The sequence below is a fragment of the Massilia sp. CT11-137 genome (assembly GCF_047302885.1).
Classification (GTDB): domain Bacteria; phylum Pseudomonadota; class Gammaproteobacteria; order Burkholderiales; family Burkholderiaceae_D; genus Telluria; species Telluria orientalis.
Map to the genome: position 1 here is coordinate 680,430 of NZ_JBKYMP010000001.1, position 115,343 is coordinate 795,772.

86 protein-coding genes, 6 tRNA genes, 9 rRNA genes and 1 pseudogene (2 of these 102 cut by a window edge) are annotated in these 115,343 nt (G+C 63.6%); 62 read left to right on the forward strand and 40 right to left on the reverse strand.

Annotated elements, in window-relative coordinates:
- The 4 genes from ACEN98_RS03080 to ACEN98_RS03095 all read right to left on the reverse strand — a co-directional run.
- On the reverse strand, positions 1-204 hold the beginning of the coding sequence (locus tag ACEN98_RS03080) for an MlaD family protein (protein WP_413343607.1). 744 nt of this gene lie to the left of the window's left edge; 204 of the gene's 948 nt are visible here — the first part of the coding sequence; its start codon is at positions 202-204; its stop codon lies beyond the left edge, outside the window.
- Position 205: 1 nt separating this feature from the next.
- Entirely contained in the window at positions 206-1,069 is an 864-nt protein-coding gene (locus ACEN98_RS03085; protein ID WP_413343609.1) for an ABC transporter ATP-binding protein, read from the reverse strand.
- Positions 1,069-2,196, reverse strand: a complete 1,128-nt coding sequence (locus tag ACEN98_RS03090) for an MlaE family ABC transporter permease (RefSeq protein ID WP_413343611.1) — start codon at positions 2,194-2,196, stop codon at positions 1,069-1,071. The genes ACEN98_RS03085 and ACEN98_RS03090 overlap by 1 nt, the downstream gene beginning before the upstream one ends.
- Positions 2,197-2,284: 88 nt before the next feature.
- Positions 2,285-3,766, reverse strand: coding sequence for a DUF4080 domain-containing protein (locus ACEN98_RS03095; protein ID WP_413381342.1), 1,482 nt, complete (start codon positions 3,764-3,766; stop codon positions 2,285-2,287).
- 411 nt (positions 3,767-4,177) lie between these two features.
- On the opposite strand from ACEN98_RS03095, the gene ACEN98_RS03100 reads away from it, so the two are divergent.
- From ACEN98_RS03100 to rrf (ACEN98_RS03120), 5 genes are all read left to right on the forward strand, one after another.
- Positions 4,178-5,706 (forward strand): 16S ribosomal RNA (locus ACEN98_RS03100).
- 81 nt (positions 5,707-5,787) lie between these two features.
- Positions 5,788-5,864, forward strand: a tRNA-Ile gene (locus tag ACEN98_RS03105).
- Between the two features lie 11 nt (positions 5,865-5,875).
- Positions 5,876-5,951: transfer RNA gene (locus ACEN98_RS03110), tRNA-Ala, on the forward strand.
- 220 nt (positions 5,952-6,171) lie between these two features.
- Positions 6,172-9,048: ribosomal RNA gene (locus tag ACEN98_RS03115) — 23S ribosomal RNA — on the forward strand.
- A 126-nt stretch (positions 9,049-9,174) separates the two neighbouring features.
- Positions 9,175-9,287: ribosomal RNA gene (gene rrf / locus ACEN98_RS03120) — 5S ribosomal RNA — on the forward strand.
- Together the 16S, 23S and 5S rRNA genes with 2 tRNA genes alongside form the textbook arrangement of a ribosomal RNA operon.
- 51 nt (positions 9,288-9,338) lie before the next feature.
- Here the strand turns inward: rrf (ACEN98_RS03120) and ACEN98_RS03125 are convergent.
- Entirely contained in the window at positions 9,339-10,184 is an 846-nt protein-coding gene (locus ACEN98_RS03125; RefSeq protein ID WP_413381344.1) for an aldo/keto reductase family oxidoreductase, read from the reverse strand.
- A 115-nt stretch (positions 10,185-10,299) separates the two neighbouring features.
- On the opposite strand from ACEN98_RS03125, the gene ACEN98_RS03130 reads away from it, so the two are divergent.
- Entirely contained in the window at positions 10,300-11,199 is a 900-nt protein-coding gene (locus tag ACEN98_RS03130; RefSeq protein ID WP_413381346.1) for a LysR family transcriptional regulator, read from the forward strand.
- Here ACEN98_RS03130 and ACEN98_RS03135 read toward each other — a convergent pair.
- The 7 genes from ACEN98_RS03135 to ACEN98_RS03165 all read right to left on the reverse strand — a co-directional run bounded on the left by ACEN98_RS03135 (position 11,193) and on the right by ACEN98_RS03165 (position 19,792).
- Positions 11,193-11,669: a YbhB/YbcL family Raf kinase inhibitor-like protein gene (locus ACEN98_RS03135; protein ID WP_413341304.1), complete on the reverse strand. Its 477-nt coding sequence runs from the start codon at positions 11,667-11,669 to the stop codon at positions 11,193-11,195. The two genes, ACEN98_RS03130 and ACEN98_RS03135, sit on opposite strands and share 7 nt — an antisense overlap.
- Positions 11,670-11,964: 295 nt before the next feature.
- Entirely contained in the window at positions 11,965-12,435 is a 471-nt protein-coding gene (locus ACEN98_RS03140; RefSeq protein ID WP_413341306.1) for a DUF6328 family protein, read from the reverse strand.
- Between the two features lie 60 nt (positions 12,436-12,495).
- A complete protein-coding gene (locus tag ACEN98_RS03145) occupies positions 12,496-13,638 on the reverse strand; it encodes a VWA domain-containing protein (protein ID WP_413381348.1) in 1,143 nt (380 codons plus the stop codon).
- Positions 13,628-15,868 carry a DUF5682 family protein gene (locus ACEN98_RS03150; RefSeq protein ID WP_413381350.1) on the reverse strand — a complete coding sequence of 747 codons (2,241 nt, stop codon included), beginning with the start codon at positions 15,866-15,868 and terminating at the stop codon, positions 13,628-13,630. Before ACEN98_RS03150 ends, ACEN98_RS03145 begins: the two co-directional genes overlap by 11 nt.
- The gene (locus ACEN98_RS03155) at positions 15,847-16,938 is read right to left on the reverse strand and encodes an ATP-binding protein (RefSeq protein ID WP_413381353.1); all 1,092 of its coding nucleotides are present in this window, start codon (positions 16,936-16,938) and stop codon (positions 15,847-15,849) included. Before ACEN98_RS03155 ends, ACEN98_RS03150 begins: the two co-directional genes overlap by 22 nt.
- Entirely contained in the window at positions 16,935-18,473 is a 1,539-nt protein-coding gene (locus ACEN98_RS03160) for a DUF5691 domain-containing protein (RefSeq protein ID WP_413381355.1), read from the reverse strand. Before ACEN98_RS03160 ends, ACEN98_RS03155 begins: the two co-directional genes overlap by 4 nt.
- A complete protein-coding gene (locus ACEN98_RS03165; protein WP_413381357.1) occupies positions 18,470-19,792 on the reverse strand; it encodes an SWIM zinc finger family protein in 1,323 nt (440 codons plus the stop codon). The genes ACEN98_RS03160 and ACEN98_RS03165 overlap by 4 nt, the downstream gene beginning before the upstream one ends.
- A 472-nt stretch (positions 19,793-20,264) precedes the next feature.
- Between ACEN98_RS03165 and ACEN98_RS03170 the strand changes: the two genes are divergently transcribed.
- The 5 genes from ACEN98_RS03170 (at position 20,265) to rrf (ACEN98_RS03190) (ending at position 25,362) form a co-directional block, all read left to right on the forward strand.
- Positions 20,265-21,793, forward strand: a 16S ribosomal RNA gene (locus ACEN98_RS03170).
- A gap of 81 nt (positions 21,794-21,874) precedes the next feature.
- Positions 21,875-21,951: transfer RNA gene (locus tag ACEN98_RS03175), tRNA-Ile, on the forward strand.
- A gap of 11 nt (positions 21,952-21,962) precedes the next feature.
- Positions 21,963-22,038, forward strand: a tRNA-Ala gene (locus tag ACEN98_RS03180).
- Between the two features lie 208 nt (positions 22,039-22,246).
- Positions 22,247-25,123, forward strand: a 23S ribosomal RNA gene (locus ACEN98_RS03185).
- A 126-nt stretch (positions 25,124-25,249) separates the two neighbouring features.
- Positions 25,250-25,362 (forward strand): 5S ribosomal RNA (gene rrf / locus ACEN98_RS03190).
- Between the two features lie 51 nt (positions 25,363-25,413).
- On the opposite strand, the gene ACEN98_RS03195 is transcribed toward rrf (ACEN98_RS03190), so the two are convergent.
- Both ACEN98_RS03195 and bla read right to left on the reverse strand, forming a co-directional pair.
- Positions 25,414-26,337: an alpha/beta hydrolase gene (locus tag ACEN98_RS03195; protein WP_413381359.1), complete on the reverse strand. Its 924-nt coding sequence runs from the start codon at positions 26,335-26,337 to the stop codon at positions 25,414-25,416.
- Positions 26,298-27,146: a subclass B3 metallo-beta-lactamase gene (bla, locus tag ACEN98_RS03200; RefSeq protein ID WP_413343486.1), complete on the reverse strand. Its 849-nt coding sequence runs from the start codon at positions 27,144-27,146 to the stop codon at positions 26,298-26,300. Before bla ends, ACEN98_RS03195 begins: the two co-directional genes overlap by 40 nt.
- Positions 27,147-27,287: 141 nt before the next feature.
- Here bla and ACEN98_RS03205 point away from each other — a divergent pair, with 141 nt between their 5' ends.
- From ACEN98_RS03205 to ACEN98_RS03245, 9 genes and pseudogenes are all read left to right on the forward strand, one after another.
- Positions 27,288-28,394, forward strand: coding sequence for a sensor histidine kinase (locus tag ACEN98_RS03205; RefSeq protein ID WP_413381361.1), 1,107 nt, complete (start codon positions 27,288-27,290; stop codon positions 28,392-28,394).
- 2 nt (positions 28,395-28,396) lie between these two features.
- Positions 28,397-29,152 carry a LytR/AlgR family response regulator transcription factor gene (locus ACEN98_RS03210; RefSeq protein WP_413381363.1) on the forward strand — a complete coding sequence of 252 codons (756 nt, stop codon included), beginning with the start codon at positions 28,397-28,399 and terminating at the stop codon, positions 29,150-29,152.
- Between the two features lie 87 nt (positions 29,153-29,239).
- Positions 29,240-30,387 (forward strand): annotated as a pseudogene (gene ampC, locus ACEN98_RS03215) (class C beta-lactamase).
- A 375-nt stretch (positions 30,388-30,762) separates the two neighbouring features.
- Positions 30,763-32,291, forward strand: a 16S ribosomal RNA gene (locus ACEN98_RS03220).
- Positions 32,292-32,372: 81 nt separating this feature from the next.
- Positions 32,373-32,449 (forward strand) — tRNA-Ile (locus ACEN98_RS03225).
- Between the two features lie 9 nt (positions 32,450-32,458).
- Positions 32,459-32,534, forward strand: a tRNA-Ala gene (locus tag ACEN98_RS03230).
- A 208-nt stretch (positions 32,535-32,742) separates the two neighbouring features.
- A 23S ribosomal RNA gene (locus ACEN98_RS03235) occupies positions 32,743-35,619 on the forward strand.
- A gap of 126 nt (positions 35,620-35,745) precedes the next feature.
- Positions 35,746-35,858: ribosomal RNA gene (rrf, locus tag ACEN98_RS03240) — 5S ribosomal RNA — on the forward strand.
- A gap of 183 nt (positions 35,859-36,041) precedes the next feature.
- Positions 36,042-38,429, forward strand: coding sequence for a penicillin acylase family protein (locus tag ACEN98_RS03245; protein WP_413381365.1), 2,388 nt, complete (start codon positions 36,042-36,044; stop codon positions 38,427-38,429).
- 6 nt (positions 38,430-38,435) lie between these two features.
- Here the strand turns inward: ACEN98_RS03245 and ACEN98_RS03250 are convergent, their stop codons facing one another.
- Both ACEN98_RS03250 and ACEN98_RS03255 read right to left on the reverse strand, forming a co-directional pair.
- Positions 38,436-39,881 (reverse strand): DHA2 family efflux MFS transporter permease subunit, encoded by a 1,446-nt coding sequence (locus ACEN98_RS03250; RefSeq protein WP_413343631.1) that lies wholly within the window; start codon positions 39,879-39,881, stop codon positions 38,436-38,438.
- A 100-nt stretch (positions 39,882-39,981) separates the two neighbouring features.
- Positions 39,982-40,521, reverse strand: coding sequence for an acyloxyacyl hydrolase (locus tag ACEN98_RS03255; RefSeq protein ID WP_229412198.1), 540 nt, complete (start codon positions 40,519-40,521; stop codon positions 39,982-39,984).
- Positions 40,522-40,672: 151 nt separating this feature from the next.
- Between ACEN98_RS03255 and ACEN98_RS03260 the strand changes: the two genes are divergently transcribed.
- From ACEN98_RS03260 to ACEN98_RS03285, 6 genes are all read left to right on the forward strand, one after another.
- Positions 40,673-41,572 carry an NAD(P)-dependent oxidoreductase gene (locus ACEN98_RS03260; RefSeq protein ID WP_413381367.1) on the forward strand — a complete coding sequence of 300 codons (900 nt, stop codon included), beginning with the start codon at positions 40,673-40,675 and terminating at the stop codon, positions 41,570-41,572.
- 179 nt (positions 41,573-41,751) lie between these two features.
- Positions 41,752-42,801, forward strand: a complete 1,050-nt coding sequence (locus ACEN98_RS03265; protein WP_413381369.1) for an ABC transporter substrate-binding protein — start codon at positions 41,752-41,754, stop codon at positions 42,799-42,801.
- Positions 42,798-43,361, forward strand: a complete 564-nt coding sequence (locus ACEN98_RS03270; protein WP_413381371.1) for an SCO family protein — start codon at positions 42,798-42,800, stop codon at positions 43,359-43,361. Before ACEN98_RS03265 ends, ACEN98_RS03270 begins: the two co-directional genes overlap by 4 nt.
- On the forward strand, positions 43,358-43,783 hold the full coding sequence (locus ACEN98_RS03275) for a hypothetical protein (protein ID WP_413381373.1): 426 nt from the start codon (positions 43,358-43,360) through the stop codon (positions 43,781-43,783). Before ACEN98_RS03270 ends, ACEN98_RS03275 begins: the two co-directional genes overlap by 4 nt.
- A 17-nt stretch (positions 43,784-43,800) precedes the next feature.
- Positions 43,801-44,580, forward strand: a complete 780-nt coding sequence (locus tag ACEN98_RS03280) for an ABC transporter permease (RefSeq protein WP_371771382.1) — start codon at positions 43,801-43,803, stop codon at positions 44,578-44,580.
- Positions 44,570-45,334 carry an ABC transporter ATP-binding protein gene (locus ACEN98_RS03285; RefSeq protein WP_413381376.1) on the forward strand — a complete coding sequence of 255 codons (765 nt, stop codon included), beginning with the start codon at positions 44,570-44,572 and terminating at the stop codon, positions 45,332-45,334. The genes ACEN98_RS03280 and ACEN98_RS03285 overlap by 11 nt, the downstream gene beginning before the upstream one ends.
- On the opposite strand, the gene ACEN98_RS03290 is transcribed toward ACEN98_RS03285, so the two are convergent.
- Positions 45,300-46,514, reverse strand: a complete 1,215-nt coding sequence (locus ACEN98_RS03290; protein ID WP_413381378.1) for a M20 aminoacylase family protein — start codon at positions 46,512-46,514, stop codon at positions 45,300-45,302. The genes ACEN98_RS03285 and ACEN98_RS03290 overlap by 35 nt on opposite strands.
- Before the next feature lie 138 nt (positions 46,515-46,652).
- Here ACEN98_RS03290 and ACEN98_RS03295 point away from each other — a divergent pair, with 138 nt between their 5' ends.
- From ACEN98_RS03295 to ACEN98_RS03310, 4 genes are all read left to right on the forward strand, one after another.
- Positions 46,653-48,734: a molybdopterin-dependent oxidoreductase gene (locus tag ACEN98_RS03295; RefSeq protein ID WP_413381380.1), complete on the forward strand. Its 2,082-nt coding sequence runs from the start codon at positions 46,653-46,655 to the stop codon at positions 48,732-48,734.
- A 9-nt stretch (positions 48,735-48,743) separates the two neighbouring features.
- Positions 48,744-49,859 carry an aminopeptidase gene (locus ACEN98_RS03300; RefSeq protein WP_413338846.1) on the forward strand — a complete coding sequence of 372 codons (1,116 nt, stop codon included), beginning with the start codon at positions 48,744-48,746 and terminating at the stop codon, positions 49,857-49,859.
- Positions 49,860-50,022: 163 nt separating this feature from the next.
- A complete protein-coding gene (locus ACEN98_RS03305) occupies positions 50,023-51,705 on the forward strand; it encodes a long-chain-fatty-acid--CoA ligase (protein WP_413381382.1) in 1,683 nt (560 codons plus the stop codon).
- A gap of 179 nt (positions 51,706-51,884) precedes the next feature.
- Positions 51,885-53,564 carry a long-chain-fatty-acid--CoA ligase gene (locus ACEN98_RS03310; RefSeq protein ID WP_413381384.1) on the forward strand — a complete coding sequence of 560 codons (1,680 nt, stop codon included), beginning with the start codon at positions 51,885-51,887 and terminating at the stop codon, positions 53,562-53,564.
- 156 nt (positions 53,565-53,720) lie between these two features.
- Here ACEN98_RS03310 and ACEN98_RS03315 read toward each other — a convergent pair whose 3' ends face one another.
- On the reverse strand, positions 53,721-55,298 hold the full coding sequence (locus ACEN98_RS03315) for an alkaline phosphatase D family protein (RefSeq protein WP_413381386.1): 1,578 nt from the start codon (positions 55,296-55,298) through the stop codon (positions 53,721-53,723).
- Positions 55,299-55,308: 10 nt separating this feature from the next.
- Positions 55,309-55,743 carry an acyl-CoA thioesterase gene (locus tag ACEN98_RS03320; RefSeq protein ID WP_056123699.1) on the reverse strand — a complete coding sequence of 145 codons (435 nt, stop codon included), beginning with the start codon at positions 55,741-55,743 and terminating at the stop codon, positions 55,309-55,311.
- 62 nt (positions 55,744-55,805) lie between these two features.
- Here ACEN98_RS03320 and ACEN98_RS03325 point away from each other — a divergent pair, with 62 nt between their 5' ends.
- Positions 55,806-57,653, forward strand: a complete 1,848-nt coding sequence (locus ACEN98_RS03325; protein WP_413381389.1) for an ABCB family ABC transporter ATP-binding protein/permease — start codon at positions 55,806-55,808, stop codon at positions 57,651-57,653.
- 12 nt (positions 57,654-57,665) lie between these two features.
- Complete coding sequence (locus tag ACEN98_RS03330) at positions 57,666-58,538, forward strand: Kdo hydroxylase family protein (protein ID WP_413381391.1); 873 nt, start codon at positions 57,666-57,668, stop codon at positions 58,536-58,538.
- 55 nt (positions 58,539-58,593) lie between these two features.
- On the opposite strand, the gene ACEN98_RS03335 is transcribed toward ACEN98_RS03330, so the two are convergent.
- The 3 genes from ACEN98_RS03335 to ACEN98_RS03345 form a co-directional block, all read right to left on the reverse strand.
- A protein-coding gene (locus ACEN98_RS03335; protein WP_413380687.1) for an IS3 family transposase occupies positions 58,594-59,963 on the reverse strand; the annotation gives its coding sequence in 2 pieces (ribosomal slippage) (positions 58,594-59,472 and positions 59,475-59,963; 1,368 coding nt in all).
- A 156-nt stretch (positions 59,964-60,119) separates the two neighbouring features.
- A complete protein-coding gene (locus ACEN98_RS03340; protein ID WP_413385943.1) occupies positions 60,120-61,154 on the reverse strand; it encodes a type II asparaginase in 1,035 nt (344 codons plus the stop codon).
- Between the two features lie 116 nt (positions 61,155-61,270).
- The gene (locus ACEN98_RS03345) at positions 61,271-62,542 is read right to left on the reverse strand and encodes a dicarboxylate/amino acid:cation symporter (RefSeq protein WP_056329705.1); all 1,272 of its coding nucleotides are present in this window, start codon (positions 62,540-62,542) and stop codon (positions 61,271-61,273) included.
- Positions 62,543-62,726: 184 nt separating this feature from the next.
- On the opposite strand from ACEN98_RS03345, the gene ACEN98_RS03350 reads away from it, so the two are divergent.
- Positions 62,727-63,452 (forward strand): amino acid ABC transporter ATP-binding protein, encoded by a 726-nt coding sequence (locus ACEN98_RS03350; RefSeq protein ID WP_413381393.1) that lies wholly within the window; start codon positions 62,727-62,729, stop codon positions 63,450-63,452.
- Positions 63,453-63,560: 108 nt separating this feature from the next.
- Here the strand turns inward: ACEN98_RS03350 and ACEN98_RS03355 are convergent, their stop codons facing one another.
- Positions 63,561-64,298 carry a sulfite exporter TauE/SafE family protein gene (locus ACEN98_RS03355; RefSeq protein ID WP_413381395.1) on the reverse strand — a complete coding sequence of 246 codons (738 nt, stop codon included), beginning with the start codon at positions 64,296-64,298 and terminating at the stop codon, positions 63,561-63,563.
- A 124-nt stretch (positions 64,299-64,422) separates the two neighbouring features.
- Between ACEN98_RS03355 and pyrC the strand changes: the two genes are divergently transcribed.
- From pyrC to ACEN98_RS03385, 6 genes are all read left to right on the forward strand, one after another.
- The gene (gene pyrC, locus ACEN98_RS03360; RefSeq protein WP_413381397.1) at positions 64,423-65,472 is read left to right on the forward strand and encodes a dihydroorotase; all 1,050 of its coding nucleotides are present in this window, start codon (positions 64,423-64,425) and stop codon (positions 65,470-65,472) included.
- Between the two features lie 4 nt (positions 65,473-65,476).
- On the forward strand, positions 65,477-66,292 hold the full coding sequence (locus ACEN98_RS03365; RefSeq protein ID WP_413381399.1) for a DUF3025 domain-containing protein: 816 nt from the start codon (positions 65,477-65,479) through the stop codon (positions 66,290-66,292).
- Positions 66,282-67,301: a Gfo/Idh/MocA family protein gene (locus tag ACEN98_RS03370; RefSeq protein WP_413381401.1), complete on the forward strand. Its 1,020-nt coding sequence runs from the start codon at positions 66,282-66,284 to the stop codon at positions 67,299-67,301. Before ACEN98_RS03365 ends, ACEN98_RS03370 begins: the two co-directional genes overlap by 11 nt.
- Positions 67,298-67,672, forward strand: coding sequence for a 50S ribosome-binding protein YggL (locus ACEN98_RS03375; protein ID WP_056123727.1), 375 nt, complete (start codon positions 67,298-67,300; stop codon positions 67,670-67,672). Before ACEN98_RS03370 ends, ACEN98_RS03375 begins: the two co-directional genes overlap by 4 nt.
- Positions 67,673-67,813: 141 nt before the next feature.
- The gene (locus ACEN98_RS03380; RefSeq protein WP_413381403.1) at positions 67,814-68,212 is read left to right on the forward strand and encodes a hypothetical protein; all 399 of its coding nucleotides are present in this window, start codon (positions 67,814-67,816) and stop codon (positions 68,210-68,212) included.
- 412 nt (positions 68,213-68,624) lie between these two features.
- The gene (locus tag ACEN98_RS03385) at positions 68,625-69,101 is read left to right on the forward strand and encodes a hypothetical protein (protein ID WP_413381405.1); all 477 of its coding nucleotides are present in this window, start codon (positions 68,625-68,627) and stop codon (positions 69,099-69,101) included.
- A gap of 43 nt (positions 69,102-69,144) precedes the next feature.
- Here the strand turns inward: ACEN98_RS03385 and ACEN98_RS03390 are convergent, their stop codons facing one another.
- Positions 69,145-70,146: a GlxA family transcriptional regulator gene (locus ACEN98_RS03390; RefSeq protein WP_413381407.1), complete on the reverse strand. Its 1,002-nt coding sequence runs from the start codon at positions 70,144-70,146 to the stop codon at positions 69,145-69,147.
- Between the two features lie 87 nt (positions 70,147-70,233).
- Here ACEN98_RS03390 and ACEN98_RS03395 point away from each other — a divergent pair, with 87 nt between their 5' ends.
- Together ACEN98_RS03395 and ACEN98_RS03400 are read left to right on the forward strand one after the other, a co-directional pair.
- Complete coding sequence (locus ACEN98_RS03395) at positions 70,234-70,914, forward strand: DJ-1/PfpI family protein (protein WP_413381409.1); 681 nt, start codon at positions 70,234-70,236, stop codon at positions 70,912-70,914.
- 124 nt (positions 70,915-71,038) lie between these two features.
- A complete protein-coding gene (locus tag ACEN98_RS03400) occupies positions 71,039-71,299 on the forward strand; it encodes a hypothetical protein (protein ID WP_160410841.1) in 261 nt (86 codons plus the stop codon).
- Positions 71,300-71,365: 66 nt separating this feature from the next.
- Here ACEN98_RS03400 and recG read toward each other — a convergent pair whose 3' ends face one another.
- Positions 71,366-73,450, reverse strand: coding sequence for an ATP-dependent DNA helicase RecG (recG, locus tag ACEN98_RS03405; protein WP_413381411.1), 2,085 nt, complete (start codon positions 73,448-73,450; stop codon positions 71,366-71,368).
- Positions 73,451-73,703: 253 nt separating this feature from the next.
- On the opposite strand from recG, the gene queA reads away from it, so the two are divergent.
- From queA to secF, 5 genes are all read left to right on the forward strand, one after another.
- On the forward strand, positions 73,704-74,765 hold the full coding sequence (queA, locus tag ACEN98_RS03410) for a tRNA preQ1(34) S-adenosylmethionine ribosyltransferase-isomerase QueA (RefSeq protein ID WP_413381413.1): 1,062 nt from the start codon (positions 73,704-73,706) through the stop codon (positions 74,763-74,765).
- Positions 74,766-74,768: 3 nt separating this feature from the next.
- The gene (gene tgt, locus ACEN98_RS03415; protein WP_413337085.1) at positions 74,769-75,908 is read left to right on the forward strand and encodes a tRNA guanosine(34) transglycosylase Tgt; all 1,140 of its coding nucleotides are present in this window, start codon (positions 74,769-74,771) and stop codon (positions 75,906-75,908) included.
- Between the two features lie 215 nt (positions 75,909-76,123).
- On the forward strand, positions 76,124-76,456 hold the full coding sequence (gene yajC / locus ACEN98_RS03420; protein WP_413381415.1) for a preprotein translocase subunit YajC: 333 nt from the start codon (positions 76,124-76,126) through the stop codon (positions 76,454-76,456).
- A 57-nt stretch (positions 76,457-76,513) separates the two neighbouring features.
- Positions 76,514-78,400, forward strand: coding sequence for a protein translocase subunit SecD (secD, locus tag ACEN98_RS03425; RefSeq protein WP_413381417.1), 1,887 nt, complete (start codon positions 76,514-76,516; stop codon positions 78,398-78,400).
- Positions 78,401-78,412: 12 nt separating this feature from the next.
- Positions 78,413-79,435 (forward strand): protein translocase subunit SecF, encoded by a 1,023-nt coding sequence (secF, locus tag ACEN98_RS03430; protein WP_413381419.1) that lies wholly within the window; start codon positions 78,413-78,415, stop codon positions 79,433-79,435.
- A gap of 184 nt (positions 79,436-79,619) precedes the next feature.
- Here secF and ACEN98_RS03435 read toward each other — a convergent pair whose 3' ends face one another.
- The 5 genes from ACEN98_RS03435 to ACEN98_RS03455 all read right to left on the reverse strand — a co-directional run bounded on the left by ACEN98_RS03435 (position 79,620) and on the right by ACEN98_RS03455 (position 82,757).
- Positions 79,620-79,760 carry a hypothetical protein gene (locus ACEN98_RS03435; protein WP_413386006.1) on the reverse strand — a complete coding sequence of 47 codons (141 nt, stop codon included), beginning with the start codon at positions 79,758-79,760 and terminating at the stop codon, positions 79,620-79,622.
- Between the two features lie 656 nt (positions 79,761-80,416).
- Positions 80,417-80,935 carry a porin family protein gene (locus tag ACEN98_RS03440; protein ID WP_413337082.1) on the reverse strand — a complete coding sequence of 173 codons (519 nt, stop codon included), beginning with the start codon at positions 80,933-80,935 and terminating at the stop codon, positions 80,417-80,419.
- Between the two features lie 202 nt (positions 80,936-81,137).
- Complete coding sequence (locus ACEN98_RS03445) at positions 81,138-81,974, reverse strand: HDOD domain-containing protein (RefSeq protein ID WP_413337081.1); 837 nt, start codon at positions 81,972-81,974, stop codon at positions 81,138-81,140.
- A gap of 29 nt (positions 81,975-82,003) precedes the next feature.
- Positions 82,004-82,285 carry a hypothetical protein gene (locus ACEN98_RS03450; protein ID WP_056123771.1) on the reverse strand — a complete coding sequence of 94 codons (282 nt, stop codon included), beginning with the start codon at positions 82,283-82,285 and terminating at the stop codon, positions 82,004-82,006.
- A gap of 1 nt (position 82,286) precedes the next feature.
- The gene (locus ACEN98_RS03455) at positions 82,287-82,757 is read right to left on the reverse strand and encodes a MarR family winged helix-turn-helix transcriptional regulator (protein ID WP_413337080.1); all 471 of its coding nucleotides are present in this window, start codon (positions 82,755-82,757) and stop codon (positions 82,287-82,289) included.
- Positions 82,758-82,857: 100 nt separating this feature from the next.
- Between ACEN98_RS03455 and ACEN98_RS03460 the strand changes: the two genes are divergently transcribed.
- The 11 genes from ACEN98_RS03460 to ACEN98_RS03510 all read left to right on the forward strand — a co-directional run bounded on the left by ACEN98_RS03460 (position 82,858) and on the right by ACEN98_RS03510 (position 99,366).
- Positions 82,858-83,775, forward strand: a complete 918-nt coding sequence (locus ACEN98_RS03460; protein ID WP_371767380.1) for a DMT family transporter — start codon at positions 82,858-82,860, stop codon at positions 83,773-83,775.
- 30 nt (positions 83,776-83,805) lie between these two features.
- Positions 83,806-84,744: a GlxA family transcriptional regulator gene (locus ACEN98_RS03465; protein ID WP_413381421.1), complete on the forward strand. Its 939-nt coding sequence runs from the start codon at positions 83,806-83,808 to the stop codon at positions 84,742-84,744.
- 192 nt (positions 84,745-84,936) lie between these two features.
- Positions 84,937-86,178 (forward strand): acetylornithine/succinyldiaminopimelate transaminase, encoded by a 1,242-nt coding sequence (locus tag ACEN98_RS03470; RefSeq protein WP_413381423.1) that lies wholly within the window; start codon positions 84,937-84,939, stop codon positions 86,176-86,178.
- A gap of 81 nt (positions 86,179-86,259) precedes the next feature.
- Positions 86,260-87,300, forward strand: coding sequence for an arginine N-succinyltransferase (locus ACEN98_RS03475; protein ID WP_413337076.1), 1,041 nt, complete (start codon positions 86,260-86,262; stop codon positions 87,298-87,300).
- A 25-nt stretch (positions 87,301-87,325) separates the two neighbouring features.
- A complete protein-coding gene (gene astA, locus ACEN98_RS03480; RefSeq protein ID WP_413381425.1) occupies positions 87,326-88,357 on the forward strand; it encodes an arginine N-succinyltransferase in 1,032 nt (343 codons plus the stop codon).
- On the forward strand, positions 88,350-89,846 hold the full coding sequence (astD, locus tag ACEN98_RS03485; RefSeq protein WP_413381427.1) for a succinylglutamate-semialdehyde dehydrogenase: 1,497 nt from the start codon (positions 88,350-88,352) through the stop codon (positions 89,844-89,846). The genes astA and astD overlap by 8 nt, the downstream gene beginning before the upstream one ends.
- 5 nt (positions 89,847-89,851) lie before the next feature.
- A complete protein-coding gene (gene astB, locus ACEN98_RS03490) occupies positions 89,852-91,195 on the forward strand; it encodes an N-succinylarginine dihydrolase (protein ID WP_413381429.1) in 1,344 nt (447 codons plus the stop codon).
- A gap of 164 nt (positions 91,196-91,359) precedes the next feature.
- Entirely contained in the window at positions 91,360-96,129 is a 4,770-nt protein-coding gene (locus ACEN98_RS03495; protein ID WP_413381431.1) for an NAD-glutamate dehydrogenase domain-containing protein, read from the forward strand.
- Positions 96,130-96,132: 3 nt separating this feature from the next.
- Positions 96,133-97,119 carry a succinylglutamate desuccinylase gene (locus tag ACEN98_RS03500; RefSeq protein WP_413381433.1) on the forward strand — a complete coding sequence of 329 codons (987 nt, stop codon included), beginning with the start codon at positions 96,133-96,135 and terminating at the stop codon, positions 97,117-97,119.
- Positions 97,120-97,264: 145 nt separating this feature from the next.
- On the forward strand, positions 97,265-98,380 hold the full coding sequence (locus tag ACEN98_RS03505; protein WP_413381435.1) for an NADH:flavin oxidoreductase/NADH oxidase: 1,116 nt from the start codon (positions 97,265-97,267) through the stop codon (positions 98,378-98,380).
- A 119-nt stretch (positions 98,381-98,499) separates the two neighbouring features.
- Positions 98,500-99,366, forward strand: coding sequence for a head GIN domain-containing protein (locus ACEN98_RS03510; protein ID WP_413381437.1), 867 nt, complete (start codon positions 98,500-98,502; stop codon positions 99,364-99,366).
- 82 nt (positions 99,367-99,448) lie between these two features.
- Here the strand turns inward: ACEN98_RS03510 and hmpA are convergent, their stop codons facing one another.
- Together hmpA and ACEN98_RS03520 are read right to left on the reverse strand one after the other, a co-directional pair.
- A complete protein-coding gene (hmpA, locus tag ACEN98_RS03515) occupies positions 99,449-100,654 on the reverse strand; it encodes an NO-inducible flavohemoprotein (protein WP_413381439.1) in 1,206 nt (401 codons plus the stop codon).
- A gap of 85 nt (positions 100,655-100,739) precedes the next feature.
- Complete coding sequence (locus ACEN98_RS03520; RefSeq protein WP_413337067.1) at positions 100,740-101,237, reverse strand: RrF2 family transcriptional regulator; 498 nt, start codon at positions 101,235-101,237, stop codon at positions 100,740-100,742.
- 186 nt (positions 101,238-101,423) lie between these two features.
- Here ACEN98_RS03520 and ACEN98_RS03525 point away from each other — a divergent pair, with 186 nt between their 5' ends.
- The gene (locus tag ACEN98_RS03525) at positions 101,424-102,911 is read left to right on the forward strand and encodes an APC family permease (protein ID WP_413381441.1); all 1,488 of its coding nucleotides are present in this window, start codon (positions 101,424-101,426) and stop codon (positions 102,909-102,911) included.
- 146 nt (positions 102,912-103,057) lie between these two features.
- On the opposite strand, the gene ACEN98_RS03530 is transcribed toward ACEN98_RS03525, so the two are convergent.
- The gene (locus ACEN98_RS03530) at positions 103,058-104,158 is read right to left on the reverse strand and encodes an alpha/beta fold hydrolase (protein WP_413381443.1); all 1,101 of its coding nucleotides are present in this window, start codon (positions 104,156-104,158) and stop codon (positions 103,058-103,060) included.
- Between the two features lie 160 nt (positions 104,159-104,318).
- On the opposite strand from ACEN98_RS03530, the gene ACEN98_RS03535 reads away from it, so the two are divergent.
- Positions 104,319-105,545: a pyridoxal-phosphate-dependent aminotransferase family protein gene (locus ACEN98_RS03535; RefSeq protein ID WP_413337064.1), complete on the forward strand. Its 1,227-nt coding sequence runs from the start codon at positions 104,319-104,321 to the stop codon at positions 105,543-105,545.
- Here the strand turns inward: ACEN98_RS03535 and ACEN98_RS03540 are convergent, their stop codons facing one another.
- From ACEN98_RS03540 to ACEN98_RS03550, 3 genes are all read right to left on the reverse strand, one after another.
- Positions 105,546-107,705: a S46 family peptidase gene (locus tag ACEN98_RS03540; protein WP_413381445.1), complete on the reverse strand. Its 2,160-nt coding sequence runs from the start codon at positions 107,703-107,705 to the stop codon at positions 105,546-105,548.
- Positions 107,706-107,715: 10 nt separating this feature from the next.
- The gene (gene cls / locus ACEN98_RS03545) at positions 107,716-108,993 is read right to left on the reverse strand and encodes a cardiolipin synthase (RefSeq protein ID WP_413381447.1); all 1,278 of its coding nucleotides are present in this window, start codon (positions 108,991-108,993) and stop codon (positions 107,716-107,718) included.
- Positions 108,994-109,064: 71 nt separating this feature from the next.
- The gene (locus ACEN98_RS03550) at positions 109,065-109,334 is read right to left on the reverse strand and encodes a GlsB/YeaQ/YmgE family stress response membrane protein (RefSeq protein ID WP_036234577.1); all 270 of its coding nucleotides are present in this window, start codon (positions 109,332-109,334) and stop codon (positions 109,065-109,067) included.
- A 393-nt stretch (positions 109,335-109,727) separates the two neighbouring features.
- Here ACEN98_RS03550 and ACEN98_RS03555 point away from each other — a divergent pair, with 393 nt between their 5' ends.
- A complete protein-coding gene (locus ACEN98_RS03555; RefSeq protein WP_413381449.1) occupies positions 109,728-111,233 on the forward strand; it encodes a hypothetical protein in 1,506 nt (501 codons plus the stop codon).
- A gap of 155 nt (positions 111,234-111,388) precedes the next feature.
- On the opposite strand, the gene ACEN98_RS03560 is transcribed toward ACEN98_RS03555, so the two are convergent.
- The 3 genes from ACEN98_RS03560 to ACEN98_RS03570 are packed head-to-tail and all read right to left on the reverse strand — an operon-like array spanning position 111,389 to position 113,091.
- Positions 111,389-111,958 (reverse strand): YceI family protein, encoded by a 570-nt coding sequence (locus tag ACEN98_RS03560; RefSeq protein WP_413381451.1) that lies wholly within the window; start codon positions 111,956-111,958, stop codon positions 111,389-111,391.
- Positions 111,959-111,988: 30 nt separating this feature from the next.
- Positions 111,989-112,543, reverse strand: a complete 555-nt coding sequence (locus tag ACEN98_RS03565) for a YceI family protein (RefSeq protein WP_413381453.1) — start codon at positions 112,541-112,543, stop codon at positions 111,989-111,991.
- Positions 112,544-112,554: 11 nt separating this feature from the next.
- Entirely contained in the window at positions 112,555-113,091 is a 537-nt protein-coding gene (locus tag ACEN98_RS03570; protein ID WP_413381455.1) for a cytochrome b, read from the reverse strand.
- Positions 113,092-113,344: 253 nt separating this feature from the next.
- Here ACEN98_RS03570 and ACEN98_RS03575 point away from each other — a divergent pair, with 253 nt between their 5' ends.
- On the forward strand, positions 113,345-113,629 hold the full coding sequence (locus ACEN98_RS03575; protein WP_413381457.1) for a hypothetical protein: 285 nt from the start codon (positions 113,345-113,347) through the stop codon (positions 113,627-113,629).
- Positions 113,630-113,729: 100 nt separating this feature from the next.
- Here ACEN98_RS03575 and purB read toward each other — a convergent pair whose 3' ends face one another.
- Positions 113,730-115,109: an adenylosuccinate lyase gene (purB, locus tag ACEN98_RS03580; RefSeq protein ID WP_413340650.1), complete on the reverse strand. Its 1,380-nt coding sequence runs from the start codon at positions 115,107-115,109 to the stop codon at positions 113,730-113,732.
- A gap of 165 nt (positions 115,110-115,274) precedes the next feature.
- On the opposite strand from purB, the gene ACEN98_RS03585 reads away from it, so the two are divergent.
- On the forward strand, positions 115,275-115,343 hold the 5' portion of the coding sequence (locus ACEN98_RS03585) for a glutathione S-transferase family protein (RefSeq protein ID WP_413381459.1). 540 nt of this gene lie beyond the right edge of the window; 69 of the gene's 609 nt are visible here — the first part of the coding sequence; it begins with the start codon at positions 115,275-115,277; its stop codon lies off the right edge, out of view.

Below are 115,343 nucleotides of genomic sequence, written 5' to 3' on the forward strand. Positions count from 1 at the left end.
GATGTCGTCCACGCGCCCGACTTCCAGGCCGCGGTAGCGCACCGCGGCCTGCGGGTTCAGGCCGGGGATGGTCTGCGTGGTGACGATCTCGTACGGATGCATCGTGGTGCGGTCGCGGTTCAGCCACAGGCCGATCAGGATGGCCGCGACCAGCAGCGCGACCGTGAAGAAGCCCGTCATGAGGGCATACGATCTGTTTTCCATGTCAGTCTTCCGACTCCTTTCTTGCGATGCGCTCTTCCAGCACTTCCAGCGCCCGCTGGCCGCGCGGCCCCAGGAAAAAGTGTTTGATGAAGGGGTGCTGCACGCGCAGCACGTCGCACGACGGTCCCACCGCGATCACGTGCTTCTCGGCCAGCACGGCGATGCGCGAGGACAGCGCGAACAGCGTGTCCAGATCGTGCGTGACCATCACGACGGTGAGTTTCAGCTCGCTGTGCAGCGTCTGGATCAGCGCCACGAACGAATCGGACAGGTCGGGGTCGAGGCCCGCCGTCGGCTCGTCGAGGAACAGCAGTTGCGGCTCGAGCGCGAGGGCGCGCGCGAGGGCCGCGCGCTTGATCATCCCGCCCGACAGGTCGGACGGCATCTTGTTCGCGTCGCCCGGGCCGAGTCCGACCATGTCCATCTTGAGCAGCACGGCGGCGCGCACGACCTCCTCCGGCAGGGCGCGCAGTTCGCGCAACGGCAGGGCGATGTTGTCGAACACGGTCAGCGCGGAATACAGCGCGCCCTGCTGGAACAGCATGCCCCAGTGGTTGCGCATGCGCTGCAGCTGTTCCGGGCTGGCGCTGCTGACATCCTCGCCGAACACCCGCACGCAGCCGCTGGACGGCCGCTCCAGGCCCAGCATCTGGCGCAGCAGCACGGTCTTGCCGGTCCCGGATCCGCCCACGATGGACAGGATTTCGCCCGCATAGATGTCGAGGTTCAGGTCCTGGTGGACGACGGTGCGGCCGAAGCGCGTCCACAGGTTGCGGATCTGGACGACCGGCGGCCCGACGTCTTCCTCGGGCTCGCGGTTCAGTTGCTGTGGCGGGCGTTGGGCTGGTTGAGCAGGATTCGCCATCAGAAGCCCACTCCCGAGAAGATAATCGCGAACACGGCGTCGGCCAGGATCACGACGGTGATCGCCGTGACCACCGACGTCGTCGTGCCGCGGCCCAGGCTTTCCGTGTTCGGCTTGATGCGCAGGCCGAAGTGGCACGAGACGAGCGCGATCAGCATGCCGAACGCGACGCCCTTCGCGAGGCCGATGGTGTAGTTCACGATCGGCACGGCGGACGGCAGCTTCTGGATGAAGTAGCGCATCGTCAGGTTCAGTTCGATCTTCGCGGAGACCATGCCGCCGATCAGGGCCATCGCATCCGTCCACACGACGAGCAGCGGCATCGCCAGCGCGAGCGCGACCACCTTGGGCATGATGAGGCGGTAGCCGTGCGAGATGCCCATCACCAGCATCGCGTCGAGTTCCTCCGTCACCCGCATCACGCCCAGTTGCGCCGTGATCGACGACCCCGAACGGCCCGCGACGAGGATCGCCGCCAGCAGCGGCCCCAGTTCGCGGATGATGCTCATGCCGAGGATGTTGACGAGGTAGATATCGCCGCCGAACATGCGCAGCTGCTGCGCCGACAGGTACGACAGCACGACCCCGATCAGGAAGCCCACGAGCGCCGTGATGCCGAGCGCCTGGAAGCCGGAGTGATAAATATTGGCCGACACTTCGCGCCAAGGTCCGGACAGCGGATGGCGGATGAAGCGGCCGATGTCCTGCACCACCTGGCCGATCAGGGTGATCGCGCCGCGCAGGTGTTCGAAGAAACTCAGCACGCCGCCGCCCAGCGTGATCACCCATTGCAGATGGCTCTTGCGCGTGCGCGGCAGCTCGATCCGGCCGGATTTCTCGATGCGCTCGAAGAGTTCTTCCTGCTTCGGGTCGAGCTTCAGCTGCTCGGGGCGGCGCTTGCCCCACGAACTCCAGAACAACTGGGCGCCGATGTGATCGAGGCTGGCGATCTCGGACAGGTCCCAAACGACCGGCTTGCCGGCGAGGGATTTCAGCGTCTTTTCGATGTCCTTGAAGCCGCGCCGGGAAAACGCGTGGACCTGCCATACGCCGCGCGCCACCACGGATTGCCCCGCGCCGGCGTCTGGGTGTTCGATGGTTAATGTTGGCGCATTTTCAATCCGCATTGCGGCAGTGTAAAAGAGATTCGCGACTGCCGCCACCAGCGCTACGTTACCGTGACCGGATAGCGTTCGGTGGCGCACATTGCCGTGTTTACGCTGCGAGGTGGCGAACCTGGCGCTCGGGTGCGGCGTGCGTCGACTTGTCGGCCGGCTTGTGGGCGCTGCCGGCGTAATCGCTCGCGATGAGGGCGGCAGCGTCGGCGGCCGGCATGCCCTGGCGCTGCAGCCAGGCCTGCACCAGCTTGGCCAGGCGGTCGAGCGCGATGCGGTGGGTGGCGTCGAGCTGCGTGTAGATCCAGTCCGAGAACGCCATGAAGTTGGCGAACGGGCTGTCGCCCAGCAGCACCTTGACCGTGTGGGCGAAGCGGCCGGAGTTCGCGACCAGGTCCCAGTAGCGGGCAAAGCGCACGAGCCGTTGCATGGTGGCGAAGTCGATGCGGTCGGTGGCCAGCACGGTGTAGGGCGGGTACGGCTCATACACCATCTTGTACGGTTCCGTGTGGCGGATGATCGGCGTGCCGCGCAGGCGCTTGAGGATGCCGAACTGGATCTCGTGCGGGCCGAGGGCGACCAGCTGGTCGAAGCCGCGCGCGAACGATTCGACGTCTTCGCCCGGCAGGCCGGCGATCAGGTCCACGTGCAGATGGGCGTGCGATTGCGTCGTGAGCCAGCGGATGTTGTCTGCAGCCTTGGCATTGTCCTGGCGGCGGCTGACGAGCGTCTGCACTTCCGGGTTGAAGCTCTGGATGCCGATCTCGAACTGCAGCGCGCCGGGCGGGAATTGCGCGATCGTCGCCTTCAGCGCTTCCGGCAGGTGGTCCGGGACCAGTTCGAAGTGGGCATAGACCGGATCGTCGGGATGCGCCGCGATCTTGTCGAGGAAGAACTGCATGATGCGCTGGCTCGTCTTGACGTTCAGGTTGAACGTGCGGTCGACGAATTTGAATAATCGTGCGCCGCGCTGGTACAGCGTTTCCATCTCCGCGAGAAAGGTGTCGATGCCGAATGGCCAGGCCGTCTTGTCCAGCGAGGACAGGCAGAACTCGCATTTGAACGGGCAGCCGCGCGACGCTTCCACGTAGAGAGTGCGGTGGGCGATGTCTTCGTCGCTATATAAAGCGTAAGGCAGGGAGATGTCCGCCATCGGGGGCTGCACGCCCGCATGCACCTTCATGATCGGCTTGGGGCCATTAAGGATCTCGCCGCACAGCTTGGGGAAGGTGATGTCGCCCCAGCCGGTGACGACATAGTCGGCCAGGCGCGCGATCTCCTGCTCGTTCGTCTCGTACGAGACTTCCGGCCCGCCCAGCACGACCGTCACCTCGGGCGCCACGCGCTTGAGCATCGCGACGACCTTCGTCGTCTCCTCGACGTTCCATATATAGATGCCGAAGCCGACGATGCGCGGCTTCTTCGCCAGCAGGCGTTCGACGACCTCCACGGTCTTCGCGCCGATGACGAATTCCATCAGGCTCGTCTGTTCCTGGAGCTCGCCCATATTGGCCAGCAGATAGCGCAGCCCGAGCGAAGCGTGGGCGTAGCGGGCATTGAGGGTGGAGAGCAGGATGGTCATGGCGGTGCGGGGAGGACGGCAAAGGATGCATTGTAGCGGGACTTGCGGCCCGTATGCGACGCTGGTATGATTCGGTCCCTCGTCGCAAACGACAGGCCTTCAAACGGTTCTGAACGCTTCGATGGGGAATAAAAAGAAGTTGACGAACATCGCGAAACACTGCATAATCTCACTTCTCTGCTGCTGACGAGCAAAACGATTCGCAAGCGCAGCAAGGCAGTACCGAATACAGCTCTTTAACAATCAACAGTCGATAAGTGTGGGCGTTTGATGAGGTGCCAGTATCGCTTCGGTGATACTGAATGCTTAAATTATCAAATGTTCACGCAAAAGAAATACGTTGCTCAGCAATGAGTGACGGTCAGTATTTTGAGTGAGCGACATGCTACGAAAGTAGCAAAAACAGAGATTAAACTGAAGAGTTTGATCCTGGCTCAGATTGAACGCTGGCGGCATGCTTTACACATGCAAGTCGAACGGCAGCGCGGGGCAACCTGGCGGCGAGTGGCGAACGGGTGAGTAATATATCGGAACGTACCCAAGAGTGGGGGATAACGTAGCGAAAGTTACGCTAATACCGCATACGATCTAAGGATGAAAGTGGGGGATCGCAAGACCTCATGCTCCTGGAGCGGCCGATATCTGATTAGCTAGTTGGTGAGGTAAAGGCTCACCAAGGCGACGATCAGTAGCTGGTCTGAGAGGACGACCAGCCACACTGGGACTGAGACACGGCCCAGACTCCTACGGGAGGCAGCAGTGGGGAATTTTGGACAATGGGCGCAAGCCTGATCCAGCAATGCCGCGTGAGTGAAGAAGGCCTTCGGGTTGTAAAGCTCTTTTGTCAGGGAAGAAACGGCTCAGGCTAATATCCTGGGCTAATGACGGTACCTGAAGAATAAGCACCGGCTAACTACGTGCCAGCAGCCGCGGTAATACGTAGGGTGCAAGCGTTAATCGGAATTACTGGGCGTAAAGCGTGCGCAGGCGGTTTTGTAAGTCTGTCGTGAAAGCCCCGGGCTTAACCTGGGAATTGCGATGGAGACTGCAAGGCTTGAATCTGGCAGAGGGGGGTAGAATTCCACGTGTAGCAGTGAAATGCGTAGAGATGTGGAGGAACACCGATGGCGAAGGCAGCCCCCTGGGTCAAGATTGACGCTCATGCACGAAAGCGTGGGGAGCAAACAGGATTAGATACCCTGGTAGTCCACGCCCTAAACGATGTCTACTAGTTGTCGGGTCTTAATTGACTTGGTAACGCAGCTAACGCGTGAAGTAGACCGCCTGGGGAGTACGGTCGCAAGATTAAAACTCAAAGGAATTGACGGGGACCCGCACAAGCGGTGGATGATGTGGATTAATTCGATGCAACGCGAAAAACCTTACCTACCCTTGACATGTCAGGAACCTCCGAGAGATTGGAGGGTGCCCGAAAGGGAGCCTGAACACAGGTGCTGCATGGCTGTCGTCAGCTCGTGTCGTGAGATGTTGGGTTAAGTCCCGCAACGAGCGCAACCCTTGTCATTAGTTGCTACGAAAGGGCACTCTAATGAGACTGCCGGTGACAAACCGGAGGAAGGTGGGGATGACGTCAAGTCCTCATGGCCCTTATGGGTAGGGCTTCACACGTCATACAATGGTACATACAGAGGGCCGCCAACCCGCGAGGGGGAGCTAATCCCAGAAAGTGTATCGTAGTCCGGATCGCAGTCTGCAACTCGACTGCGTGAAGTTGGAATCGCTAGTAATCGCGGATCAGCATGCCGCGGTGAATACGTTCCCGGGTCTTGTACACACCGCCCGTCACACCATGGGAGCGGGTTTTACCAGAAGTAGGTAGCTTAACCGCAAGGAGGGCGCTTACCACGGTAGGATTCGTGACTGGGGTGAAGTCGTAACAAGGTAGCCGTATCGGAAGGTGCGGCTGGATCACCTCCTTTCTAGAGTGGCACGGGAGCTAACGCTCCATCATCAAGCGCCTACGCTTATCGACTGTTCAAAGTTAAACGAGAAGAGTTTTCGGGGCTGTAGCTCAGCTGGTTAGAGCACCGTGTTGATAACGCGGGGGTCGTTGGTTCGAGTCCAACCAGCCCTACCACGTTATGCGTCGGGGGATTAGCTCAGCTGGGAGAGCACCTGCTTTGCAAGCAGGGGGTCGTCGGTTCGATCCCGTCATCCTCCACCACTCTCTGTTCACTGCATTTATGTAAGCCTGCGTGGTTTAGATAAGTGTAGTTCTCGTTCTTTAACAATCTGGAAGAAGTAAAGTTTTCTTTAAGCGTGTAGCTGGTCTAACGATCAGATGCACACTTAGGGTAGAAAATCTGTATGTATCAACAAACAACACAGCTGAACTCTTGTTGTTATGACGTTCCCTGATACTCATGCAGGGGCCAACGTTATAGGGACAAGTGAATAAGTGCACATGGTGGATGCCTTGGCGATTACAGGCGACGAAGGACGTAGTAGCTTGCGATAAGCTGCGGGGAGTGAGCAAACACACTTTGATCCGCAGATTTCCGAATGGGGAAACCCGGCCTTTTAGGTCATTGCATACTGAATACATAGGTATGCAAAGCGAACGCGGCGAACTGAAACATCTAAGTAGCTGCAGGAAAAGAAATCAACCGAGATTCCCAAAGTAGTGGCGAGCGAAATGGGATGAGCCTTGTACGTGATAGTCGATCGAATAGTGGAACAGCCTGGAAATGCTGGCCATAGAGGGTGATAGCCCCTTACACGAAATTCGAACGGTGGTACTAAGCGTACGACAAGTAGGGCGGGACACGAGAAATCCTGTCTGAAGATGGGGGGACCATCCTCCAAGGCTAAATACTCGTAATCGACCGATAGTGAACCAGTACCGTGAGGGAAAGGCGAAAAGAACCCCGGGAGGGGAGTGAAATAGATCCTGAAACCGTGTGCATACAAACAGTCGGAGCCTCTTCGTGGGGTGACGGCGTACCTTTTGTATAATGGGTCAGCGACTTACATTCAGTGGCGAGGTTAACCGAATAGGGGAGCCGTAGAGAAATCGAGTCCGAACAGGGCGACAGTCGCTGGGTGTAGACCCGAAACCAGGTGATCTACCCATGGCCAGGATGAAGGTGCGGTAACACGCCCTGGAGGTCCGAACCCACTAATGTTGAAAAATTAGGGGATGAGCTGTGGGTAGGGGTGAAAGGCTAAACAAACCTGGAAATAGCTGGTTCTCTCCGAAAACTATTTAGGTAGTGCCTCAAGTATCACCATCGGGGGTAGAGCACTGTTATGGCTAGGGGGTCATTGCGACTTACCAAACCATTGCAAACTCCGAATACCGATGAGTGCGAGCTTGGGAGACAGACGTCGGGTGCTAACGTCCGGCGTCAAGAGGGAAACAACCCAGACCGCCAGCTAAGGTCCCAAAGATTGGCTAAGTGGAAAACGAAGTGGGAAGGCTAAAACAGTCAGGATGTTGGCTTAGAAGCAGCCATCATTTAAAGAAAGCGTAATAGCTCACTGATCGAGTCGTCCTGCGCGGAAGATGTAACGGGGCTAAGCCAGTCACCGAAGCTGCGGATATGTGCTTGCACATATGGTAGGAGAGCGTTCCGTAAGCCTGAGAAGGTGTCTTGTAAAGGATGCTGGAGGTATCGGAAGTGCGAATGCTGACATGAGTAGCGATAAAGAGGGTGAAAAGCCCTCTCGCCGAAAGCCCAAGGTTTCCTGTTCAACGTTCATCGGAGCAGGGTGAGTCGGCCCCTAAGGCGAGGCAGAGATGCGTAGCTGATGGGAAGCAGGTTAATATTCCTGCACCGTCGTATGATGCGATGGGGGGACGGATCGCGGAAGGTTGTCCAACTGTTGGAATAGTTGGTTCTTGACTCATAGAAGGCGCTTAGGCAAATCCGGGCGCGTAATTCAAGGGGTCGAGACGTGTGTCCTTGTGACACGAAGCAATCGGAAGTGGTTCCAAGAAAAGCCTCTAAGCTTCAGTCATACGAGACCGTACCGCAAACCGACACAGGTGGGCGAGATGAGTATTCTAAGGCGCTTGAGAGAACTCGGGAGAAGGAACTCGGCAAATTGGTACCGTAACTTCGGGATAAGGTACGCCCCGGTAGCTTGAATGGTTTACTCCATGAGGGTGAAAGGGTTGCAATAAACTGGTGGCTGCGACTGTTTAATAAAAACACAGCACTCTGCAAACACGAAAGTGGACGTATAGGGTGTGACGCCTGCCCGGTGCTGGAAGATTAAATGATGGGGTGCAAGCTCTTGATTGAAGTCCCAGTAAACGGCGGCCGTAACTATAACGGTCCTAAGGTAGCGAAATTCCTTGTCGGGTAAGTTCCGACCTGCACGAATGGCGTAACGATGGCCACACTGTCTCCTCCCGAGACTCAGCGAAGTTGAAATGTTTGTGATGATGCAATCTACCCGCGGCTAGACGGAAAGACCCCATGAACCTTTACTGTAGCTTTGCATTGGACTTTGAACCAATCTGTGTAGGATAGGTGGGAGGCTTTGAAGCGGGGACGCCAGTTCTCGTGGAGCCAACCTTGAAATACCACCCTGGTTCGTTTGAGGTTCTAACCTTGGCCCGTGATCCGGGTCGGGGACAGTGCATGGTAGGCAGTTTGACTGGGGCGGTCTCCTCCTAAAGTGTAACGGAGGAGTTCGAAGGTACGCTAGGTACGGTCGGACATCGTGCTAATAGTGCAATGGCATAAGCGTGCTTAACTGCGAGACCGACAAGTCGAGCAGGTACGAAAGTAGGACATAGTGATCCGGTGGTTCTGTATGGAAGGGCCATCGCTCAACGGATAAAAGGTACTCTGGGGATAACAGGCTGATTCCTCCCAAGAGTTCATATCGACGGGGGAGTTTGGCACCTCGATGTCGGCTCATCACATCCTGGGGCTGTAGCCGGTCCCAAGGGTATGGCTGTTCGCCATTTAAAGTGGTACGTGAGCTGGGTTTAAAACGTCGTGAGACAGTTTGGTCCCTATCTGCCGTGGGCGTTGGAAATTTGAAGGGGGCTGCTCCTAGTACGAGAGGACCGGAGTGGACGAACCTCTGGTGTACCGGTTGTCACGCCAGTGGCATTGCCGGGTAGCTAAGTTCGGAAGAGATAACCGCTGAAAGCATCTAAGCGGGAAACTCGCCTTGAGATGAGATTTCCCGGAGCCTTGAGCTCCTTGAAGGGTCGTTCGAGACCAGGACGTTGATAGGTCAGGTGTGGAAGTGCAGTAATGCATTAAGCTAACTGATACTAATTGCCCGTACGGCTTGTCCCTATAACCTTGGCAGTCATTGCCAATGCAAGGGTTCAGCTGTTTGTTGAGACAACAGATTACGAAAACTGCTTCTTCCGGATTCAGAGTGACGCATGCACTATGCAAGCGGCACTCGTACAAGTTATGCCTGATGACCATAGCAAGTCTGTACCACCCCTTCCCATCCCGAACAGGACCGTGAAAAGACTCTGCGCCGATGATAGTGCTGCAACCAGTGTGAAAGTAGGTTATCGTCAGGCTAGTTATATGCAGAAGCCCGTTCAGTTGATACTGAGCGGGCTTTTTGCTTTCTAGATCCTCTCGAGCTTCTTCAGCACATCCGGAGACAACACGAGATCCGCCGCCTTCAGGTTCTCGCGCAGGTGGGCACTCGACGACGTCCCGGGAATCAGCAGAATGTTCGGCGACCGCTGCAACAGCCAGGCGATTGCTACCTGCATCGGCGTCGCTCCCAACTCGGCTGCGACTGCGGACAACGCATCCGACTGCAGCGGCGAAAAGCCACCGAGCGGGAAGAACGGCACATACGCAATACCGTCGCGCGCCAGGGCATCGACCAGCGCATCGTCATTGCGGTGTACGAGGTTGTACATGTTCTGCACGCACGCGATCGGCACGATGCGCCGTGCGTCCTCGACCTGCTTCATCGTCACGTTGCTCAGGCCGACGTGCTTGATGAGACCTTCCTCGCGCAGCTCCGCCAATGTCGTCACCTGTTCTTCGAGCGACCCTTCCGCCGGACCATGGACATCCAACATGCTGCGGAAATTGACCACCTCCAGCACGTCCAGGCCGAGATTGCGCAGATTATCGTGCACGGCCTCGCGCAGTTCCTTCGGCGACGTGGCCGGCAACCACGCACCCTGGGCGTCCCGTCGCGCACTGACCTTGGTGACGATGACGAGGTCGTCCGGATACGGATGCAGCGCTTCCCGGATCAATTGATTGGTGATGTGAGGGCCGTAGAAATCCGATGTATCGATGTGGTTGACGCCGAGCGCCACCGCGTCGCGCAGCACGGCGAGCGCGGCCTCCCGATCCCGCGGCGGCCCGAAGACGCCGGGTCCTGCCAGCTGCATGGCACCATAGCCGAGGCGCCGGACGGTGCGGTCGCCGAGTTGATACGTGGTGGACATTGAGATTCTCCTTGATGGATAGTGAACAGTGCAGCCACGATAAGCCCGCGACGATCTCGGCACAATCCGGCATAATCCGCATGGGTTGTACGTCAAAACGGACAATGGAAAACACATGAAAGTCGATCTGGGCGATCTGTCCGCCTTCGTCGCCGTCGCGCGAGCCGGTGGCTTCCGCGATGCCGCGCGGGCCACGAGCGGCAGTGCATCCGGTCTCAGCGATGCGGTGCGGCGTCTCGAAGCGAAGCTCGGCGTGCGCCTGCTCAACCGCACCACGCGCAGCGTCGTGCCGACGGAAGCGGGCCGTAGCCTGCTTGCGCGCCTGGACCCCGTGCTCACCGAAGTCGAGAGTGCGCTCGACGTGGTCAATGGTTTTCGCGATACGCCCACCGGCACCCTCAAACTCAATGTACCGATGAGTGCGGCCCGGCTCGTGCTGCCGTCCATCGTGCCGCGCTTCCTGGCCGCCTACCCCGAGATCCGCCTGGAAGTGATCGCGGACGAGAGCTTCGTCGACGTGCTCGCGGCCGGCTGCGATGCCGGCATCCGCTACGAGGAAAAGCTCGAGCAGGACATGGTCGCCGTGCCCATCGGCCCGCGCGTCCAGCGCATGGCCGCAGCCGCGGCGCCCGACTATCTCGACCGGCGCGGCCGCCCTCAGCATCCGCGCGACTTGCTGGACCACGCTTGCATGCGCGCGCGTTTTGCCAGCGGCGCCGTCATCCGCTGGACGTTCGAACGCGGCGGCGAGACGATCACGATCGATCCGCCCGGACAATTGCTCGTCCAGGTGGGCGGCGCTCTCGACCTGAAAATCGACGTCGCCGTCGCCGGCACGGGCATCGTCTACCTGTTCGAGGACTGGCTGCGCCCGTATATCGACCGCGGCGAGCTCGAGCCCGTGCTGGAATCGTGGTGGCCATCCTTTTCCGGCCCGTATCTCTACTATCCGGGGCGCAGGCTCGTCCCCGCGCCACTACGCGCCTTCATCGATTTCATCCGCGCGGATCAGTGACCGCGCTGATAGGTGCCGATCAGTTCCGCCTGCGCCTTCACATGTCCCTGCATCGCCTTTTCCAGCTGGGGCTTGGTCGGGTGACGCAGGTCGGGCAGCACGGTGTCGAGCGCATATAATTTATGCACGTAGCGGTGCCGTCCGATGGGCGGACATGGCCCGCCGTAGCGCGTGTTCTTGAAATCGTTCAGGCCGGCTTGCGTGCCGCGCGGCAGTTCCGCCTCGCGTATCCCGGCGGGAAGGTGGTTGGCCTGCGGCGGCAGGTTGTACAGCACCCAGTGCACCCAGGTCATTTTCGGTGCCGCTGGATCGGGCGCGTCCGGGTCGTCGATGATGAGGACGAGGCTGCGGGTGTCGGGCGGGACGCCGGACCACGACAGCGCGGGCGACGTATTCGCGCCATCGCATGTGTGGATGGCGGGGATGGGGCCGCCGGGCGTGAAGTCGGCCGAGGTCAATGTCAGGCTCATGCTTGCCTCCCTGGAGTCGAAACGCTACAGGCTTCGACATCGGCAAACGCTCTCGGTTGCACCGCTTCCAGCCGTCACAGCAGGCGCGCGATCGTCGCGTCGCCGCTGCGTGAACGGCTGGGCAAACACCCGCCACCGTCTGTGCTCCCCCCGATATCGGAACTTGAAGGTAGGCCAGTGTCGCCCAGTTCGTAAAATTCTTGTCCACGATGCCGTGGACACAGGAGCATTATCCGGGTGCAAGCGCCCTCATCTGTTCGCCGCCTCACACAACACGGCCGCGGCCACGCCGGCGTCAGGACCGCGGTTCGCCGACCTGGATCGGGTCACGGCGCGGAATGATGTACCAGAGTCCCACAAAGAGGAGGAGTGAGGCAACCGCGGCAGCGATACTGAGCGAGAGCATGTCGGTTGCAAGCGACACGACCGTCAACATGTCGAGCGACAGCCCAAGAGCCAGTGGCATCAACGCACCCCGGATGGCTTTGCGCGCTACCTTGACCATGAGCGACGTCGCGTAACCGTGCTGGGCGCGGTAATACACTGCCGGCGTCATCAGGAGAGCCATCGCGATCACCATCAAAGCGAGGCCGACCATGTGGCACGCCTGTGCGTACGGCGCGAGGTCATTGAACCGTTCGTTGAACACGGCGATCGTCTGGAAACCAAACACCGCCTGCAGGCCTGGGAGAATGCAGCGCGCCTCTTCGATGATGTCGCGCATGGCTCGGTGGTTCTTTTCTTGTTGAGAAGCTTGATCGTCCATGGGATGACAGTAGCGCCAAACACGGCTGTGTTCAACCGACCGCACGATTGAAGCACGTCGTTACGCGTGGACGATGCCCGCCTGCGACGCCCATTGTTCCAGGCTGTGCCGCTGGATCGCCGCCGCCATCAGGTCGGGGAATAAATCTGGCGTGCAGGCGAAGCAGGGGATGCCCAGCGCGGCCAGCTGCGCCGCATTGTTGCGGTCGTACGAAGGGGCGCCACTGTCGTCCAGCGCGAGCAGGGATATCACCTGCGCGCCGCTGCCGACGAGGCTCGCCGCGCGCCGCAGCATCTCCGCATTGTTGCCGCCCTCGTACAAGTCGCTGATCAGGACGAAGATCGTGTCCTGCGGCCGCGTGACGAGACCCTGGCAATACGCGAGCGCGCGGTTGATGTCCGTGCCGCCGCCGAGCTGCGTGCCGAACAGGACCTCGACCGGGTCGTGCAGCAGCGGCGTCAGGTCGACGACGGCCGTGTCGAACACGACCACCGACGTCGTCACCGCCTTGATGCTCGCAAGGACCGCCGCGAACACGCTCGCGTACACGACGGACGGCGCCATCGATCCGCTCTGGTCGACGCACAGCACGATGTCGCGCAGCGAGCGTCCGCGCCGGCCGTAGCCGATGCGCGTCTCCGGGATGATCGTCTGGTAGTCCGGTTGATAGTGCCGCAGGTTGGCGCGGATGGTGCGCAGCCAGTCGATGTCCTGGTGGCGCGGGCGCCGGTTGCGCGCCGCCCGGTTCAGGCTTCCCGACACGGCCTGGCGCATCGGCGTGGACAGCTTCTTTTCCAGTTCCTCGACGACCTTCGCGACGACGGCGCGGGCCGTCGCGCGCGTCTTGTTCGGCAGGACGCGGTTCAGGCTCAGGAGCGTCGCGACGAGGTGCACGTCCGGCTCGACGGCCGCCAGCATCTCCGGTTCGCACAGCATCTGCTGCAGGCCGAGGCGGTCGAACGCATCCTTCTGCATCACCTGCACGACGCTGGACGGGAAGTACTGGCGGATGTCGCCCAGCCAGCGCGCCACGCGCGGTGCCGATCCACCCAGGCCGCCGCTGCGCGTGTCCGGACCGGCGCCGTACAGCGCGTCGAGTGCCGCATCGATCGCGGCATCGGCACCGCCCAAGTTGAGTGATTCGCCCGCGTCCTGGCCCAGCACGAGGCGCCAGCGGCGCGCTGCTTCTTGTTCATTCGCCATGGACGGCCTCCTGGATTGACCGGGTCCCGAACAGCGTGTGCAGGATGGGCAGCACGCGGCCCGCCCGCGCCGGATCGATGGCCGTTGCCGCCGCGGCGTGCGTGACCGCGCCGCCTGCTTGCGCCGCGCGCTGGCCCAGTTCGCGCCGCTCCGGTGCGCTGAACGTGGCGACCGTCCGGCGCAGCAGCGGCAGCAGTTCCGTGAACACATGGTCCGGCTGCGCGAGCAGCCAGCCGTTCACGATATGCCACAACGGGTCGCTGTGCGCGAGCAGCGCGCCGCTGCCCTGTAAAAACCCTTCGAGCCAGTGCGCGGTAACGAGCGGCGGCACGGCCGGCGAGCAACGCAGCGCGAGCTGGCGCGCGGCGCGCTCGCTGTCCCAGCGTCCCTGCTCGGTGAGGATGCGGCCGCACCGTCCCGCCAGCAGCGGATGCGACAAATCGCTCGTCGCGCCGGCCTCCAGCGCATCGAACCAGGCCCCCGCATGCGCCTCGTCCTGCAACAGGCGCACGGCCTGGTCGGCCGCGATGATCTGGCCCAGCAGCGCGGCGGCCGCATCGTCCGCAACGCCGCGCAGGCCGTACGGCAGCGCGATGCACGCGCGCGCCAGGAGGCCGTCGACGACGCTTCCCAGCGCCCGGGTATCGACATTGCGCGCGCTGCCGTAGCGCAGCACATTGACGAGCGACGGCAGTGCCGCCAGCAGCAACCCGAGGTCCGGCGTCAACGTACCCACGTCCTGGATGCGCGCCATCAGCGGGTCGACGGCCGCGCGCAGGTCGGCCAGCAGGATCGTCTCCATCAGGCGCGTGAGTTCCGGCAGGGTGTGCGCCTGCGCGGCGCGGTCGGCCGCCAGCGCAGTTGCGGCGCTTTCGAGCGTGGCGCCCCAGCGGCTCGCGGCGATCAGGTCGACGGCGAATTCCGGCTCCCACGCGAGCTGCCATTGCTCGTGGAACGTGCCAGTCCGGCCGCGGACGGTCTGCTGCCGGCCCCACGGGACGCCCAGCAGTGCAAGGCGATGCAGCAGCACGCTCTTTTCCAGGTGAGCGGGCTGGCGCAGGTCGAGGTCGAGCTCCGTCATGTCCGCCCGCACGGGCATGCGCAGGCGCTTCTGCTGCGCGGCCACGTCCTGCGCGAGCGGCACGGCCGGCACGTCGTCCGGCACGGTGCCCAGCGCCTCGTCGACGAGCAGTTCGCGCCGGATCAGACGCAGCGGCGCGTCGCTGTCGTAGCAGAACACGGCGCGCACGGCTTCCATCAATTCGTCCAGGCCCGGACGTGGACGGTCGCGCAGCGCGGCCAGCGTGTCGGCCAGGCGCGCCGCCTCGATCACGTGGGCGGACGATGCGTCGAGATCGTGCTTGCGAAGGAGCGTCGCGACTTCCGTCAGCCAGTGCAGGCCCGCGCGCTCGCGATGGCGCCACAGGTGACGATACCAGCCGGGCGCCGTCACGCCCGCACCGTAGCCGCTGGCGAACGTGAGACGGCCGTGCGTCCACGGCACCCACGTCGCCGCGATCTTTTCCTTCGCCAGGCCTTTCAACAGATCGGCGTCGCTCTTCGCACTGGGCAGCGTCGCGAGGGCCGGCACGTGCCACGCACCACACACGACGGCGATGCGTTCGCGGCCCTCCTTGACGGCCTGGCGGATCGCCGTGCGCATCCACGCTTCGCGTTTTATTTCGACGTCGTCGGACGGCGGCCCGGCTTCGTTGCGCAGCGCCGTCATCATCTCGGCGATGGCGGCGAACAGGTCCAGGCTGTCGCCGCGCTGTTCGACGAGATGGTCCCACCACGTCTCCGTGTCGCCGTAGCCGGCCGCGCGGGCGAGCCAGCGCAGCGGGTCGTCCTGGATGTCGTCCTTCTTGTCATCCTTCTTGTCGTCCACTGCGCGCAGTGCGAAGCGGCAGGCCTGCGGCAGATCGCAGAAGCGCAGCTCCGCGCCATGTTCACTCGCGTAGCGGAGCGCCTGCCATTCCGGCGAATACTCGGCGAACGGGTAGAACACGGCGCGCTGCGGATCGGCCGGCGCGTACAGCAGCAGGGCCACGGGCGGTACCAGCTCCGCATGGCCGGCAAAGGGCGCCAGCGCATCCGCTTCCGCCGGACCCTCGACGAGGATGCAGTCCGGCGCCAGCGCGGACAGCGCGGCCGCCAGGCTGCGCGCGCAACCGGGGCCGTGGTGGCGGACGCCGAACAGGTGGACGCTCATGCCATGACGTCGCGGCATGCGCGGTACAAGTCCTTCCACCCGTCGCGCTCCTTGACGACGGTCTCCAGGTATTCGAGCATCGCCACGCGGTCCTGCAGCGGATCCTTGACGATCGCGCCGACCATGCCGGCCGCAAGGTCCGCGCCGCGCAGCACGCCGTTGCCGAAGTGCGCCGCCAGCGACAGGCCGTGCGTGACGACGGAGATCGCCTCGGCCGTGCTCATGCTGGCGCTGGGGACTTTCAGTTTCGTCTTGCCGTCGCTGGTGACGCCTTCGCGCAGCTCGCGGAACACGGTGACGATGCGGCGGATCTCTTCCAGCGCCGGCGTCTCGGCCGGCAGCTCCAATGCGCGTCCGATGCTCGCCACGCGCGTCTCGACGATGCGCACTTCCTCGTCGGCCGTGCGCGGCGGCGGCAGCACGACGGTGTTGAAGCGGCGTTTCAGTGCGCTCGACAGCTCGTTGACGCCGCGGTCACGGTCGTTCGCGGTGGCGATGATATTGAAGCCTTTCTCGGCCAGCACCTCGTCGTCCAGTTCCGCGATCGGCAAGACCTTCTCGGACAGGATCGAGATCAGGCCGTCCTGCACCTCGCCCGGCATGCGCGTGAGTTCCTCGATGCGGGCGATGCGTCCCGTGCGCATGGCGCGCATCACGGGACTCGGGACGATGGCCTCCTGCGACGGGCCCTTGGCCAGCAGCTGCGCGTAGTTCCAGCCATAGCGCACGGCTTCCTCGCTGGTGCCGGCGGTGCCGTGCACGACGAGCGTGGAGTCGCCGCTGATCGCGGCCGCGAGATGTTCGGACACCCACGATTTCGCGGTGCCCGGCACGCCGAGCAGTAGCAGGGCGCGGTCGGTCGCGAGCGTGGCGACGGCGATCTCGATCACGCGCGGATTGCCGATGTACTTGGCGCTGATCGTCGCGCCGTTTTCCAGCTCGCCGCCCAGCAGGTATGTCGAGACGGCCCACGGCGACATCTTCCAGCGGGGCGGGCGCTGGCGCGTATCGGCGGCGATCAGCGCTTCCAGCTCGTCGGCGTACTGCTGCTCGGCGTGCTGGCGGAGGACGGAAGAGGTGGCGGTCATGCGGGCTCCTGGAATGAAAGGGTCATCTCGTGGCGCAGGCGCGCGAGATCGAAGAATGCATTGACGGCGTTGTCCCACTCGGCGTCGGGCTGCCAGGCCGCGCGCAGGCCTGCTTCCCACGCGACGGTGGTCGCCGGGTCGAGCGCGAGGGCGAGGCTGGACAGCATCTGGCGTACGAGCCACGGGTGGCCCATGTCGGGCAGCGGCAGCAGCGATGTGCGCAGCCGCTCCAGCGCGCGCCGGCTCATGTCCGCGGACCAGGCATGTGGTGCGCCAGCGGCAAGGCGCGTCATTAACCGCATCGGGAACCCGTCGCCGATCCACTTGCCGGCGAGGGCGTCGAACAGGGCATCGTCTTGTGCGATGTGGGCGGCGGCGACGTCGAACAGGCTGTCGGGCACGGCCTCGCGCAGGGAGGGGCGGGCGCCGGCCGACCAGATGAGGAAGTCGCGCAGCCACGCGCGTGCGCCGTCCTGGCGCTGGACGGCCAGCGCCCAGCCGCGCACGAACACGGCGGCGAATTCGCCGTGCGCGGCGAGTTCGAGGCAGGCGCGCGGTGTGCGGTCGACATGGCGCGGCCACACGTTCGGATCGACGGCCGCCAGCATGTCCACGACCCACCCGGCCTTTTCGCCCAGGCCGTGATGCGGCGTGGCGCCGATGCCGTCGCGCCGCATGGCCGCATCCAGCGCTGCCGGCAAGGCCAGTTCGATGCGGTCGGATGCGATCCGCAGCAGCGGCAGCAGCCGACCCTCCATGCGCTGCGCCAGCCGCGATCCGGGCAGGCGCGCGAGCAGGCGCTGGGCCGCCGTTCGCACTTCCTTGCGGCGATCGTCGAGCGCTGCTTCGAGGAAGGCTTCGTCGTCCGGCCCCAGTCCGACGGCCAGGGCGGCCAGCAGGGCCGCGCGCCGGTCCGGGGGCTCGCTGCTCCACGCCGCCGCGAGTGCGGCGAGCGCCGTCTGCGGATCGCGCGCACGCCAGTCGCGCAGCGCGGCCACGCGTTGCTCCGGTGTGCCGGTGTCCCACGGCGCGGCCTCCGCATCGATGCCGGCGGCCCAGTCCCACTCCGCCTGCACGCGCGCGAGCCAATGTCCCCGTTCGCCCAGCACGGGCAGCAGTGCGGGACGCAGCGCCGGCTGGCGCGTGGCCGCATCGAGCAGCTTGGGCAGCATGTGTGCGGGCAGGTGGCCGCCGTACCGGTGCAGCAGCCGGAGCCACTCCGCTTCCAGGCCGGCCGGATGCAGGTCGCGCAGCAGCAGGGCCAGGACGGCTTCCGCACGGCGTGGGCAAGGACGCAGCGTCTCGGGCGCGGCGACGGATGCCGGCATCGGCGCGGGCAGGTCGGGCGCGATAAAACCGCTGCGTTCCCACAGGTCGAGGGCACCGAGCGAGAGCCACAGCGCCGCTTCCGGCACCGCCGCGGCATCGTGCGGCAGCAACGCATCGAGCGGCGCGGGGAGTCCGGCGGGCGGACGGCCGGCGCGGGCCATCCCGATTTTTAACAGCTGCTGCAGCTGGCGCGCGGCGTCGTTCATGGAAGGTCGCTGTCGATGTTGTAGAGCCGTCCGTCGTGCCAGACGGCGAGCGGCAGCAGCATGCGGCCATCCCATTCAGCGCAGACGGTGAGCGGATGGCCGCCGGAGACGGCCAGCAGGTGCACCGGATGGCGGAAAGACGGATGCAAGGCGATGCGGCGGCCCTGCGCGTCGCGGACGATGCCATGGTCCGTGCCGTCCGGCACGAGGCCGCCGAGCAGCACCGGGTGGCGCTCCAGGAAGGGCTGGGCGGCGAGGGCGTCCGCGTACGTGTCCTGCAGGGTGTCGAGGCTGGACGGGCCTGCGATGGCGGACAGGGGCTGCACGTCGTTCTGGCGCTGGATCTGCGCGCGCAGCGGCCATGCGCTCGGATAGAAGCACAGGTCACCGTCGAATGCGGTGCCCGGTGCGAGCTGTTGTTCGAAGCCCTGCGTGCCGACCGCGTACTGGAGGTGCAAGGCCCAGCGTCCCGTCGCGGCGCCCAACAGCCAGGTCGAGCGCACGCGCAGGCGTTCGTCGTCGAACGTGCACTGGGCGAGCACGCTCCAGCGGTCCGTGACGGCGCCCTGGCGCAGGACGTCGTCCTGACTCATCGTCCACCCGAGCAGGGCGCGCACGTCGGCCTGCAGCGCCGGCGCCAGTTCGTCGATGCGCTGCCATGCCCGGACCAGCAGGTACAGCGATGCGAGTTCGTTCGCGACGAGGCTTTCGGCGTTGCGCAAGCCTGACTGGTAGAGCATGCTGCCCGCGCGGCGCAGGCGGCGTGCGACCGGGGCCGCCTGGGCATCTGCCATGCGCGCGGCGATCGCATCCCAGAACCCTTGGCCGCGCGAGCGCACGGACGCGAGACCTTCGCGCGCCAGATCGTGCAGCCAGGTCTGCAGGTCCGCCAGGCCAGCGGTCACTTTGTCTTCGCGCTTTTCCTCACGCTTGCGGGCCAGTGCCGCGGCTTCCGGACCGGCGTCTTTTGTGAGCGTCTTCTTTTCCTGGCGCGACTGGCGTCCCTGCAGCCAGTCGCTGACCCATGCCGGCGTCTCCGCCTGGTCGAACAAGAAGGGCTCGGCGGCGCGCAGCAGGTACAGGCCGAGGCCGTGCTTGCAGGGGAATTTGCGGCTGGGGCAAGTGCATTTGAAGGCGGGACCGCCGAGGTCGATCTGGGTGCGATAGGGTGTCTTGCCGCTGCCCTGGCATTCGCCCCACAGGGCGCTGTCGCTCGTGCCGAGATTCGACCAGTTCCGCGGCGTCGCCAACTGGCTGCCGGCCTTGGCCGAGGCGGGATCGGGCGCGAGAGCCAGGATCTGGTTGGCGTCGAGGGTCACCGGTGTCCTTCAGACGGATTGATATATTTTCTAGTTCAGTATTCGTGATTATTGCCTAAACGTCAATTAGATGGTGGAGGCGCTGAAGTCGCGCTCGTGCAACGGTACTTGCGTAAGGGCACGTGGGTTGTTATAGTGCGCCTCCTGTTTTGCAGCGCATGAATTGAGTCGGAAACGACGACGCGACAAAACAGACGAGGGGTTGACGAGTTAAGCGAAGCACGGCATAATCTCACTCCTCTGCTGCTGACGAACAAAACGATTCGCAAGCGCAGCAAGGCAGTACCGAATACAGTTCTTTAACAATCAACAGTCGATAAGTGTGGGCGTTTGATGAAGTGCCAGCATCCTTCGGGGTGCTGAATGCTTAAATTATCAAATGTTCACGCAAAAGAAATACGTTGCTCAGCAATGAGTGACGGTCAGTATTTTGAGTGAGCGATCTGCTACGAAAGTAGCAAAAACAGAGATTAAACTGAAGAGTTTGATCCTGGCTCAGATTGAACGCTGGCGGCATGCTTTACACATGCAAGTCGAACGGCAGCGCGGGGCAACCTGGCGGCGAGTGGCGAACGGGTGAGTAATATATCGGAACGTACCCAAGAGTGGGGGATAACGTAGCGAAAGTTACGCTAATACCGCATACGATCCAAGGATGAAAGTGGGGGACCTTCGGGCCTCATGCTCCTGGAGCGGCCGATATCTGATTAGCTAGTTGGTGAGGTAAAGGCTCACCAAGGCGACGATCAGTAGCTGGTCTGAGAGGACGACCAGCCACACTGGGACTGAGACACGGCCCAGACTCCTACGGGAGGCAGCAGTGGGGAATTTTGGACAATGGGCGCAAGCCTGATCCAGCAATGCCGCGTGAGTGAAGAAGGCCTTCGGGTTGTAAAGCTCTTTTGTCAGGGAAGAAACGGCTCAGGCTAATATCCTGGGCTAATGACGGTACCTGAAGAATAAGCACCGGCTAACTACGTGCCAGCAGCCGCGGTAATACGTAGGGTGCAAGCGTTAATCGGAATTACTGGGCGTAAAGCGTGCGCAGGCGGTTTTGTAAGTCTGTCGTGAAAGCCCCGGGCTTAACCTGGGAATTGCGATGGAGACTGCAAGGCTTGAATCTGGCAGAGGGGGGTAGAATTCCACGTGTAGCAGTGAAATGCGTAGAGATGTGGAGGAACACCGATGGCGAAGGCAGCCCCCTGGGTCAAGATTGACGCTCATGCACGAAAGCGTGGGGAGCAAACAGGATTAGATACCCTGGTAGTCCACGCCCTAAACGATGTCTACTAGTTGTCGGGTCTTAATTGACTTGGTAACGCAGCTAACGCGTGAAGTAGACCGCCTGGGGAGTACGGTCGCAAGATTAAAACTCAAAGGAATTGACGGGGACCCGCACAAGCGGTGGATGATGTGGATTAATTCGATGCAACGCGAAAAACCTTACCTACCCTTGACATGTCAGGAACCTCCGAGAGATTGGAGGGTGCCCGAAAGGGAGCCTGAACACAGGTGCTGCATGGCTGTCGTCAGCTCGTGTCGTGAGATGTTGGGTTAAGTCCCGCAACGAGCGCAACCCTTGTCATTAGTTGCTACGAAAGGGCACTCTAATGAGACTGCCGGTGACAAACCGGAGGAAGGTGGGGATGACGTCAAGTCCTCATGGCCCTTATGGGTAGGGCTTCACACGTCATACAATGGTACATACAGAGGGCCGCCAACCCGCGAGGGGGAGCTAATCCCAGAAAGTGTATCGTAGTCCGGATCGCAGTCTGCAACTCGACTGCGTGAAGTTGGAATCGCTAGTAATCGCGGATCAGCATGCCGCGGTGAATACGTTCCCGGGTCTTGTACACACCGCCCGTCACACCATGGGAGCGGGTTTTACCAGAAGTAGGTAGCTTAACCGCAAGGAGGGCGCTTACCACGGTAGGATTCGTGACTGGGGTGAAGTCGTAACAAGGTAGCCGTATCGGAAGGTGCGGCTGGATCACCTCCTTTCTAGAGTGGCACGGGAGCTAACGCTCCATCATCAAGCGCCTACGCTTATCGACTGTTCAAAGTTAAACGAGAAGAGTTTTCGGGGCTGTAGCTCAGCTGGTTAGAGCACCGTGTTGATAACGCGGGGGTCGTTGGTTCGAGTCCAACCAGCCCTACCACGTTATGCGTCGGGGGATTAGCTCAGCTGGGAGAGCACCTGCTTTGCAAGCAGGGGGTCGTCGGTTCGATCCCGTCATCCTCCACCACTATCTTTACGTAAGACGCTGGTTTTAGGTAAGTGTAGTTCTCGTTCTTTAACAATCTGGAAGAAGTAAAGTTTTCTTTAAGCGTGTAGCTGGTCTAACGATCAGATGCACACTTAGGGTAGTAATCTGTATGTATCAACAAACATAGTAAGCTGAACTCTTGTCGATATGACGTTCCCTGATACTCATGCAGGGGCCAACGTTATAGGGACAAGTGAATAAGTGCACATGGTGGATGCCTTGGCGATTACAGGCGATGAAGGACGTAGTAGCTTGCGATAAGCTGCGGGGAGTGAGCAAACACACTTTGATCCGCAGATTTCCGAATGGGGAAACCCGGCCTTTTAGGTCATTGCATACTGAATACATAGGTATGCAAAGCGAACGCGGCGAACTGAAACATCTAAGTAGCTGCAGGAAAAGAAATCAACCGAGATTCCCAAAGTAGTGGCGAGCGAAATGGGATGAGCCTTGTACGTGATAGTCGATCGAATAGTGGAACAGCCTGGAAATGCTGGCCATAGAGGGTGATAGCCCCTTACACGAAATTCGAACGGTGGTACTAAGCGTACGACAAGTAGGGCGGGACACGAGAAATCCTGTCTGAAGATGGGGGGACCATCCTCCAAGGCTAAATACTCGTAATCGACCGATAGTGAACCAGTACCGTGAGGGAAAGGCGAAAAGAACCCCGGGAGGGGAGTGAAATAGATCCTGAAACCGTGTGCATACAAACAGTCGGAGCCTCTTCGTGGGGTGACGGCGTACCTTTTGTATAATGGGTCAGCGACTTACATTCAGTGGCGAGGTTAACCGAATAGGGGAGCCGTAGAGAAATCGAGTCCGAACAGGGCGACAGTCGCTGGGTGTAGACCCGAAACCAGGTGATCTACCCATGGCCAGGATGAAGGTGCGGTAACACGCCCTGGAGGTCCGAACCCACTAATGTTGAAAAATTAGGGGATGAGCTGTGGGTAGGGGTGAAAGGCTAAACAAACCTGGAAATAGCTGGTTCTCTCCGAAAACTATTTAGGTAGTGCCTCAAGTATCACCATCGGGGGTAGAGCACTGTTATGGCTAGGGGGTCATTGCGACTTACCAAACCATTGCAAACTCCGAATACCGATGAGTGCGAGCTTGGGAGACAGACGTCGGGTGCTAACGTCCGGCGTCAAGAGGGAAACAACCCAGACCGCCAGCTAAGGTCCCAAAGATTGGCTAAGTGGAAAACGAAGTGGGAAGGCTAAAACAGTCAGGATGTTGGCTTAGAAGCAGCCATCATTTAAAGAAAGCGTAATAGCTCACTGATCGAGTCGTCCTGCGCGGAAGATGTAACGGGGCTAAGCCAGTCACCGAAGCTGCGGATATGTGCTTGCACATATGGTAGGAGAGCGTTCCGTAAGCCTGAGAAGGTGTCTTGTAAAGGATGCTGGAGGTATCGGAAGTGCGAATGCTGACATGAGTAGCGATAAAGAGGGTGAAAAGCCCTCTCGCCGAAAGCCCAAGGTTTCCTGTTCAACGTTCATCGGAGCAGGGTGAGTCGGCCCCTAAGGCGAGGCAGAGATGCGTAGCTGATGGGAAGCAGGTTAATATTCCTGCACCGTCGTATGATGCGATGGGGGGACGGATCGCGGAAGGTTGTCCAACTGTTGGAATAGTTGGTTCTTGACTCATAGAAGGCGCTTAGGCAAATCCGGGCGCGTAATTCAAGGGGTCGAGACGTGTGTCCTTGTGACACGAAGCAATCGGAAGTGGTTCCAAGAAAAGCCTCTAAGCTTCAGTCATACGAGACCGTACCGCAAACCGACACAGGTGGGCGAGATGAGTATTCTAAGGCGCTTGAGAGAACTCGGGAGAAGGAACTCGGCAAATTGGTACCGTAACTTCGGGATAAGGTACGCCCCGGTAGCTTGAATGGTTTACTCCATGAGGGTGAAAGGGTTGCAATAAACTGGTGGCTGCGACTGTTTAATAAAAACACAGCACTCTGCAAACACGAAAGTGGACGTATAGGGTGTGACGCCTGCCCGGTGCTGGAAGATTAAATGATGGGGTGCAAGCTCTTGATTGAAGTCCCAGTAAACGGCGGCCGTAACTATAACGGTCCTAAGGTAGCGAAATTCCTTGTCGGGTAAGTTCCGACCTGCACGAATGGCGTAACGATGGCCACACTGTCTCCTCCCGAGACTCAGCGAAGTTGAAATGTTTGTGATGATGCAATCTACCCGCGGCTAGACGGAAAGACCCCATGAACCTTTACTGTAGCTTTGCATTGGACTTTGAACCAATCTGTGTAGGATAGGTGGGAGGCTTTGAAGCGGGGACGCCAGTTCTCGTGGAGCCAACCTTGAAATACCACCCTGGTTCGTTTGAGGTTCTAACCTTGGCCCGTGATCCGGGTCGGGGACAGTGCATGGTAGGCAGTTTGACTGGGGCGGTCTCCTCCTAAAGTGTAACGGAGGAGTTCGAAGGTACGCTAGGTACGGTCGGACATCGTGCTAATAGTGCAATGGCATAAGCGTGCTTAACTGCGAGACCGACAAGTCGAGCAGGTACGAAAGTAGGACATAGTGATCCGGTGGTTCTGTATGGAAGGGCCATCGCTCAACGGATAAAAGGTACTCTGGGGATAACAGGCTGATTCCTCCCAAGAGTTCATATCGACGGGGGAGTTTGGCACCTCGATGTCGGCTCATCACATCCTGGGGCTGTAGCCGGTCCCAAGGGTATGGCTGTTCGCCATTTAAAGTGGTACGTGAGCTGGGTTTAAAACGTCGTGAGACAGTTTGGTCCCTATCTGCCGTGGGCGTTGGAAATTTGAAGGGGGCTGCTCCTAGTACGAGAGGACCGGAGTGGACGAACCTCTGGTGTACCGGTTGTCACGCCAGTGGCATTGCCGGGTAGCTAAGTTCGGAAGAGATAACCGCTGAAAGCATCTAAGCGGGAAACTCGCCTTGAGATGAGATTTCCCGGAGCCTTGAGCTCCTTGAAGGGTCGTTCGAGACCAGGACGTTGATAGGTCAGGTGTGGAAGTGCAGTAATGCATTAAGCTAACTGATACTAATTGCCCGTACGGCTTGTCCCTATAACCTTGGCAGTCATTGCCAATGCAAGGGTTCAGCTGTTTGTTGAGACAACAGATTACGAAAACTGCTTCTTCCGGATTCAGAGTGACGCATGCACTATGCAAGCGGCACTCGTACAAGTTATGCCTGATGACCATAGCAAGTCTGTACCACCCCTTCCCATCCCGAACAGGACCGTGAAAAGACTCTGCGCCGATGATAGTGCTGCAACCAGTGTGAAAGTAGGTTATCGTCAGGCTAGTTATATGCAGAAGCCCGTTCAGTTGATACTGAGCGGGCTTTTTGCTTTCTACTTCACCTTCTTCAGATACGCCCGCAAGCCATGGGTCAGCACCAGCGGAAAGACGCTGGCATGATCCTCGTCCGCAAATACTTCGAGCCGGCTTTTCAGGTTCGGATACCGGTGCGTTTTCAATGCCGCGTCGAAGTCGCATAGATCCGCGACCATGTCCGCATTCTCTTCCGTTCGCGACCGCTTCCGGTTCGCCGGCAATGTCTCACGGCCGCCGATACCGAAGAACACGGACGCCGGCATATCCTTGTGTCCCTTTGCATAAGCCTGTTCCCGATCGAACATCACGCCCTGGTCGAACCACAGCGATGGACTGCCGAGGATGTAATGGTCGAACGTAGCCGGCTCGCTCAACAGCACTTGCAGGCCGAGCAGGCTGCCATACGAATGGCCGACAAAGATCTTGCGACTCATGTCGGCCCGGTAGTTCGCGGCGATCAGCGGGAAGACGTCGGCAGCGATGAAGCGGCCATAGGCTTGCGCCTCGCCGAACGCGGCGCTCCGCCCCGGCATATCGGAGACATATTGGCCCCGGGGCATCGACGGCGTGTAATCGCGGCGCCGGCTATACACGGGACTGTCGCCCTTCGCATACGACAGCCCGACGACGATCGCCTCTTCCAAACCCGCATGCTTGGCCAGCCGCTGGGCGATACCGCGCGCGACCGGAAACGCGTAGTTCGCGTCGACGACGAACACCACCGGATAATGCCGGCTCGACGAACGATACGAATCGGGCAGCGCGACGAATACCTGGTAGTCGCGGTTCAGCGTATTCGCATGCACGTCGCGCACCTCCGTGTCGTCGAGCACATAAGGTGTCGCGGCCGAGGCCAGGCTGGACACGAAGCAGCACGCCAACAGCAGTTTGCGGATGACCGTCACTGTTGCCCCTCCGCCGCCAGCGTCTTCGCCAGCCATTCCCGCGCGACCGCCGCGTACTTGCGGCAGGCGTCGCGATCGACGAGGGTCTTGTTCTCCTTCCGCTCCCAAAGATCACCGAAATCCGGATGCGCGCTCACGAGCACGTCGCATTCCAGTCCTTCGATCGTGGCGATCGAACGCTCGACGTCCGCGCGCGCGGTCGGATAGAGCGGATTCCTGCTGAAACTGCGGCCATCCGCAGCCATGGCGGTGAGGCTGTCCGCGTACACCACGCGCATCGTCTTGCCGCTTTCGCTCGATTGCCACGTCCAACTGGTGGCACCCGGTGTGTGCCCCGGCGTGAAGTGCGCCGTGACGGCGAGCGGCCCGAGTGTCACGACTTCGCCGTCGCGTACCGCGCGCGTGTTGGCGACGGGTGTCATCGGGACCAGGCTGGGATATTGCGGATCCCGCTTGTCCGGCTGGCCCGACTTCAGCACGGCGACAGACGCCGGGCTGCCCAGCACCGTCGCGCCGCTCATCTTCTGCAGCGCGGCGATGCCGCCCGCGTGGTCGAAGTGATCGTGGCCATTCAGGATGTAGCGGATGTCTTCGACCTTGAAGCCGAGCGCGCGGACATGCGCCGCGACCTGGTCGGCCGCGGCGGGCGGACCGCCGTCGATGAGGATGTGGCCCGCCGGCGACGTGATCAGCACGGCGCTGATGCCGTGCGTGCCGACGTAATACGTGTTGCCGTAGACGGGGAACGGATCCTGCGGCGCGAGCCACTCCGTCATGCCGGCGACGGTGGAAGCGGAGACGCCGCCGAGCAGGAGCGCGGCAGCCAGGCGTATCGTGTTTTTCATGGGTAGCTGGAGAGTTGATAAAGAGGATGCGTCGCCGATTCTGCGGCCATGCCGGTACGACGGACACGCCGCCGTGACGAAACGCCGCTTCCACGTGACGAAGCGGCCGGCTGCGGTCCACCGGCACGCTATACTTTCCCGATGACGCAGCACGCCATTTCCCCGCCATCGATGCCGCCCGCGGTAAGGACCATCGCCATCGTCGTGCTCTTGTGGACGGCGATCAGCACCCTGGGCGCCCTGCAGACCTACAGCGACAACCTGCGCCTCGGCGTCGACAGCCACTATCCGTCGCTGCTGGTGACGTGGTTCGTGGAGTACGCCGTGCCGCTGATCGTCCTGAGCGCGGGCCTGAGCCTCGCTCTCGCGCGCTGGCCGGGATTGATCGCCCGTCCGCGCAACGTGTTCCTGCTGTTCGTGGGCCTCGTGCTCGTGTTCCAGCCCACGCAGTGGACGTACATGGCGTGGCTGCGCGGCTACCTGCACATCGCGAGCGTCGACGACGCGCGCCGCCTGCTGATGAAGATGCTGCTGGTCGGCTGGTTCTCGACGACGGGCACGTTCGCCGCCATCCTCGCGGTCCACTACTGGCGGCAGGCGCGCGAGCGCGAACTGGCGTGGCAGCGCAGCCAGACCGACATGCTGAATCTGCGCCTCGCGCTGGAAGAGCAGCGCATGCTGGCCCTGCGCGCGCAGTTCGAACCGCATTTCCTGTTCAATGCGCTGAATGCGATCAGCGCGCTCGTGCGCGAAGGCGACCGCACGCTGGCCCTCGGGGGCATCGGCCGCCTGAGCGACCTGCTGCGCTACGCGCTGTCGGCCAGCGTGCGCAATACGGCGACCGTCGCGGACGAGCTGCAGTTCGTCCGCGACTACCTCGACCTGCAACGCCTGCGCTACGGCGACCGGCTGCAGGTCCGCATCGAAGGCGACGACGCGCTGCTGCACGACGTCGATTGTCCGCCGCTGCTGCTGCAGCCGCTGATCGAGAACGCGTTGCGCCACGATCTCGACTGCCACGACGGACCGAGCGATATTCGCCTGTCCTTCGTGTCCGACGGCGCGGCGCTCACGATCCGGGTGACGAATCCCGCGCTCGCGCAGGCGTCGCCCAATCCCGGCGCGGGTCTCGGGCTCGCGAATACGCGCGAGCGGTTGCGCCTCATGCATCCCACCGCGACGCTGCGCACGACCCTGCCGGACGGCCGCTTCGTGGCCGAAGTCCGCCTGCCTTTGGCGCGGGAGTGAGCATGCCGGTGCGCTACCTGATCGTCGACGACGAGCTGCCCAGCCGTTCGAACCTGCGCCTGGCCCTGGCCGCGCATCCGGACTGGCGGCTCGTGGCCGAATGCGACGGCACCGCGTCCGCGCGCGCGGTGCTGGCCGCGCAGGAGGTCGACGTCATCTTCCTCGACATCCAGATGCCGGCCGAATCGGGCCTCGTGCTCGCCCGCGAGATCAGCCGCGCATGCGCGCCGCCACTCATCGTGTTCGTGACGGCCTACAGCGAACACGCGATCGACGCGTTCGACGTGCACGCACTCGACTACCTGCTCAAGCCCCTGAACGATGCACGCCTGGCCCAGACGGTCGAGCGCATAAGCGCCATGCTCGGACAGCGTCAGCGCGAGGCCTATGGCGCGGCGCTGCGCGATTACGTCGATGCCGGCAAGACTGCGGCGCGGCCGGAGCGGATCAACGTGCGCTCCGTCGGCCGCATCGAACAGATCCGGGTGGCCGACATCCTGTGGATCGAATCGGCCGGGAATTACGTCGAGCTGCACCTGGCCGGACGCACGGTCCTGCACCGCATCACGCTCAACCGTCTCGAAACGCTGCTCGCGCCCGAGGCCTTCCTGCGCGTGCACCGCGGCGCGATCGTCAGGCGCGGCGAGATCGCGCGGCTGGATTCCGTCGGCGACGGCAGCTACCGGCTCACGCTGCGTTGTGGCGCCACGGTCGCCGTCAGCGAGCGTTACCTGGGCGCGCTGAAGTCGGCGATGTGACGGACACCCGGTTTGCCGGGATGGCCGCGCTGTCGCCGGACATGGCTGCGTGCCTATACTGGTGCCCGTCACGAACGAACGCGGAGAATGCCTTGTCTACGAAATCCATCGCCCTCGCATGCCTGTCGTTGTTGCCGCTGACGGCCGGCGCCGTCGATGCCGCCGCCGTGCGCGCTGCCGTCGACCGCGCGATCCAGCCCTTGATGGCGCAGCACGACGTGCCCGGCATGGCGGTCGCCGTCACGGTGGATGGCCAGGCACTGTTCTTCAATTACGGCGAGGCGTCGAAACAGGAGTACAAGCCCGTCACCGAGAACACCTTGTTCGAACTGGGCTCCGTCAGCAAGACCGTCACGGCGACGCTGGCGTGTTACGCGCAGGGACTCGGCAAGCTGTCGTTCGCGGATCATCCCGGCCAATACGTCCCGCAGTTGAAGGGCAGCGCGATCGACCGTGCGAGCGTGCTCGAACTGGGCACCTACACGCCGGGAGGCCTGCCGCAGCAATTCCCGGACGACGTCGAGACCGAGGCGCAGGCGCTCGCTTACTTCCGCACGTGGCGCCCGGACGCCGCACCCGGCACGCTCCGCCGGTATTCGAATCCCAGTCTCGGGCTGTTCGGCCATGTGACGGCGCGGGCGCTGGGCGCCGGGTTTGCCGATGCCGTCGAAGGCCGGCTGTTCCCCGCGCTGGGCCTGAAGCACAGTCATATCCGCGTGCCTGGCGGCGCAATGGGCGACTACGCCTGGGGTTACGACAAGACCAACCGGCCGGTGCGCGTCGGCCCCGGACCGTTCGACGCGGAGACGTATGGCGTGAAAGCCAGCGCGGCGGACATGATCCGCTTCGTCCAGCTGAACATCGACGCCAGCGGCCTGCCGGAACCGATGCGGCGCGCCATCGATTGCACGCACACCGGTTATTTCCGCATCGGCGATACCGTGCAAGGGCTCGGATGGGAGCAGTACCGCGCGCCCGTGAGCCTGGCTGCGCTACAGGCGGGGAATTCCACGAAGATGAGCGCCGAGCCGAATCCGGCCGTCCGGCTGAAGCCGGCCCAGGTCCCGCCGCCGGAGACGCTTTTCAACAAGACGGGCGCGACGCGTGGATTTGGCGCCTATGTCCTGTTCGTGCCCTCGCGTCGCGTCGGGATCGTCATGCTGGCCAATAAGAATTACCCGAATACGGCACGGGTGGAGGCGGCGTATTCGATTCTCGGGCATTTGGTACCGTGACCCCCTTGCGCACTGGGGCCAGCCTTTGCTATAGTTCGCCTCCTGTTTTGCAGCGCAAGAAAATCAGTCGGTAACGACGGCGCGACAAAACAGACGAGGGGTTGACGAGTTAAGCGAAACACTGCATAATCTCACTTCTCTGCTGCTGACGAACAAAACGATTCGCAAGCGCAGCAAGGCAGTACCGAATACAGCTCTTTAACAATCAACAGTCGATAAGTGTGGGCGTTTGATGAAGTGCCAGCAGCCGCGTAAGTGGCTGCTGAATGCTTAAATTATCAAATGTTCACACAAAAGAAATACGTTGCTCAGCAATGAGTAACGGTCAGTATTTTGAGTGAGCGATCTGCTACGAAAGTAGCAAAAACAGAGATTAAACTGAAGAGTTTGATCCTGGCTCAGATTGAACGCTGGCGGCATGCTTTACACATGCAAGTCGAACGGCAGCGCGGGGCAACCTGGCGGCGAGTGGCGAACGGGTGAGTAATATATCGGAACGTACCCAAGAGTGGGGGATAACGTAGCGAAAGTTACGCTAATACCGCATACGATCCAAGGATGAAAGTGGGGGACCTTCGGGCCTCATGCTCCTGGAGCGGCCGATATCTGATTAGCTAGTTGGTGAGGTAAAGGCTCACCAAGGCGACGATCAGTAGCTGGTCTGAGAGGACGACCAGCCACACTGGGACTGAGACACGGCCCAGACTCCTACGGGAGGCAGCAGTGGGGAATTTTGGACAATGGGCGCAAGCCTGATCCAGCAATGCCGCGTGAGTGAAGAAGGCCTTCGGGTTGTAAAGCTCTTTTGTCAGGGAAGAAACGGCTCAGGCTAATATCCTGGGCTAATGACGGTACCTGAAGAATAAGCACCGGCTAACTACGTGCCAGCAGCCGCGGTAATACGTAGGGTGCAAGCGTTAATCGGAATTACTGGGCGTAAAGCGTGCGCAGGCGGTTTTGTAAGTCTGTCGTGAAAGCCCCGGGCTTAACCTGGGAATTGCGATGGAGACTGCAAGGCTTGAATCTGGCAGAGGGGGGTAGAATTCCACGTGTAGCAGTGAAATGCGTAGAGATGTGGAGGAACACCGATGGCGAAGGCAGCCCCCTGGGTCAAGATTGACGCTCATGCACGAAAGCGTGGGGAGCAAACAGGATTAGATACCCTGGTAGTCCACGCCCTAAACGATGTCTACTAGTTGTCGGGTCTTAATTGACTTGGTAACGCAGCTAACGCGTGAAGTAGACCGCCTGGGGAGTACGGTCGCAAGATTAAAACTCAAAGGAATTGACGGGGACCCGCACAAGCGGTGGATGATGTGGATTAATTCGATGCAACGCGAAAAACCTTACCTACCCTTGACATGTCAGGAACCTCCGAGAGATTGGAGGGTGCCCGAAAGGGAGCCTGAACACAGGTGCTGCATGGCTGTCGTCAGCTCGTGTCGTGAGATGTTGGGTTAAGTCCCGCAACGAGCGCAACCCTTGTCATTAGTTGCTACGAAAGGGCACTCTAATGAGACTGCCGGTGACAAACCGGAGGAAGGTGGGGATGACGTCAAGTCCTCATGGCCCTTATGGGTAGGGCTTCACACGTCATACAATGGTACATACAGAGGGCCGCCAACCCGCGAGGGGGAGCTAATCCCAGAAAGTGTATCGTAGTCCGGATCGCAGTCTGCAACTCGACTGCGTGAAGTTGGAATCGCTAGTAATCGCGGATCAGCATGCCGCGGTGAATACGTTCCCGGGTCTTGTACACACCGCCCGTCACACCATGGGAGCGGGTTTTACCAGAAGTAGGTAGCTTAACCGCAAGGAGGGCGCTTACCACGGTAGGATTCGTGACTGGGGTGAAGTCGTAACAAGGTAGCCGTATCGGAAGGTGCGGCTGGATCACCTCCTTTCTAGAGTGGCACGGGAGCTAACGCTCCATCATCAAGCGCCTACGCTTATCGACTGTTCAAAGTTAAACGAGAAGAGTTTTCGGGGCTGTAGCTCAGCTGGTTAGAGCACCGTGTTGATAACGCGGGGGTCGTTGGTTCGAGTCCAACCAGCCCTACCACGTTACACTGGGGGATTAGCTCAGCTGGGAGAGCACCTGCTTTGCAAGCAGGGGGTCGTCGGTTCGATCCCGTCATCCTCCACCACTATCTTTACGTAAGACGCTGGTTTTAGGTAAGTGTAGTTCTCGTTCTTTAACAATCTGGAAGAAGTAAAGTTTTCTTTAAGCGTGTAGCTGGTCTAACGATCAGATGCACACTTAGGGTAGTAATCTGTATGTATCAACAAACATAGTAAGCTGAACTCTTGTCGATATGACGTTCCCTGATACTCATGCAGGGGCCAACGTTATAGGGACAAGTGAATAAGTGCACATGGTGGATGCCTTGGCGATTACAGGCGATGAAGGACGTAGTAGCTTGCGATAAGCTGCGGGGAGTGAGCAAACACACTTTGATCCGCAGATTTCCGAATGGGGAAACCCGGCCTTTTAGGTCATTGCATACTGAATACATAGGTATGCAAAGCGAACGCGGCGAACTGAAACATCTAAGTAGCTGCAGGAAAAGAAATCAACCGAGATTCCCAAAGTAGTGGCGAGCGAAATGGGATGAGCCTTGTACGTGATAGTCGATCGAATAGTGGAACAGCCTGGAAATGCTGGCCATAGAGGGTGATAGCCCCTTACACGAAATTCGAACGGTGGTACTAAGCGTACGACAAGTAGGGCGGGACACGAGAAATCCTGTCTGAAGATGGGGGGACCATCCTCCAAGGCTAAATACTCGTAATCGACCGATAGTGAACCAGTACCGTGAGGGAAAGGCGAAAAGAACCCCGGGAGGGGAGTGAAATAGATCCTGAAACCGTGTGCATACAAACAGTCGGAGCCTCTTCGTGGGGTGACGGCGTACCTTTTGTATAATGGGTCAGCGACTTACATTCAGTGGCGAGGTTAACCGAATAGGGGAGCCGTAGAGAAATCGAGTCCGAACAGGGCGACAGTCGCTGGGTGTAGACCCGAAACCAGGTGATCTACCCATGGCCAGGATGAAGGTGCGGTAACACGCCCTGGAGGTCCGAACCCACTAATGTTGAAAAATTAGGGGATGAGCTGTGGGTAGGGGTGAAAGGCTAAACAAACCTGGAAATAGCTGGTTCTCTCCGAAAACTATTTAGGTAGTGCCTCAAGTATCACCATCGGGGGTAGAGCACTGTTATGGCTAGGGGGTCATTGCGACTTACCAAACCATTGCAAACTCCGAATACCGATGAGTGCGAGCTTGGGAGACAGACGTCGGGTGCTAACGTCCGGCGTCAAGAGGGAAACAACCCAGACCGCCAGCTAAGGTCCCAAAGATTGGCTAAGTGGAAAACGAAGTGGGAAGGCTAAAACAGTCAGGATGTTGGCTTAGAAGCAGCCATCATTTAAAGAAAGCGTAATAGCTCACTGATCGAGTCGTCCTGCGCGGAAGATGTAACGGGGCTAAGCCAGTCACCGAAGCTGCGGATATGTGCTTGCACATATGGTAGGAGAGCGTTCCGTAAGCCTGAGAAGGTGTCTTGTAAAGGATGCTGGAGGTATCGGAAGTGCGAATGCTGACATGAGTAGCGATAAAGAGGGTGAAAAGCCCTCTCGCCGAAAGCCCAAGGTTTCCTGTTCAACGTTCATCGGAGCAGGGTGAGTCGGCCCCTAAGGCGAGGCAGAGATGCGTAGCTGATGGGAAGCAGGTTAATATTCCTGCACCGTCGTATGATGCGATGGGGGGACGGATCGCGGAAGGTTGTCCAACTGTTGGAATAGTTGGTTCTTGACTCATAGAAGGCGCTTAGGCAAATCCGGGCGCGTAATTCAAGGGGTCGAGACGTGTGTCCTTGTGACACGAAGCAATCGGAAGTGGTTCCAAGAAAAGCCTCTAAGCTTCAGTCATACGAGACCGTACCGCAAACCGACACAGGTGGGCGAGATGAGTATTCTAAGGCGCTTGAGAGAACTCGGGAGAAGGAACTCGGCAAATTGGTACCGTAACTTCGGGATAAGGTACGCCCCGGTAGCTTGAATGGTTTACTCCATGAGGGTGAAAGGGTTGCAATAAACTGGTGGCTGCGACTGTTTAATAAAAACACAGCACTCTGCAAACACGAAAGTGGACGTATAGGGTGTGACGCCTGCCCGGTGCTGGAAGATTAAATGATGGGGTGCAAGCTCTTGATTGAAGTCCCAGTAAACGGCGGCCGTAACTATAACGGTCCTAAGGTAGCGAAATTCCTTGTCGGGTAAGTTCCGACCTGCACGAATGGCGTAACGATGGCCACACTGTCTCCTCCCGAGACTCAGCGAAGTTGAAATGTTTGTGATGATGCAATCTACCCGCGGCTAGACGGAAAGACCCCATGAACCTTTACTGTAGCTTTGCATTGGACTTTGAACCAATCTGTGTAGGATAGGTGGGAGGCTTTGAAGCGGGGACGCCAGTTCTCGTGGAGCCAACCTTGAAATACCACCCTGGTTCGTTTGAGGTTCTAACCTTGGCCCGTGATCCGGGTCGGGGACAGTGCATGGTAGGCAGTTTGACTGGGGCGGTCTCCTCCTAAAGTGTAACGGAGGAGTTCGAAGGTACGCTAGGTACGGTCGGACATCGTGCTAATAGTGCAATGGCATAAGCGTGCTTAACTGCGAGACCGACAAGTCGAGCAGGTACGAAAGTAGGACATAGTGATCCGGTGGTTCTGTATGGAAGGGCCATCGCTCAACGGATAAAAGGTACTCTGGGGATAACAGGCTGATTCCTCCCAAGAGTTCATATCGACGGGGGAGTTTGGCACCTCGATGTCGGCTCATCACATCCTGGGGCTGTAGCCGGTCCCAAGGGTATGGCTGTTCGCCATTTAAAGTGGTACGTGAGCTGGGTTTAAAACGTCGTGAGACAGTTTGGTCCCTATCTGCCGTGGGCGTTGGAAATTTGAAGGGGGCTGCTCCTAGTACGAGAGGACCGGAGTGGACGAACCTCTGGTGTACCGGTTGTCACGCCAGTGGCATTGCCGGGTAGCTAAGTTCGGAAGAGATAACCGCTGAAAGCATCTAAGCGGGAAACTCGCCTTGAGATGAGATTTCCCGGAGCCTTGAGCTCCTTGAAGGGTCGTTCGAGACCAGGACGTTGATAGGTCAGGTGTGGAAGTGCAGTAATGCATTAAGCTAACTGATACTAATTGCCCGTACGGCTTGTCCCTATAACCTTGGCAGTCATTGCCAATGCAAGGGTTCAGCTGTTTGTTGAGACAACAGATTACGAAAACTGCTTCTTCCGGATTCAGAGTGACGCATGCACTATGCAAGCGGCACTCGTACAAGTTATGCCTGATGACCATAGCAAGTCTGTACCACCCCTTCCCATCCCGAACAGGACCGTGAAAAGACTCTGCGCCGATGATAGTGCTGCAACCAGTGTGAAAGTAGGTTATCGTCAGGCTAGTTATTAGAAAAGCCCGCTCAGTATGCACTGAGCGGGCTTTTTGCTTTTCGGCGCCTCGAAAACGGATATTTGAATCGGAAAAAACGAAACCTGACAAGCTTGTGTTCCAACAGTTGTAGCAAAAGCGAAAACCGCTAGCATCGATAGCCCGATTCGCTTTCTCTACGTTCAAGGAGCACTATGCACTTCCATCGTGTTTTTCCTGCGATCGCCCTGGGCGCCATTTTCACCGCCTGCAGCCATCACGACAGCGACATTTCGCCTTCCACGTCCGCACCGCCGCCCCAGTTCAGCACCGACATCATCCGCACGACCCACGGCATCGTCCACGTCAAGGCGGCCGATTTCCGTAGCCTGGGCTATGGCCTCGCGTATGCCTACGCGCAGGACAACCTGTGCATGTTTGCCGATTCCTTATTGACCGCACGTGGCGAGCGTTCGCTGTATTTCGGCGGCGAAGCCCGTGCCACGGCCCGCAAGGGCGATGAATACGGCGCCGCCAGCGGATTCATGGACCTGAAAAACGAAGACAGCGATTTCTTCTTCAAGGGCTATCTCGACGTCGACCAGCTGCGCGCCGGTTATACCGCCGGCGCAAAGGAGCCGCGTGATCTGCTCGAAGGCTATGTCGCCGGCTACAACCGCTACCTGAAGGATCATGCCGGCAATTTTCCGGCCGCGTGCAAGGACGCGAAGTGGGTCAAGCCGATGACGGTCGAGGATATGTACCTGGTCCTGGCCGAGAAAGCGCTGCACGCCTCGGGCGAAGTGTTCGCGAAGGAGGTCGTCGCGGGCGCCCGCGATGCGACCGCGATGGTGGCGGTGGCTACAAAGTCGCCACGGCGCAAGCTCGACCCCGCGTTCCTGCTCGCCCGCCTGGACAAAGTCGTGCACCAGGGCTTCGGCAGCAATGCGCTGGCCGTCGGCAAGGATTTGTCCGCGAGCGGCCGCGGCCTTCTGCTCGGCAATCCCCATTTCCCCTGGACGAGTACCGACCGCTTCTACCAGGCCCATCTCACCGTGCCCGGGCGCTATGACGCGATGGGTGTCGTGCTGGGTGGCTTGCCTGTCGTTGTCATCGGGTTCAACAAGGATGTCGCGTGGTCGCACACCGTCACGGCCGCCACGCACTTCACGACGTTTAAACTGGCACTCGATGCGGGCGATTCGACGGGCACGACCTATCTGATCGACGGCGAAAAGAACAAGATGACGTCGAAGACAGTATCCGTCGACATCCTGATGGCGGACGGCGCGACGGTGAAGCGCACCAAGACCTTTTACTTCAGCAAGCAGGGCGCCGTCATCGTGAAACCGGAGGCGGGGGTGACGTGGAACAGCACGACGGCCTATGTCCTTGCGGACCCGAACCGCGGCAATACCCGCATGCTCGAACAATGGCTGGGCATCGGCACCGCGACGAGCGTGCAGACGCTCAAATCGTCGCTGGACACCGTCGTCGGCCTGCCGTGGGTGAACACGGTCGCGGCCGACCGCGCCGGCAATGCGTTGTATGCGGACGCAAGCGTCGTCCCGCGCGTCACGCCGGACAAGTTCGCGGGCAATTGCCTGCTCCTGCCGGCCCTCGTGTTGTTCGACGGTTCGCGCAGTGCGTGCGGCTGGGGCCAGGATGCCAATGCGCCGACAGGCATCTTCTCGCCGGCCAATGGGCCATCGATGCTGCGCACGGACTACGTGGGCAATTCGAACGACAGCTACTGGCTGACCAACGCCCGATCCCTGCTGACGGGCCCGGCGCCGCTGGGCTATTCACCGCTGTACGGCAAGACGGGTGTCGAGCAGCGCCTGCGCACGCGCATCGGCTTCATCCAGTTCGAAGAGTTGGCGCAACAGGGACATCAATTCCAGCTGTCCGACCTGCAGACGCTCGTGTTCGCCGACCGCATCTACGCTGCCGAACTCGTGCTGCCGGACCTGCTGGCGGCCTGCCCAACGAACGATGCGACCCTCGTCCAGGCCTGCACGGTGCTCGCTGCGTGGGACCGTCACGCGAACCTCGACAGCCGGGGCGCCGTCCTGTTCCGCGAATTCTGGACCGCGGCCTCGCAGATCCCCAACAAGTGGAAGGTGCCGCTCGATCCGGCCGACCCCGTCTACACGCCGAATGGTGTCGCGCCCGCCGCGCTGCCCGCGATGTTCGCCGCGCTGAAGACGGCGGCGCAGACCTTGCAATCGCTGAACATCCCCCTCGACGCGAAGCTGGGCGATTACCAGGGCGAGACGCGCAACGGCGCGCGCACGCCCTTGCATGGCGGCGTGGGCGACGTCGACGGTTCGTACAACTCGCTGCGGATGAGCACCGGCCTCACGACCACCGGCTACAACAACGTCTATTGGGGCACGAGCTATGTGCAGACGGTGACGTTCGACGATGCCGGCCCGGTCGCCCAGGCGATGCTCGTCTATGGCCAGTCGACGGACCCGAAGTCGCCGTACTATGCGGACCAGTTGCCGCTGTACTCGCGCAAGGAATGGCCGACGCTGCCGTTCACGGACGCCGGCATCAATGCGGATCCGAACCGCAAGACGACAACGCTGACCGAGTAACCCGCGTCAGGCTTGGGACAGCGGCGCCGGATCCTGCGCCACGGCCGTCGCTGTCTTGCCCTGAGTGATGCTTGCGCCATCGCCGCGGCGCAGGCGCGCGAAGACGAGGGACGACAGCATCGTCATGACGGCCAGCGTGATGAACGCGTGGTGCAGCGCCTTGGTGACCATCACCTGGTCCGTCTGCGGCACGCGGCCCAGGAACCACGCCGTCACGATCGAACCGGCGGCGAGGCCGAAGCTCATCGACAGCTGTTGGAACGACGAGGCGATCGTGCTGGCCATGCTGGAGTCTTTCGATTCCACGTCGGCATACGCGAGCGTGTTCATGCTCGAGAATTGCAGCGAGTTGAAAAAGCCCTGCAGCAAGCCGATGCCCGCAATGGCGTACCACGGCGTGGACGGCCCAACGAGCGAGAACAGGCCGATCGTCAGGCCGATGCAGATCGTGTTGAACATGAGCACCTGACGGTAGCCGAAGCGGGCGAGGACTTTCGGCGCGATGAGCTTCATGCCCATCGCGGCGGCGGCTGTCGGCATCATCAAGAGGCCCGACTGCCACGGCGCGAGCTTGAGGCCCAGCTGGTACAGCAGCGGCAGCAGGAAGGGCAGGCCGCCGATGCCCAGGCGCGTGATGAAGCCACCCAGCACCGAGATGCGGAACGTGCGCACCTTGAACAACGCCAGGCGCAGCAGAGGGAACTGTGCCTCGTTCGCGTGCCAGGCATACGCGGCCAGCAGGGAGATCGATAGCGCCAGCATCAGGCCGGCCGTCATGGGGTCGAGCGTGTGCTCGCCGAACACTTCCAGCAGCCAGGACAGGATCGCCGTGCCGGAGCTGAACAGGATCAGCCCGATCACGTCCAGCGGACGCGGCTCGGCGCCGTGGTAATCCGGCATGTGGCGCCAGACGAGGTAGAGCGCGAGCAGGCCGACGGGCACATTGACGAAGAAAATAAAGCGCCAGGAAACCCAGTGCACGATCAGGCCGCCGACGGTCGGGCCCAGCAGCGGGCCGATCAGCGCCGGCAGGATCACGAAGTTCATCGCGCCCAGCAACTCGTTCTTGGGAAACGTGCGGATGATCGACAGGCGCCCGACCGGCATCATCATCGCGCCGCCGAGGCCCTGCAACAGGCGGGCCGCGACCATCATCGGGGCGTTCAGCGACAGGCCGCACAGCACGGACGCCACCGTGAAGATCGCGATCGCCGTGAAGAACACGCGGCGCGTGCCGAACCGGTCGGCCATCCACCCGCTCACCGGAATGCCCACGGCGAGGCTGAGGATGTAACTCGTGACGACGGATTTGAGACTGAGCGGCGTGACCTGCAGGCTGGCCGCGATGCTGGGGACGGCGGTGTTGACGATGGTGGCGTCGAGCTGCTCCATGAACAGCGCGGTCGCCACCAGCCACGGCAGATAGCGTTTGATGGTGTCGGTATCGGTCATCGGATGAATTCTCACACAAATCCGATAACCGGGTCGCAACCGGGGTCAGAGCCCGATTTTGGGCAATTGCTTAAATTCGGGCTCTGACCCCGGTTTGATCTTAATAGTGGTACGCCGCCTTCAGCAGCAGCAGGTTCACGCCGCCGTTCGGTTTCTTGATGCCGCCGTTCGAGTAGTGTTGCAGGCGCGCGCCCAGTTCCCATTTGTTGGCGAAGACATAGCCCACGCCCACGTGGTCGGCGAATTCGAACGCGGTCGACAGCTGGCGGTGCGTGTTGCGGTAGACGCTCGAGAAGACCGCGGCGCCGATGCCGGCGTCGGCGTAGAAGCCCAGCTTGTTGTCGGCTTCCCAGCGGAACACCGGCGTGATGCCGACGACGGCGAGGTCCTTCGTGTTGCCCTGCTGGTCGAGCCACTGGTTGGCGCGCCAGTAGGCGACGTTCGCGTCCCAATAGCCGTTCAGGTGGTAGCCGCTGGTCGGCAGCCAGGATTTGTTCCAGTCTTTCTGGACCGCGAGACGGACGACCTGCACGTGTTCGCCGCCGCCGACTTCCACCGACGAGGAATCGAAATAACCGTCGGCGGCATGGGCCGCCGTCGCGGCCGACAACGCGGCCACGGCCGCCAGGGAACGCATCATTTTTTTCATGGAGAACATTGCCTTTGCTGTGAATGAGAGCCGTGCAAGCAAAATGGTCACGGCCAAACCGCTATTGTAGCGAGGTCGTTGAAAGGACGTAGTCGACCTATCAATTGTTAAAATGCGGACAATGAATCATCGAGAGGAAGCAATGACGTTACCGACTGTGGCATTTCTCGGCATCGGCCTGATGGGCAAGCCGATGGCGACCCGGCTGGCCCAGGCCGGCTATCCCCTGCGCGTGTGGAACCGTACGGCCGCCAAGGCCGAGGCACTGCGCGACACCGGGGCCGAACCGCATGCCGACCTGATGGATGCCGTGCGCGGTGCCGACATCGTGATCTCGATCCTGGAAGCGGGCCCGGTCGTCGGCCAGGTCATCGACGATGCCCTGCCGGCACTCGCGCACAACACGTTGTGGATCGACATGAGCTCCACGCGCCAGGACGAAGCCGTGAATTTTGCCGGCCGCCTGCGCCAGGCCGGCTGCCGCTTCGTCGATGCGCCCGTGTCCGGCGGCGTGGGCGGCGCGGAAGCGGGGCAGCTCGCGATCATGGCCGGCGCCGATGCGGCCGACTACGCCCAGGCCGAGCCCGTGCTGCGCGTGATGGGTTCGCCGAAAGCCGTCGGGCCCGTCGGCAGCGGCCAGGTGGCCAAGCTGTGCAACCAGTTGATTGTCGGTGCGACGATCAATGTTGTGGCGGAAGCGCTGTTGCTGGCGGAAGCGGCCGGGGCCGATCCGGCTGCCGTGCGCGAGGCGATCCGCGGCGGCTTTGCCGGCAGCCGCGTGCTGGAAGTGCATGGCCAGCGCATGCTGGAGCGGAACTTCATGCCGGGCGGCCAGGTCAAGACGCAATTGAAGGATCAGCGCAACATCCTCGCGGCAGCCAGCGGCGCCGGCGTCACGCTGCCCGTGACGGAACTCGTGACGCGGCAGTTCGAGAGCATCGCGGGCGACATCCCGTCCGCCGACCATGCGGCCGGCCTCATCGCGCTGGAGCGGATGAATCCAGGCAAGCGGCTGGGCTCCGCGCCGGACCGTATGCCATAAGTATTTATTCGCTACCTGTTTGCGCTATCAATACAAACTCGTATAATTCCCAGAGGTATTACATCGTTACGTAATATCACGGAGACAATGGAGTAGATGGCCCGCCGCAACAGTTTGTTGCCCCGGGCCGAAAACTTCTCTACCCTTGCCGCACATAACGAACCCAATACAGGGGCAGCATGGATAATCTGGGAAACGGCTTCCGCACGCGGCGGCAGTTGTTGAAACTGGCGTCGGCAATGGCGTTGCCGTCCGCTTTGGCGGCGTGTTCTTCGGAGAAGAAAAGCGCATCACTGGTCGTCGGCGGTTTGCCGGTGACGTGTAACCTGACCCTGCCCGTCGCGTGTGCGGCCAAAGAGGCCGAGATCGCCGCGAAGAATGCCGCAACCAAGCCGGCGAACCCGCTCGGCTTCGAGTACAGCAAATACAGCGGCTTCCCCGAGCTGAAGGAATCGCTGATGTCGGGCCGCATCCAGGCCGCCTATGTGCTGGCGCCGATGGTCATGGACCTCGTGTCCAGCAATATTCCCGTCAAGGTCGTGTCGCTGGGCCACCGCTCGGGCGCCGTCATCATGGTGCGCACCGATGCCGGCTACAAGAAATTCCGCGACCTGCAGGGCAAGCGCGTCGCCATCCCGAGCCGTTTCGCCGTCGACCTGCTCTTCCTGCGCAAGATGCTGGCGGAAGAGGGCATGAACATCAAGGACGTCGAACTGGTCGAGATGCCCCCGCCGGACATGCCGGCCGCGTTGTATGCGAAAGCCATCGATGCCTATTGCACGGGCGAGCCGTTCGGCGCCTCCGCGCAGATGGCCGGTTACGCGACGCCGCTGCGCATGACGCGCGACGAATGGCCGAATTACATCTGCTGCGTGCTCACCGTGCGCGAAGACCTGATCGCGAACAACCGCGCCGCCGTGCAGGACCTCGTCAACTACGTCCAGGCGGCCGGCAGCTGGATGGATGCGGATCCGGTCCACCGCGACCGCGCCATCGCCATCGCCGCGACCAGGAAATACTTCAATCAGGATCCGAAGATCCTGAAATTCGTGATGACGAATCCGAGCGACCGTGTCACGTATGGCGACCTGCGCATCATCCCGAAGGAATTCGACGAATTGATGCAGATGTCGCTGGACGCGGGCACGCTGAAGAAACCCATCCAGTTCAACCAGTACGTGGACGAAAGCTTCTTCAAGGCCGTCCGCCCCGTCACGATCACGCTATGAAACGCCTCGCCGCAGCACTGCTGTTTGCCTTGCCGTTGGCCGCGAGCGCGGATGCATTGAAATCCGGGGAATTCTCGCCGCCCCGCATGGCGCCGGATTTCACGCTGCAGGGTTCGACCGGCAAGCCGCTGAAACTGTCCGATTACCGCGGCAAGGTCGTGGCGCTGGGCTTCGGCTTCACGTCCTGCCCGGCCGTCTGCCCGACGACGCTCGCCGAACTCGCGGCCGTGAAAACGAAGCTCGGCGCGCAGGGCAAGGATTTCCAGGTCGTGTACGTGACCGTCGATCCGGAGCGCGACACGGCAGAGCGCATGCGCGTCTATCTGACGGCGTTCGATCCGACGTTCGTGGGCGCGACCGGCCCCGCCGCGCAACTGGCCGAGGTGCGCAAGGAATACGGCGTCACGTCCACGAGGACGGGCAGCGGCGCAAATTACGGTTTCAATCATTCGTCGTTCGTCTACCTGATCGACCGGTCCGGCAAGTTGCGCGCACTGAGTCCGTATGGCCGCGCGGTGGATGACGTCGTGCACGACGTGCGCGTCCTGCTGAATCAATGACACGTTCCCGCATCCTGGTCCTGGCGGCCGTGGCGCTGGCCGTCGCTGCCCTGTGGGCCATGTTCGCGCCGATTCCCGCCGGCTCGCGCGAGCAGCTGTTCGAGATTCCCGCCGGGACGTACGCGCGGCGCGCGGCGGGCGACAAGGTCGAGATCCTGCCGACGTCGATCCGGCTCACGCTGGGCGTGAAGGACATCCTCGTGCTGAAGAATCTCGACAACGTGCCGCAAACGTTCGGGCCCGTGCTGATCATGCCGGGGCAGAGTTTCAGGATGCCGTTCGGCGTCGCGGGGGACGTGCAGTTCGAATGCACGGCGCACGCGAGCGGCCAGATGCGCATCGTCGTCGAGCCGGCGCCCGATGCGGGTTGGCGCCGGCTCGCGTGGCGCGCGCGGACGGCACTACATTGGTTGCAACCATGATGGGGAGACAAGAAGCTGTGAAAAAGAAGAGTTTTTTTGCACAGAAGCGGGCGCGGATCATCGCGCCGGCGGTCGTGCTGGCGTTATTGATCGCGGTCTGGTGGATCGTCGTCGTCCAGACCAGGAGCGCGATCTTCCCGACGCCGGGGCAGGTCGTCACGGGCACGTGGGAACTCGTGCAGGACGGTACGCTGTGGGACCACATCGGTTCCTCGCTGATGCGCGTCGGTACCGGCTTCCTGCTGGCGATCGCCGTCGCCATTCCGCTGGGCCTCTGGATCGGCCGCATGGAGGGCGCGTGGGTCACGCTGAATCCGCTGTTCCAGCTACTGCGTCCGATCTCTCCGATCGCGTGGATCCCGCTCGCGATCCTGTGGTTCGGCGTGGGTAACGCGTCGCCGATTTTCCTGATCTTCATCGCGTCCGTGTTCCCGATGATCGTGCAGACCGCGGCCGGCGTGCACACGATCGAGCGGCGCTACCTGCGCGCGGCGGAAAACTTCGGCGTCTCGCGCGCCAAGCTGTATCGCCAGGTGATCATTCCCGCCGTGCTGCCCGAGATCATCGTGGGCATGCGTATCACGCTCGGTGTCGCGTGGCTGGTCGTCGTGGCGGCGGAAATGATCGCGCTGCGCTCGGGCCTCGGCTACCTGATCATGGATTCGCGCAACGCGGGCAACCGCTACGACCTCGTGATCGCCGCCATGATCATCATCGGCATCATCGGCCTCATGCTGGACGGGATCACCCGTCTCCTGGAACGTCTCAAATCGGTAAGGTGGCGCTATGGACGCTAAGGTGAACTACAAGGTCGCGGACAAGATCGTCGTCGACGACATCCGTCGAAGCTTCGAGACGCGCAAGGGCACGCTGCCGGTCGTCGGCGGGATCAGCCTCACGATCCGCGACGGCGAATTCGTCGCCATCGTCGGGCCGTCCGGCTGCGGCAAATCCACGTTGATGAAGATGCTGTGCGGCTTCGATCAGCCGGACGAAGGCCGCGTCCTGATCGACGGCCAGGTGCGCCGCGGTCCGAGCCCGAAGGGCATCCTCATTTCCCAGCACGGCTCCGTGTTCCCGTGGCTGACGGTGCAGCAGAACCTGATGTTCGGCCTGGACGGCATCAGCGAGGCCGAGAAGGCGGAACTCGCCGACCACTACACGGCGATGGTGGGATTGAAAGGTTTCGAAAAAAGCTATTCGCACGAGCTGTCGGGCGGCATGCTGAAGCGCGTGGAGATCGCGCGGGCGCTCGTCATGAAACCCGAGATCCTCTACATGGACGAGCCGTTCTCCGCGCTGGACGCGCTCATGAATCTGAAGATGCGCATGGAGCTGCTGCGTATCCTGGAAGAGGAGCGCCACACGGTGCTCCTGATCACGCACGACGTCGAGGAAGCCGTGCACCTGGCCGACCGCATCGTCGTGCTGTCGCCGCGGCCGACGACGATCCAGGCCACGTTCGAGGTGAACATCCCGCATCCGCGCAAGATGTCCAGCCCCGAGGCGCAGGATCTCAAAGAGGCCGTGTTGAAGGAGCTGGGGCTGTAAGGCTCATCTCGACCAATCGCGCCCAGAAGCTCGCGCCGATCGGCAGCAGGTGGTCGTTGAAGTCGTAGCTGCCGTTGTGCAGCTGGCACGGCCCGAGGCCGTGCCCGTGGCTTCGATGATCGCCGTCGCCGTTGCCGATGAAGACATAGCAGCCCGGCTTTTCCTGCAACATGAACGCGAAGTCCTCGGCGCCCATCGTCGGCTCGACGTTCGTGTCCACGTTGTCCGCACCCACCACGGCGCGCATCGCTTCGATGGCGAACGCCGTCTGTTCCGGATGGTTGATCAGCGGCGGGTAGTTGCGCTTGAACGAGAAATCGATGGTTGCGCCGAAACCGGCGGCCAGGCCGTTCGCGATCTCGTTCATGCGCCGCTCGATCAGGTCCAGCACGCTGGTGGAGAACGTGCGCACGGTGCCGATCATGACGGCTTCGTCCGGGATGACGTTGGTGGCGCTGCCGGCGTGGATCTGCGTGATCGACAGGACGGCCGTATCGAGCGGGTTCTTTTCGCGCGAGATGATCGTTTGCCACGCTTGCGCGATCTGCACGGCGGCCATCACGGGATCGATGCCGCGGTGCGGCTGCGCGGCGTGCGCGCCCTTGCCCTTGACGACGACGCGGAACTCGTTACTGGATGCCATCATCGGCCCCGCGACGACGCCGAAGCTGCCCGCCTTGATGCCCGGCCAGTTGTGCATGCCGTACACGGCGTCCATCGGAAAACGTTCGAACAAACCATCGTCCATCATGCGGCGCGCGCCGGCGCCGCCTTCTTCGGCCGGTTGGAAGATCAGGTAGACGGTGCCGTCGAAGTTGCGGTTCTGCGACAGATAGTGGGCTGCACCCAACAGCATCGTTGTGTGCCCGTCATGACCACAAGCATGCATCTTGCCGGCGTGGCGCGACGCGTGATCAAATGTGTTGAGTTCCTGCATCGGCAGGGCGTCCATGTCGGCACGCAGGCCGATGGCGTGGTCCGAGGTGCCGTTCTTGATGATGCCGACGACACCCGTCACGCCCAGCCCGCGGACGACGGGGATGCCCCATTCGGTGAGACGCGCGGCCACCACGTCGGCCGTGCGTTGTTCTTCGTAGCAGAGTTCGGGATGGGCGTGGATGTCGCGCCGGATCGTTTCGAGCTCGGATTGGTAAGCGAGTATGGGTTCTACCAGTCTCATTGATTTCTCCTCATGCCTGATAGGCATGCATGTTTTGAACTATTGTAGCCCTTCCATCATGTGGAAGGCCAGAGCCCCGACGGCTGCCACCGGAATCGTATAAAGTACTGGTTTATCGACGTTTTTCCGGATGAATCCATGACCAAGACCATCGTCCGCGGCGCCTGTCCGCATGACTGCCCCGATACCTGCGCGTTGCTCGTGACCGTGGAGGACGGCGTGGCCACGGAGGTCAAGGGCGATCCGGATCATCCGACGACGGCCGGGGTGCTGTGCACGAAGGTCTCGCGCTACGTCGAACGCACGTACCACCCCGACCGCCTGCTGTACCCGATGCGCCGCGTGGGTAAAAAGGGCGAAGGCAGGTTCGAACGCATCACGTGGGAACAGGCGCTCGACGAGATCGCGAACCGCCTGCAACCCATTGCCGCGCGCGACCCGCAGGCGATCCTGCCGTACAGCTATTGCGGCACGATGGGCCTCGTGCAGGGCGAGGCGATGGCCATGCGTTTCTTCAACACGCTCGGTGCTTCCCTGCTCGACCGCACCGTGTGCGCGAACGCCGGTGCCACGGGCTACAAATACACGATCGGTGGTTCGATCGGCACGGATACCGAACAGTTCCAGGATGCGAAGCTGGTCTTGATCTGGGGCGGCAATCCCATCGCGTCGAACCTGCATTTGTGGACGCGTTTGCAGGAAGCCAAGCGCCGCGGCGCGAAGCTGATCGCCATCGATCCGTATCGCTCGCTGACCGTCGAGAAATGCCACCAGCACATCGCGCTGATGCCCGGCACGGACGCCGCGCTGGCGCTGGGCATGATGCACGTGCTGGTGAAGGACAACCTGCTCGACCACGACTACATCGAGAAGCACACGTTCGGCTTCGCGCAACTGAAGGACCGGGTGGCCGAATGGACGCCGGAGCGCACGGCTGCAACCTGCGGCATCACGGTGGAAGAAGTCGTCGACCTCGCGCGCGAGTACGGCCGCACGGCGCGCGCGGGCGAACCGGTCGCGATCCGCATGAACTACGGCCTGCAGCGCGTGCATGGCGGCGGCATGGCCGTGCGCAATATCGCGTGCCTGCCGGCGCTCGTGGGCGCGTGGCGCCACGCGGCGGGCGGCGTGCAGTTGTCGACGTCGGGCACGTTCCCGGCCAATAAAACCGTCCTGCAACGCCCGGACCTGTTGCGCGGCAAGCTTCCGCGCACGATTAACATGAACACGATCGGCGCCGACCTGCAGCGCGACGCGTCGCCGGATTTCGGCCCGAAGATCGAAGCGGTCATCGTGTACAACTCGAACCCGCTCGCGATCGCGCCGGATTCGGCGCAGGTGCAGCGCGGCTTCGAGCGCGAAGATCTCTTTACGGTGGTGCTGGAACACTTCCAGACCGACACCGCCGACTACGCGGACATCCTGCTGCCGGCCACCACGCAGCTGGAACACGTCGACGCGCACCTCGCGTATGGCCATTTGTACATGATGGCGAATAATGCGGCGATTGCGCCATTGGGCGAATCGAAGCCGAACACGGAAATCTTCCGCCTGATCGCGAAGCGCATGGGCATGAACGACCCGATCTTCGACGAGACGGACGACGAACTGGCCGCGCAAGCGTTCGACAGGAAACACGAACGCGCCGTGCACTTCGACTGGTCGTCGCTGAAGCGCACGGGCTGGCAAAAGCTGAACATGCCGGCCGCGCCGTTCGCCGAAGGCGGCTTTCCGACGCCGTCCGGCAAGTGCGAGTTTTATTCGAGCTCGATGCTGGCCGATGGCCTCGACCCGCTGCCGACCCATATCCCGAACTACGAATCGGTCGCCTCCAACCCCGAACTGGCTGAGAAATATCCGTTGGCGATGATTTCTCCGCCGGCCCGGAACTTCCTCAACTCAACCTTTGTCAATGTCCAGAGCCTCCGCACAACGGAAGGTGAACCGCACCTGGACATCCATCCCCTTGATGCCGCCTCCCGGGGCATCGTCGACAAGGAGATGGTACGCATCTTCAACGACCGGGGCGCGTTCGTCGCGCGCGCCCGGGTCACCGCCAAAGCGCGGGCCGGCCTCGTCGTCGGCCTGTCGATCTGGTGGAAGAAGCTCGCCAGCGACGGCAAGAACGCCAACGAAGTCACCAGTCAGCGCCTGACCGACATGGGCCGGGCGCCCACCTTTTACGACACGCTGGTGCAGGTTGAAAAGGCCGCACCATGATCTGGAAATATGAAACTCACACGGATTACCCCGTGGCTCCGCCCCGTGCTTATTGCAGGCACGGCAGCGGGGCTGCTGGCCAGCTGCTCGACGCTGAATTACTACACCCAGGCCGCCCAAGGGCAGCTTGAACTCCTGTCGGACGCCCGTCCGATCGATGACTGGATCGCCGACCCCGGCACCAGTACCAAACTGCGCCATCGCCTCGAGACGGCGCGCCAGATCCGCCGCTTCGCAGTTGCCGAAATGGCTTTACCCGACAACAACAGTTATAAAAACTACGCGGCGCTGAAGCGGCAATACGTGTTGTGGAACGTCGTCGCGACGCCCGAGCTGTCGCTGCGGCCCCTGCAATGGTGCTTCCCCGTCGCCGGGTGCGTGAACTACCGCGGCTATTACAACAAGGAAGCGGCCGAGTCGTACGCGAAGGAATTGCGCGACGCCGGTGACGACGTCGAGGTCGGCGGCGTGGCCGCGTATTCGACCCTGGGCTGGTTCAGCGATCCGCTGATCTCCACGTTCATCAATTACCCGGACGGCGAACTGGCGCGCATGATTTTCCACGAGCTGGCGCACCAGATCGTGTACGTGCAGGGCGATTCGCAATTCAACGAAGCGTTCGCGTCGACGGTGGAAGAGGTCGGCGTCGAGCGCTGGATGGAGCGCTTCGGCAACCAGCAGATGCGCGACGCCTATGCGCGCTACCGGAGCCGCAAGAAGGATTTCCTCGGTTTGCTGATGAAGTACCGCAAGGCGCTCGAGCAGAATTACGCGCTCGTCGACCGCAGCGATGCGCAGAAGCGGGCCGTCAAGGCGCGTTTGTTCCAGGAGTTGAAGGACGAATACCAGGTCCTGAAGGGCAATTGGGGCGGGTATGCAGGGTATGATCGGTTCTTCGAGCAGCCGTTGTCGAACGCCCACCTGGCATCGATCGCGACCTACGAGGATTTCGTGCCGGCGTTCCGCGCGCTATTGCAACGCGAGGGCAGCTTCCCGAAATTCTATAACGCCGTCAAAAAACTGGCCGACATGGACCGTTCCGACCGCCACCGCGTGCTGAACGCCCTGGTGCCGCCGCTCGTGACGGCACCGTTGATGGTGCAGCGCAGCGAAACGCGACCGTAGCCATTTACGTCAAACGTCGATAGAGTCGTTGTTCGAAAAGCGCAAAAGTGCTTGCGTCCGCGGGCGCTGCCCGATAGCATCTTGCTTAATAATATCAGCACGACCGTGCGATTTTTTTTGGGCCGCGCTCAGAACGATAACGATACTGGAGACAGAGGCACCGATGGACAAGATTTGGCTCAAGGCTTACCCGCCCGGCGTGCCGGCGGAAATCGATCCCGACCAGTATGGTTCGCTGGTGCAAATGCTGGAGGAATCGTTCCGCAAGTATGCGGCGAACGACGCGTACGTCTGCATGGACAAGTTCCTCACCTACGGGGAACTGGACAACATGTCGAAGCGCCTGGCGGCCTGGCTGCAGAGCCGCGGCATGAAGCCGGGCGCGCGCGTGGCGGTCATGATGCCGAACGTGCTGCAATACCCGGTGGCGCTGGCCGCGATCCTGCGCGCGGGCTATACGGTCGTCAACGTCAATCCGCTGTACACGCCGCGCGAGCTGGAACACCAGCTGAAGGATTCGGGCAGCGAAGCCATCATCGTGCTCGAGAACTTCGCGCACACGGTCGAGCAGGTACTGAGTAAAACGCTGGTGCGCCACGTCGTCGTGGCCAGCATGGGCGAGCTGCTGGGCGGTGCCAAGGGCATGCTCGTCAACTTCGTCGTCCGCAACGTCAAGAAGATGGTGCCGGACTTTACGATCCCGCACATGGTGCGCTTCAAGGACGCGCTGGCGCAGGGCGCGAAGATGCCGTTCCAGGCGGCGCAGCTGAAGAGCGGCGACGTCGCCTTTTTGCAGTACACGGGCGGCACGACGGGCGTGTCGAAGGGCGCGACGCTCACGCACCGCAACGTCATCGCCAACATCCTGCAGACGGAGGCGTGGTCGAAGCCGGCGATGAGCCAGCCGCCGCTCGTCGAATTCCCCACCATCGTGTGCGCGCTGCCGCTGTACCACATCTTCGCGCTGACGGCGTGCGCGCTGTGGGGCATGCGCGTGGGCGCGCTGAACATCCTGATCCCGAACCCGCGCGACATCCCGGGGTTCATCAAGGAGCTCAAGAAGTACCGCATCAACATGCTGCCTGCGGTGAACACCTTGTATAACGCGCTGGTGAACCACCCCGATTTCAAGGACGTCGATTTCAGCGCGCTGAAGGTCTCCAACGGCGGCGGCATGGCCGTGCAGCAGGCTGTCAACGACAAGTGGAAGTCGCTCACGGGCACCAACATCATCGAAGGCTACGGCCTCTCGGAGACGTCGCCCGTGGCCACGTGCAACCGCTGCGACGTGCCCGGCTTCACCGGCACGATCGGCCTGCCGGTGCCGTCGACGGACATCGCCATCGTCGACGACGACGGCCGTCCGCTGCCGGTGGGCAGCATCGGCGAGATCGCGATCCGCGGTCCGCAGGTGATGGCCGGTTACTGGAACCGTCCGGACGAGACGGCGAAGGTCATGACGGCGGACGGCTTCTTCAAGTCGGGCGACGTCGGCATCATGGACGACAACGGCTACGTGAAGATCGTCGACCGCAAGAAGGACATGATCCTCGTGTCGGGCTTCAACGTGTATCCGAACGAACTGGAAGCGGTGATCGCGGCGCATCCGGGCGTGCTGGAATGCGCGGTGGTCGGCGTGCCGGACGAGCATTCCGGCGAGGCCGTGAAGGTGTTCGTCGTGCGCAAGGATGCGAGCCTGACGGCCGAGCAGCTGATGGACTACTGCAGGCGCGAGCTCACCGGCTACAAGAAGCCCAAGTACATCGAATTCCGCACCGAGCTGCCAAAGACGAACGTCGGCAAGATCCTGCGCCGCGCGCTGCGCGAGGAAAAGCAGGCGGCGTAACGGATGTGACGACAAGCGCATGAGACGTCATCCCCGCGGAGGCGGGGATCCAATTTTGCATGCAACGCGATGACGCGAGCAGAAATTGGGCCCCTGCCTTCGCAGCGGCGACGGGCCGCCGTTCGGCGGCTTTTTTTGCGCATACGATTTATATGATTGAGAACTAGCGAGGCAATGACATGGACAAATTCTGGCTGAAGTCGTACGAGGCGGGCGTGCCTGCGGAAATCGACTGGACGCAGTACCGCTCCCTCACGCACCTGCTGGAGGATTCCTTCCGCAAGTACGCCAACCGCAACGCCTTTGCGTGCATGGGCAAGTCCATGTCGTTCGCGGAGCTGGACAAGCTGTCCGGCGCGATGGCCGCGTGGCTGCAGCAGAAGGGTCTGGCGCCGGGCGCGCGCGTGGCGATCATGCTGCCGAACGTGCTGCAGTATCCGGTGGCGATGGCCGCCATCCTGCGCGCCGGCTACACCATCGTCAACGTCAACCCGCTGTACACGGCGCGCGAATTGCAGCACCAGCTGAACGATTCGGACGCGGAAGCCATCGTCGTGCTGGAGAACTTCGCGCACACCGTCGCCGAAGTCGCGCACAACACGAAGCTCAGGCACGTCATCGTCGCGACCATGGGCGACCTGCTCGGCGTGAAGGGCCTGCTCGTCAACTTCGTCGTCCGCACCGTCAAGAAGATGGTGCCGGCGTGGTCGCTGCCGTCCGCCGTGCCGTTCAAGCGCATGCTGGCCGAAGGCGCGCGCCTGTCCCGCAAGCCGGTCGAGTGCGGCCATGAAGACGTCGCCTTCCTGCAGTACACGGGCGGCACGACGGGCGTGTCGAAGGGCGCGGTGCTGAAGCATAAGAATGTGATCGCCAACGTGCTGCAGAACGAAGCCTGGTTCGCGCCGACGCTGGCCAAGATCCCGGCCGGCGAGACGCCGATCTTCGTGTGCGCGCTGCCGCTATACCACATCTATGCGCTGACCGTGTGCGCCCTGATGGGCCTGCGCGCGGGCGGCACGAACCTCCTGATCCCGAACCCGCGCGACATCGGCGGCTTCATCAAGGAGCTCAAGAAATACCGCATGCACGTCTTCCCGGCCGTGAACACGCTGTACAACGGCCTGCTGAACCATCCGGAGTTCGCGAGCCTGGATTTCTCGGGCCTGAAGGTGTGCCCGGGCGGCGGCATGGCCGTGCAGAAGGCCGTGGCCGACAAATGGCTCGCGGTGACGGGCGCGCCGATCGTCGAAGGCTACGGCCTGTCGGAGACGTCGCCGGTGGTTGCCGCCAACCGCTGCGACATCACCGAATTCACGGGCACCATCGGCTTCGCGCTGCCCTCGACGGAGCTGCGCATCATCGACGAATCCGACAACGAAGTCCCGTTCGGCACGGCCGGCGAGATCGCCGTGCGCGGCCCGCAGGTGATGGCCGGTTACTGGCAGCGTCCGGACGAGACGGCGAAGGTCATGACGCGCGACGGCTTCTTCAAGACCGGCGACATCGGGGTGATGAACGCCAGCGGCGCCGTCAAGATCGTCGACCGCAAGAAGGACATGATCCTCGTTTCCGGCTTCAACGTGTACCCGAACGAAGTGGAAGACGTCGTCGCCGCGCACCCGGGCGTGCTGGAAGTGGCGTGCGTCGGCGTGCCGGACCAGCATTCCGGCGAGGCCGTCAAGCTGTACGTCGTCAAGAAGGACAAGACGCTGACCAAGGACGACCTGCTGGCCTTCTGCAAGGAACAGCTGACGGGCTACAAGCGGCCGAAATACGTCGAGTTCCGCGACAGCCTGCCCAAGACGAACGTCGGCAAGATCCTGCGGCGCGAGCTGCGGGATGAAAAGCAGACTGCCTAACCGTCGTCCCCGCGGAGGCGGGGACCCATGCTGAGCATCAGTAATCGCGATACCTGAAGCGCCGCAGCATTTCTAACGTTGCGACGCCGGCGCCTCAGCTTGGATTCCCGCCTGCGCGGGAATGACGGTTTTTAATGCAGCGGCAAGAAACACGTTCTAGACCGCCGTGATCTCCACCCCAGGCTTCCCATCCTCGACCCGAAAGGCCGCCAGCTCCCGCTGGACGGTCTTCGGATCGCGCACCTCGTCCAGCCCGATGAAATGCGTGCGCGTCTCGCCGGGGGTAATCTCCATCAGCATGTACCCCCGCTTGTCGCTGCGCCCGTACCGGACGTGCGGGTTCATCGCCACGTATTGCGACGTGCGCAGCTGCGGGCGCGAATTCGACGTGACCGACGTGCCGACGAATTCCGTCGCCACGACCGGGTTTGCCTTCGATACGGGCCGGTTGAAATCGCGCCGCAGCTCCGTCGCGTAGAACGTGTGCACGTCGCCGCCCAGCACGAGCGGGTTCGCGGCGCGCGTGTCCACGAGCGTGTCGAGCAGGCGCCGGCGCGCGACCGGGTAGCCGTCCCACCCGTCCGTCCAGAAGCGGCCGCCGTCGACACTCCCAACCGGGATCTGCGACGACTGCGCCATCATCGTCTGCTGCGCGAGGACGTTCCAGCGCGCCTTCGACGACGCCAGCCCCGCCTTCAGCCACGCTTCCTGCTCCGCCCCCAGCATCGTGCGGCGCGGGTCGAGCAGGGCGGGGCAGGCGCGCGGCGTCACGGAATTCGAGCCGCCGATGCCCGGATGCGAGCACGCTTCCCACGCGCGGTACTGGCGGTCGTCGAGCACGTGGAAGCGCGCGAGGCGCCCCCAGTCGTAGCGCTGGAACATGCGCACGCTCGCGAAGCTGCGTGGCGGCGGCAGGCGCAGCGGCATGTGCTCGTAAAAGGCCTGGTAGGCGGCCGCGCGGCGTTGCACGAAGGTCGGCGACAGGCGCTCGTCGCGGTCCGCCGCGTAGTCGTTCGCGACTTCGTGGTCGTCCCACGTGACGATCCACGGCGCGATCAGGTGCGCGGCCTGCAGGTCCGGGTCGGTCTTGTATTGCGCGTAGCGGCGGCGGTAGTCGGCCAGCGTGAACGACTCGTCCTGGCGCACGATCCGCACGCCCGGCGCCGGATGCTGCAGGCGGTACGCGCCCCATTCGTAGATGTAATCGCCGAGGAAGGCGACGAGGTCCGGGTTCGCCTGCGCGAGGTAGCGGTGCGCCGCATAGCTGCCGAACTCCCAGTGCTGGCACGACGCGACGGCGAGTTTCAGGCTGTCCGGCATGCTGTCCGGCGCCGGCGCCGTGCGCGTGCGGCCGACGGGGCTGACGGCGTCGCCCAGCATGAAGCGGTACCAGTACCAGCGCCCCGGTTCCAGGCCGCGCACGTCCACGCGCACGCTGTGCGCCAGCTCCGGCGCCGCGACGGCGGTGCCCCGCGCGGCGATCTTGCGGAACGCGCCGTCGTGCGCCACTTCCCAGCGCAAGCCGAGGGCGAGCGGCGGCGTCCTGGTCGCGTCGAGCGGATCGGGCGCGACGCGCGTCCACAGGATCACGGAATCGGGCAGGGGCGAGCCCGACGCGACGCCAAGGCTGAACGGATAGCCGGCCGCGTTCGACGGTTTGGCGAGCAGCAGCGACGACGATGCCGCTGCGAGCCGCGCGGCGTTCAGCAGGAACAGACGGCGCGGCCAGGTCATCGGGAGGCGATTACTGCGCGATCAGCGATTCGAGCGGCGGCAACTGGCGCGGCTTGCGGTCCGGGCCCGTGGCGACATAGGTCAGCGTCGCTTCCGTCACCTTGACGACGTCGGTCTGCAGGCGGTTGCGCTCCGCATAGACCTCGACGTAGACGGTGATCGACGTATTGCCGACCTTGACGATGTCGGCGTAGAACGACAGCAGGTCGCCGACGAACACGGGATTCTTGAACACGAAGGAATTCACGGCGATGGTGGCAACGCGGCCGTTTGCGCGGCGCACGGCCGGCAGCGAGCCGGCCACGTCGACCTGCGCCATGATCCAGCCGCCGAACACGTCCCCGTAGACGTTCGCATCGGACGGGGCGGGCATCATCCGCAGCACGGGCATCTTTCCTTCAGGCAGGCGGGTAATGGACGGGGTGGTATTTTCGGGCTGGGTCATCTTGAATTTTCGGTAGAAGCTACAATCGTCTTGAATTGAACCATAAATCGACAAGCCCTGCCATGCGACGCTCTTCTCCGAACTCCCTGCCGCCCGCGGTCGACCCGAACGCGAAACGGAACGACTGGGCCACGATCGCCACCTTGCTGCCCTATCTGTGGGTGTACAAATGGCGCGTGCTGGCCGCACTCATCTGCCTCGTCGGCGCCAAGATGGCCAACGTCGGCGTGCCGCTCGTGCTGAAAAAGCTCATCGATGCGCTGACGATCAGCCCGACGAATCCGCACGCGCTGCTCGTGCTGCCGCTCGGCGCGCTGGTCGCGTACGGCGCGCTGCGCTTTTCGACGACGCTGTTCACCGAACTGCGCGAATTTTTATTCGCGCGCGTGACGCAGCGCGCCGTGCGCACGATCGCGCTGAAAGTGTTCCGGCACTTGCACGCGCTGTCGCTGCGCTTCCACCTGAACCGCCAGACGGGCGGCATGACGCGCGACATCGAGCGCGGCACGCGCGGCGTCAGCTCGCTCGTGTCGTATTCGCTGTTCTCGATCCTGCCGACGCTCGTCGAGATCACGCTGGTGCTGGGCTACCTCGGCACGCATTACGACGCCTGGTTCGCGGGCATCACCGCGATCGCGCTGGTCACTTACATTACGTTCACCGTCACCGTGACGGAATGGCGCACGCACTTCCGCCGCACGATGAACGAGCTGGATTCGAAGGCGAACACGAAGGCGATCGACTCGCTGATCAACTACGAGACGGTCAAGTACTTCGGCAACGAGGACTACGAGGCCAGGCGCTACGACGAAGGCCTGCAGAAGTACGAGCAGGCCGCCGTGCGTTCGCAGACGTCGCTGTCGTTCCTGAACACGGGCCAGTCGCTGATCATCGCGGCGGCCGTCACGGCGATCCTGTGGCGCGCGACGCAGGGCGTGATCGACAAGACGATGACCCTGGGTGACCTCGTGCTCGTGAACTCCTTCATGATCCAGCTGTACATCCCGCTCAACTTCCTCGGCGTGATCTACCGCGAGATCAAGCAGAGCCTCGCGGACATGGAGCGCCTGTTCGGACTCCTCGAGCAGAACCGCGAAGTGGCGGATTCACCGGACGCCAGGCCGCTCGCGACGCACGGGGCAAGAGTGGAATTCTCGCATGTGGAATTCAGCTATGACCCGAACCGCCAGATCCTGTTCGACGTCGACTTCACGATCCCGCCCGGCACCACGACGGCCGTGGTGGGCCACAGCGGCTCGGGCAAGTCGACGCTGTCCCGCCTGCTGTTCCGTTTCTACGACGTGCAGCAAGGGGCCATACGCATCGACGACCAGGACGTGCGCAACGTGACGCAGGATTCGCTGCGCCACGCGATCGGCATCGTCCCGCAGGACACGGTGCTGTTCAACGACACCATCGAATACAACATCGCCTACGGTCGTCCGGGCGCGAGCCGCGCGGACATCGTGGCGGCGGCGCGCGCGGCGTCGATCCACGACTTCATCGAAACCCTGCCGGATGGCTATGCGACAATGGTGGGCGAACGCGGCCTCAAACTGTCGGGCGGCGAGAAGCAGCGGGTCGCCATCGCGCGCACCCTGCTGAAGAATCCCGCGATCCTGATCTTCGACGAAGCCACGTCGGCGCTCGATTCGAAGTCGGAGCAGGCGATCCAGGCGCAGCTGAAGGAAATCGCGAAGCAGAGAACGACGCTCGTCATCGCGCACCGCCTGTCGACCATCGCGGACGCCCACCAGATCCTCGTGCTCGACCACGGCCGCATCGTCGAACGGGGCACGCATGCCGCGCTGATCGCGGCGGACGGCCTGTACCGGCAGATGTGGGACCGCCAGCAGGCAAGGCAGGACGAGGATCTGGCATCACCGCCGGTCGAAGTGGTACAAGATTAAGGATTGAACAGGATGGAAAAACAGATCGTCGAGATCGACATGGCCGACGTCGGCCACGGCAACCCGGCCTGGATCGCCGCGCTGGAAGCGGGCAAGGTGCTGTACTTCCCCAACTTCGCGCAGCACGGCTTCGCGCCGCAGAAGGAAGAGCTGGCGCTGTTCCGCGAAGACATCCGCGACCCCAAGATCCGCAACATCAGCCTGTCCACGAGCGGCGACCTGAAAGGCGTCGTCGGCGACGATGCGACGAAGGCGCTGATGGCCGGGATGATCGGCCGCTTCCGCGCCGAGGCCGAGGGCCTGCTCGCGAACCTGGTGCCGCGCTACGGCGAGTACCTGCGTCGCGGCGCGACGAGCTTCCGGCCGTCCGTCGTGCAGAACCGCGTGCAATCGTGGCGCGCCGACGACCGCCGCATGCACGTCGACGCCTTCCCGTCGCGCCCGAACTACGGCGAGCGCCTGCTGCGCGTATTCACCAACGTGAACCTGGAAGGCGAACCGCGCGTGTGGCGCGTGGGCGAACCGTTCGAGGACGTGGCGCGCCGCTTCCTGCCGAAGGTGAAGCCGTATTCGGCATGGCAGGCGAAGGTGCTGAATGCGCTGCACGTGACGAAGTCGCTGCGCAGCGAATACGACCACATCATGCTGCAGCTGCACGACGCGATGAAGTCGGACCTCGATTACCAGAAGAACGCGCCGCAGGTCACCTTCAACTTCCCGCCGGGCTGCGCGTGGGTGTGCTTCTCGGACCAGACCTCGCACGCCGTGATGGCGGGGCAGTACATGATGGAGCACACGCTGCAGCTGTCGCCCATGCACCAGTACGACAAGGAGGCGAGTCCGCTGGCGATCCTGACCAGGATGCAGGGACACGCACTGGTTTGACGATGAAAAACGGCCGCAATCTGAACTGACCCCGTAAAGTTGGACGGTTAGTTTGCTAGGCAGCCAAGGCCTGAGTTCTGTATTGCACAGGACTGAGGCCTTTTAGTTTGAGTTTGATACGGTCGTGATTGTAATAATGGATGTACTCAACCAGGCCATCCCGTAACGCATCGACGCTGTCGAATTTGTTCAGGTAGAAGAACTCTGACTTGAGCACCCCGAAGAAGCTTTCCATGGCCGCGTTGTCATGGCAGTTGCCTTTGCGCGACATGCTCTGCACGAGTTCCCGCTCCCGAAGCTGATGCTGGTAAGCCGGCATCCGATACTGCCATCCCTGGTCGCTGTGAAGCAGTGGCTTCTCATGAGGCTGCAGCTTGGCCAAGGCTTTCTTGAGCATTGAGCTCACCATGTCGAAGACGGGACGCTTGTTCATTTCGAAGGAAATGATTTCGCCGTTGTACAGGTCCAGCACGGGCGAGAGGTACAGCTTCTCGCCGGCGACGTTGAACTCGGTCACGTCCGTCACCCACTTCCGATTGGCGGCATCAGCCTTGAATTGGCGTTGCAGTTCATTGGGCGCAGCTTGCCCCACTTCGCCCGTGAACGAGCGGTACTTCTTCGGTCGCACGAGCGATTTCAGCCCCAGTAATCCCATCAAACGCTGGACGAGCTTATGGTTGACTGGACTGCCTGACTGGCGAATCGCGGCGGTAACGCGTCGGTAGCCATAACGTCCCTTGTGGCGTTCGAAGACAGCTTTGATTGTCTCTTTCAGCTTCCCGTACTTGTCCTCCTGTCGCAGCAAACCCTGCTGATAATAGAAGGTGCTGCGCGGGAGCTGCGCCAGCTTGAGCAAACTGGCGATCGGGAACTGCTGCCTTAGTTCTTGCACTACTTGCGCTTTTTGCGCGGCGCTTGCTTTGGCCGGGCTTGAACTAAGGCCTGCAATTTTTTTACGTAAGCTAGCTCCATACGCAGTTGATTTACCTCGGCCAGCAAATCCTCGCGGCTGCGCTTGTCGTCATCCGGAGCCTGATCCGGCTTACTTGTGTCTGACGCCGTCATCGGCCTGGGTCTTCCTCTACGGCGTGGTTTCAACGCCTCGATGCCGCCCTCCTGGTACGCACGCTCCCACATGCTAACCATCGCATAACTGCGAATATCGAATTTGGCGGCAGTTTGATTAATCGAGAGCCGATTGTCCCACATGTGCTGCAACACAGACAGCTTGTACTCAGCGCTGTATCCGCTGGACTTCTTGCGCAAACCTGCCCCGCCGTGGAGCTGGTAGGCCGCGACCCACCGCTGCAAAATGACATGGCTACTTAACCCGTGCCGTCTTCCGATCGCACGGTAGCCTTCAGATGTGTCCGCTAGATAGTCTTGGACAACGGCGAGTTTGAACTGCTCGCTGTACTTGGCCATGAAAAAACCCCAAAAGTTGGTGTCCAACTTTTGGGGTTCAGTTCAAATCGCGGCCGTTTTCGATGATGCATGCGTTTCGTGGGCACGGGGTGCCCACCCTACGGTAGTGCGTACATCGTAGGGTGGGCTCCCCGAGCCCACGCGGAAGCCACCAACTCAATACGTGTAGAACATCCGCTGAATCTCCTTGGTGCTGTTGGTCTTCGTGAGCGCCAGCATCAGCAGGATGCGCGCCTTCTGCGGATTCAAGGTATCGGCCACGACGAAGTCCAGCTGGTCGTCATTCGCTTCGCCATTGCGCGCCACGATGCCCTGGCCCACGCGGCTCGCGCGCACGATGATCACGCCTTTTTCGCGTGCGGCCGACAGCGCCGGGCGCACCTTGTTCGGCAGGCTGCCATCACCGACACCCGCGTGGATCAGGCCCTTGGCGCCGGCGGCGACCAGCGCGTTGACGGCGGTCGGGCCCACGTTCGCGTAGGTGTAGGCAATGTCGACCTGCGGCAGGGCCGACAGGTTGCTCACGTCGAATTCCGTGTCGACCGTGTGCTTGCGGGTCGAGGCGCGGTAGAAGTGCGCCTTGTTGCCCACCACGTAGCCCAGCAGGCCCAGTTCCGTCGCCTTGAACGTGTCGGTGGTCGTCGTGTTGGTCTTGCTGACGTCGCGCGCGGCGTTGATCTGGTCGTTCAGCACGACGAGCACGCCCTTGCCGACGGCGTCCGGGCTGCCGGCCGTCAGTACGGCGTTGTACAGGTTGATCGGGCCGTCGGCCGAGATCGCGGTCGACGGACGCATCGCGCCCACCACCACGACCGGCTTCCTGCTCTTCACGACGAGGTCGAGGAAGTAGGCGGTTTCCTCGATCGTGTCGGTGCCGTGCGTGATGACGATGCCGTCCACGTCCGGCTTGGCCAGCAGCGTGTTGACGCGCTTCGCCAGCGTGAGCCAGTGCTCGTTGCTCATGTTTTCGCTGGCGATCTGGAACACCTGTTCGCCGGTCACGTTGGCGACCTGCTTCAGTTCCGGGACGGCCTTGATCAGGTCATCGACGCCGACCTTGGCGGCCGTGTAGCCGACCGTGGTCGTGCTGGTGGCGCCCGTGCCGGCGATGGTGCCGCCGGTCGCGAGGATCACGATGTTGGGCAGGCGGGCCGTCGTCTGGGCTTGGGCGGATGCGGCCAGCAGCGTCATGAGGCACAGTGCGAACCACGTGCGTACAATTTTTAAGAACATCAGATCTCCTTTTTTAACAATTTTTGGAAGGCAAAAAAAAGGCTCCTTGGGAGGAGCCTGGTTCGGGGTGCCGGTCAGCGCAACGGCGCTGTGGCGATGTCCTTGTCGGCGAGCGCGGGATCGGTGAGATCCCCCTCCCACTTCGCGACGACCGCGGTGGCGATGCCGTTGCCGATCACGTTCGTGGCCGAGCGGCCCATGTCGAGGAAGTGGTCGATACCGAGCAGCAGCAGCAGGCCGGCTTCGGGAATATGAAACTGGTTCAGCGTGGCGGCGATGACGACGAGCGACGCGCGCGGCACGCCGGCCATGCCTTTCGACGTCAGCATCAGCACGAGCATCATGGTCATTTGCGTGGACAGCGCCAGCTCGATGCCGTAGGCCTGGGCGATGAAGACGGAGGCGAAGGTGCAATACATCATCGAGCCGTCCAGGTTGAACGAGTAACCGATCGGCAGCACGAACGCGGCCAGGCGGTTCTTGACGCCGAAGCGCTCCAGGCCTTCCAGCGTCTTCGGATACGCCGCTTCCGACGACGCGCAGGTGAACGCGAGGATGGTCGGCTCGCGCAGCAGGCCGAGGAGCTTGAACAGGCGCGGGCCGACGAACAGCATGCCGATCGCGATCAGGATGCACCACAGCAGCGCGATGCCGAGGTAGAACTCGCCCATGAACTTGCCGTAGGTGCCGAGCACGCCGACACCGCTCGTGGCGACGACGCCGGCGACGGCCGCGAACACGGCGAACGGCGCGAAGTTCATCACATAGCCCGTCACTTTCAGCATCACGTGCGCGGCGCCGTCGATGGCGGCGATCATCGGCGCGGCGCGATCGCCGATGGCGGCGGCGCCGGTGCCGAAGAAGATCGAGAAGATCACGATCTGCAGGATCTCGTTCCTGGCCATGCCGTCGAAGATCGACGTCGGCACGAGGTGGGTGATGAAGTCCTTCAGCGTGAGGCCGGAAGCGGTGATGCCCGACGACGCGCCGGCCGCCGGCAGGGTGCCGGACAACGCCATCGCGTCGCCCGGGCGGAACAGGTTCACGAGGATGAGACCCAGCGTGAGCGACAGGAGGGAAGCGATGATGAACCAGCCCAGCGCCTTGATGCCGATGCGGCCGACTTCCGCGGCGTCGCCCATCTTGGCGATGCCCACTACCAGCGTGGAGAACACGAGCGGAGCGATGATCATCTTGATCAGGCGGAGGAACAACGTGGTGACCAGCGACATCGTGTCGGCGAAGCCTTTGGGATCGGCGAGATTCGTGTGCGCGATGTAGCCGGCGGCGATGCCGAGCGCCAGGCCCACGAGGATCCAGGTGGTGAGGCGGTTTCTTTTGTTCATAAGCTTCCTCTAGGGTGGCGGATGGCGGAGCAGGGGAGATCGTCCGTCCTGTTCCGCTGCCGTGGCACAATCTCGTGCAAGATCAGGGAGTTGCCGGGTGCCTGGTGCTGCGATATTGACAAGTTCCGGCAGTATCCTAGGCGTTGATGGTACTGTCAAGCAAACCCAAATCCGACGAAAACAAATGATAGAAATCGACAACGTCAGCAAGTGGTACGGCCCTGTCCAGGTTCTGCGCGACTGCACGACACGCGTCGCGCGCGGCGACGTGGTGGTCGTGTGCGGGCCGTCCGGTTCCGGCAAGTCGACGCTCATCAAGACCGTCAACGGCCTCGAACCCTTCCAGCAGGGGACGATCAGGGTGGACGGCACGTCCGTCGGCGACCCGGCCACGCGCCTGCCGGCGCTGCGCGCGCGCATCGGCATGGTGTTCCAGAATTTCGAGCTGTTCCCGCACCTGTCCGTCCGCGACAACCTGACGCTCGCGCAGGTCAAGGTACTCGATCGGTCGCGCGACGAGGCGGCGGCCAACGGTTTGACATACCTGGACCGCGTGGGCCTGCTGGCGCACCAGGACAAATTCCCGGCCCAGCTCTCGGGCGGCCAGCAACAGCGCGTGGCGATCGCGCGGGCGCTCGCGATGGACCCCGTCGCGATGCTGTTCGACGAGCCCACGTCCGCGCTCGATCCGGAAATGGTGGGCGAAGTGCTGGACGTGATGACTGGCCTGGCGCAGGAGGGCATGACGATGATGGTCGTGACGCACGAGATGGGATTTGCGCGCCGCGTCGCGGACCGTGTCGTGTTCATGGACGAGGGGCGGATCGTCGAGGACAGCGCCGGGGAGGCGTTCTTCGAGGCGCCGCAGTCGGCGCGGGCGCGGGAGTTCCTGGCCCGGATCATCCACTAGCCCAAAACCGTCGCCCCCGCGCAGGCGGGGGCCCGATTTCTCATGCAGCCCGGCAGCGCGACGAACCTGGATTCCCGCCAAGGGGGCGCCTAGCCCGGGGATGACGAATCACAGGTTCCGTAGCACTAAATTCACTCCACCGGTGATCAGCACCACCCACACCGCCTGCTTGATCCGCTCCGCCGGCAGCCACTGGTGCAACCGGTTGCCGACATACAGCCCGCCGAGCGCGAACGGCAGCAGCACGATGGCCAGCAGCGGCAGCGCCGGCTGGTTGTACAGGCCCGCGCCTGTAAACAGCACGAGGCGCGAGATGGCGCTGAAGAACAGCACGCCGCTGAGGGTGGCGCGCAAGGCCAGCTTGTCGTCCAGGCGGCTCGTGAGGAAGATCGTGTAGAACGGTCCGCCGGTGCCGAACAGCGCCGTGAAGATGCCGCCCACGACGCCGAACGGCACTGCCCACGCGGGCGCAAACGGCGGCAGCTTGCGGCGCGCGAACAGGCTCCAGGCCGAATAGCCCAGGATGAACAGGCCGAGCACGACCAGCAAGGTGCGCTCGGGCGCACGCACGAGCGCGAGCACGCCGACGGCCATCCCGACCGCCATGAACGGGATGAGGCGCAGCGCTTCGCGCTTGTCGATGTGGCGGCGGTTCTTCACGCCCAGCAACACATTCGAGACAAAGTCGAAGATGAGCATCAGCGGCACCGCCATGCGCAGCGGCATGAACAGCACGAGCAGCGGCATCGCCGTCACGGACGAGCCGAACCCGGTCAGCCCCAGCACCGTGTAACCGAACACGATGATGAGCGCCAGCTGGGCGAGCGTGAGCAGATCGAACGTCATGCCACGATTTTAGCCCTAACGGGTGATTTCATTCTGTATTGCAATGTATCGTGCGTAGCAAACAACGCGTGCCGGCAACTTGACCTCCTAGTAAAATGTCGGGGTTCGCAATCCGAGAGCCGCCATGTCCATCATCGAATCCCCCGACACCCTCACCATCACCCGCCCCGACGACTGGCACCTGCACCTGCGCGACGGCGCGGCCATGGCCAGCGTGCTGCCGCACAGCGCGCGCCAGTTCGCCCGCGCCATCGTTATGCCGAACCTGAAGCCGCCCGTCACGACGGCCGCGCTGGCTGCCGAATACCGCGCGCGCATCCTCGCCGCGCTGCCGCAAGGCATGAGCTTCGAGCCGCTGATGACGTTGTATCTGACTGACAACACGGAACCGGACGAGATCCGCCGCGCGCGCGACACCGGCTTCATCCACGGTGTGAAACTGTACCCGGCCGGCGCCACGACGAATTCCGCCGCCGGCGTGACCGACCTGCGCAAGTGCTATAAAACGCTGGAAGTGATGCAGGAACTGGACATGCCGCTGCTGACGCACGGCGAAGTCACGGACCAGCACATCGACCTGTTCGACCGCGAAGCCGTGTTCATCGAGCGCGTGATGCGTCCGCTGCGCCGCGACTTCCCGGAACTGCCGATCGTGTTCGAGCACATCACGACGAAGGACGCGGCCGAGTACGTGGCCGAGGCCGAAGGCCCGATCGCCGCGACGATCACGGCGCACCACCTGCTGTACAACCGCAACGAGATCTTCAAGGGCGGCATCCGCCCGCATTACTACTGCCTGCCCGTGCTGAAGCGCGAGGAACACCGCCTGGCGCTGGTGACGGCGGCGACGAGCGGCGACGAGCGCTTCTTCCTCGGCACCGACTCCGCGCCGCACGCCATCCACACGAAGGAAGCCAGCTGCGGCTGCGCCGGCTGCTACACCGCCCTGCACGCGATGGAACTGTACGCCACCGCCTTCGAACAGGCCGGCGCGCTGGATAAACTGGAAGCGTTCGCGAGCCTGAACGGCCCGGCCTTCTACGGCCTGCCGGTGAACGAGGGTACGATCACCCTGAAGCGCGAGGCGTGGAGCCTGCCGGCGACGGTGCCGATGGGCGAGCAGGAACTCGTCCCGCTGAACGCGGGCGAACAGATCGGCTGGAAGATGCTGTAACGGGATGTTCCCCGAGATCGACTGGGCGCGGCCGTGGTACGACACGGTGCGTCCCGCCTTCGACAGTCTGTCCGCCGGGCCGTTCATCGATGGTTTCAACGCGAACGCGGCGCGGCTCGGCCTCGTCAACGTGGACGGCCAGCCGATCCGCTTCGTGCCCCAGGCCGACCTGCCGGAGGGCGTGGCGTACGAAGCCTTCATCGGCGCCACGGGGTGCGTGCCCACGCGCGCGAACCTGCACGATTTTTTCAACGGCCTCGTGTGGCAGACCTTTCCACGCATCAAGCGGGAACTGAACGCGCTGCAGGCCGCGCAGATCGCGCAGGCGGGCGTCGGCAAATCGCGCGGACCGGCGCGCGACGCCGCCACCATTTTTGATGAGAATGCCGCGCTGCTCGTCGTGCGCGACGATGCTGCCGGCCACGCGCTCGTCGCCGACCTGCGTGCGCATCGATGGCGCTCGGCCCTGTTCGACAAGCGCGACTTGTTCGGACGCGATGCCGAACTGTGGCTGTTCGGCCACGCGCTGATGGAAAAGCTCGTCGCGCCGCGCAAGGCGATCACGGCCCATGTGCGCGTCGTGTTCGCCTGCGACGATTTTTTTGCGCTCGACCGCGAGGGACGCCGCGACTGGATCGATGGCGCGGTGTCCAAGGCGATAGCGGCCGAGGGCCTGTCCACGGCCGGCTTCACCCCGCTGCCCGTGCTGGGCGTGCCGGGCTGGTGGCCGGACCAGGACGAAGCCTTTTATCTCGACCACACCGTGTTCCGGCCCAAAAGGCCGGCCAGCACCACCGAAGGAGGACACCATGACCGATAAGGTACGTTGGGGCATCCTTGGCACGGGCAAGATTGCCAAGGCCTTTGCCTCCGCATTGAAAGACACGCCAGACGCGCGGCTCGCCGGCGTCGGCTCGCGCAACCTGGCCAGCGCCGAATGGTTCACCCGCGAGTTCGGCGGCACGGCGTACGCATCGTACGAAGACCTCGTGCATGCGCCCGACGTGGACCTCGTCTACGTCGGCACGCCGCACCCCATGCATTACGAGAACGTGCGTTTGGCACTGGAAGCCGGCAAGGGCGTCCTGTGCGAAAAGGCGTTCACGGTGAATCGCCGGCAGGCCGAGGAACTCGTGCAACTCGCGCGCGAGAAAAACCTGTTCCTGATGGAGGCGATGTGGACGCGCTTCCTGCCCGCGCTGGCCGAGGTGCGCCGCATCGTCGACTCGGGCGAGATCGGCACCGTGCGCCAGGTGAACGCGGACCTCGGCTTCAAGGCCGAATTCGGCCCGGAACACCGTTTGTTCAACCCGGTGCTGGGCGGCGGCGCGCTGCTCGACCTGGGCATCTATCCGCTGTCGATCGCCGTGGCGCTGCTGGGTCCCGTGGACACCGTGCTGGCCCATGCCGACATCGGCCCGACCGGTGTCGACGAGCAGACGGGCATCCTGCTGCGCCACAGCGGCGGCGGCATGTCCGTGTGCAGCTGCTCGCTGCGGGCGCGCCTGCCGAGCGAGCTGACGATTGCCGGCGAACGTGGCCACGTCCGCATGAACACGATGTTCTACCGCACACAGACGGTGACGGTGGTGCGCGCCGACGGCATCGCGCGCACCGTGCCCACGCCGTACATCGGCAACGGCTACGTGCACGAAGTGATCGAGGCGCAGCGCTGCTGGCGCGCGGGCCTGATTGAGAGTCCCGGCATGACGCATGCGGACACGCTGGCGCTGATGGGCGTGATGGACGAGATCCGGCGCCAGATCGGCCTGACCTATGACGCCGATTCGACACAGATGAGCGGCACACCACCCAAGGAGAATGCATGAAACGCGACCCTCGTTCGACCAGCCGCATGCGGCGCCTGAAGCCGCGCCAGCGCAAGAAGCTGCGCGTCGGCGAATTCCAGGAACACTGCTTCGACGTCGAACTCGTCTTCCACAACCCGATGCGCGGCGAGCCGTATCACGACTTCATCAACGACTTCTTCGGCGCGCTGGAAGAACGGGGCCTGCTGGGCGGCGGCTTCGGCGGACGCGAGCCGTTCAGCGAGACGGAAGGCGTCATTGCCCGCATCGAGCGCGGCTCGCCGTCGGAAGAAGACCGCGAAGCCGTGATCGCGTGGCTGCGTGCGCGGCCGGAAGTCGTCGACGCGCGCGCCAAGGACTTCAAGGATGCGTGGCACGGTTACGGCTTTTAATACGGTCGAGTTGTAAGGATCTGTCAGCGCGGTAACGGATTGTAAAGCCCGTCAACAGACGGGCGGGCCGCGCCGTTTTAGGGACAAGTGCAGCGCAAAACGACCTGCACCGCCCCCCAAAAACTCTGAGGACCCTTCATCATGAAAAAGACCATTGCTACCCTGATCGCCGGCCTGTTCGCAACCGCTGCTTTCGCCCAGGCGCCCGCGCCTGCCGCTACCACGCCGGCCGCGGCCAAGGTCGAAGCCAAGCAGGAGAAGCAGGCCGCCAAGGCTGAAGTGAAGGAAACGAAAGCCGTCGCGAAAGTCGACGTCAAGGAAGCCAAGAAGGAAGCCAAGGCCAACGTGAAGGAAGCCAAGCTTGATGCCAAAGCCGACGTCAAAGAGGCCAAGCTTGACGCCAAGGAAGTCAAGAACGAAGCCAAGGCCGACGTGAAGGAAGCGAAAGCCGATGCCAAGCATGCAAAGGCCGAGCACAAGGCTGAACTGAAGGCGGAAAAGGCTGAACACAAGGCAACGACCGTCGCCGCTGCCAAATAAGCGTTCTTTACGCCGTCACAAAGCCCGCGCGATGCGGGCTTTTTTGTTGTGCGCCCAGCATGGGCGCACTCTTGTGGGTGAAAGTCCCGCCGCAAGCTGACCACAGCGAGCGAAGTGAAGCGCAACTGCGTGAGGGCGACCGGGTCGGAAGCCGATGAAAGCGGGCCTGGTGCGCGGTTCGGCACTGCGACCTCAACTGTTCCAACCACCTGGTGCGGACCCGCATGGCGGGCCCCTATCCCGATATGGCAGGCGGCGCAGATAAGCAATAATCGTTGCACACCCTGTAAGCATCTGTCAGGCACGTAACCGATTGTAAAGTTCGTCAACACACGGACAGGCGGGCTCGTTGATGGGATAAGTCACACACAACGATGTGCACATTGACCGACAACCGAAAGGACCCTTCATCATGAAAAAAACCATCGTTACCCTGATCGCCGGCCTGTTCGCCACCGCAGCTTTCGCCCAGGCGCCTGCTCCCAAGCAAGCAGTGCTGGTCAACAACGCCGATGTGAAGGCAACGAAGACGGAGACGAAGGCAGCGCCGGCCGAAGCCAAGGCAGCGCAAGCCGACGTGAAGGAAGCGCACGCCGATGCGAAGACGGCAAAGACCCATGCCAAAGAAGCAAAAGCCAGCGCCAAGCATGCGAAAGCCAAGACGAAGCATGCCGTGAAAGAAGAAACGGCCGCCACGACGGCACCGGCCGATGCAGCGACTCCAGCCACCCCGGCCGCTCCGGCCGCCATGGGCAGCTCGGGTACCGCGGGCACGTCGGATTCCTCGGCGACCCCGGCTACGCCGGCCACTCCGGCCACCCCGGCTGATCCTGAAACGCCGGCGACCCCGGCACCGGAAGCCGCACCCGCCGCACCGGTCACCCAGTAACTCTACGAGCATCTTCACGAAGCCCGCGCGATGCGGGCTTTTTTTATTCCGCCCCCTGTTCCGCGTGCATCGCACGGAACAGCCCCGGACTCACGCCGAAGCGGCGCGCGAACGCCTTCGACAACTGGCCCGCCGTCGCGTAGCCCGCCTGCGCGGCCACCGTCTTCAGCGCCATCGACGTCTGCAGCAGCGTGCGCGCGTGGTCGAGGCGCAGCGTCTCGACGAAGCGCGCCGGCGTCTCGCCCAGCGCGTCCGTGAAGCGGCGGTGGAACGTGCGCGGCGACATGTCCGCGCGCGCCGCCAGGCTGGCCACGTCGAGTTCTTGGTCCAGGTGCGTGCGGATCCAGTCGACGAGGCCCGCGAACGGGCTGTCCGCCTTTTCCTGCGCCGCCAGCACGGTGCTGAACTGCGACTGGTAGCCGGGCCGGCGCGCATACAGCACGAGCCGGCGCGCGATGGCGTTGGCGACGGCGTCGCCCAGGTCGCGCGCGACGAGCGCCAGGCACATGTCGATGCCGGTGGTGACGCCGGCCGACGTCCACACGCGGCCGTCCTCCACGTACAGCGCATTCGCATCGACGTCGACGCCGGGATGCCTGCGCCCGAGGATGTCCGTCGCTTCCCAGTGCGTGGCGACGCGCTTGCCGTCCAGCAGGCCGCACGCGGCCAGCGCGAACGCGCCCGTGCACACGGACCCGTAGCGGCGCGCGCGGGCGCAGGCGCGCCGCAGCCACGCTTGCGCGGCCGGGTCCTGCGCGAGCGCCTGCAGGCCGCGCTTGCTGCCGCCGGCGACCAGCACCGTGTCCATCGCGCCCGGCTTCACGGCGGCCAGCGGCGTCGTCACGACCGCGAGGCCGCAGTTCGTGGTCACGTGGCCGCCCTGCGGCGACAGGATGTGGATGCGATAGAACGCGCGTCCCGTGAGGTGGACGGCGGCGTCGTTGGCCGCGCCGAACACGGCGGCGGGGCCGGTGACGTCGAGCACCTGGACGTCGTCGAAGGCGATCAGGGCAACCTGGCGCGCTTTGGAAGGCCTGGATGGCATGGCAGGAATCGACACAAGTTTGACATTGCTGCCAATGCTAGCGGGTTCCTAGAATGGCGTCACCATCCATCGACAACGGAGCCTGCCATGACTGACACCCTGCACATCGGATTCCTGCTGTTCCCGCGCGTGACCCAGCTCGACCTGACCGGTCCCGCCCAGATCCTGAGCCGCGTCCCCGGCGCCCGGGTACACCTCGTGTGGAAGACGCGCGATCCAGTGCCGACCGACGTCGGCTTCACCATCAACCCCACGACCACCTTCGCCGACTGCCCGCAGCTGGACGTGCTGTGCGTGCCGGGCGGCTTCGGCATCGAAGACCTGTTCGGCGATGCCGACACGCTGGCTTTCCTGCGCCGTCAGGGACAGCAGGCGCGCTATGTCACGTCCGTGTGCAACGGCTCGCTCGTGCTGGGCGCGGCCGGCCTGCTCGACGGCTACCGCTCCGCATGCCACTGGACCTGGTTGCCGTTCCTGACGCACTTCGGCGCCATACCCGTCGCGGAGCGGATCGTGCGCGACCGTAACCGGATCTCGGGCGGCGGCGTGACGGCGGGGATCGACTTCGGCCTCGCGCTGGCGGCCGAACTGGCCGGCGACGACGTCGCGCGCATGATCCAGCTGGCGCTCGAATACGACCCGCAGCCGCCGTTCGATGCGGGCTCGCCGCAGGGCGCCGGCGCCGAGCTCGTGGCGCGCTACCGCGAGATGGTGGCGCCGCGGCTGGCGCGGGTCGAGGCGGCGCTGGCGCAAACGGCTGGGCTGTAAGAGATTGTCAGGCGCGTAAGCATTTGTAAATCGCGTCAACAGGGGAGTGTTCCCGGCCGTTTTCAGGCACAAGCGACGCGCAAACGTGGTCGCAGAAACCCAAAACTACCAAGGACCCTTCATCATGAAAAAAATCGTCGCCACCCTGATCGCCGGCCTGTTCGCCACCGCTGCTTTCGCCCAGACCCCGGCTCCGGCCCAGACGACCACGCCGGATTCGGCCACGCCGCCGGCCGTCGCCAAGGCCGAGGCGACGCACGAGAAACAGGAAGCGAAGAAGACCACGAAGCACGTGAAGAAGGCCAAGCACGCGAAGAAGGCCGAGACCAAGGAAGCCGCGAAGGATGCGGCGGCCGATACGACGGCGCCTGCTGCGACGAAGTGATGCATGGTGGGCTCGGGGAGCCCACACTACGATCGGGATACGTAGGGTGGGCACCCCGTGCCCACGTTACACCTTCAAGAACTCCTCGCGCCCGCCCAGCCACCGCTGCAGGTGCGCATCCACAATGGCCGCGGCTTCCGGCCGATCCGACTCCAGCAGCCACGCCGCCACGTCGCGCGCCTGTTCGACGATCCACTGGTCCGTCTCCAGGTTCGCGAAGCGCAGCATCGCCTGGCCGGACTGGCGCGCGCCGAGGAATTCGCCGGGGCCGCGGATTTCCAGGTCGCGCCGCGCGATCTCGAAGCCGTCCGTCGTCTCGCGCATCGTCATCAACCGCTGTTTCGCCACGGGCCCCAGCGGGCTCTGATACAGCAGCAGGCACACGCTGGCCGCCGAACCCCGGCCCACGCGGCCGCGCAACTGGTGCAGCTGCGACAGGCCGAAGCGCTCGGCGTGTTCGATCACCATCAGCGATGCATTGGGCACGTCCACGCCCACCTCGATCACCGTCGTCGCCACGAGCACGTGCACCTCGCCCGCGGAAAACGCGTCCATGATCACCTGCTTTTCCGCCGGCTTCATGCGGCCGTGCACGAGCCCGACGACGAGGTCGGGCAGCGCTTCCGCCAGCGTTTCGTACGTCTCGGTGGCCGTCTGCAGCTGCAGCGCTTCCGATTCCTCGATCAGCGGGCAGACCCAGTACACCTGCCGGCCTTCCTGCGCGGCCGCGTGCACGCGCTCGATCACTTCGTCGCGCCGGTTCTGGTCGATGGCGCGCGTGACGATGGGCGTGCGACCGGGCGGCAGTTCGTCGATGACGGAGACTTCCAGGTCGGCGTAATACGTCATCGCCAAGGTGCGCGGGATCGGCGTCGCCGACATCATCAACTGGTGCGGCACCAGCCCGTCCGACCCCTTGTTGCGCAGCGTGAGGCGCTGGCCGACGCCGAAGCGGTGCTGTTCGTCGACGAGCACGAGGCCGAGCTTCGCGAACTGCACGGTGTCCTGGATGAGGGCATGCGTGCCGATCACGAGCTGCGCCTCGCCCGATTCCGCCATCTCGCTGGCCGCCGTCTTTTCCTTCTTTTTCAGGCTGCCGGTCAGCCACGCGACCTTCACGCCCAGCGGTTCCATCCATGCGGCGATCTTGCGGAAGTGCTGCTCGGCCAGGATCTCCGTCGGCGCCATCAGCGCGGCCTGGTAGCCGCTGTCGATGGCCTGTGCGGCCGCGAGCGCCGCGACGACGGTCTTGCCGCTGCCGACGTCGCCCTGCAGCAGGCGCTGCATCGGGTAATCCTCGCGCAGGTCGCGGCGGATCTCTTCGACCACGCGCTGCTGCGCATTGGTCAGCTTGAACGGCAGGGCTTCCAGGAACGACGACGACAATGCGCCGACCGCACCGAGCACCGGCGCCCCTTTTTCGCGGCGTGCCTGCTGCGCGCGTTTCAGCGACAGCTGCTGCGCGAGCAGTTCGTCGAACTTCACGCGCGTCCACGCGGGGTGGCTGCGTTCCGTCAGCGCGTGCTCGTCGACGTCCGGCGGCGGGTAGTGCAGCAGGCGCACGGCCGGCTGGAACTCGGCCAGGTTCAGCTTCTCGCGCACGGCACGCGGCACGGTGTCGGTCCAGTCCACGCGCTTCATCGCGTCCGCGATCGCGCGCCGCAATATCGTCTGCGACAGCCCTTCGCCCGCCGGGTACACGGGCGTGAGGGAGTTGGGGAGCGGCGCGCCCTCGTTGACGATCTTGTAGACCGGATGGACCATCTCGGCGCCGAAGAAGCCATGCCGGACCTCGCTGCGGGCGCGCACCCGCGTGCCCTCGGCCAGCTGTTTCACCTGGCTGCCGTAGAAATTCATGAAGCGCAGCTGGATGTCGGACGTCTCGTCGGCGATGGTCACCAGCAGCTGGCGCCGCGGTTTATAGGCGATTTCGTTCTTCGTGACGACGCCTTCGACCTGCGACACGTGGCCGCCGCGCAGGCAGGCTTCGCGGATGGGGACGATCTGCGTCTCGTCCTCGTAGCGCATCGGCAGGTGCAGGACGAGGTCCATGTCCGTGCGCAGGCCGAGCTTGGCGAGCTTGCTCTCGATGCTTTTCGGTGCTTGTTTGGCTGCGGCTTTGGCCGCCGGTTTGGCATTCGTGGCTGGCATGGCGGTTCGTTGGCGCGTGTTGTCGGCTTATCAGGATTTGGGCATAACGGTTATGGCCTGCGCCCGCCGGCCGGAATCCGGGTGTAAAATAATGGGTTCGCCGCACGCTGTAGCCCATATTGTAAAGGGAACCTGAAGAGCCGTCGCGAGCGGCGGCAGTGCCGGTCGAGAAGCGCAGCTGTACGAGGAGTACAGCGAGCATCGCAGGCCGGCAATGCAACGCGCAGCAGGCTATTCAGGTTCACGCGGCTCCATGAGCAGTTTTTCCCAGATGAGCAAAACGTACTCTCTCTCCGACTTCGATTTCGACCTGCCGCCCGAGCGCATCGCCCAGGTGCCGCTGCCCGACCGCAGCGCGTCGCGCCTGCTGCATCTGGACGGCGACCGCATCACCGACCGTCAATTCTCCGACATCGTCGACCAATTGCAGGCCGGCGACACGCTCGTGATGAACAATACCCGGGTGCTGAAGGCCCGCTTCTTCGGCCAGAAGGACACGGGCGGCCAGGTCGAGGTGCTCGTCGAGCGCGTACTCGACCCGCGCACCGTGCTCGCGCAGGTGCGCGCGTCGAAGTCGCCGAAGCCCGGCTCGCGCATCCGCCTCGCGGACGCGTTCGAGGTCGGCGTCGGCGAGCGTGCCGGCGAGTTCTTCACGCTGCACTTCGACGGCGACGTGTTCGAGCTGATCGAGGCCCACGGCCGCCTGCCGCTGCCGCCGTACATCGAGCATGACGCCGACGATTTCGACGAGCAGCGTTACCAGACGGTCTATTCATCGGCGCCGGGCGCCGTCGCCGCGCCGACCGCCGGCCTGCACTTCGACCAGCCGCTGCTCGACAAGGTCGCGGCCAAGGGCGTGCGCATCGCGTACGTGACGCTGCACGTGGGCGCCGGCACGTTCCAGCCCGTGCGCGTGGAAAATCTCGCCGAGCACAAGATGCACAGCGAGTGGTACACGATCCCGCAAGAGACCGTCGACGCCGTGCGCGCCGCGCAGGCCGCGGGCCGCGATGTCGTCGCCGTCGGCACCACGTCGTTGCGCGCGCTGGAGTCGGCGTCGCAGTCGGGCGCCCTTGCGGCCGGCAGCGGCGACACCAACCTGTTCATCACCCCGGGTTACCTGTTCAAGACGGTCACCCGGCTGATCACGAACTTCCACCTGCCCAAGTCGACGCTGATGATGCTCGTCTCGGCCTTTGCCGGCTACGACGAGATCCGCGCCGCGTACGCGCACGCGATCGCCAGCGAATACCGCTTCTTCAGCTACGGCGACGCGATGCTGCTGACGACGCACTCACGCGCAAACAAGAATTGAACCATGCTCGAATTTACCCTTCTTAAAAAAGACACGAGCGGCCTGTCGCACGCCCGCCGCGGCCGTTTAAAACTGAACCACGGCACCATCGAGACGCCGATCTTCATGCCCGTCGGGACCTATGGCTCCGTCAAGGCGATGGCGCCGAACGAGCTGAAGGAAGTGGGCTCGCAGATCATCCTCGGCAACACCTTCCACCTGTGGCTGCGCCCGGGCACGGACGTCATGGACAAGTTCGGCGGCCTGCACGGCTTCATGGGCTGGGACAAGCCGATCCTCACCGACTCCGGCGGCTTCCAGGTGTTTTCGCTGGGCGCGATGCGCAAGATCACGGAAGAGGGCGTGAAGTTCGCGTCCCCGATCGACGGCTCGCGCCTGTTCCTGTCGCCGGAAATCTCGATGCAGATCCAGCGCTCGCTGAACTCGGACATCGTCATGCAGTTCGACGAGTGCACGCCATACGAGATCGACGGCCGCCCGGCGACCGCCGAGGAAGCGGCCAAGTCGATGCGCATGTCGCTGCGCTGGGCCCAGCGCTCGATGAACGAATTCAGCAAGGGCGAGAACCCGAACGCGCTGTTCGGCATCGTCCAGGGCGGCATGTACGAGCGCCTGCGCGACGAATCCCTCGCCGGCCTGGAAGAGATTAATTTCCCGGGCCTGGCCATCGGCGGCCTGTCGGTGGGCGAGCCGAAGGAAGACATGATGCGCGTGCTGCAGCACGTCGGCCCGCGCCTGCCGGAAAACAAGCCGCACTACCTGATGGGCGTCGGCACGCCGGAAGATCTCGTGGAAGGCGTCGCGAACGGCGTCGACATGTTCGACTGCGTGATGCCGACCCGGAACGCGCGCAACGGCTGGCTGTTCACCCGCTTCGGCGACCTCAAGATCAAGAACGCCCGCTACAAGGACGATCAATCTCCGCTGGACGAGTCGTGCTCGTGCTACTGCTGCAAGAATTTCTCGCGCGCGTACCTGCACCACCTGCACCGCTCGAAGGAGATCCTGGGCGCGCGCCTGAATACCATCCACAACCTGCATTACTACCTGAACCTCATGCAGGAGATCCGCGACGCCATCGATGCGGATCGGTTCCACGCCTTCCGCCTGAAGTTCAACGCCGACCGCGCCCGCGGCGTGTAGGGTGGGCGGCCCCCGCCCACGCGGACGTCAACATGATTTGAACATCCGCGTGGGCACGGGGTGCCCACCCAACGCCAACCCGCTACGAATTAAATTTCCGATAACGACTTGCATTTAGGCATGCCAGTTCCCACATCGTGGGGAATTGGCTGTTGCCAGTTTGCCGGTGCTAGAATACAGCGCTTGTTTTTTCATCTTATACAATCGGAGTCCTTGTGTTCATTTCCAACGCTTACGCGCAAACCGCCGGTGCAGCCGATCCGGGTCTGATGGGTAACCTCACCACGTTCGCCCCGCTGATCCTGATGTTCGTGGTCATGTACTTCCTCATGATCCGTCCGCAGCAGAAGCGCCAGAAAGAACTGAAAACCATGATGGACGCGCTGACCAAGGGCGACGAAGTCATCACCGTCGGCGGCATGCTGGGCCGCGTGACCAAGGTCACCGACACGTACGTGACCGTCGAAGTGTCGGCCGGCACCGAAGTGGTCGTGCAGAAGAACGCCGTGACCGCGCTGCTGCCGAAGGGCACGCTGAAGTCCCTGTAATCCGGCCGCGCGGCCTGCGCGCCGCGCTTCCCGCCCGATCCTGAACGCTGGAACATCATGAATCGTTACCCCCTCTGGAAGTACATACTGATCCTCGTGACAGTACTCGTTGGCCTGCTGTACACGGCGCCCAACTATTTCGTCGACTCGCCGGCACTGCAGGTGACGACCTCCAAGGCGACCGTCAAGGTCAACAGCGACACGGCTGCCCGGGTTGCCGAAGCGCTCAAGCGTGACGGTATTCCTGCCGAAGCCGTGAGGCTGGAAGGTTCGGGCGACAGCAGCACCGTGCGTGCGCGCTTCGCGACCACCGATATCCAGTTCAAGGCCAAGGCCGCGCTGGAGCGCGACCTGAACCGTGACCCGGCCGACCCCGACTACATCGTCACCGTCAACCTGGTCAAGAACACGCCGGCCTGGATGCAGGCCATCAACGCCAAGCCGCTGAACCTGGGCCTCGACCTACGCGGCGGCGTGCACTTCCTGCTGCAGGTGGATGCGAAGGCCGTGCAGGAAACCCGCATCAAGGGCGTCCTGTCCAGCGTCCGCAGCGAGCTGCGCGACAAGAACATCCGCCACGCCGGCATCGACCGCATCGGCAACAACATCGAGATCAAGTTCCGCGACGACGCCACCCGTACGCAGGCGCGCAATGCGCTGGCCCAGAACGCCGACCTGGCATTCTCCGAAGCCGCCGACGGTACCGACCTGAAGCTGATCGTGGCCCTGAAGCCGGAAGCACTGCAACGCGTGGTGGAAGAGGGCGTCAAGCAGAACATCAGCGCACTGGGCAAGCGCATCAACGAACTGGGCGTGAGCGAGCCCGTGATCCAGCAACAGGGCCGCGACCGCATCGTCGTCCAGCTGCCGGGCGTGCAGGACGTCGCCCACGCGAAGGACATTATCGGCCGTACCGCCACGCTGGAATTCCGCATGGTCGACGAGACCGTGACCCCGGGCACCGAGCTGTCCGCTGCGATCCCGCTGAATTCGGAACTGTTCACCGAAGGCCAGGGCGCGCCGGTCGTCGTGTCGAAGGATGTCACCGTAACGGGCGACTCCATCACCAGTGCCGTGGCCGGCTTTGACGAGAACCAGCGTCCGGCCATCAACATCGACCTGAACAGCGACGGCGGCCGCAAGATGCGTGAAGCGACCCGCACCCGCGTCGGCAAGCGCATGGCCACGCTGCTGAAGGAAAAAGGCAAGTACAACGTGCTGCAGGTCGCGACCATCCAGAGCGAGCTGGGTTCGCACTTCCGGACCACCGGCATGGCCAGCCCGCAGGCCGCCGCCGAGCTGGCGCTGCTGCTGCGCTCCGGCGCGCTGTCGGCCCCGATGGAATTCGTCGAGGAACGCGTCGTCGGTCCGCAGCTGGGCGCCGAGAACATCGCCAAGGGCCTGCACTCCACGCTGTGGGGCTTCGTGGCCATCGCGATCTTCATGATCATCTATTACCAGCTGTTCGGCTTCTTCAGCGTCGTCGCGCTCGCGTGCAACCTGCTGTTCCTGCTCGCGCTGCTGTCGATGCTGGGCGCGACCCTGACCCTGCCGGGTATCGCGGCAATCGCGCTGGCGCTGGGTATGGCGATCGACGCCAACGTGCTGATCAACGAGCGCATCCGCGAGGAGCTGCGGGCGGGTAATACACCGCAGTCGGCCATCTCGGCCGGCTTCAGCCACGCGTGGGCGACCATTCTCGACTCGAACGTGACGACCCTGATCGTCGGCCTGGCATTGCTGGTGTTCGGTTCGGGCGCCGTGCGCGGCTTCGCCGTCGTGCACTGCCTGGGCATCCTGACGTCGATGTTCTCGGCCGTGTTCCTGTCGCGCGGCGTCGTGAACCTGTGGTACGGCCGCAAGAAGAAGCTCGGCAAGCTCGCCATCGGCACCGTGTGGAACGCGGATGCCGCCGCGGCCAAGACGGCCGTCAAGAAAGGATAACCGGGGTAGACCATGGAATTTTTCAAGATTAAACGGGACATCCCGTTCATGCGCCACGCGTTGATCTTCAACGTGATCTCGGCGCTGACCTTCGTCGCCGCAGTGTTCTTCCTGGTGACCAAGCACCTGCACTTCTCGGTCGAGTTCACGGGCGGTACCGTGATGGAGCTGCGCTATCCGCACGCGGCCGACCAGGAAAAGATCCGCCACACGCTGGAAAAACTGGGTTACGAGCAGCCGGAAGTAACGAGCTTCGGCACCGCGCAGGACGTCATGCTGCGCCTGCCGATCCGCAAGGACGTCGCCGGTTCGGGCACGTCGGCGACTGTCTTCAACGCGCTGTGCGCGGCCGAAGCCGGCTCGCCGAAGCAGATCGAGCAGACCACCGACAAGGGCGAGAAAGTCGCCCGCACCAGCTGCGTCAACGCGGCCGGCGCGGAAGTGCTGAGCCAGCAGCGCGTGGAATTCGTCGGCCCGCAGGTCGGCGACGAGCTCGCGCAGAACGGCCTGAACGCCCTGATCATGGTCGTCGTCGGCGTGATGATCTACCTGGCCGTGCGCTTCGAGTGGAAGTTCGCCGTCGCGGCGATCGTCGCCAACCTGCACGACGTCGTCATCATCCTGGGCTTCTTCGCCTTCTTCCAGTGGGAATTCTCGCTGACCGTGCTGGCCGCCGTGCTGGCTGTGCTGGGCTACTCCGTGAACGAATCGGTCGTGATCTTCGACCGGATCCGCGAGACCTTCCGCAAGGAGCGCAAGCTGTCCGTGACCCAGGTCATCGACCACGCGATCACGAGCACGATCTCGCGTACGATCATCACCCACGGCTGTACCGAGATGATGGTCCTGTCGATGCTGTTCTTCGGCGGCCAGACGCTGCACTACTTCGCGATCGCGCTGACCATCGGTATCCTGTTCGGTATCTACTCGTCCGTGTTCGTCGCGGCCGCCATCGCCATGTGGCTGGGCGTCAAGCGCGAAGACCTGATCAAGCCGATCAAGGCCAAGGACGAAACGGACGGCGCCGTCGTGTAAGTACGCGCATCGTCTTCGGTACAAAAAGAGCCGCCCGGCCTGGCCGTGGCGGCTTTTGTTTTTACTATGTGTGAAACAGCGCACAGAGCGCTGACACAAGGCGGCCGTAAGATGGACTCGTCTCTTTCAGGACATCCCTAGTTTTGGACTTCACCCGCTCCCGCAAGGAGCGGGTTTTTTTTTATCAGGCCGGCGGCAGCGGGATCCCTTCCGCGCGCGCCAGCCGGGCCAGCGCCGCCTCGCGGATCATGCAGGCCTGGCCGGTCGACGGGTACAGATCCAGGCAGACTTGCGCATCCGCGCTCGACGTCGATGGGCCGCACAAGCACGCCGTCGCGCGGCGCGCCGCCCAGCGTGCGCAATTCGTCCGTGGACAAATGGGCCAGCTGGCCGATGGGATGGCCGCGGTCGACCAGTTGTTTCAGCAGGCCCAGGCGTTGCACCTGGTCCGCCGTGTACAGGCGCTGGCCGCTGGCCGCTGGCCGAACGGCGCGTGCCCGACAGGTCGTAGCGCCGTTCCCACACGCGCAGGGTTTCCACCGACAGGCTCGCCAGGCGGGCCGCTACACCGCTGCGGTAGGTCAAGTCGCTGGTATTGTCCCGGGGTTGTTCGTCTATTGCCTCCATGGAGAACCGAAGTTGAACAGGAAAGCTGCGCTTATATCGGTTCAAAGATTGGACGCTACCGAATTTACCTCTACATTGTCAGTGTAGCAACCAAGGCGGGTGGCCCGTCCTTTTTGCGCTTGGGCACGAATTAGTCAAAATATTTAACAAATGTGAGTTCACGCACAGAGTGCACGCGCCGTGGGCACTAAGATGGACTCGTCTCTTTCAGGACATCCCTAGTTTTGGACTTAGCCCACTCCCCGGAGTGGGCATTTTTTTTATCGGATGCCATAAAAAAACGTCGTCCATGCTTGCGCAGGGACGACGCCGGTGCAGCAGACCCGTTGCCGGGTCCGGGGAGGGGAATCGGAATCAGAAACCGTATTTCAGGCCGACGGTGTAGACATCGGCCTTGGCGCCGAATGCCTTGTCCTTGCCGTAGCGTTCGTACTCGGCGTTCAGGGCCAGATTCTGGTTCAGCTTGTACTCGACGCCGACGCCGCCGTACAGGCCGGTGTCGTAGCTGTTGACCTGACCCAGGGTGCTGCTGCTGTACTTGCGCTCGTTGTACGAGACGCCCAGCTTGCCGTAGCCGGTGAAGCGCTCGCCCAGCGGCATGCTGTACTTGCCGGCGACATAGGTGCCGGAACCTCTCACGTTGCCGAGGGAAGTGTCCTGCTTGTCGAAGTTCGTGTAGCCGGCTTCGACGCCCCAGTTCTGGTCGAATTCATAGCCGCCGTAGATCTTGGCGTTCGTGTGGTAGTCGTCGGTCGACTTGTTGTCCGCGGTGGCGGCGCCGATGCCGACGTAGGCGTGCGGCGTGGTGGTCTGGGCTTGTGCGACGCCGGCGACGGCGGAGGTGGCGATCAGTGCGAGCAGCAGTTTCTTCATGGTTCACTCCTTGGTGTTCTAGGGCTCGCGATTCGTCGTGAATCGCAATATGGCCAAGATAGCACCATGTTTCCCTAAGAGAAGTTCTTAAACGGTAAGGAATGTAACAAGATGAAAGTAAGTGACTCAAAAGTCACATATGGTCGAAACGACGCCGGCCGCATGCGGCGGCCGGTGTCGACGTGAACGTGAGAATGGAGAATCAGGCCAGCGCGGCCGTCAGGCTGTGCACTTCATCCTCCGATTCCTGGAGGATGGTTTTCAGCGTGCCTTCGCCGACGGCGAAGTCGATGGTGGCGCCCACCTGGATGCCGGACACGCCGGTATCGCGTTCCAGCAGCGGCGATGCGACGGGAGACAGGTCGTTTGCCAGCAGCAGCGTGTCGCCCAGCGTTTCCGGCGGCAGCGCGCGCATCCCGTTCCACAGCGCCTCGATGGCGCCCATCACGGGGGCCGGCACGCCCAGCTTGAGCAGGACGCCGCGGCCGATGGCGGTTTCGCCGTGCTCGATCCATTCGTCGGCGCCGCCGTCGAGCAGGCCCGGGAACTCGGGCGCGCGCGACAGCAGATAAAAGCCGCCGACCTCGTGCACGATGCCGGCGAACATCGCCGTTTCCGGATCGACGAACGACACGCGCCGCGCGATCACCTGCGACAACGCGGCCACGTGGGTCGAGTGCAGCCACAGTCGATCGGCCTTGGCGCGCAACTCGGGATCGTGGATTTCGCTCGCCAGCTGGCGCACGATGACGGCGGCGGCGAGCGCGCCCAGCGTGCGGAAGCCGACGCGCTGCACGGCCGCCTTGACGTTGGTGACGTCGTTGCCGAAGCGGTTATAGGCGGCCGAGTTGGCGATGGCGACGGTGCGGGCGGCCAGCAACGGCTCCGTCTGCACGAGACGCGCCGCTTCGTCGATGTGGCATTCCGGATCGGTCAGCGCGCGCTGCAGCTTGAGCGTCGCGTCGACGTGGGTAGGGAAGTGGAGGTCGCCGCGCCCGGCCTGCGCGGCAATGCTCTTGAGGGCGTCGATTCTGTCCATGGGAAAAAATTATACCCCCAGGAACTTCGTCAAGGCTCGCTGAAAATGGCGTCGCAGCCGTCTTTCGGTTCCTCGGTGTCCTGCAGCTCGTCGACGAGGCCGAGGTCGAACAATTCCTCGACCGCGTTCATGAAGCTGTTCAGGGTGGCGGCGCCGATCAGGCGGTAGATCTCGCCGTCATCGTTGCGCACGCCGATCACCATCGGTTCCTCGCGCACTTCGGCGGGCGATGCCACGTCCAGCAGCAGGTTGCCGATGATGTGCTTGTCGAAATGAGGCGGCTTTTTGCCTTCCAGTAGTGCTGTATTCATATCATCCTTCGTCGGCGGGAACGTGCCCGCCCGGTGTGACCAGGCCCGGCGCATCGAGCCGGGTGCGCAGCCGGCGCAGCGCGTGGTCAAGTTGTTCGAAATCGCCGTCGCCATAATCGGCGAACAGCTGCTTGCCGTGTGCGACCACGGCCGGAAACACGGTGCGGAACAGGCACTCCCCGTCCGCCGTCAGGCGCACGAGGAACGAGCGCTTGTCGTCGCAATTGCGCGCGCGTTCCACGAGTCCCTTCTGTTCGAGGCGGTCGATGACGCCGGTCAGCGTCCCCTTCGTGATCAGGGTCCGCTCGCCCAGTTCCTTGTAGGTCATGCCGGGCGTGTTGCCGAGGGTGGCGATGATGTCGAATTGCGGATGCGTCAGCCCATGCCGGCGCACCGGTTCGGCGACGAAGCGCTCGAACCCTTGCAGGCACTCGGCCAGCAGGCGCACACTCTTCAGATATCGTTCACCCATGAAACGATTATAGCCGCCAGCGCGGGAGGGGATCCCAGTCTTCGTCGTTGCGGCCGGGTCCGGTACCATAGCAATCTTGCCAGAATTTATTTCACGTTTCATGACCCAGCATCTGCGCGGCATCCTCGCCCTCGTCGTCGTCGTCCTCGTGTGGGGGACGACGTTTCCTGCGATGAAGGAACTGACGGCTTATTTTTCTCCCGTCTGGATCATTTTGACCCGTTTCGCCATCGCGACGGCGCTCTTGTCGCCGTTCCTGTGGCGCGCACGCCGCACGGACCTGATGCTGGGCGGCATACTCGGCTTGCTGCTGTTCTTCTGCTACCTGTTCCAGGTGGAAGGTCTCGCGCTGACGACCTCGAACCGCAACGCCTTCATCTGCGGCCTCAACGTGCTCGTCGTGCCGCTGCTGGGCCTGCTCGGCGGGCGCTTGCCGGAACGCCGCATCGTCATCGCGTTGCTGCTCGCGATCGCGGGGCTCGTGGCGCTGTGCTGGGATGGCGGAGGCGGCTGGGGCCGCGGCGACACGCTCGCGCTGCTGGCCGCGCTCACGTTCGGCGCCTACATCAAGGTCATGGAGGTGTATACGCGGCGCGCCGTCCGCCTGATGACCGTGACGGCCGCGCAGATCGGTACCGTCGCCCTGTGCGCGGCGCTGTGGTTGTTCGCGCGCGAGGTGCCGCGGGGCAGCATCGACGTGGCGTCCGATGCCGCCAACTACTGGGCCTACATCGGCCACGGGCTGCTTCACTATTCGCCGAATTTCGCCTATCTCGGCGTGCTGTGCACGGCCGCCATCATCTCGATGCAGGCGTGGGGGCAGGCGCGCACGAGCGCCAACGAGGCGGCCGTCATCTATGCGTTCGAGCCCGGCGGCGCCGCGTTTTTCGCGTATTTCTGGCTGGGCGAGGCGATGGGCGGCCGGGGCTGGCTCGGCGCGGCTTTGTTGATCTCCGGTATGATAGTCAGTCAATGGAATGCCGAAAGCCGGCCGGCCGCCGCGCTCGCCCCCGAGTGATGATCCCTCATTGTCCTGCTCATTTTCCTAATGCAGCAACTTGAATTATCCCGCCTCGCGCTAGAGGCGCCGCTGCGCGTGCTGCTCGTGCATGCGGGCGAGCCGGATTCGCTGACGTGGTCCGGCCTCGTGCAGCCGCTGCGCCTGGCGGCCAAGGTGCTGGGGCCTGAACGCCTGCACGTGGACGTGCGCACCCCCGACAAATTCGCGGCCGACCAGCGCCACTGGCATCTCGTGCTGCTCGTCGCCGACGAGGCCGAGGCGGGGCTGCGTCCCGCCAACCTGCGCACCGTGATCTCCCGCTGCCGGGCGGCGCCGTGCTGGGGCGGCGTCGGCGCGGGCGTGCTGTGGCTGGCGGAGGCGGGCGCGCTGAACGGTGCGCGCGCCGCGTTGCCGTGGTCGCTGTATCCCGACGTCGACATGCGCGCCGACCAGGCCCTGCTGAGTCCGCACCTGTACGAGATCGACGGCGCGCGCCTGACGTCCTGCGGCGGCGCGGCCAGCATCGACTTCGCGCTGACCCTCGTCGACATGCTGTTCGGCGCGACGGTCCAGGCGCAAGTGAAGGAAATCCTGTGCGTGGACCGCGTACGCGGCCCGGACGAACGCCAGCGCGTCGCCCTGCAAGCCCGCTTCGGCGTGCTGCAGCCCAAGCTGACGGAAGCCGTGACCCTGATGGAAGCGAACATCGAGGAACCGCTGTCGACCGACGACATCGCCCAGCTGGCGGGCGTGTCTCGCCGCCAGCTGGAGCGGCTGTTCAAGCAATACCTGGGCAGCCTGCCGTCGCGCTACTACCTCGAACTACGCCTGCAACGGGCGCGCCAGCTGCTGCGCGACACCAACTACTCCATCGTGCAGGTGGGGCTGATGTGCGGCTTCTCGTCCGGCTCCCACTTCTCTACCGCCTTCGGCGCCCTGTTCGGCAATACGCCCCGCGAAGAACGCCAGCGCAAATTGAGCCAGTAAGCACCGGGGTCAGAGCCCGATTTTGGGCAATTTCCAAAATCGGGGCTCTGACCCCGGTTTTTGTTGCTCGTCCAAAAATGAAAATGCCTGTCGCAGTTTGGAAAGAACGGCAACGATTAGCTTCTCTATAATGAGTCGCTCGGCGCGGCTGCTGGAGTCCGCGCAACCTTTTATTTGGATGAGGAAAACGTCATGAATGCTAAGCTCGACTCGGGTGTCGCCACGCGGCCTGTCACACGCCAGACTTTCGACGAGGTGCTCGTCCCGACCTACGCACCCGCCGCGATGGTGCCCGTGCGCGCGTCGGGCCTGGACGTCTGGGACCAGGACGGCAAGCATTACCTCGACTTCACCTCCGGCATCGCCGTCAGCAGCCTGGGCCATTGCAACCCGGTCGTCGTCGAGGCGCTGACCCGCCAGGCCAACACGCTCTGGCACGTCGGCAACGGCTATACGAACGAGCCGGTCCTGCGCCTGGCGTCGGCCCTGATCGAGGCCACGTTCGCCGACCGCTGCTTCTTCGCCAACTCGGGCGCGGAAGCCAACGAAGCCGCCCTGAAGCTGGCGCGCAAGTACGCGCACGGCAAGTTCGGCCCGCACAAGTCGCGCATCGTGTCGTGCTATTCCTCGTTCCACGGCCGCACGCTGTTCACCGTGTCGGTCGGCGGCCAGTCGAAGTACACCGAAGGCTTCGAGCCGCTGCCGCCGGAAATCAACCACATCAACTACAACGACATCGAGTCCGCGCGCGCCGCCATCACCGATGACGTCGCGGCCGTGATCGTCGAGCCGATCCAGGGCGAAGGTGGCGTGATCCCGGGCGACATCGAATTCCTCAAAACGCTGCGCGAACTGTGCGACAAGACCGGCGCCCTGCTGATCTTCGACGAGGTGCAGTCGGGCGTGGGCCGTACCGGCACCTTCTACGACTACATGAACGTGGGCGTGACCCCGGACGTGCTGACCTCGGCCAAGGCGCTGGGCAACGGCTACCCGATCGGCGCCATGCTGACCACCAACGAGATCGCGCAGTATCTGGCCGTCGGCAGCCACGGCACCACGTACGGCGGCAACCCGCTGGCGACGTCGGTGGCGCTGGCCGTGATCGAGCAGATCAACCAGCCGGCCTTCCTGGCGCGCGTGCGCGAGGCAAGCGGCAAGATCGTCGCGAACCTGGAAAAGCTGGCCACCGACTACCCGCAACTGTTCACCAAGCCGCGCGGCAAGGGCCTGCTGCTCGGCCTGCCGATGGCCGAAGGCTACAAGGGCAAGTCGAAGGACTACACGAAGGTCGCGGAAAAGCTCGGCCTGATGCTGCTGATCGCCGGTCCGGACGTCGTCCGCCTGGCACCGGCGCTGGTCGTCTCCGATGAGCAGATCCTTGACGCGGATCGCATCATGCGCCAGGCCGCCGACGCGTTCCTCGCCGGCTGATACGCCTGCACCACCCGGCCGGCGGGGGCCCCCCCCATTCCGGCCGGCTCCGTTCGTTCGATGCCTTTGTCGGGAGAATCCATGTATGTAGTTCGTCCGGTAGAACCAGCGGATGTCGGCGCCCTCGAGACGCTGCTCGCCGCGTCCACGCCGGGAGTGCACACCCTGCCGCGCACGCGCGAAAAGATCGCCGCGTTCGTGGAGCGTTCCGTGGCGTCGTTCGCCGCCCACGTCGACATTCCCAGCGAAGAGTCCTACCTGTTCGTGCTCGAAGACGTCGACAGCCGCGAGTTGGTCGGCACCGCCGCGATCCACGCGTCGGCCGGTTCGAACGGCACCTATTTCGCGTTCCGCAACGATGTGATCCAGCAGGTCTCGCGCGACCTGAACATCAGCCACAGCGTGCACGCGCTGACCCTGTGCTCGGAGTTGACGGCGTATTCGCAGCTGTCCGGCTTTTATATTCGCGACCGCGACACGGCGCGGCGCGAAGCCGCGCTGCTGTCGCGCGCCCGATTGTTATATGCCGTGCTGGCGCCGCACCGTTTCGGCGACCGCTTCTTCGTGCCGCTGGCCGGCGTCACCGACGAGGGCGGCCAGTCGCCGTTCTGGGACGCGCTGGGCCGCAAGTTCTTCAAGATGGACTTCCTCGATGCGGAGCGCACGATCGGCGGCGCCCGTAACCGCACGCTGATCGTCGAGCTGATGCCGCACTACCCCGTGTACGTGCCGCTGCTGCCCGGCCCCGCGCAGGCCGTGATGGGCCAGATCCACCCGAGCGGCGAACTCGCGTTCGACCTGCTGACGGAAGAGGGCTTCGAGGCCGACGAATACATCGACATCTTCGACGGCGGTCCGATCCTGCAGGCGCACAAGCACGCGCTGCGGTCGTTCTCCGGCTCGATGGTGAAGAAGGTCGCGAACGCCGAACTGCAGCCGCCCACGCGCGGCGGCAAGGCCGCGATGGTGAATTACGCGGTGGCCAGCAGCGAGCGCAAGTTCCGCGCGATCGTGCTGCCGTGCGACCCGGCCGAGAGCTCCGAGTCCATCTGCCTGCCGCCCGCGGCACGCGAGGCGTTAGGCAGAGAGACCGGCGACAGCGTCATCTGCGTACGCATCTGACGCTTTGGAAAACTATGAGGAATCCATGCTCGTAATCCGCGCAATCACCCTGAACGACATCGATCCGCTGATCGAGATGGCGCGCCAGGTCGGCAGCGGCATGACCACGCTGAAGCCGGACCGCGCCATGCTGGGCGAGCGCGTCGAGACCGCGGTGGCATCGTTCGCGCAGACGATCCCACCCGAGGAACGCGACTACATGTTCGTGATGGAAGACACGTCCAACGGCCGCCTGGCCGGCGTGTGCGCCATCAAGGCCGCCGTCGGCCTCACGGAGCCGTTTTATAACTACCGGATCGGCACGCTGGTGCATTCCAGCCGCGAGCTGGGCGTGTTCACGCGCATGGACACGCTGTACCTGTCCAACGACCTGACCGGTTCCACGGAACTGTGCTCGCTGTTCCTGATGCCGGAATACCGCACGGGCTACAACGGCAAGTGGCTGTCCAAGAGCCGCTTCCTGTTCATGGCCCAGTTCCAGCACCTGTTCACGGAAAAGATCATCGCCGAGATGCGCGGCTACCAGGCGGAGGACGGCACGTCGCCGTTCTACGAAGGCCTCGGCCGCCACTTCTTCAAGATGGATTTCAACCACGTCGACGGCCTCACGGCACTCGGCAAGAAATCGTTCATCGCGGAGCTCATGCCGCGCCAGCCGCTGTACGTGGCGTACCTGCCGGAAGACGCGCAGGCCGTGATCGGCCAGGTGCACCGCTCCACGCTCCCGGCACGCAAACTGCTGGAACAGGAAGGCATGCACTACGAGGGTTACGTCGACATCTTCGACGCGGGCCCCGTGTTGCAGGGCCGCGTGGCCGAGCTGCGCGCCGTGCGCGACAGCGTGCTGACGACGGCCGAGGAAGGCCAACCGGACGGCGAGTGCGAAGTCACGCTCGTCTCCAACACGAAACTCGACGATTTTCGCATGGTCCTTACCCAGGCCTGCGACGGCGGCCGCAAGGTCGCGCTATCCGTGCGCGAACTCCAGTTGCTGCATTGCCAGCCGGGTGACCCTATTCGCTCGCTGGCCCTCAACGTAAGGAAAAACAATGGCTAAAGAATTGAGCTCTAACTGCGCTAACTTCATCGGCGGTGAATGGCTGGCCGGCTCCGGTCCGCAGCTCGACACGATCGACCCGTCCACCGGCCGCCAGACCTGGACCAGCAACGAATCCACGGCAGAAGATGTGGACCGCGCCGTAAAAGCCGCGCGCGCCGCGTTCGAAGACTGGGCGCTCACGCCGCTCGAACAACGCATCGCCATCTGCCAGCGCTTCCGCGACCTGCTCAAGGAGCACAACGAGGAACTCGCCGCGATCATCGCCGAGGAAGTGGGCAAGCCGCTGTGGGAAGCCCGCACGGAAGTGACGACGATGGCCAACAAGGTCGACATCTCGGTGCAGTCGCATGCCGCGCGCACGGGCGAAACGGCTGCGAAGGTCGCCGACGGCAACGCCGTGCTGCGCCACCGTCCGCACGGCGTGTTCGGCGTGTTCGGCCCCTATAACTTCCCCGGCCACCTGCCGAACGGCCACATCGTGCCCGCGCTGATCGCGGGGAACACGCTCGTGTTCAAGCCGAGCGAATATGCGCCGCGCACCGCCGTGCGCACCGTGCAGCTGTGGGAACAGGCCGGCCTGCCGCAGGGCGTGCTGAACCTCGTGAACGGCGGCCGCGCGACCGGCGTCGCGCTGTCGCAGCACCCGGACGTGGACGGCATCCTGTTCACCGGCAGCAGCCAGACGGGCGTCGCGCTGCATAAACAGTTCGGCGGCCAGCCGGGCAAGATGCTGGCGCTGGAAATGGGCGGCAACAATCCGCTCGTCGTGTGGGACGTGCAGGAGGATGAGAAAATGCGGGACGCGGCCGTGCACCACGCCGTCATGTCCGCGTTCATCTCCGCCGGCCAGCGCTGCACGTGTGCGCGCCGCCTGATCGTGCAGGACACGCCGGAAGGCCAGGCCTTCATCGACCGCCTCGTGGACGTGGCGAGCAAGCTCGCGGTCGGTCCGTCGAACGCGGACCCGCAGCCGTTCATGGGCCCCGTCGTCTCGGCCGCCGTGGCGAAACGCCTCGTGCAGGCGCAGGAGATGATGGAAGTGCAGGGCGGTAAAGTTTTGCTGCGCATGCGCCAGCTCGATCCGAACGCGGGCTTCGTCACCGCCGGTATCGTCGACGTGACGGATGCGAAGGGCATCCCGGACGAAGAGTGGTTCGGACCGCTGCTGCAGATTGTCCGCGTGGCCGATTTCGACGCCGCCATCGGCGCCGCCAACGCGACGGAATACGGTCTCGCCGCCGCGCTACTGTCGCCGTCGGAAGAGCTGTGGAAGCGCTTCGCGATCAAGGCGCGCGCGGGCGTCGTCAACTGGAACCGTCCGACGACGGGCGCCGCCAGCTCCGCGCCGTTCGGCGGCGTGGGCAAATCGGGCAACCATCGTCCGAGTGCCTATTACGCGGCCGACTACTGCGCGTACCCGGTCGCCTCGATCGAAACGTCCGAGCTGGACATGCCGGCCAAGCTGTCGCCCGGTCTCACCTTCTGAACGATATGCGCAACGCACGCGAATTCAACTTCGACGGCCTCGTGGGCCCATCGCACAACTACGCCGGTCTGTCGTTCGGCAACGTCGCCTCGTTCAATAATGTGCGGAGCGCGTCGAACCCGCGCCAGGCCGCATTGCAGGGCCTCGCCAAGATGCGCGCGCTGGCCGCGCGCGGCTTCGCGCAAGGCCTGCTGCCGCCGCAGGCGCGTCCGAACTTCCGCCTGCTGCGCCGCCTCGGCTTTTCCGGCACGGACGCCGACGTGCTGGCGCAGGCGTACCGCGAATCGCCGGTGATCCTCGCGTGCGCGTACTCCGCATCGCCGATGTGGACCGCGAACGCCGCCACCGTCAGCCCGTCGGCCGACACGGCGGACGGCCGCGTGCACTTCACCGCCGCGAACCTGAACAATAAACTGCACCGCGCGGAAGAACACGTGCAGGCGACGCGCACCCTGCGCGCCCTGTTCGCGAACCCGGACCGCTTCGTCGTGCACGACCCGCTGCCGTCGACGCCCGCGTTCGGCGACGAGGGCGCCGCCAACCACACGCGCTTCGCCAGCGCCCACGGTGCGTCCGGCGTCGAGTTTTTTGTCTATGGCCGCGTCGAATTCGACCCGTCCGCACCGGCGCCCGTGAAATACCCGGCGCGCCAGACGCTGGAGGCATCGCAGGCCGTCGCCCGCCTGCACGGCCTGGACGCGGCGCGCACCGTGTTCGCGTCGCAGAACCCGGCCGTGATCGACCAGGGCGTGTTTCATAACGACGTGATCGCGGTCGGCAACGGCAACGTGCTGTTCTACCACGACCAGGCGTTCGCCGACGAAGCGGCCACGCTGGATCTGCTCCGCCGTGCGCTGGGCGTCACCGGCACCGACCTGCGCGCCGTGCGCGTGGACACGGGCGTCGTCCCCGTCGCCGATGCCGTCGCCAGCTACCTGTTCAACAGCCAGCTGTTGTCGAAGCTGGACGGCGGCATGGCGCTCGTCGTCCCGCACGAATGCCGCGAGACGGCGACCGTGGCCCGCTACCTCGAGCAGCTGGTGGCGAGCGGTGGCCCGATCGACGAGTTGATCGAATTCGACCTGCGCCAGAGCATGCGCAACGGCGGCGGCCCCGCGTGCCTGCGCCTGCGCGTGGTGCTCACGGACGCGGAAGCGGCCGCGATGCACCAGGGCGTGTTGATGACGGAAGATTTGTATGCGCGCCTCGTGCCGTGGGTCGAGCGTCATTACCGCGACCGCGTGGAGCCGAAGGATCTCGCAGACCCGCAGCTGGCCATCGAATGCGCGGCCGCGCTGGAAGACCTGGAGCGCATCCTTGGCCTGCCGGGGCTGTATGATCTGGCATGATTGGTTGGGTGGGCACAGGGTGCCCACCCAACATAATGAATCGTTTCCGGGAACAGGAAGCATAAGAGATCTGGACGGGACAACCCTGTCCGTACCAGCCGGGAACATGTGGCCACAAGCCGCGCCGAACCCGGCGCAACAACCAGCTTTTGGAGAAGCTAAACATGAACAAAGACATGCCTCACGATCTGCGCACGCAAACCCTCGCGCTGGTTAACGAGAACAAGCCGGCGGGCGCTTCGGAACAAGTGGGCGCGCTGATCGGCGCCTGGATCGGCGCCCTGGACGAGGACGACCTCGCCGGCATCGATCCCCGCAACCTCGCCGCCATCCTGTGGGATGCCTTCGCCCAGGTGGCGCAGCGCACGACCGACGGCTGCCAGATCGCGGAGAATCGCTATACGGATGGGCGCTGCGGCATGTCGACCGCCTTGCTGATCCTGAACGAGGACATGCCCTACCTCGTCGACTCGTTCGTGATGGCGCTGCGCCGCCAGCGCGTCGTCGCGTCGGGCGTGCTGAATACGGTGCTGCCCGTGCGCCGCGACGAGGCCGGCCGCGTGGTCGCCGTCGGCGAAGCGGGCGCGCCGCTGGAATCGTATGTCCTGTGCCTGCTGGCGGAAGACCTGCCGCAGGACGAACTCTCCCAACTCATCGAGCGCATCCAGATGGTCGCGCGCGACGCCGCCATCGTGCACCGCGACGCCGTCGCCATGGCCGACCGCATGACCGCCGTTGCCGCCGCCGCCGCGGCGCAAGGTACGCCGTCCGGCCAGGAAGTGGCGGCCTTCCTCGACTGGGCCAAGAACGAAGGCTTCGAGCCGTTCGGCTACGCCTACTACTTCGTCAAGCCGGGCGTGCGCGAACTCGAACGCGACATCCCGAGCCGCATCGGCGTGCTGCAGGATACGTCGCACCCCGTCTACGGCACCTGCCTGCAGAACATCCCGGGCGACTTCGAGATCCTGTCCAAGCGCGACGAGACGCTGTCGATCGTGAAGGCCGACGTGGCCGGCACCTTGCACCGCGACCAGCCGCTGGACTTCATCGGCGTGCGCGACACCGACACGCAGGGCAACACGATCGGCGAACACTGCTTCGTCGGCCTGTTCACGCGCGCCGCCACGTCGACCCCGCTGGCGCGCCTGCCGTTCGCGCGCGGCCGCGTGGCGAAAGTGCTGTCCATCGCCGGCGTGCGCCAGGAAGGCTTCCGCGCCGAGAAATTCCTCGAGATCCTGGAGTCGCTGCCGCGCACGGAAGCGCTGGAAGCGGATCCGGACTGGCTCGCCCAGGTGTGCAGCTCCGTCGTCTCGCTGTACAAGCAGCCGCGCGCGAAAGTGTTTGCACGTCGCGACGTCTATCAACGCCACCTGAACGTCCTGGTCTATTTGCCGCGCGAACGCTACAGCGCCGCCGTCGTCGCCGGGCTGGCGCAGGCGCTGAAGGAAAGCTCGGGCGCCGTCGACGTGCGCACGCAGACGCTCGTCGCGGACGGCCCGCTGGCCCGCGTCTACCTGATCGCCCAGGCCGCGCGCTATCCGCTCGACCTGGAATCCGACATCCAGAAACCGCTGCTGTCCGTGCTGGACGGCTGGCATGACCGCTACACGGCGTTGACCGACACCGTCGAAGACGTCCCGACCCGCAACGCGCTGCGCAAGATCCTGCCGACGCTGCCCGTGAACTACGTGGCCGCGACGGCACCGGAAATCGCCTTCCGCGACGTGAGCGCGATCATCGCGAACGGCCAGCAGGGCCACGTCTCGGTCCGCATCGAGACGGATGAAGCGGGCGTCACGTCGCTGCGCCTGTACTCGACGAACACGATGCCGTCGCTGTCGCGCATCCTGCCGGCGCTGCAGAACGCCGGCGTCGCCATCGACCGCGAGCAAAGCTTCTGGATCGACACGGCCGACGGCACCCGCCGCTACATCACGGGCCTGATCGTCGACGCGGATTCGGCCGCCAAGCTGGCCAAGCCGGGCGTCGCGGAAGTGGCCGGCGAACTGTTCGCCGCGCTGTTCAACGACGAAGCGGAAGACGGCCGCCTGAATGGCCTCACCATCGAAGGCGGCCTGGCGATGCGCGAAGTGCAGCTCGTGCGCGCGTACATCAGCTACTGGCGCCAGGCCGGCAGCAAGTTCTCGACCCGCTACATGGCCGAGACGCTGCGTCCGCGCGCGAACCTCGTCAAGGAACTGGTCGAAGGCTTCGAACTGCGCTTCGACCCGAAACGCAGCGCCGAGGAGCGCGCCGAGGGCGATGCGAAACTGGTCGCGCTGAAGGCGGGCCTGGCCAAGGTCAACCACGCCGACACCGAGGAAATCATGGCCGCGCTGGTCGATCTCGTGATGGCGACAGTGCGCACCAACTACTATCAAGGAACGAAGGAAAATCGCGGCGAGAAGATCATCTTCAAGCTCGACACGAGCCACCTGGCGCTCGTGCCGGAACCGCGCCCGTTCCGCGAGATCTACGTGTTCTCGCGCCGCTTCGAAGGCCTGCACCTGCGCGGCGGCCCGGTCGCCCGCGGCGGCCTGCGCTGGTCCGATCGCATGGAAGACTACCGCACCGAAGTGCTGGGTCTCGTGAAGGCGCAGATGGTCAAGAACGCCGTCATCGTGCCGGCCGGCTCGAAGGGCGGTTTCGTGTGCAAGCAGATGCCGAAGGATGCGGCGCGTGACGTCGTCGCGGCCGAAGGCGAAGCCGTCTACCGCCTGTTCATCGCGAGCCTGCTGGAAGTGACGGACAACCGCGTGCGTGGCGAGATCGTTCCGCCGGCCGACACGGTGCGCTATGACCAGGACGACCCGTACCTCGTGGTCGCCGCCGACAAGGGCACGGCGACGTTCTCCGACATCGCCAACAGCATCGCCGTCTCGCGCGGCTTCTGGCTGGGCGACGCGTTCGCGTCCGGCGGCTCGAACGGCTACGACCACAAGAAGATGGGCATCACCGCGAAGGGCGCGTTCGAAGCGGTAAAACGCCACTTCTACGAGATGGGCCACGACATGAACACGACCCCGGTGACGATGGTCGGCGTGGGCGACATGTCGGGCGACGTGTTCGGCAACGGCGTGCTGCTGTCGCGCCAGCTGAAAGTGCTGGCCGCGTTCGACCACCGCCACATCTTCCTCGACCCGAATCCGGACGTCGTCGTGTCGTTCAATGAGCGCAAGCGCATGTTCGCGCTGCCGCGTTCCTCGTGGGACGACTACGACAAGGAACTGATCTCGGAAGGCGGCGGCGTGTTCCCGCGGTCCGCGCGCCACATCGAGCTGTCGCCGCAGGTGCGCGAAGCGCTGGCCATCGAAGAGACGTCGCTCACGCCGGAAGAACTGATGCACCGCATCCTGCTGGCGCCGGTCGACCTGTTCTATAACGGCGGCATCGGCACCTACATCAAGGCGTCCACCGAGACCCACGCGCAAGTGAAGGACCGCGCCAACGACAACATCCGCGTCAACGGCAACGAGCTGCGCGTGAAGGTTGTCGCGGAAGGCGGCAACCTGGGCGCCACGCAGGCCGGCCGTATCGAATTCGCGCTGGCCGGCGGCCGCATCTTCACGGATGCGATCGACAACTCGGCCGGCGTGGACTGCTCCGACCACGAAGTCAACGTCAAGATCTGGCTCGACACGGAAGTCAACGCGGGCCAGCTGGACGAGGGCGAGCGCAACCGCCTGCTGACCGAGATGACGGGCGATATCGAGAAGCTGGTCCTGCGCGACAACACGCTGCAGACGCACCTGCTGGTGCGCGAGGCGCAGGCGCAATCGAACAGCGCCGTCGTCGACGGCTACGCTGCCCTGATCGCGAGCCTGGAGGCGGAAGGCGCCGTGTCGCGCGAGCTGGAACAGCTGCCGGGCGAGACGGAACTGCAGCGCCGCAAGGCCCAGGGCCTGGGTCTCACGACGCCGGAACTGGCCGTCGTCGTCGCCAACGTCAAGAACCGCTTGAAGCGCACGCTGGCCGCGCTGCCGCTGACGGAACAGCCGTGGGCCGAGATCATCCTGCGTCCGTACTTCCCGGCGCAGCTGGTCGCCACGCGCGATCCGCTGGCGCACCCGCTGGCCAACGCGATCCTCGCGACCGTGCTGGCCAACGAATCCGTCAACCGTTGCGGCCCGCTGATGCTGCGCGACCTGGCGCTGGAACACCGCATCGACGACGCCGAAGTCGTCAAGTCGTGGGGCCGGGCGTGGGCCGCGCTGCACCTGGCGCCCGTGTTCGAGGCGCTGGACCATGACGCGCTGGTCGTGCCGCGCGACGTGTCGCAGACCGTCGATGCGCGTACCCGCGTGATGCTGCGCACCGTGATCGAAGGCGTGCTGTCGCTGCCGGCCGAGCAGGCCGGTGCCGGCGGCATGGAAGAGCTGTCGAACCTGTTCGCCCAGCCGGAACAACTGCGCCAGCTGATGCCGGCGAAGTCGGAGGCGGACAGCCACGCCGGCCTGTCGTCGTCGTTCGTGCAGGCGTGGAAGGCCGTCGACACGGTCGAATCGCTGGCGACGTTCCTGTTCGCGGCCGTCTCCGTCCAGCGTCCGCACGGCATGTCGCTGGCCGAGTTCCTGCGCGTCGGCATGTTGCTGCGCGAGCAGGCGGGCATCGACACGCTGGAACGCGGCCTCAAGCTGCCGGCCACGAGCAAATCGCAGGAACAGCTGCGCAACTACGCGCTGCAAGCCCTGCGCCGCACGCAGCAACGCCTGCTGACGGAAGTGCTGGCGGCGAGCCGCTCCACGGGCGACATGCAGTCGGCCGTGCGCGAGCTGACCGCGGCGATGGGCCTGTCGGCCGGCTACGTCCAGCCGACGGACCTGGAGCAGGCGATGCTGGCCGTATGGTCGCTGTCGGAGGGTTCGAGCCCGGACCGCATCGCATCCGGCACCGCGGCGACGACCGTCGCCACCACCGTCGCGAACCTGGCGTAAGCGATGGCGGCCACCTTACCGAAGGAAATCCGGGCACTGGCCGAAGGCGACTTCGGCGAGGTCGCCGCCCGCTTCGCGCAAGCCGGCTTCACGGTCGGCCAGCCCGCAAAGGGCGTGCTGACCGTGAAGGCCGCGAGGCCGTCGGCAGAGCGGCCCGCCGTGCTGCTGTCGGTGGGCGTGCACGGCGACGAGACGGGGCCGATCGAGATGGTGGCCTACGCCATCGAGGCCCTGTCGCGCACGCCGGGCGAGCTCGCGGTGGACCTGATGCTGTGCGTCGGGAACATCGACGCCATCGCGGCCGGCAAGCGCTTCATCGACGCGGACCTGAACCGCATGTTCCGCGACGAGCGCGGCGACCTGGCCGGCACCTTCGAAGCCGGCCGCGCGGACACGCTGATCGCGGCGACGGCCGCGTTCTTCGAGGCCAGCGGCCCGCGCCGCTGGCATCTCGACCTGCACACGGCGATCCGCGGCTCGCGTTATCCGCGCTTCGCGATCGTGCCGGACTTGATCGCGGACGCGCCGCGCCGCGCGCTGATCGCGTGGCTGGGCCTCGGCGGCATCGAGGCCGTCATCATGAACCCGGCGTCCGCGGGCACGTACAGTTACTGGACGGCCGAGCGGCACGGCGCCGCGGGCACCACCGTCGAACTGGGGCGCATCGGCACGCTGGGGCGGAACGACCTGTCGCAGTTCGCGGCAATGGCCTCGGCACTGCATGGCCTGCTGCGCGGACAAGCGCAGGCGGGCGGCAACGAGCCCGTCGTGTTCAACACGGCCCAGTCGATCATCAAGCTGTCCGATGCGTTCACGATGAGCTTCGGACGCGATACCGAAAACTTCACGCCATTGAAAAAGGGTGAAGTGATCGCGCGCGACGGCGATACTGTTTATACCGTTCAGCACGACGAAGAGTGTGTCGTGTTTCCGAATCCCGATGTGCGCGTGGGGTTGCGGGCGGGGATCATGGTGGTAAAAATACAGTAGTAGGGTGGGCACCCCGTGCCCACGCGTTCAACGCACGTATCCGTTCTCGAAAAGCGCGTTTTTTCTCTGCGCGCTAGACTATCCCTTTACGCACGCATCTGGTGGGCACGGGGTGCCCACCCTACAAAGGGAAGGGTTTCTACCCATGAGCAAGCTGTTTTCTCCGATCAAGCTCGGCCCGCTGGAGCTGGCGAACCGGATCGCCATCGCGCCGATGTGCCAATACTCCGCCGACCGGGGCTACGCCACCGACTGGCACATGATCCACCTCGGCCACCTCGCACTGTCCGGCGCGGGACTTCTCATCATCGAAGCGACCGCCGTGACGGAGGAAGGGCGCATCACCTATGCCGACCTGGGCCTCTGGTCCGACGAGCATGCGGCCGCGCTGGAGCCCGTCGTCAACGCGATGCGCAAGCATGCACCGATCAAGATCGCCATCCAGCTCGCACACGCGGGCCGCAAGGCGTCGAGCGAGGTGCCGTGGCACGGCGGCGCGAATCTTCCGGTGGGGGACTCCCACGGCTGGCAGACCGTGGCGCCGTCCGCGATCCCGCACGCGGAGGGCGAGACCGTGCCGCTGGCGCTCGATGCCGCCGGCCTGCAGCGCGTGAAGGACGGCTTCGTCGCTGCCGCGCGCCGCGCCGATGCGCTGGGCCTGGACGCCATCGAACTGCACGGCGCCCATGGCTATCTGCTGCACCAGTTCCTGTCGCCGCTGTCGAACCAGCGGGACGATCAATATGGCGGCTCGCTGGAAAACCGCATGCGCTTTCCGCTCGAAGTGTTCCAGGCCGTGCGCGCGGCCGTGTCGCCCGAGATGGTGGTCGGCATGCGCATCTCGGCCAGCGACTGGGTCGAGGGCGGCTGGGACCTGGAACAGAGCCTCGTGCTGACGCAGGAACTGGAGCGGCTCGGCTGCCAGTTCATCCACGTGTCGAGCGGCGGGCTGTCGCCGCACCAGAAGATCCCCGTCGGTCCGGGCTACCAGATCGAGTTCGCCGCGCGCATCAAGGCGAACACTCCCATGCCGACCATCGGCGTGGGCCTGATCACGGAAGCGAAGCAGGCCGAGACCATCGTGCAGACGGGCCAGGCCGACATGGTGGCGCTGGCGCGCGCGATGCTGTACGACCCGCGCTGGCCGTGGCATGCGGCCGCGGAACTGGGGGCGACGGTCAGCGCGCCGCCGCAGTACTGGCGCTCGCAGCCGCACGAGTACAAGCATCTGTTCGGCGATACGCGCCTGGGCCAGCGCTGACGGTCGTCGCTGGTTTTCCTCCGTTCGTTCCGCGTTTTACACCGTCCGTCGCACGCGGGCGGACGGCCCTGCAAGCCCTTGCTACAGTGGGATGGTCAATAACAACAAGGCCATCCACCATGCGTACTCCGTTCGCCATCGCTCTCACCTGCGCCATCCTCGGCGGCTGCGCCATCATCGTCGCCCCGGGCGGCGATGGCGACTACCAGGTCCGCACGCCATTCTCCAGCGATTCCATCGAAGGCAACGGCGTGCCCGCGCGCGACGAGCGCACGATCGCCACGGTGCCGGCGCTGGAAGTGAACGGCACGATCACCGTCGACGTGCGCGTGGGCCCGGCGACGTCGCTGGTCGTGGAGGCGGACAGCAACCTGCTGCCGTTCATCCGCACGGAGCTGCGCGGCGACCGGCTCGTCATCGAGAAGGAGCGCTCGTTCCGCACCAACAATCCCGTGCGCGTGACCTATACCGTGCCGCGCCTGACGAGCGTCCGCCACAACGGCTCCGGCCACCTGTCCGTGCAAGAGCTGAACGGCGGACCGCTGGTCGTGGAAGCGCAGGGATCGGGTTCCGTGCTGCTGACGGGCCGCGTGGCCAGCCTGGACGTGGTGCAGAACGGTTCGGGCAGCATCGACGCGACGACGTTGCAGAGCAGCGGCGGCAACCTGACCTTGACCGGTTCCGGCCGCATCGTCGCGGGCCGCATGCAGGGCGAGCGCCTGACGGCGAGCCTGAACGGCTCCGGCCAACTGCGCGTGACGGGTGCGGTGCGCCACCTGGCGGCGCGCTCGAACGGCTCCGGCCACCTGGACCTGGCGGACCTCGTCAGCGAGCAGGCGGACCTGTCGTCGACGGGATCGGGCGGCATGACCGCGAACGTGCGGCAATCGCTCGTCGCGCAGAATAGCGGCTCCGGCGGCATCCGCGTGTACGGCAATCCGTCGCAGCGGACTGTGAGCGGGAAGCTGATCCAGGTCCTGAACTGAATGCGGTGGCACGCGTGGGCACGGGGTGTCCACCCTACCGTAGGATGGGCGGCCTCCGCCCACGCGTTCAACGCACGCTTGCTTACAGCAGGTGGTCGAGCAGCTCCGGCCCGAACACCTCGCGGTGCAGGCGGCCGGCCGGCACGCCCGCATTCAGGAGATCCAGCCACTGCACCTGCATGAACTTGTGCGGACCGCACAGGTACACTTCAGCCTCATCAACCGGCCATGCCGGCAGCCTGGCCACGTCCATGCGGCCTTCGATCACGCCGGCGCGATTTTTCTCATCCTTCTGCGCATCTTCGTGGAAGGTCACGATGGACAGGTTCGGCATCACGGACACCAGGCCTTCGACTTCCGCGCGCAGCGCGTGGTGGCCGGCGTCGCGTGCGGCGTGCGCGAAGATCACGCGGCGCCGCGGATTCACCTGCGCCACGCGCTTCAGGGCGGACACCATCGGCGTAATGCCGACGCCAGCCGACAGCAACACGAGCGGCGCGTCGCCTTCCGTCTCCGGCAGGAACTCGCCGAACGGGTGCGACACCTGCAGCGTGGCGCCGACCTTCACGTTGGCGTGCAGCCAGTTCGACACTTCACCGGCCGGCGTATCGTCCACGCCGTCTTCGCGCTTCACCGAGATGCGCAGGTCTTCACCATTCGGCGCATCCGACAGGCTGTACTGGCGCAGCTGGTGACGGCCGCCCGGCAGGTCGACCGCGACGCTGACGTACTGGCCCGGCTTGAACGCGGGGACCGGTTTGCCGTCGGCGGGGACGAAGCGGATCGACAGCACGTTGACGGATTCCGTCTTGACTTCCACGACGCGCATCGGACGGGTGTCGCCCGGCTGGATGCCGGCCGTGCTGTACAGGTTCGCTTCCGCTTCGATCAGCAGTTTGGCGAGCGAGTTGTAGGCTTCCTTCCACGCGTTCAGCAGCGGTTCCGTGGCGGCGTCGCCCAGCGTGGCCGCGATGGATTCCAGCAGGTGCTTGCCGACGATCGGGTAGTGCTCGGCGCGGATGCCGACCGACACGTGCTTGTGCACGATGCGCTCGACGACGGGACCCAGCGCGCCCGGGTTGCCGATGTTGGCCGCGTACGCGAACACCGCCGATGCCAGCGACTGCTGCTGCGCCCCACTGGCCTGGTTCCCCATGTTGAAAATGCGGGTCAGTTCAGGATGCGCGCCCAGCATGTTCGTGTAGAACAGCCTGGTGATCGTCAGGCCGTGCTGGCGCAGGACGGGGACGCTGGCATCGATGTAGGGGCGGGAAGCTTCCGAAATCATGGTGGTTCCTTTAATTATGCATTTAAAATGCAGATTTAAGATTCAAAAAAAGGCCCGCACAGCGGGCTTGCCATCAATATTGAAGTTAATCCTCACTCACCGGCTCGGGCAGGGCCACGGCGGTTTTCGCCGCTGCGCTATCCCAGAACATGCGGTGCATGCGCACGACCTGTTCGCCCGTGCCGCCGGCGGTCGCGTGGGCCAGCGTGTAGCGGTCCATCGCGTCGTAGAACGCCCGCATGCCGGCGCGCAGCATGCCGCGCAGCTGGCAATCCATCTTCAGCGCGCAGTCCGTGCCGTCGCAGTCGACCAGCTCGTCGTCTTCGCCTTCCAGCTTGCGCAGCACCTGGCCGATCGTCAGGGTGGCGGGATCGGCGGCGAGGCGCAGGCCGCCGTTGCGTCCGCGGGTCGCCTGCACCCAGCCCAGTTTGGCCAGTTGCCCGACCACTTTGACCAGGTGGTTCAGCGGGATGTCGAATTGCTTGCCGATCTCGGCCACCGTTACCGGATGCGGACGTTCTCCCGCGCGTTCCAGATAGATCAGGACACGCAGGCCAATATCGGAGAATCGGGTGAGTCGCATCGGATCAGCTCAGTGGTTACGAGCGTATTCTAACTCCATGGGCGTATTCTACCTAAATGTGCATTAAAAATGCAGGTTTAGAGGAAGTATTTTTTTTCCCGCAGTGAAAGCAGTGCCGGTTACTGGCCCTATAATCGCGGACTTCGGATAAGACAACAGCGCTACCCGCGCCAAGAGGACGACGACGTGAACCAGACACTGGGCCAAAAGCTCTTTCGTACCAAGACGTCCGAGCACAAGCTCGATGACGGCCATGCCCACGCCCTGGGCCGCTCGCTGGGCTTGTTTCCCCTGACGATGATCGGCGTCGGTGCCACGATCGGCACCGGTATCTTCTTCACGATGGTGGAAGCCGTGCCGAAGGCCGGTCCGGCCGTCGTGCTGTCGTTCCTGATGGCCGCCGTCACCGCGGGCCTCACCGCGCTGTGCTATGCCGAACTGGCCAACCGCGTGCCGGCCGCCGGCTCCTCGTATTCGTTCGCCTATGCCACCGTGGGCGAGTTCGCCGCCTTCATCGTCGCGGCCTGCCTGCTACTGGAATATGGCCTGGCCGCCAGCGCGACCGCGATCGGCTGGTCGGATTACCTGAACAACTTCCTGCAGAACGCGCTCGGCTGGCAGATCCCCGACGCGCTGCGCTCGCCCCTGGTCGTCGCGGGCAAGAACGGCGGCGTCGAATTTCATACGGGGCACATCAACCTGCCGCCGATCCTGCTCGTCGTGCTGTGCTGCGTCCTGCTGATTCGCGGCACCAAGGAATCGGCGACGACGAACGCCATCATGGTGCTGATCAAGCTGGCGATCCTCGTGTTCTTTTCCGCGATCGCGCTGTCCGGCTTCGACATCAACAACTTCCACCCGTTCGTCTGGCCGGCGGACGGCAAGGGCGTCGGCGGCCTGGCCGGCGTGACGGCGGCCGCGGGCACCGTGTTCTTCTCGTTCATCGGCCTGGACACCATCGCCACGGCCGGCGAAGAGGTCAAGGATCCGACGCGCGACGTCCCGATCGGCATCCTGGCCGCCCTCGGCATCGTCACCGTGTTCTACATGCTGGTTGCGATCGCCGCGCTCGGCGCCCAGCCGGCCTCGATGTTCGCGGGCCAGGAAGCGGGCCTCGCCGTGATCCTGCAGAACGTGACCGGCAAGGCGTGGCCGGCGCTCGTGCTGTCGGCCGGCGCCGTCATCTCCGTGTTCTCGGTGACGCTGGTGACGATCTACGGCCAGACGCGCATCCTGTACGCCATCGCCAAGGACGGCCTCGTGCCGAACGCCTTCCGCAAGGTCAATCCGCGCACGCAGTCGCCGGTGACGAACACGCTGATCGTCAGCATCGTCGTGGGCGCCGTGGCGGGCCTCGTCGACTCCACCTTCCTGTGGGACATGGTGAGCATGGGGACGCTGGTCGCGTTCATGGTCGTGTCGATCGCGGTGCCGGTCATCCGCCGCAAGCAGGGCGAGACGGGCCGCAAGGGCTTTCGCGTGCCATTCGGGCCTTACCTCGTGCCGGGGCTGTCGATCCTCGCGTGCCTGTATCTCGTCGGCGGGTTGTCCAGCACGACTTATACGGTGTTCACCATCTGGATGGCGGTGGCCGTTCTCACGTATTTCGGGTATGGGATGCGCAACAGCCGGTTGAACAAGGCGGGTGTTCCGCAGACCGAGTTGACGCACTGACCTGACCGCGAACGCTTATCGACGTCGTCCCCGCGAAGGTGGAATAGTGCCCCCAGCACTATTCCTGCAATCTTACAAGCGTCGTCGCGACGCATCGAACTTGGGCCCCCGCCTCCGCGGGGGCGACGTTTATATGCCGTCGGTTTTTATTTCGCCAATGGCCTCACATACGTCAGCAAACTGACCAGCGTCTTGCCCGGTTCCTCCCACGGCACCATGTGCGCCGACCGCTCGAACCACACGGCCTGTTTCGACGGCGCCTTCACCTGTTTCAGCCACGCCTCCGTCGGTGCCGTCGGCGTCGTGTAATCGTGCCGGCCCAGGAACATCACCACCGGGATCGGGAAGCTTTTCACGTTCGAGAAATCCACCTGCACGAACTCCGGCAAAATGCGGCCCAGCGTGAGCAGGTTGCCCTGGTCGATGTCCTTGACCTGCTGCGCATCGTATTCCGGCGACAGGCGCGGGCCGTCGAAATAATAGGCCGACTCGCTGCGGTAGGCGCTCAATCCGCCGTAGTACTGCGGCCACTTGCGCGCGACGATGATGCGTTCGCGCGTGATCGGCTGGTTGCCGGGGTAGGGCGCGATCGACTGCAGGTCGCGCAGCGCTTCCTCGTTCTTGTGCTGTTTCGCCTGTTCCAGCGCGTAGTCGAAGCTGATGCGTTCGTTCTCGCGCACGCTGATCACCTGGCCGATGCCAACGTAGGCATAGAATAAATCCGGACGCTTCAGGGCCGCCTTCATGCTGACGATGGTGCCCCAGCTGTGGCCCATCAGGATCAGCTTCTTCTTGCCGTAGCGCTGGCGCAGGTGCTCGGCCACCTCGATGGCGTCGTCGACGTAGCGGTCGATACGGATGGTGTCCGCGACCTGCGCGGGATCCGTCTCGCCATAGGTCTTGCCGGCGCCGCGCTGGTCCCAGTTCGCGATGGTGAAGTATTCCTCGAGCGGGCGCTCGAACTGCCACAGGGTCGGCGTGACGGGCGCCGCCGGGCCGCCGTGCACGAACAGGATCATCGGGTTGTCGCGCTCCTGGCCGCGCACGGTGAGCCACTGGTCGATGCCGCCGATGCGCGTCTTGTACGATTCCTGCACGCCGTGCGGCGCGACGATTTTATCGAGGTCCGCCACGATGGCGCGGGCTTGCGCCCATGCCTGCGTCCGCTCTTGCCGGATTTTGTCGTCCTGTGCGTGTGCGTGGGCGCATGCGACGACGAGCAGTGCCCAGATCCAGATCCGCTTCATACCAATTCTCCTTATGCGTGATGTGCAGGCAGTGTAAGGAATCAGCTTCGAGCCGGCAGGCCCGATGGCATGGATTGCGCATTGCGCGGTATGAGATGCAGATGGCGCGGATGGAATACTTGGTACACTTGTCCGACTGCCAACACGACGAAGACCCACCATGAACACACAGCTCCAGCCAACCCGCAACGATATCCTCCCGCCCCACGTCGACCATCTCAGCGCCATCCTGCCGGACGACCCGTTGCTGATGATGGGCGCCGGCCCCGTGCCGATCCCCAGCGCGGTGGCCCGCGCGAATTCGCTGGTCATCAACCACCTGGGCGAGACCATGGCGAAGATCATCACCCAGGTGAAGGACATGGCGAGATACGTCTTCCAGACCCGTTCCAACTGGGTGCTGGGCGTGGCCGGTCCCGGATCGGCGGCGATGGAAATGGCGATCTGCAATCTGGTCTGGCCCGGCACGCGCGTGCTCTCGATCTGCAACGGTTTCTTCAGCGGCCGCATGGCGGAAATGAGCCGCCGCGCGGGGGCGGACGTCGTCACGATGAACGAGATCTTCCCGCACTCGATGTCGCTGGACAGGCTGGAAGCGCTGCTGGACGAACATCGGCCCCATTGCCTGACGCTCGTCCAGGGCGAAACGTCCAACACCACGTTCAACAACGACGTGAAGAACATCGCGCGGTTGGCGAAGGCGCGGGGCTGCCTCGTCATCGTCGACGCCGTGTGCACGCTCAGCACGACGCCGTTCGAGATGGACGACTGGCAGGTCGATGCCGTGATCACGGGCGGGCAGAAAGGGCTGTCGTCGATTCCCGGTGTCTCGCTGCTCGCGTTCTCCGACGCCGCGTGGAGCCGGATCCGCGAACGGCCCACGCCGAATACGCACTGGTGCCTGGACGCCCTGCTGGCCGAGAACTTCTGGCACAAGGCGTCGTACCACTACACGGCGCCGGTGTCGGGCGTGCTGGCGCTGCACGAAGCCTTGCGCCTCGTGTGCGAAGAAACGCTGCCGGTCAGGTTCGCCCGCCACCTGCGTTGCTCGACCGCGCTGCAGGACAGCATCGAGGCGATGGGCCTGTCCCTGTTCGCGCCCGCGGAATCGCGGCTCAATTCGGTGGTCGGGATCAATCTGCCGGAGGGCATCACCAACCAGGCGGTCTGCTCCACGATCTCGAGCCGCTACCAGGTCGAGATCTCGGGCTCCTTCGGCCTGCCGATCGTCAGGATCGGGCAGATGGGCGAGCAGTGCCGCGCGCATCACCTGTTCCGCACGGTGCACGCGCTGGGCAGCACGATGCGCGACCTGGGCGCGACCGTGGATCTGCCGTCCGGCATGGCGGAACTCGAGAACTCGCTGCAGCGCTCCAAGGCCGACTGATTACAGCACGCCCATCTCCTTGAGAAGGTTGTCCGCATGGTCGACCTTCTCCATGTTCCACAGGATGTAGCGGACGTCGACCTGGATGTCGCGCGTGGCGCGCGGATCGAAATCCCAGTCGGAGATGATCGAATCGAGCGTGCCGTCGAACGCGAGGCCCACCAGTTCGCCGCGCGCGTTCAATGCCGCGGAGCCCGAGTTGCCGCCCGTGATGTCCAGCGTGGCGAGGAAGTCGACGGGCACCGTCTTCAGCTTCGGATCGGCCCAGCGTCCGAAGTCCTTCGCGCGGATCGCGGCCAGCTGGCGCGCCGGTGCATTGAACTCGCCTTCGCCCGTGTGCTTGGCGACGACGCCCTTCACGGTCGTGAACGCGGTCCATGAGCCGGTGCCGTCGGCGCCGTAGTCGCGGCCCTTGACGTTGCCGTACGTGACCCGCAGGGTGCTGTTCGCGTCCGGGTAGACGGCGCGGCCCTTGCCGTTCATGTACGCGATCTTCGCCTTCATGTAGCTGGCGTAGGTCTTCTGGATGTTCCCCGCCAGTTCGTCCTCTTCGGCCTCGCGCTTCATGTCGGCGTCGTACATCGCGACGGCGGCCTTGATGAAGCTGTCGTTGCTGGCCCTGAACTCCTGCGGGGTCTTCGTCAGCCACGCCGTGCGTACTTCCTTGTCCTGCAGGTGCGAGCCCGCGTAGATGCGGTCCAGCGCCGTTTTCAATTCGGCTTCGCTCATGCCCGGCCTGATGCCCAGCGCACTGTCGAACGCGGCGTCGTGCTGGTCGGCCGGCTGCGCGTTGTACTGCTTCAGGAAGTTCAGCACGAGGGCCTTGTCGACCTTCTCGTCGTACGTCCGGTCCTGGCCGCCGATGACGGACGCCAGGCGCGGCAGGTCGCGTTCCTGGTAGCCGGACTTGCGTTCGACGTCCGGCTTCGTGCGCTCGTTGGCCAGGCGGTACAGGGTGCGCGCCGAGTTTAGGAAGCGCGGCACCGAATACCCGAGGAAGAATTCGCGCCGCGAGTCGGCGTCGCGCCGGGCGATCAGCTTTTCGACCGCCTCGATGTCCGCGCCGAATTCGGCCTTGCGCCGCGGGTCCGCAGCGACCCAGGCCTTCAGCGCATTGTGCTCGGCCGTCTTGCGCGCGAGGATGTCGCTGCCTTCGTAGCTGGCGATCATGCCCTTGCGGTTCTTGTAGTAGTTGTTGACGCTCGCGATCTGGCCCGCGTACTTCAGGCGCGCGGCGGGGTCGTTCTTCGTCTCGCGCTCGATGACGGCCAGCGTCTCGCCGGACGCCTTCACGAAGGCCGGATAATTCCAGTCGAACGTGAACGCCACTTCGGACGGCAGGCGGTGCCGGTTCGTGCGGCCCGGGTAGCCGAGGGTCATGACGAAATCGCCTTCCTTCACGCCGTCCTGCGCGATCCTGAGCCACAGCTTCGGGCGGTACGGGACGTTGTCCTTCGCGTAGTCCGCGGCCTTGCCATCCTTGCTGACGTAGGCGCGATAAAAGCCGTAGTCGCCCGTGTGGCGCGGCCACATCCAGTTATCGGTATCGCCGCCGAACTTGCCGATGCCGACCGGGGGCGCGTGCACGAGGCGCACGTCGCGGATCTCGAGCTGCTTGATGCGGTAGAACTCGAGGCCGCCGTAGAAGCTCGCGACGGTGCAGCGGTAGCCGGCGTCCTTCTCGCATTCGGCGACGAGTGTTTTCTGGTTCTTTTCCATCGCGTCCAGGCGCGCCTTGCCGGTCAGCTGCGCGACATCCGGCGTGATCACGCGCGTGCTCACGTTCGCGACTTCCTCCGTGACGAACACGCGGCTGCCCGGCGCGGCGGGCAGTTCCTCCGCCATCGTCTTCGCGAGGAAGCCGTCGGCGAGCAGGTCGCGTTGCGGCGTGGAGTTCACGGCCACGCTGTTGTACACGCAGTGGTGGTTCGTGATCACGAGGCCTTGCGGCGACACGAACGACGCCGAGCAGCCGCCCAGGCTCACGACGGCGCCCATCGGGAACTCCGTCAGTTTGGTGAGGCTGGCCGGATCGAGCTTGAGGCCGGCGGTCTTGAGTTGCTGCGCGATTTGCGGCAGCTGCTGCGGCATCCACATGCCTTCGTCGGCGCGAGCGCCTAAGGACGCGAGGATGGCGAGCGAAAGAAGGGTGTGTTTCATGGCTAGTCCTTTACAGCTGCGCCCCGATCAGGTCGGCCAGCTTGCCGCCGATTTTTTCCATGAATGGACGGTTCTGCCACGCCTGCAAGGTGATGGGGCGCGCGTGTTTCCAGTCGTCTTCGAAGACAGCTTCTTGTTGCTTGGCAAAGTCAGGATCGAGCACGTTCAGGTTGGCCTCGTCGTTGAGGATGAACGAGCGGTTGTCGAAATTGGTGGAGCCGACGGAGACGAGCAGCGAATCGACGACCAGTGCCTTCACGTGGTACATCGTCGGCTGGTACTCGGCCATCTTGACGCCGGCTTCCAGCAATTCGCCCCAGCGCTCGCGCGAGGCGGCGCGCACGACGTCGGAATCGATGATGGGACCCGGCGTGATGATGCGCACGTCCACGCCCCGTTTCGCCGCCGCGACGAGCGCCTTCACGGCCAGCTCGTCCGGCACGAAGTACGAGTTCGACAAGTGGATCGTGCGGCGCGCGGCCGTGATGGCCAGCAAATACATCAGGTGCATGCTCTCGCTGCCGCCCGTGGGCGAGCTGGAGAACATCTGCGCGGGCATGTCGCCCTGCGCGACGAGGGCGGGGAAGTAGGCGGGGCCGTCCAGCACGGCGCCCGTCGCCTTGGTCCAGTTGTCGTTGAACACGGCCTGCATCTGGCCGACGACCGGGCCTTCCACACGGAAATGCGAATCGCGCCAGTGCTCGGGATCCTGGGCGTTGCCGCGCCATTTGTCCGCGATACCGACGCCGCCCGTGAAGCCGACCTTGCCGTCGACGATCAGGAGTTTTCTGTGCGTACGGTTGTTCAGGCGCGCGAGTTTCCACCAGACGGGCTTGTGGTAGCGGTGCAATTCGACGCCGGCGCGGCGCATCTCGTCGAGCGACTTGTCGTCGATCTTCATGCTGCCGATCCAGTCGAGCAGCACGTGCACCTTGACGCCGGCGCGCGCCCGTTCCGACAGCGCGTCCGTGAATTCGCGGCCGATCGTGCCTTCCCAGTAGATATAGGTTTCGAAGCTGATGGATTTCTGCGCCGAGCGGATCGCGTCCAGCATGGCGGGGAAAATCTTGTCGCCGTTGAGCAGCACTTCGGCCTTGTTGCCCTCGATGATGGGCGGGCCCAGCAGGACGCCCAGCGAGCGGCGGAATTGCGGATCGTCCGTGTCGTACAGGCGCGTGAGCTGCGTGTCGATCTTCTTTTCGCCGGGCGCGAAGTTCAGCACGAGCAGGCCCGCCACGAGGGTGGCGACGCAGGTGATGAGGACGACGATGGGGCGTTTGATACGCATGAGTTCGATTTGAAGACGTAAAAAAACCAACGCCAGCCGACGTTGGTTTTCAAAGCGGGGCTTGCACCTGCTTAGCGGACGCGGCCGCGACGCAGCAGATTCACGATTGCGAGCAGGATCACAGCGCCCAGGAACGAGACCAGCAGCGACGATACACTGAAGTCATCGGAGTTGATGGTGCCACTACCGAACAGCGGGGACAGCAGCCAGCCACCCAGGAAGGCTCCCACGATACCGACCACGACATTGAGAATCATGCCTTGCTCAGCATCCGTCTTCATGACCATGCTGGCGAGCCAGCCGAGCACACCACCAACGACGATCCAGATAATGAATAACATGTTGAGTCCTCCTCAAGTTGGAAAAAACATACTCCAGGCCAATTGAATGCCGAGGCCATGTGCAAAGTCTATTGATGCACACGGTACCGGGTCGGTGCGTTGCCGAACGTTAGACGCGCAAACTCCGGCGACGTTCTCTTGTGGTGCGGAATGTCCCCAACTGGGTGCGTCACCGAACAGAAGCGCCTTGCTCGGCAGGCATATCGTTCAATCACTTTGCATCGAAAGGCGCGTCGAAAAACCTACTGCGCGTTGCACTTGCAGTTTGCGATGCTCACTGTACTTTCGTACAGCTGCGCTTCTCAACCGCAACTGCGGCCGCTCGCTACGGTTTTTCGAGACGCCTTGAAACGTAACACCCCGGACCGCTTCGATTACTGAAAGGAACGCATCATGGCTATTTTCGACAACACGACGACTGAGCAGAACAAGCAGAACCGTATGGTGACCGGGCTGTTCCCCGACCGCGCCAGCGCGGAGCGCGCCTACAGCGCCATCTCCACCCGCGGCTATACGAAGGACGACGTCAACCTGATGATGTCGGACACGACCCGCAAGACCCATTTCTCCGACACCGAGACTGAGCTGGGCAGCAAGGCCGCGGAAGGCGCCGCTGCCGGTGCAGGTATCGGCGGCACCATCGGCGCCGTGCTGGCCGGCGTGGCCGCCATCGGCACCTCGCTCGTGATCCCGGGCGCAGGCCTCGTCGTCGCCGGTCCGCTGGCGGCAGCTCTGGCCGGCGCAGGCGCGGGCGGCATTACCGGCGGCCTGATCGGCGCGCTGATCGGTGCCGGCATCCCGGAAGAACGCGTCAAGCACTACGAGGAAGGTATCAACAACGGCGGCATCGTGATGGGCGTGACGCCGCGTTCGGACGAGGACGTTGCCTACCTGAACCAGACCTTCACCGATAACGGCGGCTCGCACGTGATCGGCACCGGCATCGGCGCCGCCGCGGGTGCCGCCACCGGCGCCGCACTGGGCGCGGCCGGCGGTCCGATCGGCATGGCGGCCGGCGCTGCGATCGGCGGCATCGCCGGCGGCATGGCCGGCAAGGGCGTGGGCGAAGTCGTCAACCCGAAAGCGGGCGACGACCTGGGCGAACACTACCTGGCCAAAGGCACGGGCGCCGGCGCCGGCGCGGCAATGGGCGCGGCGGCAGGCTCCGTGGCAGGTCCGGTCGGTGCGCTGGCCGGTGCCGCGATCGGCGGCCTGGCCGGCGGCGCGGCGGGCCGCGGTGCGGGCGAAGTCGTGAATCCGCATTCGGAAGACCGCCTGCATGAACACAACCTGGCCCAGGGCACGGGTGCGGGTGCGGGCGCACTGACCGGTGCGGCCGTGGGCAGCGCGGCCGGTCCGATCGGCACCGTCGCGGGTGCGGCCATCGGCGGTATCGCGGGCGGCATGGCCGGCAAGGGCGCGGGCGAAGTCGTGAACCCGAAACCGGGCGACGATCTGCATGAGCATAACCTGGCCGGCGGCGTCGGCGCGGGCGGTGGTGCGGCAGCCGGTGCGGCGATTGGTGCCGTCGGCGGCCCGGTCGGCATGGCGGCGGGTGCAGCCATCGGCGGCATCGCCGGCGGCATGGTCGGCAAGGGTGCCGGCCACCTCGTGAATCCGACGGTGGAGGATGCGTACTGGCGCTCGAACTACCAGACGCAACCGTACTACACCACGGGCTACACGTACGACGATTATTCGCCGGCCTATGCGCTGGGCTACAACAATGCCCGCCGCTTCCCGAGCTACGACCTGGCCGAGCCGCACATGGCCGACGAGTGGGATCGCGTGAAGGGCCATTCGCGCCTGTCGTGGGAGCAGGCCAAATCGGCCAGCCGCGCCGCGTGGGATCGCGTGGAGCGTGCGATTCCGGGTGATTCGGATCGCGACGGCCGCTGATCGTTCGGCGGGGCAGGGTGGGCATTTGAGGCCGGGGGCCTCAAATGAAACGTGCCCACGCGTGACGCATGCGGTTCGTTGGCGCTACGAACCCGGCAAAAGAAAAAGCCCCGCGGCCGTGCTGGCCGCGGGGCTTATTCTTTGGGATCGAGCGATTACTGCTTGACGGCTTCGACCTGGATCGCCAGCTTGACTTCCGGCTTGAAGCCCATCTTGACGCCGTAGTCCACGCCGAAATCGGCACGGTTGAACGTGGCCGACGCATCGGCGCCGCACACTTCGCGCTTCAGCATCGGGTGCTGGATGCATTTGAACGAGTTGATGTGCAGGGTGACCGGCTTGGTCACGCCGTGCAGGGTCAGTTCGCCGTCGACGGTGGACGGTGCGTCGCCCTTGAACACGATCTTGCCCTTGTAGGTGGCGTTCGGGAACTTGGCCACGTCGAACATGTCCGGGCCCTTGGCGTGCTCGTTCATCTTGGCGTGGCCGAAGTCCAGGCTGTTCGCGTCGATGGTGATGTCGACGGTGCCCGTCTTGGCCGCGCGGTCGACGACGATGGTGCCTTCCGTCTTGTCGAACTTGCCGCGCCAGTTCGACAGGCCGCCGAAGTGGTCGGCCTCGAAGCTCGGGTACGTGTGGTTCGAATCGATCTTGTAGGTGTCGGCGGCGAAGGCGGCGCTGGAAGCGAAGGCGACGGCCAGGAGGGCGAGGTGCTTGAGTTTCATGTAAGGCGATCCTTTAACGATAGATAGTGTTTATTGTCCCGCTGCGACGCGGAATTTGATGACGACTTCGTCGGCGACCATGCTCGTGTCTTTCCACTCGCCTTCGCCGATGTTGAAGGCCAGCCGCTTGATCGGCAGTTGCCCTTCGAAAACCTGTTTGCCGCCTTCCGGCTTGACGGTGACCGGGAAGGTCACGTCCTGGACCCGGCCCTTGATGGTCAGCTTGCCCGAGACGGAGAGCTTGCCCGCGCCGGCCGGCTTGATGGCGGAGGAGACAAAGGTTGCCTTCGGAAACTTGGCCGAGTTGAACCAGTCCTTGCCGGCCACTTCCTTGTTGTACTCGGCCTCGCCGATGTCGAAGCTGGCCGTGTCGATGTCCACGCGCGCCGTCGCTTTTTCCGGGTGCGCCGCGTCGTAGTCGATCTGCGCGTTGAAGCTCTTGAACTTCGATTCGACCGGCACGTTCATCTGCTTGAACACGGCCGAGACGCTGCTGTGCGCGACATCGGTTTTCAGCGGTACGGCGCTGGCGATCAGCGTCACGCCAGCCAATACGGCCGCCAGGCCGCCACGGGTGAATTTCATGGTTTTCTCCTTCAGTGGGAACGGCCGGGCAGCATGCGTCCGAGCGTGCCGTCGCGGTCGACGAATTGGTGCTTCAGGGCGGCGACCACGTGCAGGCCGACGAGGCCGGCCATGACCATGTTCAGCCAGTAGTGGATCGGCTTCAGCGTGTCGGCCAGTGCCGGGTTCTTGGCGATGAACACGGGCAGCTGGAACAGGCCGAAATAGACGACCGGGAAGCCGGCCGCCAGCGTGTAGAAATAGCCGGACAGCGGCACGGCGAAGATCAGCACGTACAGCAGATGATGCAGGCCGTGGGCGGCGCCGCGCTGCCACGCGGGCATCGTGGCGGGCAGCGCCGGCGGACGGTTCTTCAGGCGCCACAGCAGCCGGATCGTGGCGAGCAGCAGCACGGTCACGCCGGCCCATTTGTGCCACGAAAAATACTTCAGCTTGGTGGGCGAGATGCCGGGAATGTCCGTCATCACGAGACCCAGCGTGAACGCACCGATGATCAGCACGGCGATCAGCCAGTGAAGCACGATGGCGGTCGTGGTGTAGCGCTGCATGACGGGTCTCCGATGAATTAGTACGAATTAGAACTAAATATTACCAAACTACCCAGCACACTAGCATGAGTTGCGGGTAGCTGTGGATTTGCAATAGGGATACTTTAACGGTTCCAAATATTGCGCGGAAGCTATCCATACGGATAACTTTGTTCAGCCAGTGGGACAATCCGTGACGCATATGCCATGTCTGCCCATGTGCGCACTGGGCCGCGCATGCGTGAAGGTAAAATGTTAAAAAAATGGCAGCCCGATGACGACGGGGCGTGATCCCGCCTGCACGGCCCAGCTGCGTTCCAGCCACGCGATCGACGCGGACCGTGAACTGGAACTGGCCGTGCGCCGCAATGGCGCGCCGGGATTTCCGAACGTGCCGGCTTACTGGGCCGTGGATGCCCGGTTCGGCTGGCGTTTCGCGCCGGGGATGGGGGGCGGTGATCGGGACGAACCTGAACGGCGGGCACGCGGAGTATGGCGTGGCGTCGGTGCGGACCGAGGTGCCCGGGACGGTGGGGTGAAGCTGACGTGGCAGCGCTAAACCCGTCGTTCCCGCGCAGGCGGGAACCCAGGTTCTGCACGCGTTTCGGCAGCTCATGCAACATTGGGCCCCCGCCTTCGCGGGGGCGACGTTCATCGACTTAGATAGCCTTCGCCAGCTGCGCCGCCAGACCGGTGTAATTCGCCGGCGTCATGGCCAGCAGCAGGTCCTTGGCATCTTGCGGAATCGCCAGCTTGCCGATGAATTCCTGCAGCGCGTCGCGCGTGATGCCCTTGCCGCGCGTGAGTTCCTTCAGTTGCTCGTACGGGTTCTCGATGCCGTAGCGGCGCATCACGGTCTGCACCGGCTCGGCCAGCACTTCCCAGTTCGCGTCCAGGTCCTGCTCCAGGCGCGCCGGGTTCACTTCCAGCTTGTTCAGGCCGCGCAGGCAGCTGTCGTACGCGAGCAGCGCGTAGCCGAAGCCCACGCCGATGTTGCGCAGCACGGTGGAGTCGGTCAGGTCGCGCTGCATGCGCGACACCGGCAGTTTATCGGCCATATGGCGCAGCACGGCGTTGGCCAGGCCCAGGTTGCCTTCCGAGTTCTCGAAGTCGATCGGGTTCACTTTGTGCGGCATCGTCGACGAGCCGATCTCGCCGGCCTTCAGCTTCTGCTTGAAGTAGCCGAGGGACACGTACGTCCAGATGTCGCGGTTCAGGTCGAGCAGGATCGTGTTCGTGCGCGAGATCGCGTCGAACAGCTCGGCCATGTAGTCGTGCGGCTCGATCTGGATCGTGTACGGGTTGAACGTCAGGCCCAGGCGCTGTTCGATGACGTTCTTCGAGAACGCCGGCCAGTCGAAGCCCGGATACGCGGACAGGTGCGCGTTGTAGTTGCCGACGGCGCCGTTCATCTTGCCGAGGATTTCCACGTCCGCGATGCGCTTCACCGCGCGCTGCAGGCGCGCGACGACGTTGGCGAATTCCTTGCCGAGCGTGGTCGGGCTGGCGGTCTGGCCGTGCGTGCGCGACAGCATCGGCAGGTCGGCGTTCGTGTGCGCGATCTCGGTCAGCCTGGCGATGACGGCCTGCAGCGACGGCAGCAGCACGCCGTCACGCGCCGCCTTCAGCATCATGCCGTGCGACGTGTTGTTGATGTCTTCCGACGTGCACGCGAAGTGGATGAATTCGGACGCCGCGACCAGCTCCGGCACGTCCTTCACTTGTTCCTTCAGCCAGTACTCGACGGCTTTCACGTCGTGGTTCGTGACGGCCTCGATTTCCTTGATGCGGGCGGCGTCCGCGTCGGAGAAGTCGGCGGCCAGCTTGTCCAGCAGGGCGGATGCGTCGGCGGAGAACGGTTTCAGTTCGGCGAAGCCGGCCTGCGACAGCGCCTGCAGCCAGGCGATCTCCACTTTCACGCGGTGGTGCATGAAGCCGGCTTCCGACAGGATCGGACGCAGCTTGTCGGTCTTGGCGGCGTAGCGGCCGTCCAGCGGGGACAGGGCCGACAGGGTCGAGGAGGATGCGGTAGAGGTCATGGGAGGAGGGAGGCGGTGAGTGCAAAAACGAGATTCTACCATCGGCAGCCTGGGGTTGGCCGCTTTGTCAAGTCTCATTTGGCCACCGTTGCAGGCGTTTCGCCGGCGTTTGGCGGGCGATAGGCCGATGCTATACTGTCTGCCAATCCACATGACTGAGCATCTATGAAACTCATCGGTTCCTTCACCAGTGCCTACGTGCGCAAGGCGCGTGTCGTCCTGGCAGAGAAAAAG

What these genes read in the sequence shown, in the direction of transcription:
- ACEN98_RS03130 (WP_413381346.1), top strand. Translation starts at nt 10,300, where the DNA reads ATGAAAGTCGATCTGGGCGATCTGTCCGCCTTCGTCGCCGTCGCGCGA.
- ACEN98_RS03255 (WP_229412198.1), bottom strand. Translation starts at nt 40,521, where the DNA reads ATGATGCGTTCCCTGGCGGCCGTGGCCGCGTTGTCGGCCGCGACGGCG.
- astD (WP_413381427.1), top strand. Translation starts at nt 88,350, where the DNA reads ATGGCTAAAGAATTGAGCTCTAACTGCGCTAACTTCATCGGCGGTGAA.
- hmpA (WP_413381439.1), bottom strand. Translation starts at nt 100,654, where the DNA reads ATGATTTCGGAAGCTTCCCGCCCCTACATCGATGCCAGCGTCCCCGTC.
- purB (WP_413340650.1), bottom strand. Translation starts at nt 115,109, where the DNA reads ATGACCTCTACCGCATCCTCCTCGACCCTGTCGGCCCTGTCCCCGCTG.
- ACEN98_RS03160 (WP_413381355.1), bottom strand. Translation starts at nt 18,473, where the DNA reads ATGAACGACGCCGCGCGCCAGCTGCAGCAGCTGTTAAAAATCGGGATG.
- ACEN98_RS03450 (WP_056123771.1), bottom strand. Translation starts at nt 82,285, where the DNA reads ATGAATACAGCACTACTGGAAGGCAAAAAGCCGCCTCATTTCGACAAG.
- secF (WP_413381419.1), top strand. Translation starts at nt 78,413, where the DNA reads ATGGAATTTTTCAAGATTAAACGGGACATCCCGTTCATGCGCCACGCG.
- ACEN98_RS03375 (WP_056123727.1), top strand. Translation starts at nt 67,298, where the DNA reads ATGAAACGCGACCCTCGTTCGACCAGCCGCATGCGGCGCCTGAAGCCG.
- ACEN98_RS03270 (WP_413381371.1), top strand. Translation starts at nt 42,798, where the DNA reads ATGAAACGCCTCGCCGCAGCACTGCTGTTTGCCTTGCCGTTGGCCGCG.
- ACEN98_RS03370 (WP_413381401.1), top strand. Translation starts at nt 66,282, where the DNA reads ATGACCGATAAGGTACGTTGGGGCATCCTTGGCACGGGCAAGATTGCC.
- ACEN98_RS03350 (WP_413381393.1), top strand. Translation starts at nt 62,727, where the DNA reads ATGATAGAAATCGACAACGTCAGCAAGTGGTACGGCCCTGTCCAGGTT.
- ACEN98_RS03465 (WP_413381421.1), top strand. Translation starts at nt 83,806, where the DNA reads ATGCAGCAACTTGAATTATCCCGCCTCGCGCTAGAGGCGCCGCTGCGC.
- ACEN98_RS03125 (WP_413381344.1), bottom strand. Translation starts at nt 10,184, where the DNA reads ATGTCCACCACGTATCAACTCGGCGACCGCACCGTCCGGCGCCTCGGC.
- cls (WP_413381447.1), bottom strand. Translation starts at nt 108,993, where the DNA reads ATGCGTATCAAACGCCCCATCGTCGTCCTCATCACCTGCGTCGCCACC.
- ACEN98_RS03440 (WP_413337082.1), bottom strand. Translation starts at nt 80,935, where the DNA reads ATGAAGAAACTGCTGCTCGCACTGATCGCCACCTCCGCCGTCGCCGGC.
- ACEN98_RS03325 (WP_413381389.1), top strand. Translation starts at nt 55,806, where the DNA reads ATGCGACGCTCTTCTCCGAACTCCCTGCCGCCCGCGGTCGACCCGAAC.
- ACEN98_RS03550 (WP_036234577.1), bottom strand. Translation starts at nt 109,334, where the DNA reads ATGTTATTCATTATCTGGATCGTCGTTGGTGGTGTGCTCGGCTGGCTC.
- ACEN98_RS03355 (WP_413381395.1), bottom strand. Translation starts at nt 64,298, where the DNA reads ATGACGTTCGATCTGCTCACGCTCGCCCAGCTGGCGCTCATCATCGTG.
- tgt (WP_413337085.1), top strand. Translation starts at nt 74,769, where the DNA reads ATGCTCGAATTTACCCTTCTTAAAAAAGACACGAGCGGCCTGTCGCAC.
- ACEN98_RS03535 (WP_413337064.1), top strand. Translation starts at nt 104,319, where the DNA reads ATGAACACACAGCTCCAGCCAACCCGCAACGATATCCTCCCGCCCCAC.
- ACEN98_RS03135 (WP_413341304.1), bottom strand. Translation starts at nt 11,669, where the DNA reads ATGAGCCTGACATTGACCTCGGCCGACTTCACGCCCGGCGGCCCCATC.
- ACEN98_RS03385 (WP_413381405.1), top strand. Translation starts at nt 68,625, where the DNA reads ATGAAAAAAACCATCGTTACCCTGATCGCCGGCCTGTTCGCCACCGCA.
- ACEN98_RS03295 (WP_413381380.1), top strand. Translation starts at nt 46,653, where the DNA reads ATGACCAAGACCATCGTCCGCGGCGCCTGTCCGCATGACTGCCCCGAT.
- ACEN98_RS03300 (WP_413338846.1), top strand. Translation starts at nt 48,744, where the DNA reads ATGAAACTCACACGGATTACCCCGTGGCTCCGCCCCGTGCTTATTGCA.
- ACEN98_RS03530 (WP_413381443.1), bottom strand. Translation starts at nt 104,158, where the DNA reads ATGAAGCGGATCTGGATCTGGGCACTGCTCGTCGTCGCATGCGCCCAC.
- ACEN98_RS03330 (WP_413381391.1), top strand. Translation starts at nt 57,666, where the DNA reads ATGGAAAAACAGATCGTCGAGATCGACATGGCCGACGTCGGCCACGGC.
- ACEN98_RS03210 (WP_413381363.1), top strand. Translation starts at nt 28,397, where the DNA reads ATGCCGGTGCGCTACCTGATCGTCGACGACGAGCTGCCCAGCCGTTCG.
- ACEN98_RS03305 (WP_413381382.1), top strand. Translation starts at nt 50,023, where the DNA reads ATGGACAAGATTTGGCTCAAGGCTTACCCGCCCGGCGTGCCGGCGGAA.
- ACEN98_RS03245 (WP_413381365.1), top strand. Translation starts at nt 36,042, where the DNA reads ATGCACTTCCATCGTGTTTTTCCTGCGATCGCCCTGGGCGCCATTTTC.
- ACEN98_RS03265 (WP_413381369.1), top strand. Translation starts at nt 41,752, where the DNA reads ATGGATAATCTGGGAAACGGCTTCCGCACGCGGCGGCAGTTGTTGAAA.
- ACEN98_RS03395 (WP_413381409.1), top strand. Translation starts at nt 70,234, where the DNA reads ATGACTGACACCCTGCACATCGGATTCCTGCTGTTCCCGCGCGTGACC.
- ACEN98_RS03315 (WP_413381386.1), bottom strand. Translation starts at nt 55,298, where the DNA reads ATGACCTGGCCGCGCCGTCTGTTCCTGCTGAACGCCGCGCGGCTCGCA.
- ACEN98_RS03205 (WP_413381361.1), top strand. Translation starts at nt 27,288, where the DNA reads ATGACGCAGCACGCCATTTCCCCGCCATCGATGCCGCCCGCGGTAAGG.
- ACEN98_RS03090 (WP_413343611.1), bottom strand. Translation starts at nt 2,196, where the DNA reads ATGCGGATTGAAAATGCGCCAACATTAACCATCGAACACCCAGACGCC.
- ACEN98_RS03095 (WP_413381342.1), bottom strand. Translation starts at nt 3,766, where the DNA reads ATGACCATCCTGCTCTCCACCCTCAATGCCCGCTACGCCCACGCTTCG.
- ACEN98_RS03260 (WP_413381367.1), top strand. Translation starts at nt 40,673, where the DNA reads ATGACGTTACCGACTGTGGCATTTCTCGGCATCGGCCTGATGGGCAAG.
- bla (WP_413343486.1), bottom strand. Translation starts at nt 27,146, where the DNA reads ATGAAAAACACGATACGCCTGGCTGCCGCGCTCCTGCTCGGCGGCGTC.
- ACEN98_RS03290 (WP_413381378.1), bottom strand. Translation starts at nt 46,514, where the DNA reads ATGAGACTGGTAGAACCCATACTCGCTTACCAATCCGAGCTCGAAACG.
- ACEN98_RS03195 (WP_413381359.1), bottom strand. Translation starts at nt 26,337, where the DNA reads ATGGCTGGCGAAGACGCTGGCGGCGGAGGGGCAACAGTGACGGTCATC.
- ACEN98_RS03085 (WP_413343609.1), bottom strand. Translation starts at nt 1,069, where the DNA reads ATGGCGAATCCTGCTCAACCAGCCCAACGCCCGCCACAGCAACTGAAC.
- ACEN98_RS03470 (WP_413381423.1), top strand. Translation starts at nt 84,937, where the DNA reads ATGAATGCTAAGCTCGACTCGGGTGTCGCCACGCGGCCTGTCACACGC.
- recG (WP_413381411.1), bottom strand. Translation starts at nt 73,450, where the DNA reads ATGCCAGCCACGAATGCCAAACCGGCGGCCAAAGCCGCAGCCAAACAA.
- ACEN98_RS03285 (WP_413381376.1), top strand. Translation starts at nt 44,570, where the DNA reads ATGGACGCTAAGGTGAACTACAAGGTCGCGGACAAGATCGTCGTCGAC.
- ACEN98_RS03345 (WP_056329705.1), bottom strand. Translation starts at nt 62,542, where the DNA reads ATGAACAAAAGAAACCGCCTCACCACCTGGATCCTCGTGGGCCTGGCG.
- astA (WP_413381425.1), top strand. Translation starts at nt 87,326, where the DNA reads ATGCTCGTAATCCGCGCAATCACCCTGAACGACATCGATCCGCTGATC.
- ACEN98_RS03510 (WP_413381437.1), top strand. Translation starts at nt 98,500, where the DNA reads ATGCGTACTCCGTTCGCCATCGCTCTCACCTGCGCCATCCTCGGCGGC.
- ACEN98_RS03570 (WP_413381455.1), bottom strand. Translation starts at nt 113,091, where the DNA reads ATGCAGCGCTACACCACGACCGCCATCGTGCTTCACTGGCTGATCGCC.
- ACEN98_RS03150 (WP_413381350.1), bottom strand. Translation starts at nt 15,868, where the DNA reads ATGCCGCGACGTCATGGCATGAGCGTCCACCTGTTCGGCGTCCGCCAC.
- secD (WP_413381417.1), top strand. Translation starts at nt 76,514, where the DNA reads ATGAATCGTTACCCCCTCTGGAAGTACATACTGATCCTCGTGACAGTA.
- ACEN98_RS03575 (WP_413381457.1), top strand. Translation starts at nt 113,345, where the DNA reads ATGACGACGGGGCGTGATCCCGCCTGCACGGCCCAGCTGCGTTCCAGC.
- ACEN98_RS03340 (WP_413385943.1), bottom strand. Translation starts at nt 61,154, where the DNA reads ATGACGCTGCTGGCCGCATCCGCCCAAGCCCAGACGACGGCCCGCCTG.
- ACEN98_RS03275 (WP_413381373.1), top strand. Translation starts at nt 43,358, where the DNA reads ATGACACGTTCCCGCATCCTGGTCCTGGCGGCCGTGGCGCTGGCCGTC.
- ACEN98_RS03380 (WP_413381403.1), top strand. Translation starts at nt 67,814, where the DNA reads ATGAAAAAGACCATTGCTACCCTGATCGCCGGCCTGTTCGCAACCGCT.
- ACEN98_RS03445 (WP_413337081.1), bottom strand. Translation starts at nt 81,974, where the DNA reads ATGGACAGAATCGACGCCCTCAAGAGCATTGCCGCGCAGGCCGGGCGC.
- ACEN98_RS03310 (WP_413381384.1), top strand. Translation starts at nt 51,885, where the DNA reads ATGGACAAATTCTGGCTGAAGTCGTACGAGGCGGGCGTGCCTGCGGAA.
- ACEN98_RS03565 (WP_413381453.1), bottom strand. Translation starts at nt 112,543, where the DNA reads ATGAAATTCACCCGTGGCGGCCTGGCGGCCGTATTGGCTGGCGTGACG.
- ACEN98_RS03475 (WP_413337076.1), top strand. Translation starts at nt 86,260, where the DNA reads ATGTATGTAGTTCGTCCGGTAGAACCAGCGGATGTCGGCGCCCTCGAG.
- ACEN98_RS03560 (WP_413381451.1), bottom strand. Translation starts at nt 111,958, where the DNA reads ATGAAACTCAAGCACCTCGCCCTCCTGGCCGTCGCCTTCGCTTCCAGC.
- pyrC (WP_413381397.1), top strand. Translation starts at nt 64,423, where the DNA reads ATGTCCATCATCGAATCCCCCGACACCCTCACCATCACCCGCCCCGAC.
- astB (WP_413381429.1), top strand. Translation starts at nt 89,852, where the DNA reads ATGCGCAACGCACGCGAATTCAACTTCGACGGCCTCGTGGGCCCATCG.
- ACEN98_RS03145 (WP_413381348.1), bottom strand. Translation starts at nt 13,638, where the DNA reads ATGGCGAATGAACAAGAAGCAGCGCGCCGCTGGCGCCTCGTGCTGGGC.
- ACEN98_RS03250 (WP_413343631.1), bottom strand. Translation starts at nt 39,881, where the DNA reads ATGACCGATACCGACACCATCAAACGCTATCTGCCGTGGCTGGTGGCG.
- ACEN98_RS03390 (WP_413381407.1), bottom strand. Translation starts at nt 70,146, where the DNA reads ATGCCATCCAGGCCTTCCAAAGCGCGCCAGGTTGCCCTGATCGCCTTC.
- ACEN98_RS03365 (WP_413381399.1), top strand. Translation starts at nt 65,477, where the DNA reads ATGTTCCCCGAGATCGACTGGGCGCGGCCGTGGTACGACACGGTGCGT.
- ACEN98_RS03555 (WP_413381449.1), top strand. Translation starts at nt 109,728, where the DNA reads ATGGCTATTTTCGACAACACGACGACTGAGCAGAACAAGCAGAACCGT.
- ACEN98_RS03455 (WP_413337080.1), bottom strand. Translation starts at nt 82,757, where the DNA reads ATGGGTGAACGATATCTGAAGAGTGTGCGCCTGCTGGCCGAGTGCCTG.
- ACEN98_RS03460 (WP_371767380.1), top strand. Translation starts at nt 82,858, where the DNA reads ATGACCCAGCATCTGCGCGGCATCCTCGCCCTCGTCGTCGTCGTCCTC.
- ACEN98_RS03320 (WP_056123699.1), bottom strand. Translation starts at nt 55,743, where the DNA reads ATGACCCAGCCCGAAAATACCACCCCGTCCATTACCCGCCTGCCTGAA.
- queA (WP_413381413.1), top strand. Translation starts at nt 73,704, where the DNA reads ATGAGCAGTTTTTCCCAGATGAGCAAAACGTACTCTCTCTCCGACTTC.
- ACEN98_RS03140 (WP_413341306.1), bottom strand. Translation starts at nt 12,435, where the DNA reads ATGGACGATCAAGCTTCTCAACAAGAAAAGAACCACCGAGCCATGCGC.
- ACEN98_RS03495 (WP_413381431.1), top strand. Translation starts at nt 91,360, where the DNA reads ATGAACAAAGACATGCCTCACGATCTGCGCACGCAAACCCTCGCGCTG.
- ACEN98_RS03520 (WP_413337067.1), bottom strand. Translation starts at nt 101,237, where the DNA reads ATGCGACTCACCCGATTCTCCGATATTGGCCTGCGTGTCCTGATCTAT.
- ACEN98_RS03155 (WP_413381353.1), bottom strand. Translation starts at nt 16,938, where the DNA reads ATGACCGCCACCTCTTCCGTCCTCCGCCAGCACGCCGAGCAGCAGTAC.
- ACEN98_RS03400 (WP_160410841.1), top strand. Translation starts at nt 71,039, where the DNA reads ATGAAAAAAATCGTCGCCACCCTGATCGCCGGCCTGTTCGCCACCGCT.
- ACEN98_RS03500 (WP_413381433.1), top strand. Translation starts at nt 96,133, where the DNA reads ATGGCGGCCACCTTACCGAAGGAAATCCGGGCACTGGCCGAAGGCGAC.
- ACEN98_RS03540 (WP_413381445.1), bottom strand. Translation starts at nt 107,705, where the DNA reads ATGAAACACACCCTTCTTTCGCTCGCCATCCTCGCGTCCTTAGGCGCT.
- ACEN98_RS03505 (WP_413381435.1), top strand. Translation starts at nt 97,265, where the DNA reads ATGAGCAAGCTGTTTTCTCCGATCAAGCTCGGCCCGCTGGAGCTGGCG.